This is a genomic window from Labilibaculum manganireducens (assembly GCF_002843385.1).
Taxonomy (GTDB): domain Bacteria; phylum Bacteroidota; class Bacteroidia; order Bacteroidales; family Marinifilaceae; genus Labilibaculum; species Labilibaculum manganireducens.
The window spans coordinates 1-115,343 of the sequence record NZ_MVDE01000015.1; the positions used below are offsets into that span (position 1 = coordinate 1).

The 115,343-nt window shown below is 36.1% G+C and carries 88 protein-coding genes and 3 tRNA genes; 33 read left to right on the forward strand and 58 right to left on the reverse strand.

Translation table 11 applies throughout. From position 1 onward, the window contains the following. Window positions 1-342 precede the first annotated feature (342 nt). From BZG01_RS11005 to sufB, 9 genes are all read right to left on the reverse strand, one after another. Window positions 343-1,332: a GSCFA domain-containing protein gene (locus BZG01_RS11005; protein ID WP_101309893.1), complete on the reverse strand. Its 990-nt coding sequence runs from the start codon at window positions 1,330-1,332 to the stop codon at window positions 343-345. A 3-nt stretch (window positions 1,333-1,335) separates the two neighbouring features. Then, on the reverse strand, window positions 1,336-2,187 hold the full coding sequence (locus BZG01_RS11010; protein WP_101309894.1) for an alpha/beta hydrolase: 852 nt from the start codon (window positions 2,185-2,187) through the stop codon (window positions 1,336-1,338). Between the two features lie 162 nt (window positions 2,188-2,349). Continuing rightward, the gene (gene queG, locus BZG01_RS11015; RefSeq protein ID WP_101309895.1) at window positions 2,350-3,291 is read right to left on the reverse strand and encodes a tRNA epoxyqueuosine(34) reductase QueG; all 942 of its coding nucleotides are present in this window, start codon (window positions 3,289-3,291) and stop codon (window positions 2,350-2,352) included. A gap of 618 nt (window positions 3,292-3,909) precedes the next feature. Next, window positions 3,910-4,221, reverse strand: a complete 312-nt coding sequence (locus BZG01_RS11020; RefSeq protein ID WP_101309896.1) for a metal-sulfur cluster assembly factor — start codon at window positions 4,219-4,221, stop codon at window positions 3,910-3,912. Between the two features lie 10 nt (window positions 4,222-4,231). Further along, entirely contained in the window at window positions 4,232-4,654 is a 423-nt protein-coding gene (locus tag BZG01_RS11025; RefSeq protein WP_101309897.1) for a SufE family protein, read from the reverse strand. Between the two features lie 134 nt (window positions 4,655-4,788). Then, window positions 4,789-6,015, reverse strand: coding sequence for a cysteine desulfurase (locus BZG01_RS11030; protein WP_101309898.1), 1,227 nt, complete (start codon window positions 6,013-6,015; stop codon window positions 4,789-4,791). Between the two features lie 43 nt (window positions 6,016-6,058). Continuing rightward, the gene (gene sufD / locus BZG01_RS11035) at window positions 6,059-7,420 is read right to left on the reverse strand and encodes a Fe-S cluster assembly protein SufD (RefSeq protein WP_101309899.1); all 1,362 of its coding nucleotides are present in this window, start codon (window positions 7,418-7,420) and stop codon (window positions 6,059-6,061) included. Between the two features lie 63 nt (window positions 7,421-7,483). Further along, on the reverse strand, window positions 7,484-8,236 hold the full coding sequence (gene sufC, locus BZG01_RS11040) for a Fe-S cluster assembly ATPase SufC (RefSeq protein ID WP_101309900.1): 753 nt from the start codon (window positions 8,234-8,236) through the stop codon (window positions 7,484-7,486). A gap of 53 nt (window positions 8,237-8,289) precedes the next feature. Next, window positions 8,290-9,741 (reverse strand): Fe-S cluster assembly protein SufB, encoded by a 1,452-nt coding sequence (gene sufB / locus BZG01_RS11045; RefSeq protein WP_101309901.1) that lies wholly within the window; start codon window positions 9,739-9,741, stop codon window positions 8,290-8,292. A 582-nt stretch (window positions 9,742-10,323) separates the two neighbouring features. Here sufB and BZG01_RS11050 point away from each other — a divergent pair. From BZG01_RS11050 to thiL, 4 genes are all read left to right on the forward strand, one after another. Continuing rightward, the gene (locus BZG01_RS11050) at window positions 10,324-10,569 is read left to right on the forward strand and encodes an HTH domain-containing protein (RefSeq protein ID WP_101309902.1); all 246 of its coding nucleotides are present in this window, start codon (window positions 10,324-10,326) and stop codon (window positions 10,567-10,569) included. Window positions 10,570-10,881: 312 nt separating this feature from the next. After that, window positions 10,882-12,693, forward strand: coding sequence for a hypothetical protein (locus tag BZG01_RS11055; RefSeq protein WP_101309903.1), 1,812 nt, complete (start codon window positions 10,882-10,884; stop codon window positions 12,691-12,693). A gap of 76 nt (window positions 12,694-12,769) precedes the next feature. Beyond that, a complete protein-coding gene (locus BZG01_RS11060; RefSeq protein ID WP_101309904.1) occupies window positions 12,770-13,246 on the forward strand; it encodes a hypothetical protein in 477 nt (158 codons plus the stop codon). A 508-nt stretch (window positions 13,247-13,754) separates the two neighbouring features. After that, the gene (thiL, locus tag BZG01_RS11065) at window positions 13,755-14,801 is read left to right on the forward strand and encodes a thiamine-phosphate kinase (RefSeq protein WP_101309905.1); all 1,047 of its coding nucleotides are present in this window, start codon (window positions 13,755-13,757) and stop codon (window positions 14,799-14,801) included. Window positions 14,802-14,976: 175 nt separating this feature from the next. On the opposite strand, the gene BZG01_RS11070 is transcribed toward thiL, so the two are convergent. The 5 genes from BZG01_RS11070 to BZG01_RS11090 form a co-directional block, all read right to left on the reverse strand. After that, entirely contained in the window at window positions 14,977-15,411 is a 435-nt protein-coding gene (locus BZG01_RS11070; RefSeq protein WP_342747039.1) for a transposase, read from the reverse strand. A 285-nt stretch (window positions 15,412-15,696) separates the two neighbouring features. After that, complete coding sequence (gene lpxA / locus BZG01_RS11075; protein ID WP_101309906.1) at window positions 15,697-16,479, reverse strand: acyl-ACP--UDP-N-acetylglucosamine O-acyltransferase; 783 nt, start codon at window positions 16,477-16,479, stop codon at window positions 15,697-15,699. Window positions 16,480-16,550: 71 nt separating this feature from the next. Next, a complete protein-coding gene (locus BZG01_RS11080) occupies window positions 16,551-17,942 on the reverse strand; it encodes a bifunctional UDP-3-O-[3-hydroxymyristoyl] N-acetylglucosamine deacetylase/3-hydroxyacyl-ACP dehydratase (protein ID WP_101309907.1) in 1,392 nt (463 codons plus the stop codon). A 57-nt stretch (window positions 17,943-17,999) separates the two neighbouring features. Next, window positions 18,000-19,037, reverse strand: coding sequence for a UDP-3-O-(3-hydroxymyristoyl)glucosamine N-acyltransferase (lpxD, locus tag BZG01_RS11085; protein ID WP_101309908.1), 1,038 nt, complete (start codon window positions 19,035-19,037; stop codon window positions 18,000-18,002). Between the two features lie 240 nt (window positions 19,038-19,277). Then, window positions 19,278-20,531 (reverse strand): HD domain-containing protein, encoded by a 1,254-nt coding sequence (locus BZG01_RS11090; RefSeq protein ID WP_101309980.1) that lies wholly within the window; start codon window positions 20,529-20,531, stop codon window positions 19,278-19,280. A gap of 355 nt (window positions 20,532-20,886) precedes the next feature. Between BZG01_RS11090 and rimP the strand changes: the two genes are divergently transcribed. The 3 genes from rimP (at window position 20,887) to infB (ending at window position 25,685) form a co-directional block, all read left to right on the forward strand. Then, window positions 20,887-21,351, forward strand: a complete 465-nt coding sequence (gene rimP, locus BZG01_RS11095) for a ribosome assembly cofactor RimP (RefSeq protein ID WP_101309909.1) — start codon at window positions 20,887-20,889, stop codon at window positions 21,349-21,351. 19 nt (window positions 21,352-21,370) lie between these two features. Beyond that, window positions 21,371-22,606, forward strand: coding sequence for a transcription termination factor NusA (gene nusA, locus BZG01_RS11100; RefSeq protein ID WP_101309910.1), 1,236 nt, complete (start codon window positions 21,371-21,373; stop codon window positions 22,604-22,606). Window positions 22,607-22,667: 61 nt separating this feature from the next. Further along, window positions 22,668-25,685, forward strand: a complete 3,018-nt coding sequence (gene infB / locus BZG01_RS11105; RefSeq protein WP_101309911.1) for a translation initiation factor IF-2 — start codon at window positions 22,668-22,670, stop codon at window positions 25,683-25,685. A 283-nt stretch (window positions 25,686-25,968) separates the two neighbouring features. Here infB and gcvH read toward each other — a convergent pair whose 3' ends face one another. The 15 genes from gcvH to BZG01_RS11180 form a co-directional block, all read right to left on the reverse strand. Continuing rightward, complete coding sequence (gene gcvH / locus BZG01_RS11110; RefSeq protein WP_101309912.1) at window positions 25,969-26,343, reverse strand: glycine cleavage system protein GcvH; 375 nt, start codon at window positions 26,341-26,343, stop codon at window positions 25,969-25,971. Between the two features lie 175 nt (window positions 26,344-26,518). Then, complete coding sequence (gene sov / locus BZG01_RS11115) at window positions 26,519-34,087, reverse strand: T9SS outer membrane translocon Sov/SprA (RefSeq protein WP_101309913.1); 7,569 nt, start codon at window positions 34,085-34,087, stop codon at window positions 26,519-26,521. A 42-nt stretch (window positions 34,088-34,129) separates the two neighbouring features. Continuing rightward, on the reverse strand, window positions 34,130-34,711 hold the full coding sequence (ruvA, locus tag BZG01_RS11120) for a Holliday junction branch migration protein RuvA (RefSeq protein WP_101309914.1): 582 nt from the start codon (window positions 34,709-34,711) through the stop codon (window positions 34,130-34,132). Between the two features lie 142 nt (window positions 34,712-34,853). Next, window positions 34,854-35,909, reverse strand: a complete 1,056-nt coding sequence (gene pdxA / locus BZG01_RS11125; RefSeq protein ID WP_101309915.1) for a 4-hydroxythreonine-4-phosphate dehydrogenase PdxA — start codon at window positions 35,907-35,909, stop codon at window positions 34,854-34,856. Between the two features lie 249 nt (window positions 35,910-36,158). Further along, on the reverse strand, window positions 36,159-37,598 hold the full coding sequence (locus BZG01_RS11130; protein ID WP_101309916.1) for a leucyl aminopeptidase family protein: 1,440 nt from the start codon (window positions 37,596-37,598) through the stop codon (window positions 36,159-36,161). A 198-nt stretch (window positions 37,599-37,796) separates the two neighbouring features. Next, on the reverse strand, window positions 37,797-38,177 hold the full coding sequence (locus BZG01_RS11135; protein ID WP_245870344.1) for a hypothetical protein: 381 nt from the start codon (window positions 38,175-38,177) through the stop codon (window positions 37,797-37,799). A 3-nt stretch (window positions 38,178-38,180) separates the two neighbouring features. Continuing rightward, window positions 38,181-39,179 carry a DUF4837 family protein gene (locus BZG01_RS11140; RefSeq protein WP_101309917.1) on the reverse strand — a complete coding sequence of 333 codons (999 nt, stop codon included), beginning with the start codon at window positions 39,177-39,179 and terminating at the stop codon, window positions 38,181-38,183. A gap of 28 nt (window positions 39,180-39,207) precedes the next feature. Continuing rightward, window positions 39,208-40,656: a lytic transglycosylase domain-containing protein gene (locus BZG01_RS11145; RefSeq protein WP_180327291.1), complete on the reverse strand. Its 1,449-nt coding sequence runs from the start codon at window positions 40,654-40,656 to the stop codon at window positions 39,208-39,210. A 219-nt stretch (window positions 40,657-40,875) separates the two neighbouring features. After that, a complete protein-coding gene (tatA, locus tag BZG01_RS11150) occupies window positions 40,876-41,076 on the reverse strand; it encodes a twin-arginine translocase TatA/TatE family subunit (RefSeq protein ID WP_101309919.1) in 201 nt (66 codons plus the stop codon). A gap of 52 nt (window positions 41,077-41,128) precedes the next feature. Next, window positions 41,129-42,484, reverse strand: coding sequence for an RIP metalloprotease RseP (gene rseP, locus BZG01_RS11155; RefSeq protein ID WP_101309920.1), 1,356 nt, complete (start codon window positions 42,482-42,484; stop codon window positions 41,129-41,131). Window positions 42,485-42,562: 78 nt separating this feature from the next. Beyond that, window positions 42,563-43,711 (reverse strand): 1-deoxy-D-xylulose-5-phosphate reductoisomerase, encoded by a 1,149-nt coding sequence (locus BZG01_RS11160; protein ID WP_101309921.1) that lies wholly within the window; start codon window positions 43,709-43,711, stop codon window positions 42,563-42,565. A gap of 24 nt (window positions 43,712-43,735) precedes the next feature. Further along, a complete protein-coding gene (locus BZG01_RS11165) occupies window positions 43,736-44,608 on the reverse strand; it encodes a M23 family metallopeptidase (protein ID WP_101309922.1) in 873 nt (290 codons plus the stop codon). 121 nt (window positions 44,609-44,729) lie between these two features. Then, window positions 44,730-44,801, reverse strand: a tRNA-Met gene (locus BZG01_RS11170). Window positions 44,802-44,864: 63 nt separating this feature from the next. Continuing rightward, window positions 44,865-44,936 (reverse strand) — tRNA-Met (locus BZG01_RS11175). A gap of 163 nt (window positions 44,937-45,099) precedes the next feature. Next, entirely contained in the window at window positions 45,100-45,552 is a 453-nt protein-coding gene (locus tag BZG01_RS11180; RefSeq protein ID WP_101309923.1) for a DUF4268 domain-containing protein, read from the reverse strand. A 134-nt stretch (window positions 45,553-45,686) separates the two neighbouring features. Here BZG01_RS11180 and BZG01_RS11185 point away from each other — a divergent pair, with 134 nt between their 5' ends. The 6 genes from BZG01_RS11185 (at window position 45,687) to rnhA (ending at window position 52,656) form a co-directional block, all read left to right on the forward strand. Continuing rightward, window positions 45,687-46,835 (forward strand): metallophosphoesterase, encoded by a 1,149-nt coding sequence (locus BZG01_RS11185; RefSeq protein ID WP_101309924.1) that lies wholly within the window; start codon window positions 45,687-45,689, stop codon window positions 46,833-46,835. A 12-nt stretch (window positions 46,836-46,847) separates the two neighbouring features. Then, on the forward strand, window positions 46,848-47,525 hold the full coding sequence (locus BZG01_RS11190) for a DUF4956 domain-containing protein (protein ID WP_101309925.1): 678 nt from the start codon (window positions 46,848-46,850) through the stop codon (window positions 47,523-47,525). 19 nt (window positions 47,526-47,544) lie between these two features. Continuing rightward, window positions 47,545-48,624 (forward strand): hypothetical protein, encoded by a 1,080-nt coding sequence (locus BZG01_RS11195; RefSeq protein WP_101309926.1) that lies wholly within the window; start codon window positions 47,545-47,547, stop codon window positions 48,622-48,624. A gap of 65 nt (window positions 48,625-48,689) precedes the next feature. After that, window positions 48,690-49,295 (forward strand): ribonuclease HII, encoded by a 606-nt coding sequence (locus tag BZG01_RS11200; RefSeq protein ID WP_101309927.1) that lies wholly within the window; start codon window positions 48,690-48,692, stop codon window positions 49,293-49,295. 266 nt (window positions 49,296-49,561) lie between these two features. After that, window positions 49,562-51,739, forward strand: coding sequence for a S46 family peptidase (locus BZG01_RS11205; protein WP_101309928.1), 2,178 nt, complete (start codon window positions 49,562-49,564; stop codon window positions 51,737-51,739). A gap of 458 nt (window positions 51,740-52,197) precedes the next feature. After that, window positions 52,198-52,656: a ribonuclease HI gene (gene rnhA, locus BZG01_RS11215; protein ID WP_101309930.1), complete on the forward strand. Its 459-nt coding sequence runs from the start codon at window positions 52,198-52,200 to the stop codon at window positions 52,654-52,656. 7 nt (window positions 52,657-52,663) lie between these two features. Here rnhA and BZG01_RS11220 read toward each other — a convergent pair whose 3' ends face one another. From BZG01_RS11220 to BZG01_RS11255, 8 genes are all read right to left on the reverse strand, one after another. Further along, on the reverse strand, window positions 52,664-53,689 hold the full coding sequence (locus BZG01_RS11220) for a potassium channel family protein (RefSeq protein ID WP_101309931.1): 1,026 nt from the start codon (window positions 53,687-53,689) through the stop codon (window positions 52,664-52,666). A 10-nt stretch (window positions 53,690-53,699) separates the two neighbouring features. Then, entirely contained in the window at window positions 53,700-54,050 is a 351-nt protein-coding gene (locus tag BZG01_RS11225; protein WP_101309932.1) for an S-adenosylmethionine decarboxylase family protein, read from the reverse strand. A gap of 80 nt (window positions 54,051-54,130) precedes the next feature. Next, window positions 54,131-55,672 carry a polyamine aminopropyltransferase gene (locus BZG01_RS11230; RefSeq protein WP_101309933.1) on the reverse strand — a complete coding sequence of 514 codons (1,542 nt, stop codon included), beginning with the start codon at window positions 55,670-55,672 and terminating at the stop codon, window positions 54,131-54,133. A 112-nt stretch (window positions 55,673-55,784) separates the two neighbouring features. After that, the gene (locus BZG01_RS11235) at window positions 55,785-56,657 is read right to left on the reverse strand and encodes a DUF350 domain-containing protein (protein WP_101309934.1); all 873 of its coding nucleotides are present in this window, start codon (window positions 56,655-56,657) and stop codon (window positions 55,785-55,787) included. Between the two features lie 93 nt (window positions 56,658-56,750). Then, window positions 56,751-57,542, reverse strand: coding sequence for a hypothetical protein (locus tag BZG01_RS11240; RefSeq protein ID WP_101309935.1), 792 nt, complete (start codon window positions 57,540-57,542; stop codon window positions 56,751-56,753). Between the two features lie 75 nt (window positions 57,543-57,617). Then, window positions 57,618-58,154 (reverse strand): DUF4178 domain-containing protein, encoded by a 537-nt coding sequence (locus BZG01_RS11245; protein ID WP_101309936.1) that lies wholly within the window; start codon window positions 58,152-58,154, stop codon window positions 57,618-57,620. Window positions 58,155-58,184: 30 nt separating this feature from the next. Next, entirely contained in the window at window positions 58,185-58,889 is a 705-nt protein-coding gene (locus tag BZG01_RS11250; protein WP_101309937.1) for a PspA/IM30 family protein, read from the reverse strand. A 20-nt stretch (window positions 58,890-58,909) separates the two neighbouring features. Continuing rightward, the gene (locus tag BZG01_RS11255; RefSeq protein ID WP_101309938.1) at window positions 58,910-59,305 is read right to left on the reverse strand and encodes a YbjN domain-containing protein; all 396 of its coding nucleotides are present in this window, start codon (window positions 59,303-59,305) and stop codon (window positions 58,910-58,912) included. A 450-nt stretch (window positions 59,306-59,755) separates the two neighbouring features. Between BZG01_RS11255 and sucC the strand changes: the two genes are divergently transcribed. Both sucC and sucD read left to right on the forward strand, forming a co-directional pair. Beyond that, entirely contained in the window at window positions 59,756-60,925 is a 1,170-nt protein-coding gene (gene sucC / locus BZG01_RS11260; RefSeq protein ID WP_101309939.1) for an ADP-forming succinate--CoA ligase subunit beta, read from the forward strand. Then, on the forward strand, window positions 60,925-61,803 hold the full coding sequence (sucD, locus tag BZG01_RS11265; RefSeq protein ID WP_101309940.1) for a succinate--CoA ligase subunit alpha: 879 nt from the start codon (window positions 60,925-60,927) through the stop codon (window positions 61,801-61,803). Before sucC ends, sucD begins: the two co-directional genes overlap by 1 nt. A 70-nt stretch (window positions 61,804-61,873) precedes the next feature. Here the strand turns inward: sucD and BZG01_RS11270 are convergent, their stop codons facing one another. Further along, on the reverse strand, window positions 61,874-63,028 hold the full coding sequence (locus tag BZG01_RS11270) for a Fic family protein (RefSeq protein ID WP_101309941.1): 1,155 nt from the start codon (window positions 63,026-63,028) through the stop codon (window positions 61,874-61,876). A gap of 221 nt (window positions 63,029-63,249) precedes the next feature. Here BZG01_RS11270 and BZG01_RS11275 point away from each other — a divergent pair, with 221 nt between their 5' ends. Beyond that, complete coding sequence (locus tag BZG01_RS11275) at window positions 63,250-64,470, forward strand: OmpP1/FadL family transporter (RefSeq protein ID WP_101309942.1); 1,221 nt, start codon at window positions 63,250-63,252, stop codon at window positions 64,468-64,470. Between the two features lie 227 nt (window positions 64,471-64,697). Continuing rightward, on the forward strand, window positions 64,698-66,620 hold the full coding sequence (locus tag BZG01_RS11280) for a tetratricopeptide repeat-containing sensor histidine kinase (protein WP_101309943.1): 1,923 nt from the start codon (window positions 64,698-64,700) through the stop codon (window positions 66,618-66,620). Window positions 66,621-66,804: 184 nt separating this feature from the next. Here BZG01_RS11280 and BZG01_RS21395 read toward each other — a convergent pair whose 3' ends face one another. From BZG01_RS21395 to BZG01_RS11310, 7 genes are all read right to left on the reverse strand, one after another. After that, window positions 66,805-66,924, reverse strand: coding sequence for a ComC/BlpC family leader-containing pheromone/bacteriocin (locus tag BZG01_RS21395; RefSeq protein ID WP_143470886.1), 120 nt, complete (start codon window positions 66,922-66,924; stop codon window positions 66,805-66,807). A 293-nt stretch (window positions 66,925-67,217) separates the two neighbouring features. Then, window positions 67,218-68,180: a GHMP family kinase ATP-binding protein gene (locus BZG01_RS11285; RefSeq protein ID WP_143470887.1), complete on the reverse strand. Its 963-nt coding sequence runs from the start codon at window positions 68,178-68,180 to the stop codon at window positions 67,218-67,220. Between the two features lie 6 nt (window positions 68,181-68,186). Next, window positions 68,187-69,239 carry a diphosphomevalonate decarboxylase gene (gene mvaD, locus BZG01_RS11290; RefSeq protein ID WP_101309945.1) on the reverse strand — a complete coding sequence of 351 codons (1,053 nt, stop codon included), beginning with the start codon at window positions 69,237-69,239 and terminating at the stop codon, window positions 68,187-68,189. A 14-nt stretch (window positions 69,240-69,253) separates the two neighbouring features. Next, window positions 69,254-70,180 carry a GYDIA family GHMP kinase gene (locus tag BZG01_RS11295; RefSeq protein ID WP_143470888.1) on the reverse strand — a complete coding sequence of 309 codons (927 nt, stop codon included), beginning with the start codon at window positions 70,178-70,180 and terminating at the stop codon, window positions 69,254-69,256. A 3-nt stretch (window positions 70,181-70,183) separates the two neighbouring features. Then, window positions 70,184-71,515 carry a hydroxymethylglutaryl-CoA reductase, degradative gene (locus BZG01_RS11300; protein WP_101309982.1) on the reverse strand — a complete coding sequence of 444 codons (1,332 nt, stop codon included), beginning with the start codon at window positions 71,513-71,515 and terminating at the stop codon, window positions 70,184-70,186. A 125-nt stretch (window positions 71,516-71,640) separates the two neighbouring features. Beyond that, window positions 71,641-72,636, reverse strand: coding sequence for a beta/alpha barrel domain-containing protein (locus tag BZG01_RS11305; protein WP_101309947.1), 996 nt, complete (start codon window positions 72,634-72,636; stop codon window positions 71,641-71,643). 9 nt (window positions 72,637-72,645) lie between these two features. Beyond that, window positions 72,646-73,791: an acyl-CoA dehydrogenase family protein gene (locus BZG01_RS11310; RefSeq protein WP_101309948.1), complete on the reverse strand. Its 1,146-nt coding sequence runs from the start codon at window positions 73,789-73,791 to the stop codon at window positions 72,646-72,648. A 283-nt stretch (window positions 73,792-74,074) separates the two neighbouring features. Between BZG01_RS11310 and BZG01_RS11315 the strand changes: the two genes are divergently transcribed. Both BZG01_RS11315 and BZG01_RS11320 read left to right on the forward strand, forming a co-directional pair. Next, window positions 74,075-74,515 (forward strand): NfeD family protein, encoded by a 441-nt coding sequence (locus BZG01_RS11315; RefSeq protein ID WP_101309949.1) that lies wholly within the window; start codon window positions 74,075-74,077, stop codon window positions 74,513-74,515. A gap of 127 nt (window positions 74,516-74,642) precedes the next feature. Continuing rightward, window positions 74,643-75,764 carry a DNA alkylation repair protein gene (locus tag BZG01_RS11320; RefSeq protein WP_101309950.1) on the forward strand — a complete coding sequence of 374 codons (1,122 nt, stop codon included), beginning with the start codon at window positions 74,643-74,645 and terminating at the stop codon, window positions 75,762-75,764. Between the two features lie 8 nt (window positions 75,765-75,772). Here the strand turns inward: BZG01_RS11320 and BZG01_RS11325 are convergent, their stop codons facing one another. After that, window positions 75,773-76,126, reverse strand: a complete 354-nt coding sequence (locus tag BZG01_RS11325) for a rhodanese-like domain-containing protein (protein WP_101309951.1) — start codon at window positions 76,124-76,126, stop codon at window positions 75,773-75,775. A 132-nt stretch (window positions 76,127-76,258) separates the two neighbouring features. After that, entirely contained in the window at window positions 76,259-76,651 is a 393-nt protein-coding gene (locus tag BZG01_RS11330; RefSeq protein WP_101309952.1) for a carboxymuconolactone decarboxylase family protein, read from the reverse strand. A 521-nt stretch (window positions 76,652-77,172) separates the two neighbouring features. Here BZG01_RS11330 and BZG01_RS11335 point away from each other — a divergent pair. From BZG01_RS11335 to BZG01_RS11365, 7 genes are all read left to right on the forward strand, one after another. Beyond that, window positions 77,173-78,057, forward strand: coding sequence for an ABC transporter ATP-binding protein (locus BZG01_RS11335; protein ID WP_101309953.1), 885 nt, complete (start codon window positions 77,173-77,175; stop codon window positions 78,055-78,057). A gap of 10 nt (window positions 78,058-78,067) precedes the next feature. Further along, window positions 78,068-81,418: a golvesin C-terminal-like domain-containing protein gene (locus BZG01_RS11340; RefSeq protein WP_101309954.1), complete on the forward strand. Its 3,351-nt coding sequence runs from the start codon at window positions 78,068-78,070 to the stop codon at window positions 81,416-81,418. Between the two features lie 21 nt (window positions 81,419-81,439). After that, window positions 81,440-82,942 carry a TolC family protein gene (locus BZG01_RS11345; RefSeq protein ID WP_101309955.1) on the forward strand — a complete coding sequence of 501 codons (1,503 nt, stop codon included), beginning with the start codon at window positions 81,440-81,442 and terminating at the stop codon, window positions 82,940-82,942. A gap of 41 nt (window positions 82,943-82,983) precedes the next feature. Continuing rightward, the gene (locus BZG01_RS11350) at window positions 82,984-84,033 is read left to right on the forward strand and encodes an efflux RND transporter periplasmic adaptor subunit (protein ID WP_180327292.1); all 1,050 of its coding nucleotides are present in this window, start codon (window positions 82,984-82,986) and stop codon (window positions 84,031-84,033) included. 118 nt (window positions 84,034-84,151) lie between these two features. Then, window positions 84,152-87,262: an efflux RND transporter permease subunit gene (locus BZG01_RS11355; RefSeq protein WP_101309957.1), complete on the forward strand. Its 3,111-nt coding sequence runs from the start codon at window positions 84,152-84,154 to the stop codon at window positions 87,260-87,262. Between the two features lie 98 nt (window positions 87,263-87,360). After that, window positions 87,361-92,082 carry an efflux RND transporter permease subunit gene (locus tag BZG01_RS11360; RefSeq protein ID WP_101309958.1) on the forward strand — a complete coding sequence of 1,574 codons (4,722 nt, stop codon included), beginning with the start codon at window positions 87,361-87,363 and terminating at the stop codon, window positions 92,080-92,082. A gap of 377 nt (window positions 92,083-92,459) precedes the next feature. Then, window positions 92,460-93,161 carry an ABC transporter permease gene (locus BZG01_RS11365; protein ID WP_101309959.1) on the forward strand — a complete coding sequence of 234 codons (702 nt, stop codon included), beginning with the start codon at window positions 92,460-92,462 and terminating at the stop codon, window positions 93,159-93,161. Window positions 93,162-93,241: 80 nt separating this feature from the next. Here BZG01_RS11365 and BZG01_RS11370 read toward each other — a convergent pair whose 3' ends face one another. Next, entirely contained in the window at window positions 93,242-93,604 is a 363-nt protein-coding gene (locus BZG01_RS11370; protein WP_101309960.1) for a rhodanese-like domain-containing protein, read from the reverse strand. Window positions 93,605-94,043: 439 nt separating this feature from the next. Between BZG01_RS11370 and BZG01_RS11375 the strand changes: the two genes are divergently transcribed. The 3 genes from BZG01_RS11375 to BZG01_RS11385 all read left to right on the forward strand — a co-directional run bounded on the left by BZG01_RS11375 (window position 94,044) and on the right by BZG01_RS11385 (window position 96,020). Further along, window positions 94,044-95,096: a helix-turn-helix domain-containing protein gene (locus tag BZG01_RS11375; RefSeq protein WP_101309961.1), complete on the forward strand. Its 1,053-nt coding sequence runs from the start codon at window positions 94,044-94,046 to the stop codon at window positions 95,094-95,096. After that, window positions 95,097-95,597 (forward strand): PIN domain-containing protein, encoded by a 501-nt coding sequence (locus BZG01_RS11380; RefSeq protein WP_101309962.1) that lies wholly within the window; start codon window positions 95,097-95,099, stop codon window positions 95,595-95,597. It begins immediately after the preceding gene. 114 nt (window positions 95,598-95,711) lie between these two features. Then, window positions 95,712-96,020, forward strand: coding sequence for a HigA family addiction module antitoxin (locus tag BZG01_RS11385; protein ID WP_101309963.1), 309 nt, complete (start codon window positions 95,712-95,714; stop codon window positions 96,018-96,020). Window positions 96,021-96,296: 276 nt separating this feature from the next. Here BZG01_RS11385 and BZG01_RS11390 read toward each other — a convergent pair whose 3' ends face one another. Next, window positions 96,297-97,595, reverse strand: coding sequence for a Fic family protein (locus BZG01_RS11390; protein ID WP_101309964.1), 1,299 nt, complete (start codon window positions 97,593-97,595; stop codon window positions 96,297-96,299). Window positions 97,596-98,779: 1,184 nt separating this feature from the next. On the opposite strand from BZG01_RS11390, the gene BZG01_RS11395 reads away from it, so the two are divergent. From BZG01_RS11395 to BZG01_RS11405, 3 genes are all read left to right on the forward strand, one after another. After that, window positions 98,780-99,703, forward strand: a complete 924-nt coding sequence (locus tag BZG01_RS11395) for a hypothetical protein (protein WP_101309965.1) — start codon at window positions 98,780-98,782, stop codon at window positions 99,701-99,703. A 197-nt stretch (window positions 99,704-99,900) separates the two neighbouring features. Continuing rightward, a complete protein-coding gene (locus tag BZG01_RS11400; RefSeq protein ID WP_101309966.1) occupies window positions 99,901-100,734 on the forward strand; it encodes a DUF2971 domain-containing protein in 834 nt (277 codons plus the stop codon). An 885-nt stretch (window positions 100,735-101,619) separates the two neighbouring features. Continuing rightward, the gene (locus BZG01_RS11405; protein WP_180327293.1) at window positions 101,620-103,050 is read left to right on the forward strand and encodes a T9SS type A sorting domain-containing protein; all 1,431 of its coding nucleotides are present in this window, start codon (window positions 101,620-101,622) and stop codon (window positions 103,048-103,050) included. 433 nt (window positions 103,051-103,483) lie between these two features. On the opposite strand, the gene BZG01_RS11410 is transcribed toward BZG01_RS11405, so the two are convergent. The 5 genes from BZG01_RS11410 to folB form a co-directional block, all read right to left on the reverse strand. Next, a complete protein-coding gene (locus BZG01_RS11410) occupies window positions 103,484-103,921 on the reverse strand; it encodes a hypothetical protein (protein WP_101309968.1) in 438 nt (145 codons plus the stop codon). Continuing rightward, complete coding sequence (locus tag BZG01_RS11415) at window positions 103,914-104,384, reverse strand: helix-turn-helix transcriptional regulator (RefSeq protein ID WP_101309969.1); 471 nt, start codon at window positions 104,382-104,384, stop codon at window positions 103,914-103,916. Before BZG01_RS11415 ends, BZG01_RS11410 begins: the two co-directional genes overlap by 8 nt. An 87-nt stretch (window positions 104,385-104,471) precedes the next feature. Next, complete coding sequence (locus tag BZG01_RS11420) at window positions 104,472-104,993, reverse strand: hypothetical protein (protein ID WP_101309970.1); 522 nt, start codon at window positions 104,991-104,993, stop codon at window positions 104,472-104,474. Between the two features lie 1,078 nt (window positions 104,994-106,071). Continuing rightward, a tRNA-Cys gene (locus tag BZG01_RS11425) sits at window positions 106,072-106,142 on the reverse strand. Window positions 106,143-106,259: 117 nt separating this feature from the next. Further along, window positions 106,260-106,610: a dihydroneopterin aldolase gene (gene folB, locus BZG01_RS11430; RefSeq protein WP_101309971.1), complete on the reverse strand. Its 351-nt coding sequence runs from the start codon at window positions 106,608-106,610 to the stop codon at window positions 106,260-106,262. Between the two features lie 288 nt (window positions 106,611-106,898). On the opposite strand from folB, the gene BZG01_RS11435 reads away from it, so the two are divergent. Beyond that, window positions 106,899-108,611: a glutamine--tRNA ligase/YqeY domain fusion protein gene (locus BZG01_RS11435; protein ID WP_101309972.1), complete on the forward strand. Its 1,713-nt coding sequence runs from the start codon at window positions 106,899-106,901 to the stop codon at window positions 108,609-108,611. Between the two features lie 260 nt (window positions 108,612-108,871). On the opposite strand, the gene gltX is transcribed toward BZG01_RS11435, so the two are convergent. The 4 genes from gltX to BZG01_RS11455 all read right to left on the reverse strand — a co-directional run bounded on the left by gltX (window position 108,872) and on the right by BZG01_RS11455 (window position 115,207). Further along, the gene (gltX, locus tag BZG01_RS11440; protein ID WP_101309973.1) at window positions 108,872-110,404 is read right to left on the reverse strand and encodes a glutamate--tRNA ligase; all 1,533 of its coding nucleotides are present in this window, start codon (window positions 110,402-110,404) and stop codon (window positions 108,872-108,874) included. A gap of 77 nt (window positions 110,405-110,481) precedes the next feature. Continuing rightward, complete coding sequence (locus BZG01_RS11445; protein WP_245870346.1) at window positions 110,482-110,871, reverse strand: response regulator; 390 nt, start codon at window positions 110,869-110,871, stop codon at window positions 110,482-110,484. A 221-nt stretch (window positions 110,872-111,092) separates the two neighbouring features. Continuing rightward, window positions 111,093-113,609, reverse strand: coding sequence for an adenosylcobalamin-dependent ribonucleoside-diphosphate reductase (locus BZG01_RS11450; protein ID WP_245870348.1), 2,517 nt, complete (start codon window positions 113,607-113,609; stop codon window positions 111,093-111,095). Window positions 113,610-114,028: 419 nt separating this feature from the next. Then, on the reverse strand, window positions 114,029-115,207 hold the full coding sequence (locus BZG01_RS11455) for a 3-deoxy-D-manno-octulosonic acid transferase (protein WP_245870350.1): 1,179 nt from the start codon (window positions 115,205-115,207) through the stop codon (window positions 114,029-114,031). Window positions 115,208-115,343 lie beyond the last annotated feature (136 nt).

The following is a 115,343-nucleotide window of genomic DNA, read 5'->3' on the forward strand; positions in this document are numbered from 1 at the left end:
AATTTCGCTGTAATCCCTAAGTTTCCTAGTGACTCACAAGCTCGTTAGCTCCGAAAGCGGGTGCAAAGATAAATCATTTATTTTAATATATCCTAATCCCTAAGTGAAAAAATTTCAAAAAAATAAAGCCCGTTCCTGTGATAAAAAAATTACTCCCCAAATCACTCTAAACACCGGACACTTTCCTTTGAAAGCGGTGCAAAGATAAATGATTATTTTTCCCAATTCCTAATCATTTTATGAAGTTTTTTCACAAAAAGAAATAGCTGCCTGATAATCAGAAGCTATTTTTTTATCCGAAGGGGAAAAACAAATTACAAAATTCAAATGAGAATGTCCAGACTAATGGTGAAGATTTTTTAATAAAAGTGATTTTTCTTTATCAAAGACAATATTTGGATATTGACTCTCTAACTTCTGCACATCACTTAATGTACTGGTAATAAACTCCTGATGACTGACCGTGTCTGGATTAAAAGGACGATGACTGGCTGCCGAAACAATTTTATCTACCCGTTTCATCACGGCAAGTGTTTCATTCTCCATATATGTATCAACAAAACGAGTCCAAATATAATTGACAGATGTGGTATTCATATGCAGCATGTCCTCTCCGTAAAATCGATAATCTCTTAACTCATCCATAACAATTTCATAAGAAGGAAAGTAAGACACCTGTTCAAACAACTCCGCCAACTGCTCAATTGCCAAAAGTAAAGTAGCTTTACTAAGCTGATTTCCATGTGCTCCATCTTTCCAATGCCGAATTGGACTCACCGTAAAAACAATTTTTAAATCCGGATTGAAAATTGCTAAAGAGACAATCAATTTTTTATAGAATTGTACAATTTCGTCAACATCCAGTCGGTAGCGATGGAATTCCTTTGCTGGTAATTTATGGCAATTGGAAACTATTGCTCCAGTATCGAGCAATTCATAAACCCAGGCAGTTCCGAATGCAATGTAAAGAACATCTGAATTTGCAAGATCTAATGATGACTTTTTAATTTCAGTATTGATTGCATCCAAACACTCATTCACATCGGCATTTGAAAATCGTCCGTGATGAGAAAAACTAAACCACATATCATTGACGAAATTTAAGTCTTCTTCGGAGAATTTTTTGTTCTCGATTAGTATTTTTAAACTATTGCCAACACTGATTGGGTTATAAATTACTCCAAACGGATTGATATTGACATCAAATTTATATTTGCTGAGTTGCTCACCAATATTCTCGGTAAAACAAGAACCCAGCATAATTGCTTTTGAATTGTAACCAAACTTATCCCGCGATGCTGGAATCTTTACCTCAGTTCTAAAAATTGTCATATTCTAAATAATTTGCTTATTATTCGCTAACAGAGCGTCCAGCCAATTTATAATATATGTAAAAACCTCTTGATGACAGAATTCATTATGCAATTCATGATAAGCTTTATCGTACTGAATAAATGTACAACAATCCTTAACTCCCTCTGAGAAAATTTTACTTGCATTGGAGTCTGTAATCTGATCATCATTTCCATGCAGTAACAATAATGGCTTTTTTACTTTATCCGGATTCTGCAAAATACCGTATCCGGCATCATAAGCATCGACAAATAATCTGAATGAAACCATATGATGCACCAATTCATCCTCATCATATTTAATGCATACATCCTTATTATGAGATAACATTTTAGTATCAAAACTCGTTTTTACACTAAAAAAAGGAACTAAATTTGCCAGCACCCTAAGAAAAGACATTACTATTTTAGGAGGTGCTGCCTGTGTAACAATCCAAGGTGAAGTAGAAATGACTCCGAAATAATTCGACTTTCGCGAAATCATATGATTTAAGGCCTCACCTCCTCCCATGCTGTGACCATAAAGAAAACAAGGGACATCTTCAAAAAGGTTTCCTGCCTCCTCCAGAGCGAAATCAATATCATCCATTAATTTTTCGTAAGATTGAATGACTCCTCTTTTTCCATCAGACAAACCATGCCCACGCTGATCGTAGCTCAAAACAGCAATGTTCTTTTCAACGAACAATTCAGCCCAATTGTGATATCTGGAAGAATGTTCACCAATGCCATGAACCAAACAAATTACTGCTTTGGGTGGAATTGCAGGTTGCCAAACTTGAAAAAACAAACGCGTATTGTCATTTGTAGTTAGATTGTAGATATTGTGTATCATCAAATTTGATATAAACGACGAATAAAATTCATGCACAGAGCATCAAATTCTACCGAGAAGAACAAAATAAAAGTGAAAACGACTTATTGAATGTATAAATATATAAAAAAAGCGAAAACAAAAGTTCATTACTAAAACCTATAGGAAGCAATTCAATATAAGCTATTCACACTCTTTATGAAGAAAATCGAGATTGCGTTTTAATCCTTTGAATTTTGTTCGTTTTACTGCAGAGTTTTTGAATATCTCTCCAAATTTATGAGCATCCATGTGCTCCCATTCTGCCTTTGACAAAGAAAGTAGATCAGAATTAGGTTGAAATTCAGGAACTGAATTGGATTTTACCATGCGATTCCAAGGACAAACATCCTGACAAATATCACAACCAAATACCCGGTTTTCGAATTTCCCATTCATTTCTTCGGGAATTTCACCTTTGAGTTCAATGGTGAAATAGGAAATGCACTTGCTGCCATTCACCACATAGGGTTCTGTAATTGCTCCGGTAGGACAAGCACGAATACATTTACTGCATCCTCCGCAAAAATCCTGATATTTTTCTTCCTCATACTCCAACTCCATATCAATCAGCAATTCGCCCAGAAAAAGAAATGATCCTATTTTACGATTGAGTAATAATGAGTTTTTTCCAATCCAGCCAAGACCTGCTTTTTTTGCCCAAGCATGCTCTAATATTGGAGCGGAATCGACAAATGCGCGACCCGAAACTTCACCAAATTCTGTGTTGATATATTCCAAAAGCTGGTTTAATCGATCCTTTAATACGAAGTGATAATCTTTTCCGTACGCATATTTTGCAATAACAGGTGCTTCGGAATCTTGCTGCAGCTCCTTTGGAAAGTAGTTCAGACCAACAACAACAATTGACTTGGTATTTTCAACCAATAAACGAGGATCTAATCGTTTCTCAATATTATTGGCCATATACAACATCTCTCCGTGATATTTTTGATCCAGCCAAGATCGAAGATTCTCTTTCTCATCTTCCAGAAAATCTGCTTTTGCTATTCCACAAAGATCCAAACCAAGCTCGATAGCTTTGGCTTTTATGAGGTTTGATTTGGCAGAGAGGGTAAGATTCATGTTGCTAAATTAAGATTGTTCCCGACAATTCACGATAAACGTGGAATAAACATTTTGCATTTTCTAATAATACCAAATTAATATAGAAGCTCATTTTAATAAATAATTCTTTTGGGTTTAGAATCAAGTCATACCCTGACATAAATTGCTTGGTTATGGTAAGAGCATAACATTCTTAAATTTGTTCAATTCTCTGAAATTTAAACATTGTATCTTTTCAATTGCTTTGTCCTTAAGCCCGACGGCTCTTACTTTTCTCCTTAAATGAGAAAAGTAAGCAAAAGAATCAAGTCAATAGAAAGCTCTTCAGTATTCTAAACCAACTAAAGCAGCACGTGGCACGCTCTATTGACAACTCTCGCTCAAATTCTAATTTTCGAAAACATTTTCCGTTATTTTTTTCATGCAAATCAATTTTAATCTCTGAATAGAATAACCAGTCAGCATTAGTAAAACTTTTGCGTTAGGGATTGAAGTGTTACCCCACAGTGAAGAATGAGCGAGGAGTAAAAACGAAAAGCCCGACCTGAGGAACGAAGGAAACGCCCAAAACAAAAATCGGAAACCAAATTAGCAGGAACTAAAAAAGGACTGTAAAAAAACAGCCCTTTGATATATTTAGAGAAAACCCAATTCGAGTTTTGCTTCTTCGGTCATCATATCCTTGTCCCAAGGCGGATCGAAAGTTAACACAACGGTCACATCTTCGATTTGCGGCAGTGATTTAGTTTTTTCATTTACCTCTTCCAAAATTTGGTCGGCCATCGGGCAATTTGGCGCTGTAAGAGTCATCAGGATTTTCACCTCATCTTCCTCATACATATCAATTTCATATATCAATCCCAGGTCGTAGATATTCACTGGAATTTCGGGATCGTAAATGGTTTTTAAAACCTCGACGATTATTGCTTCTGTTTCTTTTTTTCCCATCTTTTCCTGATTATTTGCTTACGTGACTGAAAGCAATTCCATACATTTTTATTTGTTTCACCATGGAAACCAATCCATTAGAGCGAGTGGGCGATAGATGCTGCTTTAAACCGATTTCATCGATGAATTTTAAATCGGCATTCATAATATCTTCAGGAGTTTGATTGTTGAAAACACGAATCAACAAAGCTGCAATTCCTTTTACGATGATCGCATCGCTGTCGGCCTCCAACTTTACAACACCATTTTCGAGTGATGCATTGAACCAAACTTTAGACTGACAACCCTTTATCAGATTCGATTCTGTTTGATATTTTTCATCCAAACCGGAAAGATCTGTTCCCAACTCAATTAGATAGGCGTATTTGTCCATCCAATCTTCAAATCCTGCAAATTCTTCAATTATATCTTCCTGAATTTCGTTTATTGTCATACTATTGATTTTAGATATGAGATTTTAGATATGAGAAAAAATCCCCTATTCCAAATCTGCGAACGTATCTAATTTATATTTTTTTCAGCCGAAAGTTACAATAATTTTCTATCTGTGAAAATCGAACCAACGGACTATTTTACTGCAAACATTTTGCAGACTTTCAGAATTCCGTTATAAAGTGAATCAATTTCTTCCTTTGTATTGTAGAATGAAAATGACGCACGAACAGTACCGTCGATTCCGAAATGCTGCATTACCGGTTCGGTACAATGCGTACCAGTCCTTACTGCAATCCCCATTTGATCGAGAAGCATTCCCATATCGTAGAAATGAATTCCCTCCACCAGAAAAGAAATTACTGAAGTTTTTTCAGCAGCAGTTCCATAAATTCGTAAACCATCAATTGAAAGCAATTTTTGGGTTGCGTATTTTAACAATTCCTGTTCGTAAGAATCGATATTTTCAATTCCGACATTCTCAACATACTCAATTGCAGCACCTAAACCAATGGCATCGATATAATTGGGCGTTCCCGCTTCGAATTTATAAGGAAGTTCGTTATAAGTAGTTTTCTCGAAAGTTACTTCGGAAATCATTTCACCTCCACCTTTCCATGGTGGCATTTCATTCAGCAAATCTTCTTTGCCATACAGAACACCAATTCCGTTAGGTCCGTAAATTTTATGTCCTGAAAAAACCAAAAAATCTACATCCAAATCCTGAACATCAATTTTTTTGTGTTGAATGGATTGAGCCGCATCGATTAAAACACGAACATTTTTAGCATGCGCAATCTCAATTATTTTACGAATAGGATTTATGGTTCCTAATGAATTGGAGATGTGATTTACTGCAACGATTTTAGTGCGATCTGTAATTAATTCGTCCAATTTCTCAATCATCAATTCTCCATGATCGTTAAAAGGCAATACTTTTAAAACCGCTTTTTTTCTTTCACAGATTAATTGCCAGGGAACGATATTGGAGTGATGCTCCAATTCTGATACGATCACCTCGTCGCCTTCGGAAATGAATCGATTGCCAAACGAGTTGGCAACCAAATTTACAGATTCGGTGGCTCCGCTGGTGAAAATTACCTCGTGCGAATGTTTTGCATTGATAAAATTCTGTACAATTACTCTTGCATTCTCATTTCCGTCGGTGGATTTGTTGCTCAAATAATGAACGCCGCGGTGAATATTCGAATTGTACTTGTAATAGTACTCAACCAACTTATCAACTACCTGACGAGGCTTTTGCGTAGTTGCGGCATTATCGAAGTAAACAAGAGGCTTACCATGAATCAATTCCTCAAGAATGGGAAAATCTTTACGTATTTTATTGATATCTATTGTCATCCTATAAGAGAATCAAGTACGACAGTACCAGAATTAATTAAATCTAATTTTTACAAGCAAGTGCGCAAGTATTGCATTTCGATATTTCACCTCTTAATCTTGTATCAACCAAGGCATCAATTCGATCTTTAAGCGGCTCCACTCTAATTTTTTCAATTATTTCGTGAGCAAAAGCAAACATCAGCATCTGACGCGCTTCTTTCTCATCAATTCCTCTTGCGCGCAGATAAAACAGTGCATCCTCATCCATTTGACCTACTGTAGCACCATGACTGCACTTCACATCGTCGGCATCGATAATCAACTGTGGTTTTGTGTTGATTTGAGCATCATCGCTCAATAATAAATTGTTGTTTGATTGATAGGCCAATGTTTTTTGAGCATCGCGGCGAACATATATTCGACCTGCAAATGCTGCAGTTGCCTCGCCATCCATTACTCCTTTAAAATGCTCGTTGCTTAAACAATTCGGTTTTGAATGATCTATCGACGTGAAATTATCGACATGCTGCTTGTTATCCATCAAATACATTCCGTATGTATTGTTTTCGCAATGCTCGCCATCCAACAAAACATGATGATTATTACGAATGGTTCCTCCGTAAAGAGAAATGGTATTGGTCAATACATTTGAATGCTTATCCTGACGGATAAAAGTAGAATTCAGGATTACTGAATTCAAATGCTGATTTTGCAAGGTATACAAATCGAACACCGCACTGGATGCCACATTTACTTCTGTAACTGAATTGCTTAGGTATTTATGATGTGTTAAGGTATGATCGCAAACAATGATTTTGGCTTGCGCGTTTTCCTCAATCACAAATAAGTTACGTTGAGTTGCCATTAAATCGCGATCGGAACGCAAAAGGTTCACCACCTGAATCGGCTTTTCAATCACAACCCCTTTTGGCACGTAAATGAATAAACCATCTTTTGCCAAAGCTGTATTCAATGCTACAATACCATCCTCTTCGGGCTTGGCATATTTGCCGTAGTGAGCATTAAAAATATCAGGATATTTTTGTGCTGCTTCCTGAACTCCACAAACGATAACTCCTTCGGGTAATTCGGTAAGCACTTTATTATTTCCGTAATACCAACCATTTGTCAGCAATACCATATTGGTATCCAACTCGGGTACATCGCACTGAAAAATATCATTCAGGTCAACATCCACTTCCATATAACGAAGATTTACATTGTATGGATAATCGAAAGCTGGTATTAGATTGGTATATTTATAATTCTCGTTGACACGAGTAGGTACGCCTAATTCCTGAAACTGAACAAAGGCTTTTTCACGAGTCTTATTCATGCAATCAGAAGAACCATTTGAAAGCAATTCCTTACCTTGTTCGAACAGATCAGCGAAATCCTTATTTATTGTATCTATGTTGGCCATGTTATTTTAGATATTAGATAATAGATATGAGAAATAAGATAAATCCAATTTCCAACACCTCTACTATTTTCCGTTTTCTTCTTTAATCCAGTCGTATCCTTTTTCTTCCAGTTCAAGAGCAAGCTCTTTACCGGCAGTTTTTACAATTCGACCGTCAAACAAAACATGAACAACATCAGGAATAATATAATCCAATAAACGTTGATAGTGAGTAATTACAATTGTTGAATTCTCAGCAGTTTTTAATTTATTCACCCCATTTGCAACAATACGAAGAGCATCAATATCCAATCCTGAATCGGTCTCATCTAAAACTGCCAATTTAGGTTCAAGCATCGCCATTTGAAAAATCTCATTCTTTTTCTTCTCTCCGCCTGAAAACCCTTCGTTTACCGAACGATTTGTCAGTTTCGAGTCGATCTCGACCAATGCTTTTTTATCGCGCATTAGCTTTAAGAAATCAGATGCTGTTAATGGATCCAAGCCTTTGTGCTTTCGATGTTCGTTAACCGCAGTTTTCATGAAATTAACCGTTGAAACTCCTGGAATTTCTATCGGATACTGAAACCCCAGGAAAATTCCTTCTTTAGCACGATCTTCAGGTGCCATGTCCAACAAATTTTTCCCTTGAAAGATAATTTCACCTTCGGTTACTTCATACAAATCTCTTCCTGCCAATACTGAAGCTAAAGTACTTTTACCAGCACCATTAGGTCCCATAATAGCATGAACTTCTCCCGGCTTAATCTCAAGATTAATTCCTTTTAAGATTTCTTTTCCATCAATGGAAACGTGTAAATTTTTAATACTTAACATTTCACTTCTATTTTGTCGCAGTTATGCGTTGGGTTCTACTTATTATATATCTATTATCCTACAGATCCTTCCAAACTAATCGCCAAAAGCTTTTGAGCTTCTACAGCAAATTCCATTGGCATTTTGTTGATTACCTCTTTTGCGTATCCATTTACAATTAAACCAATGGCATCCTCGGTAGAAATACCACGCTGATTGCAATAGAAAATTTGATCTTCACCAATTTTAGAAGTAGTAGCTTCGTGTTCTACTTTAGCCGATTTATTGCCTATTTCGAGATATGGGAATGTATGTGCTCCACATTTGTCTCCTAAAAGTAATGAATCGCATTGAGAAAAGTTACGGGCTCCTTCACAATTCTTAGTTACTTTAACCAATCCCCGGTAAGAGTTGCTGCTTTTTCCTGCTGATATTCCTTTTGATATAATCGTACTTTTGGTGTTGTTGCCAATGTGAATCATTTTTGATCCGGTATCAGCCTGCTGATGATTATTGGTTACAGCTACCGAATAAAATTCACTCGACGAGCCATCACCCTTTAATATGGTAGACGGGTATTTCCAGGTAACTGCCGATCCGGTCTCCACCTGAGCCCACATCAATTTCGCATTTTTACCTTCGCAAATACCACGTTTGGTTACAAAATTGTAAATACCGCCCAATCCCTCCTTGTTACCAGGATACCAGTTTTGAACCGTAGAGTATTTCACCTCTGCATTGTCCTTCACAATAATTTCAACAATAGCCGCATGCAGCTGATTTTCATCACGCATTGGTGCCGTACATCCTTCTAAATAACTCACGTAACTATCATCTTCACATACAATTAATGTACGCTCGAACTGCCCTGTATTTTCCGCATTGATACGGAAATAGGTAGAAAGCTCCATTGGGCAACGAACTCCTTTTGGGATGTATACAAAAGAACCATCGGAAAATACTGCGGAGTTAAGAGATGCAAAAAAGTTGTCCTGAATTGGAACAACTGTTCCCATGTATTTCTGAATTAAATCGGGATGTTCCTGAACGGCATCACTAAACGAACAGAAAATAACTCCTTTTTCGGCCAAAGCCTGCTTAAATGTAGTTTTCACTGATGATGAATCCATCACCACATCAACTGCAACATTCGACAACAGTTTTTGTTCATCCAAAGGAATACCCAGCTTATCGAAAGTGGCGCGAATTTCAGGATCAACATCATCCATACTCTCCAACTTCGCTTTTTGTTTTGGTGCTGAATAGTAAATGATATCCTGATAATTAATTTCAGGTATTTTTAAATAGGCCCATTCCGGCATTTTCATAGTCAGCCAATGACGATACGCTTTCAATCTAAATTCGAGCATAAATTCAGGCTCATTCTTTTTAGCCGATATCATGCGGATAACATCCTCGCTAAGACCTCTGCCTATATCATCATTTTCAATATCAGTAACAAAGCCATATTTATAATCGCTCTGCGTTACCTCATCTAATATTTTATCTTGTTCTTCTTTTGCCATGTTGTTTAAGTATCAGGTAGAAAGCTTCAAAATCACATGAGATTTATCGCATTTCCTTAAAAGAATTCAATATTTTAAATTAATGGGGAAGAGTACAGACCTTAAATCGTGTAAGAAATTTTAAATCGTTCAGCTTACTCACAATTGCATGCCCCAATGGAATTTCATGCAAATATAATAAAGTATTTAGATATCTTTTTACTTGAAACGAATAAAATACCTCGAAGTCCTTTTATTTATTAACGTAATTTAGACAGAAAGGATACATTTACGAAAAGAAGATTTTCCAATGCTTTTTGATACTACATTTTCTATTTTGAATTACTCTAAACAGTTTCATGAATCGTTTTGAATGATTTCGCCAAAGTATGATAAATACAACAGCTTAACAGAATTCAATAACATCCAAACAAAAAAATCCATATCACAATTCAACAGCCAACATGCTGAAAACATTATACTTACATAATATATTCTAAATTAATCATTATCAATTTAACATTATTTAACAAATAATAGGGTTACCTTTTTAACATGACGGGAACTAAAGAGTAAATCACAAGCAGCCCAAAAAGTAATCATATGACACATTTGAATATTTTAGAGAAAGCAGAGTTCATTAAAGAACATGCAGAAAAAGAAAGCACTGGAACACCAACGGAGTTAGCCCAACGATTAAACATTTCGGAACGCAGTTTGTACCGAATCATCTCCTCCCTAAAGAATATGGGGCACTCCATTACTTACAGCAGATGCAAACAAAGCTATTGTTATGCAAACGAAAAAGAGGAAGTACAATTGCAAAAATTTCTCTGCAAGGATAAATAGATTTCTTTCGGTGTACTAATATCTGTATTATATGATGTTCAATTTTCCCATTATTTAGAGTGACCCAATCACCTTTCTATTGTGCGAATTGCTAAAATCATAACAACAGCAACAAACACAGCACATTTCCACCTATTCAATTAGACTTAATAAAAATAAGCTCACTGCCAAATAGTGGCAGTGAGCTTTCATAACTTGGTTCTCGAGTTTATCAATATGCGCACAATAAAACTCAAGGCTCAAAATCTCGTTCGAGGAGATAAGGGGCAAAATTAAAGTTATTTTTAGTATTAATCTTTAAATTTTGACAAAATGAAAACAAAACTCTTTTGGCTCTTGGCTTCACTACTCTTTCTTATTAGTTGTCGAGATAATTTAACTGCAGACCTTCAACCCACGGAAAGTAGAGAAAATACCTATGCAAAAACTGAATTACAGACCTTGCCTTCAATTAAATTAAATAATAGTGGCGGTGTAAAAAGCACCTCTCCCATCGGAAACTATCCCATTGATCTTTCCAATCCCCCAAGAAGTGTCAAAATAAACGGAACATATCATTCCGATTTTAAATATTGGTTTGACACCAACGTAGCAAGCAAAATCCCCTACAATATTAAAAATGACATATCTGATAAAGATGGCTGGGAAGTTATATATAACACGATACGAGAATACAATCCATCAACATATCAAGGTACTACAGATTTCCCTTTCATTGGATTATATAATCGATATAGAGGTATTTTCAGATTCTTCTACTATCATGCTTTAAACACAGAAGGTAACGATGTAGTAGGCATATTAGCTCTAGCTTCCGGCAACAACTCTAAAATACTCAATCACCCATCAATTGGAGAGTCTTATCCAGTTAATCAGACTAAAAGATACCTGAGTACAATGGGCACTGCACTTTCCTCTAATTTTAGTAATGTTGAAAATGGATTAGCTCCAAACCACTGGTATTGTTTTGACTTTGATGTTTCTTGCTATGATCCCAATGTAAATTCAGGCGGATTAACTTTTGCAATAACTTCTATTCAACGAGATAATCTTGAATTTAGTGGTAATATATCAGGAGATATTACAGGTAGTATAATAGGAAGTTCATCTTCTTCAGGCAGCCTTCTTAGTATTGGTAACTTATTTTCTAAAAAAGACGAGGCCACATCTACAACCAATGTTAACCTAGAGGTGAATGGTGCAAATGCTGATGCAATGGGAACTAGTTTACAAAACAAAGCCAATAATTCCACTGCAGGCATTGACGTAAAAAACTTATTTAAAGGCATCGTTAAAGATGGTGTTAGCGCATTAAAAAAAGGAGTATCAAGTTTTATGAGTTCCGGTATTTCAGGTCTTTTTTCTTCTCTAAGCTCTTCTTTATTTGGAAGTTCCACACCAACCATACAGCAGGTAAAACTCCAAACCAAACTAGATCTTACCGGGTCGGGGACAATAACATCAAAAACTTCTTATTCATTCAATTTGGAAATGCCAAACAAAAGAATAGGATTATTACATCTTGCTGTTCCACCAACAATAAATTGCTCTGAATACGTAACGCTAAATACAGGTAGTTTTAATCCTAATCCTAACGATGCTACCTCATATATGCTAACCCATAAATTCGGAACAACCAACTGTGATGTAGTAGTTAATCCTGATGTTGCAAATGAAATCGATGTATACACAACCACACGTATATTATATATTAATAAAAGCGCTGATTTTAACCTTGTCCCAAGCACCTCTGATAAATCAGTTGCTTTTATTTGGGGTAAGCTAACATTCCCTTATCACTATACAGATATAGTTGGACTTGATAAAGATACCGAAATTTGGTGGATTAATAATAGTGTTGCATTGCCTTCTCGTAACGTCAGCACCATCGGACACCTAATCTATAAATCCGGAAACAAAGATTTTATAACATCAGAACCATTAAATCAAATTTATTTAAAAATTAATTTTAAAATTGTACCAAAAAATGGAACTGAAACATTCTATCTTCAAAAAACTTACAAGGCAAATATAAAAGAATACAATACAAGCAACCCATATCCTTGGAATTGGGCAAATATCTGGCCAAATGGAACAGGAGACACAGATGGCCCTCCTAGCTAACTTTTCAATTAGCCCATTAAAATTATAGACTTTTCAATAGAATTGAAAATTACAATGAATTTAAAAACAACCCAACATGAAAAACAACGATTTAATCCAGGTCACCTTCACTGCAGAAGAATTGACCGAGAACAATGCCCATTTAGATGCTTTGCTGGTTTCTGCCAACCAAAATGCACCCGGTTTAACTCCCGAGCAACGCTCTACCTTTGGTTCTATTAACGAAACCAATAAATTACTGGTGAACAAAGCCAAAGTAATTATGCAGGAAAACCCTAAATACATACCCAATTTTGTAAGTATGGATGAGTTTGACCGGGATTTTAGAGCCAGAGAGGTGATTGAAGAGATGCTGCGGAAAGTAGCTCAGATTCAACAAAAATTAAGCGACACCAAAATCCTGCTGGATAACGATAACTATCAGGATGCAATGGCCTATTACCGTTCGGTTCGCTACTTTGCCAGCGAACACGATCAGGAAGCAATGCCTTTGTATGATGAGCTGAAGCAATTCTTCCCCAACCATAAGAATGGATCAAAGGAGGAAGAATAAATACCCTTCAATTATTTGAATTTAAAAAAGCGGAATCAAACAAAAGTTCCGCTTTAATTGTCATTCTGAGCTTGTCAAAGAATCTGCTGCATTGGGAGACGACAGATGTTTCAACTTCGCTCAACATGACAAGCCGATTCGAATTCTTCCTTTTTGGACCGCCTCTTTTCTTTTTGCCCCACCCTTGCACATACTGCCTTTTTTAGGTTCAATCGAGTATCGAGGCACGAAAATCGAGTATCGAGATACGGTTACGATTAAAAATTTTAACACGAAGTGTGGTTCCACCCTCGAAAATCGAGTATCGAGACACACTTCCGGTCAAAAAGTTTGACAGGAATCGTGGTTCGCACCACAATTGAGCCTAAAAGTTTTAACTTGGAACCTAAAAAATTATTGTTAACACTCTCAATACCTGACAGAATCTTAAAACCCCTCCCATCTCCACTCAATTCTATTTCCAATTTTTAGCTATCTTTGCAGGCAAATATCAATAATTAAGGAGACTATGCAGGAAAACAATGCTAAAGGAACCGATATTGCCACATTGGGCGAATTCGGATTGATTAAACACCTTACCAAAAATATAAAACTAAAACACGCAAGCACCAATGTGGGTGTGGGCGACGACGCTGCTGTTTTGGATTATCAGAATAAAAAAACCGTAGTTACCACCGATTTATTGCTGGAAGGCATCCATTTCGATTTAATGTACACGCCACTTAAACATTTAGGCTACAAATGTATTGCCGTGAATGTTTCGGATATTTATGCCATGAATGCCCTGCCAAAGCAGGTGACTGTTTCTATTGCCATCTCGAAACGATTCACCCTGGAAGCTATCGAGGAGCTTTACGAAGGAATCAATTTGGCCTGCGAAAATTACAATGTCGATTTGGTGGGTGGCGATACCACATCCTCTTTAACCGGATTGTGCATTTCGGTAACTGCAATTGGCGAAGCTGATGCTGAGCAACTGGCTTACCGCAGCGGAGCAAAAGAGAATGATTTAATCTGCGTAAGCGGAAATTTAGGGGCGGCCTTTGCCGGATTACAGCTGTTGGAGCGCGAAAAACGTGTTTACGAAAGCAATCCAGCCATGCAACCTGACTTAACGGGGCATGATTACATCTTAGAGCGTCAGTTGAAGCCTGAAGCCCGAAAAGACATTTATGAACGTTTGCAGGAAGCAAAGATTGTTCCTAGTTCGATGATTGATATTTCGGACGGATTGTCATCGGATATTATGCACATCTGCGAGGAATCGAAAGTTGGCTGCCAGATTTACGAAGAAAAAATTCCTGTTGACTACGAAACACACAAAATGGCCGAGGAGTTGAACATGAACTACAGTACTTTTTCGTTAAACGGCGGTGAAGATTACGAGCTGCTGTTTACTGTTCCTTTGGATCAATTCGATGCGATTGAAAAAATAGAGGATGTGAAAATAATTGGTCACATCACCGATATCTCGAAAGGAAAATATTTGGTGACGCGCGATGGTGTGGAAATTGAATTGCAGGCTCAGGGCTGGAATCCAATTAAAGAAGAGTAAAAGCTTTAAATATTCGGGCTGAAAGCCCAATTAAATTAAGCCCGGGGATACTTCCCCGGGTATTTTTACAGCAGCAGGAAAACGCCCTGAAAGGGCAATTTATACCTACTTAACACTCAAAACTCCTTTAAACATATATAGATCCCAATTAGGTATATTATATCAGTACTCACTATTAATCTCTCCACAAATATTCTTCATTATATTCAATTCCATACTCTTTTAAAAATAGAAGATATTCATCTCTAAATATCAGTTTCCGGTGATGTTCTTCCTGATTTTCAATATACTGTTTCGTTTTATCGTGCACAGAAGAACTAACAGAAAAGCCAATATAACCTCCTTGCCAGGCAAATTTTGAATAGTTTGATCCCTTTGTCTTGATCCAACGACTACTATGCCTCTTGATCTCTTCAACCAACTTTGCAAGTGCAATATTCTTGGACATTATACACAATATATGTACATGATCTTCGACTCCATTAATTATTATCGGAATTGAATCGTTATCCTTTATAATGGCACCAATATATGCATACAATTCTGCTCGGTTTTCCTTGCTTATTTTAGTAGTATTATTCTTCACATGAAAAATAATGTGAACAAACAGTTTGGATCATGATTGTGCCATAAAATATAAATCTGCCCTTTCAGGGCGTTTAATTAATATATCTTTATCGACCCAAAGCATTGCTTTGGGCTGAAATAAATTGCCACTTTGTGGCGCTAAATTGCACTTAAGTTAACAATATCATTTAATATTAATCACCACTACAACCATTTAAAAACAAAAAAGTGAGACTCTCCACTGAAAGTCTCACTTTTTTATATCTAATATCTATCGGGATTACTCAGAATAAAAATGATATAATTCCGCCAGATAAATCTATCGGGATTACTCAGGAAAATATCCTCTCATAATTCCACGTTTCGAATTCTTTACAAATAAGATAATGTCATCACGCTCAGGAGAAGCAGGCATCTCGGCCTCGATAGCTTCCAGTGCATTAAAGTTATTCATTCCTTTTTGGTACAGGTAACGGTACACATCCTGAATTTCACGGATTTTTTCATTCCCGAATTCACGACGACGCAAACCAATTGAATTCACACCAATGTAGGAAACCGGTTCGCGACCAGCTTTTACGAAGGGAGGAACATCTTTACGAACCAAAGATCCACCTGAAATCATTACGTGTGAACCAATGTGAACGAACTGATGAACAGCAACCAGTCCGCTAAGAATAGCGAAATCATCGATAATTACCTCACCGGCAATTTGAGTTGCATTACCAATGATACAATTATTACCAATAATACAATCGTGCGCTACATGCACATAGGCCATCAACAAACAGTTGCTTCCAATGATGGTTTTCCCTTTGGCTACAGTCCCTCTGTTAATGGTAACACACTCACGAATGGTGGTGTTGTCGCCAATTTCAACAGTTGTTTTTTCGCCACGAAATTTTAAATCCTGCGGAACAGCACCAATAACGGCTCCCGGAAATACCACACAATTTTTACCAATATGGGTTCCCTCCATGATTGTGGCATTCGAGCCAATACGGGTTCCTTCTTCAATTACAACATTTTTGTCAATAGTAACAAAGGGCTCAATCACTACATTATCAGCGATCTTAGCCTCAGGATGTACATATGCTAACGGTTGCTTCATTTTTTTTATATTTCGTTTTATGCAAAACTCCCGTTTCAAGAAGTTGTTGCGTAGCAGTAGTTACTAATTAATTATTTTTTCTTTGCGATTTGAGCCATAAACTCACCTTCGGCAACAATAGTATCACCAACAAAAGCTAAACCGCGCATGTTAGCAATTCCCCTACGAATAGGAGATAAAAATGACAATTTAAAAATTAAAGTATCACCTGGAACCACCTTTTTTCTAAACTTGATATTGTTTTGAGTCAGGAAATAAGTAGAATAGTTTTCAGGATCTTCGACCTGGTTAAGTACTAAAATACCTCCACATTGAGCCATAGCCTCCACCATAAGAACACCTGGCATTACCGGTTCTCCCGGAAAATGGCCAACAAAAAACGGCTCGTTCATAGACACATTCTTCACCCCCACAATACTGTCATCCTGAATATCAATAATTTTGTCAACCAACAAGAATGGAGGACGGTGAGGCAACAAACCCATTACGCCATTAATGTCTAATACAGGCTCTTTGTTTGGATCATAAGCCGGAACTGAATCTTTTCCCATTTCTTTCTTAATTCGTTTGATTAATAATTTCGCCATTTCGGTGTTCGGTCCGTGACCAGGACAGGTTGCAATAACCCTTCCCTTAATAAACTTTCCGCAGAGAGCAAGGTCGCCAATCACATCCAATAGTTTGTGACGTGCACACTCGTTATCGAAATAAAGTTCTAAATTACTTAAAATTCCTTCCTTTACCTCAACATACTGATGGTCGAATAAATCAGCAATACGATCTAACTCTTTCTGTTCCATCATTTGGTCCATTATAACAATGGCATTATCCAAATCTCCGCCCTTAACTAAATTGTGGTTTAACAGAAATTCCAGTTCCCGTACAAATACAAACGTACGGCACATCGAGATTTCCTCTTTATAATCTTTTAATGAACTTAAGCGGGCATACTGATTTCTCAACACTTTAGAGTTGAATGAAATCATTGTGTCCACACTATATTCATCGTCAGGCAGAATCGTAATTTCAGAACCACGTGCTTCATCCCTATAAGTTATCTTCTCTTTTGGCACGTAATACTCACGAATTGCATCCTGCTCTGCAATACCGGCATTTTCAATTCCTTCTACATAAAATTTCGCACTCCCATCTAAAATTGGAGGCTCAGTAGAATTCATCTCAATCAGGCAATTATCAATGCCTAATCCGTACAAAGCTGATAATGCATGCTCAATGGTTTGAACTTTGCATTCTCCTTTTTCCAATACAGTTCCTCTCGAAGTATCACCAACATACTCGGCACTTGCTTCTATAACAGGCTGACCTTCTAAATCTACCCGTTTAAATTGATATCCGTGATTTTCGGATGCAGGCAGAAACTTTATAGAGACTTCCAGTCCTGTATGAAGTCCTTTTCCTGTAAGAGTAAATTCTTTTGCTAATGTTCTTTGTTTATCTGCCATAACTTGACATCAATATTTTTAAATCCCAGGTTAACTAATTGAAAGTAAAACTTTCCTTTACTCTTCCTTTAATCTTTTTATTTCCTTTTCCAGTTCAATAATTTGCTCTCTCATTTTTGGCAAATTCTTAAACAGAACATATGATTTTTGATAAGGCCCAAAATCGAAAGCCGGTGAACCTTGCAATACAGTTCCTTCTTTCTTAACCGTACGGCCAATACCAGATTGAGCAGCAATTTTCACTTCATCTGCAATCGATAAATGACCTACGATTCCCACCTGGCCACCTATCATACAATTTTTACCAATCTTTGCGCTTCCCGCAATACCGGTTTGAGAGGCAATCACTGTATTTTCATCTATTTCTACATTGTGAGCAACCTGAATCAGGTTATCCAGCTTCACTCCTTTACGGATGATTGTTGATCCCATAGTAGCACGATCAACACATGTATTTGCACCAATCTCAACATGATCTTCAATAAGCACATTACCTACCTGAGGAACTTTTTTGTAGTCGTTTGCCGATGAAGGGGCAAAACCAAATCCATCACCGCCAATTACAACGCCGGAGTGAAAAATGCATTCAGCACCAATCTTACATCCTTCGTAAATTTTAACTCCTGAGTTTAATATGGTATTGTCGCCAATAGTCACATTATCGCCCACATAGCAGTGAGGATAAATTTTTACATTATTTCCAATCTGGACATTACTACCTATATATGCAAAGGCACCAATATAAATCTTCTCACCCAATTTCGATGACTTGCTCACGAAAGAAGGCTCTTCAATTCCTGTTTTCTGAGGTTTGCTTTGCTCATACATTTCCAACAACTGAGCCAATGCCTGATAAGCATCATCGACACGAATAAGTGTTGTCTCAATCTCCTTTTCAGTCTCAAAATCCTTGTTTACCAAAACAATTGATGACTGTGTAGAGTATATATAGTGCTCGTATTTAGGATTTGCCAAAAATGAAAGAGTTCCAGGCTTCCCTTCTTCAATTCTGGAAACATTGGTAACTTTAACCTTAGCGTTCCCATCTACCTCTCCGTTAAGAAACTCTGCAATATCTTCTGCTGTAAATTCCATTCGTTCTATTTTTTATCAGATCAAAAAAATGATTCATTATATCCGGTATTCACAATACAAACACCAAGCACAAATCATCCAATATAGCTGATTTATAAGAAAAAAATTTCTGCAAATCTAATAATTATTTCATGCGCATGAAATTTTTTCTCCTATTGCCTGCTTTATCTATAGAAAAAGTATTCTTGAAAATGAAGTTGAAATCATTTCTTAAGAGCTGGTAAATCACACAAATGACTCTTAAATTTTAGGATAACAGAGGTAATATTTTTTTACTGTTTTAGACAAGACAGAAGCATCCAGCATATCCGAAGCCTCTCCTATATCGCACTGCGTGTCATCCTTATATAAAATATTTATTTGATCATCATCCGAGCTATATGCATTATTGCTGATCGAATTTGAAATCACCATAAATTCGAGGGCATGATCTGAACATCCAAAATAACGCCCCACCCGTTTTTTCACTTGATCAATATATTCTTTAGTGAAGGTCGTTTTTTGAATCTCAATTTTAAACAATTGCCGATCGCGTATGCATTTACACAAATAAGAAAGAACTTTATCGCTGTGGTCAGCCCAAACCTTAATGCTAACCATGATATCGTCATCATCAAGGTCGGCAAACATCTCCAAGGCATTTCGACCATTACAAACAACATTCGGATTTTCAAACTCCATCTTACCTACTTTGTTATACAAAAAGTAGGTTAAGGACGGAGTCGCAAACAATTCATCTCCCTTTTCGGCAAGGTATTTAGCTCTCTTCAAAATATGAACCAACATCTCTTCTGCAGCAATAACTGTTTTGTGCAAATACACCTGCCAATACATCAAACGCCGGGCGATCAGAAATTTTTCAATTGAATAAATACCTTTAGCCTCCACTACCAACTGATCATTACGAACATCCAGCATTTTAATGATCCGTGCCGATCCAACCACCCCTTCGGTAACACCGGCAAAAAAACTATCGCGCCGTAAATAATCCAAACGATCCATATCCAACTGACTCGACACCAACTGATTCAAAAAACGCTTTGGATATTCATTCCGGAATATTTTTACGGCCACATCCAACTCACCCCTAAATTGATGATTTAAACGTTTCATAAATAATTCAGAAATCTGTTCGTGAGTTATGCCATCAACAATACTATACTCTAATGCATGAGAAAACGGCCCATGTCCAATATCGTGAAGTAATATTGCCGCATATACTCCTTCCTCCTCTTCCTGGGTAATTACGTGCCCTTTCGATCGAATGGTTTCTATTGCAAGACTCATTAAATGAGTGGCACCCAATGCGTGCTGAAATCTGTTATGAAAAGTTCCCGGAAAAACAAGGTAGGAGAGCCCCAGCTGTTTTATTCTTCTCAAACGCTGAAAAAAAGAATGCTCAACCAAATCGTACGATATCCCGGATGGGATATGAATAAATCCGTGAACCGGATCATTTACTATTTTTTTCTTACTCCCAGTATTTAAACTCATACGCTTTTGTATCATAGGCTGGTAACAAATGTATAAAAAGTAGCGAAAAAAGCCTATCTTAGTACTATTCAAACCCCAATTAAAATTGGCTTGTGAATAAAAATATCTTTCTTGAAATAAAGTAAAATCGTTCAAATGGGTTAAAATCATTCAATTGAACAAAGGAAGAGATCAAATTTCATTAAAAAAACTCATTTTCAAGAGAATAATTTTTCATTAGCGATTAGAATACAATAATTTAGAGGGATGTCATTTGTTTTTTAGAACATTTATCTCTAATTTTGCATCGAAAAGTAAACAAATTGTGAGCTTTAGGGGACAAAAAGTCCCCTATTTTATTGATATTAACCGATATATGATTGATAAGAAAACTATAACTGAAATTATTGAAAATGAAATTGCTGACACCGACCTGTTTCTGGTTGATGTAAGTGTTTCATCTGGAAATGCCATTTCAGTTGTAATTGATAGCTATAACGGAGTACCGATCATTACTTGTATCGAACTAAGCAAAGCTATCGAAGGGCATTTTGATCGTGAAGTTGAAGACTTTGAATTACAAGTTGCTTCAGCTGGAATCGGTCAACCCTTTCAGGTTTTTAAACAATACCGCAAATACATAAATAAAGATGTTGAGGTATTGACAACTGAGGGGATTAAATTCTCAGGAAAACTGATCACCGTTGGTGATAATGAAATAGAAATTGAAGTTGAAGAAATGGAAAAGGTTGAAGGAAAAAAGAAGAAGCAACTTGTTGTGAAAAATTACTCCTTCACTTTAGATCAAATTAAATCAACAAAAGATATTATTACTTTTTAACAGGTAAACAGCTGAATACATGAACCTTATTGAGACTTTTTCAGAATTTAAGGAGTTGAAAAGCATCGACCGCGCTACAATGATGAGCGTGTTAGAAGATGTTTTCAGAAATCTTCTATTGAAAAATTATGGCACCGACGAAAACTATGATATCATTATTAATCCAGACAAAGGTGACTTAGAGATCTGGAGAAATAGAGAAATTGTAGAAGACGGACAAGTAGAAGATGAAAACCTACAGATCTCACTTTCTGAAGCGAAAAAGATAGATGATGATTACGAAGTTGGTGAAGAAGTTACTGACGAAGTGAAATTTATGGATTTTGGCCGACGTTCGATTTTAACTTTACGTCAGAATCTTTCTGCGAGAATTTTAGAATTGGAGAAAGACAATATCTTTAACTTATACAAAGACCGGGTTGGCGAAATTGTTACCGGTGAAGTTTATCAAATCTGGAAAAAAGAAATTCTTATTCTGGATGATGAAGAAAATGAATTAATTCTGCCGAAAACAGAACAAATCCCTTCTGACTATTTCCGCAAAGGAGAAACAGTTAGAGCGGTAGTTGTTCGTGTTGAGGTAAAAAATAACAGTCCTCTTATTGTTGTTTCAAGAACTTCTCCTGTTTTCCTTGAGAGATTATTTGAACTGGAAGTACCGGAAATATTTGATGGTTTAATCACTATTAAAAATATTGTTCGAATTCCAGGTGAAAGAGCTAAGGTTGCAGTTGAATCATACGATGAAAGAATTGATCCTGTTGGAGCATGTGTAGGTATGAAAGGATCGAGAATACATGGTATTGTTCGTGAATTACGTAACGAAAACATCGATGTGATTAACTACACAACCAACACTCAGCTATTTATCACAAGAGCTCTTAACCCAGCGAAAGTTTCCTCAGTAAAACTTAACGAAGAAACCAAGCGTGCTGAAGTTTATCTGGATCCTGAAGAGGTTTCCTTAGCTATTGGTAAAGGTGGTTTAAACATCAAACTGGCAAGTCAGTTATCAGGATATGAAATTGATGTATATCGTGAGAAGTCTGAGGAGGAAGTTGAAGAAGATGTAAACTTATCAGAATTTACGGATGAAATTGATGCCTGGATAATTGATGAGTTAAAGAAAATTGGTTGTGATACAGCGAGAAGCGTTCTTGATTTATCTCCTGAGGAGTTAGAAAAAAGAACTGATCTTGAAATAGAGACCATTAATGAGATTTTGAATATTCTTAAATCCGAGTTCGATAATTAAATTCTTCAGAATCATGATGTAAATTTTTGAAACGGGACATTTTAACAGTTAACTTTTAAATATGGTGAAAGTCGATAAAAATATAAGACTTAGTAAATTAGCAAGAGAACTAAACGTTGGTACTTCAACAATTGTTGAATTTCTGAACAAAAAAGGCATTCCGATTGATTCCAATCCAAATACCAAAGTTTCAGAAGAGGCTTATAATATCCTCGCTAAAGAGTATAGCTCTGACTTAAATCTGAAAAAGGAATCTGAAAAGGTAAATCTGAAAAGTACCCGCGAAAGAAAAGAAACAGTTTCAATTGAAAAAATTTCTGAAGATTCAGAGCCTGAAACTCGTAGTAAAGAAAAATCTGTTGAAAAAACAGAAGAAGTAATTGCTAAAAAGGAACCTGTTAAAATAGTTGGTAAAATTGATTTAGATGCATTAAAACCTAAAGCAAAACGACCACAGGAAACAAAACAGGAAGTCGTTGCAAAAACGAATCCGGATAAGGTAGAAAAAACTATTAAGCCAGTTCAGTCTGAAGCTCCCAAGAAGGAAGCTCCTAAGGCGGATGTGACTACAGAGACACCTGTGGTTAAAATAGTTACACCTCCAAAAGTAGAACTTACTGAACAAACATCTGAACCTGCTAAAAATTCAGTTTCTGATGACCAAACTGTTAAAATGGAAACCCCGAAAAAAGAGGAAAAAGCCCGAGCTCCTAAAGAGGAGAAAAAAGATGAGCTTAAAGTGGTTGGCATGATTGATTTATCTGCATTAAATCAAAAAACCAGACCAACCAAAAAAACCAAGGCTGAAAAAGAAGTTGAAAGAAGGGAAAAACAGAAAGCTCCTGCTTCAAAACCTCAGGCTCAGGAAAATTCAGGCTCAGGAAAAGAAGAAATTTTTAAATCTTCTACCCAAAGACTAGCTGGTCCTACTGTAGTTGGAAAGATTGAACTTCCAGTTGAGAAAAAGCCAAGTGCGGGGAATAAAGATAAAGTATCTGCCAATCAGCGTAAGAAGCGTAAAAGAATTAAAAAAGATACTGAAAAAGTAAATTTAGCTAATCCCGGACAAGGAAAGCCAGGAAAACCAGGAACTACTGAGGTAAGACTTAAAGGGACAGGCGCTGGTGCTGCTAAGTTCAATAAACTGAAGAAGAAAAGAGTCGTTAAAAAAGAGGTTAGCGAAGAAGATGTACAAAAGCAGATTAAAGATACTCTTGCCCGTTTAACCTCAAAAGGAGGTAAATCGAAAGGATCAAGACACCGTAGAGATAAACGTGACAGCGAAAGTGCAAAAAGAGAAAAAATTGCAGAACAAATTGAAGCTGAAAAAAATATTTTAAAGCTTACTGAATTTGTTACAGTTAATGAGTTGGCAACGATGATGGCCGTTCCTGTTACCAATATTATTGCAACTTGTATGGGATTAGGTTTATTTGTGTCTATCAATCAACGATTAGATGCAGAAACTATTGCCATTGTTGCTGATGAATTTAACTTTAAAGCTGAATTTGTAAGTGTTGAACTTCAGGAATCAATTGAAGAAGAAGTTGACGAAGAAGCAGATTTATTATCCCGTGCTCCAATTGTTACTGTTATGGGACACGTTGATCATGGTAAAACCTCCCTACTTGATTACGTTCGTCACGCGAATGTAATTGCAGGTGAAGCTGGGGGAATTACGCAGCACATAGGAGCTTACAATGTGAAGCTTGATGATGGAAGAAGAGTTTCTTTCCTTGATACTCCAGGTCACGAGGCATTTACCGCGATGCGTGCACGTGGTGCTCAGGTAACTGATATTGCAATTATTATAATCGCGGCTGACGACAACGTAATGCCACAAACAATTGAGGCAATTAATCACGCAAGTGCAGCGGGAGTTCCTATTGTATTTGCAATTAACAAGATTGATAAGCCTGGTGCTGACCCTGAAAGAATTAAAGGAGAATTAGCAAATATGAACTATTTAGTTGAGGACTGGGGTGGTAAATACCAGTGTCAGGAAATCTCAGCAAAAAATGGTATTAACATTGAAGAGTTGCTGGAAAAAGTTCTTTTAGAAGCAGAAATGCTGGAACTTAAAGCAAATCCAAATAAACGGGCTATTGGTTCGGTAATTGAATCATCATTAGATAAAGGTAGAGGTTATGTTACAACATTATTAGTACAGGCAGGAACCTTAAAAGTTGGAGATGTTCTATTGGCAGGTAGTTACACTGGTCACGTAAAAGCAATGTACAATGAGCGTGGTAATAGAATAGAGAAGGTTGGTCCTTCAGAACCAGCTTTAATTCTTGGTTTGAACGGAGCCCCGCAGGCTGGTGACAATTTCAACGTAATGGAAAGTGAAAAAGAGGCGCGTTCCATAGCTAACAAACGTGAACAATTGCAACGTGAGCAAGGTCTTCGTACTCAGAAACACATTACACTTGATGAAATTGGCCGTCGTATTGCAATTGGAAACTTCCAGGAGCTTAATGTTATTGTAAAAGGTGATGTGGATGGATCGATTGAAGCTCTTTCTGATTCATTAATCAAGCTTTCTACTGAGGAAATTCAGGTGAATGTTATTCACAAAGCAGTTGGTCAGATTTCCGAATCGGATGTATTGCTTGCAACAGCTTCTAATGCTATTATTGTTGGATTCCAGGTTAGACCTTCTATTGGAGCAAGAAAACTTGCTGAGAAGGAAGAAATTGATATCCGTTTGTACTCGATTATCTACGATGCAATTGATGAATTAAAATCAGCAATGGAAGGTATGCTTTCTCCTGAAATTAAGGAAGAAATTACTGCTACTGTTGAGGTTGTGGAGGTATTTAACATTACCAAAGTGGGTAATATTGCAGGTTGTCTTGTTCGTGATGGAAAAATCAACCGTAACTCTAGAATCCGATTAATTCGCGATGGTATTGTTGTTTACACAGGAGTACTTGGTTCTCTGAAACGTTTCAAAGACGATGTGAAAGAAGTAGCGAAAGGTTACGAATGTGGATTAAATATCGACAAATACAACGACATTAAAGTTGGCGATATGGTAGAAGCATTTGAAGAAATAGAGGTGAAAAAGAAATTGTAAAATACAATTCTATAAATAGTAAAAAGCAGGCTGTTCAGCCTGCTTTTTTTTATGTCTTTACTTTGCAATTAGTTTTAATGTCAGGATATTCCTAAATCAGTATTCCAGATTTTTTAAATTGCAAATTAAGAGTATAAAGGGCTACAATTTAATACTCTATATCGTTCAAAATTACTAATATTCAAAAGGCATAAATCCAAAATTATTTTTTTACACTAAAGATTTTAATCCATAAAAAAACCCTCACACGGTTGGTATGAGGGTTTCATTACATATTGAATAACTACAATAATTCTTTGTATTGCTCTGCAGTTAATAATTCTTCTAATTCTGAACTATCAGCAATTTTAATTTTCACAATCCAACCTTCACCATATGGATCAGAGTTGATCAAATCCGGAGCCTCTTCCAATTTCTCATTGAACTCTAACACTTCACCCCCAATTGGCATAAACATGTCTGAAACAGTCTTAACTGCCTCAATAGTTCCGAATATTTCTTCTTTATCTAATTCATCGCCTTCGGTTTCAACTTCAACAAAAACGATATCTCCAAGCTCTCCTTGAGCAAAGTCAGTAACACCAACAAAGGCTTCTTCTCCTTCAACACGAATCCATTCGTGATCTTTGGTATACTTTAAATTTTCAGGTACATTCATGATAGTATGTTGTTTATTAAGAGTATTAAATTACTGCCCAAATTTACATTTTTTTTTTAATTATAAAATATCACGTCATACGTAATTGAATGTTTTAGAACTTATTCTTATTCATTCTATTTGATGATTAATAATCATTGCAAAATCAGAATATAAGTGCATAACAGTAAAACCTCTAATTCGCAAGAGTAAAACGAATACTCGCACCAAATTCAGTAGTTGTAGTTGGGTATGAAAGTGAAACATAAGGAGTATTTACAATCCGGTCGTAATACAGTCTTAAATTAAATCTGTTACTCAAAACATAGTCAGCACTAAACTTAACTGTTACTACTTTCTGTCCTGATGTTAACTGATCCACTTCATCAACAATTTTTCTAATGATGGTATTGTTCTTACGAATTGATAGATCTCCCCTCAAATTAAGATCACTCTTATATTTTTTTTGCTTAGACCCCGAACCTATTATCATACCAAAATCATCAAATCGATATCCCAAACCAAAAATCATTTCATTAGAAGCCACTTCTGTTAACTGGGTATTTGATAAACTTAGAATCAAATTTCGTGTGCGCTTAATTTCAAAACTCGTCGAGAAATTATTCTTCCAAATCATATCAACGTTTATCAGGGGATTGAATTGCTCATTTATGGAAATTGAATTGGCTTCATAAAGAGGTAGAAAATTATGCGCCATATCCTGAATAATACTGTATCCGTCGTCACCTTCCTCGTAAGTTAAATTGGTATTATACGAACCCACATCATATGTTGCACTATATGAATGACTCAAATTTATAGATTTGAAATACCTCTTAACTAACGGAAGTTTGGATAAGCCTTCGAAAGTCACTCTCCAATTTGGTTTCATCCGGGAAATGGCCGGGAACAAACTATTATACCCTTTTCCTCCATTGCCATATGCTTTAAGAAAAGCTGGAATTAAAACTTCCTGAGATGTTTCTCCGTAACCTTCATAGTAATCCGTCTCTACTTTCGTTGTTTCTGTTCCTACAACAACCTCTGTGAATATTTTTTTGTCCTCATAATTTTCACCATATCTCTCTTTTGCCAATCGTAAACTTTCTTCTTTTCTTAAATCTAAAAATTTATCGAAATAGGCCGAAGAGTAATCTCCTGTATTCCCTATTGTAAAAAAGGCCGATTTCAAACTTAAAAAACTCATGCTGAAATTACCCGATTTAACAAGATTCTCGGCTGTAAAATTATCATTCCCCGAATCGTAAATATAGTATTCGCTTCGGTTTCTTGAATAATTACGATTTGCCGTTAAATCAATTTTCAATCCTTTTACCGGTTCAACAGTACTTCTTATGGTAAAATTTTGAGTATGACTCATTACGTATGGTTCATTCAAAGCTTCATCGGTTGTAATCCAACCTTTTTCGGCCGCACTTCTGGCAAAATTATTATCCTGATTACCAATCAAAAAGTTAAAACCAGGAGCCTTGGTTCCGTTATATGACTCACCACCAAAATAATTTGTTTGCGGCATATATCCAGGTAAAGTTGTTGAGTTAATCTCTGAATAATTAACCGAAATATTACGAACACTCATTACTGTTCTCAGAAAATTCTCCCCTATTAAGGCAAAAACTCCTTCACTCTCCGAAAGCTTGCCATTGACTCTTACCCGAACATTTTTCACATTCTCGCTTGAAGTAATCTTAGCTCTGTTACCTGTTACAGATTTCACCTTAACCTTTACTTCTTTTCCCTGAGTATCGTAAACCTTAATGGAGATATCCTCGGTTGACAATTTATGGTATATAGAGGTAGGAATTCCAGCTTTCAACTCAGCAACAGTACCTTCATAATTAACCTTCTTGTAATTCTCTGTTTTCTTTTTGTATTTCCGGTTCGAACCGTATTTTTGATTAATTCTTTTCAGCAAACCAATTTTATTGTACAAATTAACAAGGTTTAGCTGCCCGTTTACCTGTATATTATTGGAATTTCGAATGGTATTTCCCAACTCGATAGTATCGGCAGTTATTGCTCCGGCATTCCAATCATATGCCCCCGCATACCGTGCTGTAACGGATGTCCAGTTCAACAATGGAATTTTATTTATTGGAACCGTATAAGTAAGATTAAAATTATGATGGTACTGAATATTTCGCCCACCATCCATTAAATTATTCCAAATGGAATCTTTCCAAATATTATAGGTTTCACGATCTCTATCTCTATCAACAATTCCTTCCGGTTCATCAATTCGAGATGTATTTGTCGCTGAAAAATCAAACTTTAGTCCTTTCGTTAAGTTGTATTTTAAATCGTAATAACGATACCATATAAAATCCTTATCGAAAGTAGGTTTAATTTTAATAGTGGCGAGCTCTGTGTTTCCACTTCCTATTTCAGGAATATGCCTTTTCTCAATTTCACGGTAATAGCGCTGCAAATCAGATCGGAAAGAAAGTTGTGTCGGCAGATAGTAAAAATTAAAATCCTTTAATAATCTGAACATCGGATTTTGAAATGCTTTAACCCTCTTAAACGGCTGAACATTTTTCGGCACATTATTATAGTTATAACTCAATACACCTCTGTAATTCTTTTCCAAATCACGAACCGTATTCACATCTCTTGAATAAGTTTCGTTGTAGGAATAGGTAAGAGATAAATTCGAAACATCAAGCAATTTAGGTTTTCCCTCCGCCTTTTCTATACGAACATTCGTTAAATTAAAACTCTTTCTTTTCGTATATTCCTGAGACATTTTTTTGATGGAGTCCCGCTCTGTTTTTGAATTCGCATTCTCAAGTGCTACATCCAGTGGGATATCCGGATCTAAAGGATTGTACTCGGGACTTTTTGTTTCTTCAGAAATAGCGTAATACAATGGAATACGAACTCCCGATTTTTCTGGAAAGAATTTACCTAACTCAAAACTGGCTGATAAATCATATTGAAATATATCATCTTTGTATCGGTCATTAACACCATCTTCTATCCCTCCAAAACCAGATGTAATTTTACTTCCAGCCCAAGTTACTGTACCAAAATCAGCTAATTTTGTTGTTACCCGCAGATTTGCAGCCCAACCTCCATCTTCATCAAAATCCGTCAATCGCATTTCATTCAGCCAGACCTCTACCGATTTTAGTTGATGATCATCCATTCCGGCAGCATCATTGGTGGGATTTTTCACCCCAATCATAACCGTTCTAATGTTTGCCAAATTTGGATTTCCTTTTATTCTTACAATATGATTTTGATGTTGCGGATCGGCATCATTAGACAAATCACCAACTGTTAAATCATATATGTCGGAATATTTCGCATTAGTACCGCGTACGGCATCGTTTCTTAACTGCTTTATTGTCTGAAACAAACGAAGCTTAAAATCAAACCTATTTTCATCAGGCCAAACTGCTAAACGATCCTCTTCAATATCGCCGTTATAAAGACCAGCAGGTGTTAACCGCATGGGAATTTCATATTCGTAGTAATTGTCCTGATAATCTGATCCCAAACGAACAAATACACTCACTTCTTCGTCTCTCACAGAATAACCTTCAATCCCCTCAGCATGAACATCCATCTTGAACTTACCATATTTTCTGATGTCCATATTAAGGGTTTTGTAGGCCCCTTTCCCTTTTCCATCTTCCAAATCAGTAACTTTCAACAATATAGCCTGCTCATTCAATTGAATTAACTGAGGATTACTTGGATCCACAACCCGATCAATTCCCGGAGGCAAAATATAGTTTACCGGTTCTTTACTTGCATTCTCCTCAATATTTACTGCTGTAATATCGAAACCAGCTTCTGATACGATATCATCCGTTTCATTTTCGTTAATAGACTGATCATATCTTCGCCAATCATCACGAACCAAATCAAGGGTGGCAAAACGCAGAACCACATCTTCTTCAAAATCCCTTAAGAACATTCTCATGAAACGAATCGACGTAAAGTCACTAATATTACCATACGTATCCTTGAATTCATCAACCGGAATTTTAAACTGATACCAATCAACCGAGCCATTCGTTCCGTTAGCTAAATCCACATTACTGGTCACTTTATCCACAATAAAGTTTTGACCTATCTGCATATCTGCCGGTGCCATATGTACTTTGCATTGATAATATGCTTCGGTTTCACTCAGAGTATTATCATGGTTAATATCTTCTACATCAGGCAATGTTGTTGCGGATGTAGGATATGCGCTTCCTGATAACTCAGATGTTGGTGAATTCCCCTCCGGACCATTATACTTTTTATAACGTTCTAAAATACTTAGCTCATCACTATCGTAATCTGCTCCTCTAAAATAATGATAATCATCATTTGACGGATCATTCTGAGCCAAAACATATGCCTCGGAACCTGTCCCGAGGTTTGCCGAAATACTTATTGCCTGAATGTATTCCTTATAGAAACTCAACTCATCTTTGGAATTCAATCCATCCAATCCAACATCCTGATATCTTCTTGCATTTGTATTATTATCAAAAGCATTTACGAGTGATTGCACCAAAGGAACCCGTCCCCACTTAGTACTATCTACCAAAGTAATATTTTCATCCGCAGGCAACCCATTCTCAAATGATTTTCTTGAATCTCTTAATATATCTTCGGAAATATTTCCAAGATTAAAATATAAATTTCCCCCTTTATGATTTGGCTCGTAAACAAATGGATCCATCATCCAAAACTCAACGTAAGCAATATTTGCAGCTTCAAAATCGTTGGTTTCAATTTTACGCATAATACCACCCCATCTCGATTCCGGAGCTTTAAGAGTACCATCAGGATTCATACCCTGAGAAATCCCGGCTTGTCCATCAACATCAAAATTATAAGGCCCTTTTTCATCAGGGTAGTAGGCCAAATTCAGAACCGAAATATTAGTAGGAACCCCGGAGGCTCTCTCTTTATTTGGCCAAATTTCTTCTTCAAATATCTCTCGGACAAAGTGATTTGATTGCTGATCCTTATCCGATTTAATGTGCCCCGGTGTTGCAGAACTATTGCGCAAAAATAAAGGATCAATTACATACCAAGCCAGTTTTGCCCGGTTATATCCATATGCTAAATCATTATTCAAATCTCCTTCCTTAAATAAAGCTTCATTATTTTGCGGAGTACTAGCCAAAACCCATGAACTCAAACTTTTCATATCAATCGAAGTCTCTGTTCCCTCAAAATCATCGATATAGGCCGTACCCGAACTACCAATTGCTTTATTATGACCTGGAACCAATTGCGCAAATTCACCTTCAACAGCAATTGATGAAGGTTCTTTTGTTTCGATAAATGGAATTTTATCCACCATGCGGGTCAGGAACTCCGATTCGGTTCTATAGCTGCCATTCAGACCCCAAATAGTATTCGAAATTGGTTCATCACCAATATTAACCTTTTGTGTAAGAGGTTGCTCTGAAAGATGCATCATAGTTGCACCCAGATTGAAATCATCATTAAACTGATAATCCATTTGAACCCCAATCAACGTTTTGGTCTGAATGTTAAACAGCGAATTATTCTCCGAAGAAATGGAAATTGGAGTACTTGATTCCAATAAACTTTGATTGATTATTTTCACCCTTCCCAATGTATAATCAACAGTATAATCAATGTTCTCTATTAGTTCTCTTCCTCCAGCTTTAACACTAACCGAACCTGGTTCCACATTTAAAGCATTCAAAGAGATTTCTGAACTTGTTGACGATTTATAACTACCTTTCAAACTGTATTTATTTTTCTCGGCAATTTGCTGTGCATCATTTTGAGTTAAATTATAAAGCTCCTCAAACACATATTGATCTGCAATTGCATCATTGTTAATCTTTTTTCTAAGGTAGTTGCCAAAAGGTTCAATTTCCGGGAATATGATTCGGCCATTTGTAGAATAGATTGTAATCCCATCAATAAAATCAAACATTCCATCTGCACCCGGATCCAATTGTGAGTTCAGATTATCTACATTCAAGACTTCAAGAAGAATTTTATTTTTAATGTCCCCTTCCGGCAAATAATTTACTGCCGTCCCCGCATTATCGTTTTGATACAGTACATTTAATATGAAATCCTCTTGGTTAACCTGAAAAGCCCCAATGTTATAGATGTTTTTCATCATTAATTTCCATGTTGGCATTTGGGGACTAAGATTGGTTCCTTTCAGCAATTTCATGATGAGTGTTTGAGGAGCACTCACTCCATCGCTGGTAAATTCTCCAACTCTAAACACCTGTCCTCTGTAGGTATATTCATACGAAACAGCCAAAATCTCATCCGCGTTTAATGCCTGATTTAAGGATATATAACCCAATTTTTCGTTCACAGAATATTCCGATTCAGATAATTTGCGGGCATTTTCAACTTTTTCGTAATCTGTTCCGCTAACAAAACCAGGAGCTAATGGGGATAATGTACTTGTAACCTGATTAATATCTCTTATACCAGAATAAGTGGTTGTCATTTTCTGATACAAATCATTCAACTCGTTATTAGGCAAAGTTCCCGTTCCTGTTTGCGAAAATTCTGAAGGATTGGAAATATTTGCACCATCTTCGCCCAAATCAACATAAGCCACAAGGTTACGGGAATCCTGAAAATTAGAGGTTTTATTAGTCACCCAAACTTCAACTTTATTGATTGTAACTCCTGAATTAATTACAGGAAGATTTCGCAGAGATTGATCGTAGTGATCGTAGAAATATTTGGAAAGAAAGAAATGTCGGTTGGCTTCATATTTATCTACTGAAATCTCAAACTCATTTTTTTGCGCTCCATTCTCCATCTCAACAACACTGGTCTCCCCTTTTTGCTGCGAAAAAATAGAAGTTACAGATAGCTTACCAAATTGCATTTGGGCTTTAACTCCAAATAAATTTTGTCCCCCTGTAATAAGGGTATTTGAAATAGGCATGGAAACATTACCTGCTTCAATTTTCTTAATAATCTCATCTTCATCACCGGAATACTCCAGCCTCATTTGATTTTCGAAATCGAAAGTGGCCTCGGTATTGTAATTCACATCCATCTTCAACTTCTCGCCAACTGTACCAGTCACGTTCATTTGAATCTTCTCATCAAAATCGAAACTAGTTGTTTTTCTTAGATTTACAGGAAGAGTTGGGTTTTCGACCTTGGTTGTGTTAATACCAAAAGTTAACTCGGCTGATCCTTGCGGTTTTATGGAAATTGTATTACTGCCAAAAATTTTATCAACAAATTGCCCTCCTAATTTCAAATCCGGCACTAACTCATTACTTCCTGAAGTCCCATCACTCCGGCTGCGTTCCATCCAATAATCCCGAAGAGATTTTTCTGCTTCGTATTGCTTGTACTCTTCTGCAGTCATACTAATCGGACGACGATAATCGACATCTCCAATTCGCGTCACCAAAATATAATTCCCAGTAACAGCATCGTACTGAATAGATGTCAGAATATTTTTTGGATCCTTAAGATACAATGGAGATTGGTTTTGAGAACCAAACTCTTGATTATCGTTTACATCATCAAAGGGGTAAGGAAGTGAATTGTCCTTTGCATCAGGATTGTCTTTATGAAATGGTGATTTCAAATTGATTACACGTCCTGAGTCATTTATAGATCGTTTGACAGTATCCTGTTGTTGCACAGTTTGAATGCCAAATTCAGGATTAGAATTAAGGGCACTTAAGCTGTAATTACTTCCCAAAGCACTACAGAACAACACTATTAATAAGGTCAGAGTATATTTAATAAGTTTCTTCAATGGTTGATTACCTTAGGTTAGTAAAGCAATTACGTTCTTCAATTATAATTGTTTCAAGGCCAGCTTAATCAAATCCTCTACACTTGCATCAAGATTTGCTGTAAATATTTTATCGATAACTTTAGTTACTGAATTCTTCGCAAAACCTAACATCACTAAAGCAGATAACGCTTCTTCTTTAGTAGTATTGTTCTGTGGTAAAGAAAAGTCAGAGACATCAGTATCTTTTCCAAGTTTATCTTTTAATTCGATAATAATTCGTTGTGCCGATTTAGCTCCAATTCCTTTAACTCCCTGTAACGTTTTCACATCACTTGTAACAATAGCAGTTTGAATTTCGGAAGGCGTTAAAGATGAAAGCATCATTCGTGCTGTATTAGCTCCCACTCCTGATACCGAAATTAAATGTCGGAAAACACCGCGTTCATTAGCATCAAAAAAACCGAAAAATATATGAGCATCCTCTCGAACAACCTGATGCAAATACAATTGTGCCTCCTTATGCCCCGACAATTTCGAATATGTATTCAATGAAATATTTAAAAAATAACCTATTCCGCTAGTTTCAATAACTACTGAGGTGGGTGTGAGATCATCAATAACTCCCTTAATATACTCAAACATAAAATATGAATTGAATTTTTCTGTTTAGATCCTTAAAATATGTAAAAATATGCAAATTTTATAATCAATGCTTCGCTTTTAACAAAAAAAGAAAGAGCGATTTAAATTTAACCGCTCTTTTTACTATTTTGTTAATAATTTATTACGAATTTTTTGATGCTTCTGATGTTTGCATAGGGTTCTTACTAATTTCCTCAAAATTTTCCCGGTTTCTAAAAACATCAATAGCCATATACAATGCCTGCTGAAAAGATTTTTCAGATGCAACATTTGTTCCGGCAATAGAATATGCTGTACCATGGGCAGGCGATGTGCGTATTTTAGATAATCCTGCGGTAAAATTTACCCCTGAATCAAATGCCAAAGCTTTAAATGGAGCCAAGCCCTGGTCATGATACATTGCCAGAATGGCATCAAACTTCATGTAATCTGAAGAACCAAAGAAACCATCAGCAGGATAGGGACCTAAAGCCATTATTCCCTTTTCACGAACCTCTTCCAGAGCAGGAATTATTTCATCGATCTCTTCTGTTCCAATCAATCCATCATCACCTGCATGCGGGTTTAGACTTAAGACAGCAATTCTTGGCTTTCTAATTCCAAAATCCTTCTGAAGAGAACTATTCAAAATATTTAGCTTACTAATAATATTTTCTTTTGAAACAACCTCAGGCACCTTGGAAATAGGCACATGACCTGCAACAACACCCACTCTTAGCTTATCGCTGATTAAAAGCATTAACGATTTACCGGAATTCAATTTACTTTCCAAATATTCTGTATGCCCCGGAAAAACAAAATCCTTAGATTGGATATTCTTCTTGTTTATTGGCGCTGTAACCAACACATCAATTAATCCCTTTTCTAAATCTGCAACAGCAGCTTCTAAAGCCTTAAATGCAGATTCACCGGCACTGCTTGTTGATTTACCTAACTCAACTTTTATATTTTCATCAACACAGTTAATAATATTTGTTCTATTAGGATGTGCTTCCTGAGCTTCCTTAATATTATTCAAACTAAAAGTTTCTATGTTGAGTGCCTTTCGATGATAAGCTGCAACTTTTGGAGAGCCATAAATAATTGGAGTACAAATTTCATACATCCTTTCATCCATCAAGGTTTTAATAATAACCTCGTAGCCAATTCCGTTAATATCGCCATGAGTGATTCCAACTCTTATTTTAGTGTTTTTCATCTGCTGTTTATTTTATATCAGTGGACTGATATCACTTTCAAAAGTCCAATTTTAATCCGATGCTATTTAAATAGAGTGAACTGGAAAATGATCAGCTATATCGTTACTTCTTATACTCTCTGACTTTATCAATACGATTAACAGAGTGATTAAGAAATACATTTGCAAAACATTTGTGCCTTAAATTTTAAAAAAATCATTACAAAAATAGAAAGATTCAATAAAAGAGCATCATCTTTTCAATTATTCCTACGATCGATATTGTTTAATAAATTCAAATAACAAGCGAACCCCAACACCTGTGCCTCCTTTACCTCTGTAATTATCTGTTGTACTTACAAACGCCGGTCCGGCAATATCGAGATGAATCCATGGATAATTCGTAAAATGTTCCAGAAATTTTCCTGCTGTAATTGCTCCACCGTCACGACCACCAATATTTTTCAAATCTGCGATATCCGATTTTATCAGTTCTCCAAATTCCTCCCAAAAAGGAAATTCTACCAGTCTTTCGTAAACTTTCTCTCCTGACTCCTTTAATTGAGTCATCTTATCCTTACTATCCTCATTCCCCATTGCCACCATGCCATACTTCCCGATAGCCACAGCCGCAGCACCTGTTAATGTCGCTAAATCGACAACAAATTCCGGTTGATATTGATCTGCATAACTAAGAGCATCGGCCAAAAGCATTCTTCCTTCAGCATCTGTATTTAAAACCTCAACAGTTTTCCCATTGTACATTTTAATAACATCGCCGGGTACATAAGCATTTCCACCAGGACGATTGTCTGTTGCAGGAATTAAGCCAATTACATGAATTGGCAGTTTAGCTTTCGCAATTGCATAAATTGCTCCGGCTACCGATGCTGCACCACCCATATCAGATTTCATCAGATCCATGCTGTCCTTAGTTGGCTTAAGGCTCAATCCGCCGGTATCGTATACAACCCCTTTTCCAACAAAAACAATTGGTTTCGAATTAACCGCCTCTTTCGATTTCCACTCCAATATAGAAAAAGTAGGCTCGTCGAGACTGCCTTTATTCACGGCCAAAAGACCGCCCATCTTTAAACTTTCAATCTTTTTCTTTCCAAAAACATCAACAGTAAATCCAGCTTTAACTCCCATTTCCTGAATTTCTTCACTTAATTTTTCAGCTGTAAGATAACTTAAAGGTTCGTTTACAAGTTCGCGTGCAAACTTCACCCCTTCAACAACTGCAATTAACTCATTAAGCTGTGTTGAGCTGACAGCGTCACTATAGATAATTACTTCTTCCAGAGTATGCTTTTGTTTTTTTGTATCGGTAAAATATTTTAGAAACTGATAATTTGTCAGGGCAACACCTTCAGCAAAAGCAAGTATTGCTTCTGCATCGTTCAGATAATCCTGTAAAACAATTTTGGCGATTTTACTTTCCTGAATCCTGGCATGAAAAGAGAAGCCCAGCTTCCTCATTTTCTCCAAATCGGAATTAGTATACTTTTTATTATCTGCCACATGCAAATAAATTTTGTGCGTATAACGATTCAACTCTATTAACGTATTCTCGGCGGCAATTTGCTCTTCAGCAAACTTCATCTCCTGCTCGGAAAGAGGAAGGTTTTTATAATTCCCGGCAGTTGCCAAAAAAAGAATGTTCTCGTTCTCATCTGGCTTCTGAAAGCTTTTTACTTCTATTTTCATCGGAACTCATGTTAGTGTGAAAAACCATATCGATCAACACAGTAATTCCTCAATACTTCGAACTTGATATTTTCAAGTTCTGATAAACAGATATTTCCTGTGATTTTTACAGCCAAGTAAAAATAGTAAAAAACTAAGCGGAAAACATTACTCCTTGATAAGGAAAAAAGAAAACTGCAGCTTAATGCTGCGGTTTTCTTATAATTTATCCGGATTTTCCTTGAAATAATTCCTTATCAATACTTTTTTGAGTTCCCTTAAAATAATTAGCTCAGTAAGTAATTCTGATTTTGGAACATCAGGAAAATTTAATTCTGTTTTAATAATCTGCTTTTCACTCACATCTATCTGATACAGCAATAGTATTAAACGATGATAGTCCCGATCCAATAAATGAGTTAAATGTTCATTTAACTGACTAAAAAGTTCTTCGTATGCATTATGAATTTTTCCGGAAAATTTCACTTCCAATCCAAACTGATCAAAATCTTTCTCAATCTGGGCCGCAACCTGCCGAATCACCTCTTCGCGATTACGATAAGGTTCAATACTCAAATTTTTTAAATCGGGTAAATTCACGTTCTATTCCTTTTCTATGCTTGTGTAAGAATACATGATCGCTTCCAGTTCTCTCAACAATTCACGCTTATCGTGGTTTGGATAATAAACGTACGAATCCATACACACAACTCTGTTGTTCTTTTGATCAAGAAAAGTAATATTTACAAAAGGACCTCCCATAAAATCTCCGTTCACTTTCCATAAACCTCTTGTTTCCGTTGCATAGTTCCCGAAAAACTCGAATTGACGGTTCGAAATTGGAAAATCCATTTCAGTACTCATATAACTACCCTCCTTAGGTCCCGGAACAAACTTCTGAAGTAATAAATTCCTCTTTTTAATCACCTCATCCTTCGTAAATGAATCCTCGGAAATATAATCGTAGGTATAAATAAACATCCCTTGACTCGTTGAGGGAGTCTCCTTGCTTACCCAAAGAAAATCAGGTTCTTCTTTGTTTATGGTATATCCCGCAGGGAAAGATAGAGTGAAATTATTTTTCTCCTTTAGCTTTTCGAAAATTTCCTGAACAACATTCTTTTTAAAAACCTTAATTTTCCTTTCTCGTTCTCCAATATGAAAATAGGCAATAATCTTATTTTTATTTTCGCTCAAAAGCTGGATCATCTCCTTGTTGCTCTTAGCTTCAATCTTCATAAACGATTGTGTTTTCGCATACAATTCATTCTTTACTGAGATCTTATTTTCCTTAACTTTCGACGAAACCCTAAGATCCAAAATACTTCGGTGAGTTTTAAACATACTGGAAAACTCATTGTGCGAAATCTGCAGTATATCAAAAAGTGTCTCATCTTGCGGCAATCCAATTTGAGTATCATTTAATACCGCCTTTAATGTATCTCCAACACTTCCTTCATATAAAGCATCATTTATTATTACAACTATTTCTCCCGATTTCCCGGTTACTACAGGTCTTAGTCCTTGTGTTGTTTTCTTGCAGGAAGAAATACTTACCGTTACAAGCAAACAAAGTAATGTTGTTTGAATTATTCTCTTCATAATTTTAAATTTACAGAGACAAATGTTTCTATTCGTAATGAACTATTTTTAATACCATTCCCGGTACTAATTTCTTAGAACGGGTTATACTATTTAATTCAACCAAATCGGTAGTCGATTCAAGTTGAAATCTATCTGCAATCGAGCTTAAACTATCTCCAGTCTGAACTTCATAAAGTAAAAAACTACTTTTTTTCAATAAAGGATCCCTTTGTGGCTTTTGAGCCAAGGTATCGGAAGGGTAAACCCAGATTTTCAGTTTTTGTCCAATAAAAATATCAGGACTATCCATCTCATTCCATTCCTTGATATTATTTATTGTACAGCCGTACTTCATTGCAATTTTATGAAAATACTCTCCCGCCTCTACACTATGTATTATACAGTATTTCCCCTCAGTCGTTGAAAGATCCTTTTGAAGATCAAGATATTTTTTAGGCTCATCCTTCATTCCGTAAATAACCTCTTCCAAATCAATAAATTTGCCCACTTTTCCTATTGGAAGAATCAATTTAGCCGGAAGTTCACACAAAGGAATCAAATCACACTTGTAAATTGGATTTAACTCCCGAACTGCCTCTATGGGTAAATCAAGCACTTTGGCAACATGTTGAAACGAAATTGGCTTATTTACAGTAACTGGAGATATTCTAAAGTATGGATATACATTTTTCGCAGGAACAATATTGTGTTCGGAACTATAATTCATGACATAATTAACGGCTATAAATGCCGGCACGTAATTTCTGGTTTGTTCGGGAAGATAAGGTGATATTTCCCAGAAATCAGTCTTTCCTCCTGAACGTTGAATCGCTTCACGCACAATACCAGGCCCTCCGTTGTAAGCTGCCAATGCGAGTTTCCAATCACCAAAAATCCGATACAAATACTGAAGATATTTGCAGGCTGCTTCTGTTGATTTCTCCGGATCCATTCTCTCATCAATATACGAAGTGATTCTTAAGTCGAACATTTTACTGGCATTAAACATGAACTGCCATAAGCCAATGGCTCCTGATCGTGATTTTGCTTTAGGGTCCAAAGCTGATTCTATAACTGATAAATATTTCAATTCCAATGGAAGCTGGTACTTATCCAAATACTCTTCGAACAAAGGGAAATACAATTCGGAACGCTCTATAATTTTTGCGGTTTTTTCACGATGCCTAATTGCATATGCGTCAATATATCTTCTGACAATTGGCTTAAAATCCAACTGAACCGGACTTTTTGCATTGAGCTTATCCATCCTCTCCTGATATACTTCATCAGAAAAAACTGGAATATAATTAGCATCCATTACAGTATTTTCCGGAAGATCTTCTTTCAATATTTCCGAAGTGAAATGAATCAAGCGCTGATTGATTTCATTAATATTCTCAGGCTTTTCTTTGTTCAGAATATTAAAAAGAGACTGTGCATCTGCCTGAATAGCAAAAGCAAAGCAAATCAAAATAAGAAGTAAATATTTCCTCATATATGTCAGCATTTAAATGCTCCTAAATTTCGTAAAATAATACGAAATGAAGATATTTCATCAACAAAATAACATAAAAAAAACATTTATTTCTAAATGTTCCGCTCAAAATGAATCTAAATAACTAAAAAGTTAGTTTTAAGATCATTATTATTTTAATCCTATTCAGGGAAAAAGGACGTGACAAAAAAGGCAGGAAGTAACTCCTGCCTTTCCCATCTATTTATTGTCGGATTCTTTATCCTTACGTTTATCCTTATCGTCATCCATATCAGTAGCCTTTTTAAACTCTTTCATTCCCTGACCCAATCCTTTCATTAGTTCCGGAATTTTTTTTCCACCAAAAAGAAGTACAATTACAAATACTATAATTATAATTTGCCAGGGACCAACCATTCCGGCTAAAACAAAAAGGTTCATATCTATTTATTTAATGATTTAGAATACTAAGTTACTAATTTTACTGAAATTTCTATTTCATATTAGAAATCCATTTTACAACATCATTACCATTTGCAAATAGTAAAAGACCAAACAACAGCACCATTCCGGTTATCTGTGCATACTCCATAAACTTATCTCCTGGTTTTCTTCCTGTAATGATCTCATACATCAAAAACATTACATGTCCGCCATCCAAAGCCGGAATGGGAAGAATATTCATGATCGCCAAAATGATTGAGAGAAATGCAGTCAGATTCCAAAAGGCCTCCCAATTCCAAACACCCGGAAAAATATTACCAATAGTTATAAAACCACCTATTGATTTATATGCTTTAGTTTCAGAAGAGAAAATCAGTTTAAACTGTTTTAAATAGGATCCGAGCTTATCAATCCCTTTATTAAAACCTGCAGGAATTGATTCAACGAAAGTGTACTCCAATGTTTCATACTCGAACAAACCCGATTCTATTTGTGGATAGAATCCAATTTTCCCATCATCTCCAACAGTTAGCTGAACTTGTTCGGACTTTCCGTCTCGATTCAACTGAACCAAAATACTTTTACTCTTCTTCGACTGTAAAAAAGTCTGAAATTGATCGTAGTAGCTGAAACCAACAGAATCAATCGATACAATTTTATCTCCTTTCAAAATTCCGGCCTCACTTGCAGGAGATTCTTTCAACACTTTTCCAATAGAAACAGCACTGTAAGGATAACGAATATCAAACACAGGACTTAAAGAGAATCCCTTACTGCTTTCCTCCAATAATGCCGGCACAAAAGAAGAAGGAATATCAATACTTAGCTGCTCATTATTTCTTATGAATTGAATCGACTTAGGACTATTTAGCAAGATATCCGGAACGATATCATTAAACTTTTTTACTTTTTGATTATCCAAAGCAACAATTTTGTCACCATCCTGCAATCCAATACTCTCGGCCAAAGAATCACAAACAACACCATACTTCACATTTTCCGCCGGCAGATATTGCTCACCCCAAGTGTAAAGCACTGCAACATAAATAACAAATGCAAGAACAAAGTTCACCAAAACACCACCTACCATGATCAATAACCTTTGCCATGCCGGTTTCGATCTGAATTCATAAGGCTCAGGAGGCAATTTCATCTGCTCCTTATCCATCGATTCATCAATCATTCCTGATATTTTCACATAACCACCAAGAGGCAGCCATCCAATACCGTATTCTGTTTCTCCTTTTTTAAATTTAAACAAAGAAAATCCAGGATCGAAAAACATGTAAAACTTTTCAACTCTGGTTTTGAATAATTTTGCAAAGGTAAAATGCCCCAATTCATGCAACACAACCAAGATGGACAGACTCAACAAAAACTGTCCTATTTTAACGATTACTTCCATTCAATTTCAATTAATAATTTAAACTCTTTGCCGACTAATAGGATCAGCAAATTAGCGGATGCCTAAGATAGGTATTTTTTACAACATAGATAATGCCAGTTTCCTTGCTTCCTTATCTGTTAACACATAATCTTCGTAGGTTGGATTTTTAATAAATCCGGTTTTGTGCATACAGTCTTCTATAATATCGCTCATTCGTAGAAACCCAACTTCATCTCTTAAAAAGGCATCAACAACTATTTCGTTGGCAGCATTTACAATACATGGTAAATTCCCGCCTTTTTCCATTGCCTGAAAAGCCAGATTTAAATTTTTAAAATTCTTTGAATCGGCCGCTTCGAAACTCAAATTCGGATAATCTAAAAAATTAAAACGTGGAAAATCTGTTTTTAATCTTTTCGGATAGGTAAGAGCAAACTGAATAGGTAATTTCATATCCGGCAATCCCATTTGTGCTTTCATCGATCCATCTTCAAACTGCACTATTGAGTGCACAATTGATTGCGGATGCACAATCACATCAATTTGAGAAGCTTTTAAATCGAACAGCCATTTGGCTTCAATCGCCTCAAAACCTTTATTCATCATACTGGCAGAGTCAATGGTTATTTTTGCTCCCATGTCCCAGTTTGGATGCTGCAAGGCTTGCTTAGAACTTACGTTTTCTAGAAATTTTTTATCCTTGCCTCGAAACGGTCCTCCCGAAGCGGTCAAATAAATCTTTTCAATCGAATTATCGAACTCGCCGGATAAGCACTGAAAGATTGCTGAGTGTTCAGAATCAACAGGGTAAATATTAACACCATTCTCTAAGGCTAATTTTTGAATAATTTCACCGGCAACCACAAGAGTTTCCTTATTTGCCAGAGCAATATTCTTTTTTGCCTCAATTGCTTTAATAGTGGGAAGAAGTCCTGAATATCCAACCATTGCTGTAACCACAATATCGATTGCTGACATTTGCACGACTTGTGCTATTGCATCAATTCCTGCATAAACCTTTATGGGTTCATTTTTTAAAGCTTCGGAAAGCTCAGTGTATTTTTCTTCGCAGGCAATAACAACAACATCGGGATGAAATTTTTTCGCTTGCTGAATCAACAGCTCAATATTATTATTCGCCGTCAGCACATCCACAATAAATTCATCAGGATTGGCTTCCACCACTTCTAAGGTCTGCGTTCCAATGGAACCTGTAGATCCCAAAATGGCAATATGTTTACTCATCAATAATTAGAGTTTTGTTTGTAGTTAGAATTTGATATAATCCTCAGGATTTAAAGCTTGCCCATTGTGCCACAACTCGAAATGCAAATGAGGTCCGGATGTAAGCTCTCCCGAATTCCCCAGTAAAGCAATTGCCTCGCCGGCTTTTACGTGCTCGCCTGTTTTCTTCAACAGTTCAGAATTGTGCTTGTAAACCGACAATAAATTGTTCGAATGTTGAATTTGAATAACGTAACCAGTATTTAGTGTCCATTCTGAAAACACAACGGTTCCATCCAATACCGATGAGATTCTTTCATTCAGTCCCCCGACAATGTCGGTACCAAAATGCTCAATTTTACTATCGTAATGATTAGAAACCATACCGTTAATTGGTGCAAAAAAATAGGTGTTGGATAAACCTCGTGCTTTGGGAGCACTCCCAAGAGATAAATTATATTTCTCATCCTCCTCATGCTCTTTCCGAAAAGCAGAATCATTCGAAGAGATACTAAAGCTTAAATCTTTGTATTTGGGATCGACAATTGAATCATCGGCATTCTCAACAACATTATCGAAATCATTTCCTGAAATAACATTTCGAATTCCTTGAAAAAAGCGATCTCTTTTATCCAGTTCTGCAATAAGGGAATCTGCTAAAATCGCGTTATCCTCAATGTTTTTTCGCATTTCTCCATCGGGGTAACCGGGAATATATTCACGTAACGGAGTAAATGCAATAAGTAAAGTCACCAACGCGATAAGGATAATTGAAAACAATCCAGTTACCGTAAAAACATTTAAACGTGATAATCGAATCGATAACACCTCATCAAAAGTACCTTCATTGGAAATAGTTAACCTGTATTTGTTTTTTAATTTCTCAAGTAAAGGCTTTTTCTCTTTTAAACGACTCATAATGAACGGATCTAAAATATTTACGCAAAGGTAAGAGAATTAGCGTAAAATGTTTACTTCTGAGAAGGTAAAAATTGCCAATAAAAAAGGGCTTTGGATTTCTCCAAAGCCCTTTTGCTAGTAGCGGGAGCCAGACTCGAACTGACGACCTTTGGGTTATGAGCCCAACGAGCTACCACTGCTCCATCCCGCAATATATTTTCGAAAGATACTATCTTTTATTTCTTGTTTAGGCCTGCTTAATCCTAATTCTTAGTAGCGGGAGCCAGACTCGAACTGACGACCTTTGGGTTATGAGCCCAACGAGCTACCACTGCTCCATCCCGCAATATATTTTAAGAAATATCTTTCGTTTTGCGGTTGCAAAGATAGGAGGCTTTTGTTCGAAAACAAAATTATACTGATAAAATTTAAACAAATCCTTACTGGCACTGCTTTAAACAAAGATATAAGCACTGTTTACCACGCAGATACGTCTCCAAAAAAATATCCTACACAGCTTGCAGTACAACATCTTTAACATCTAAAAATGCTTCTTCTAAAATTGTCATTTTCGAGAACATGAATTCGAAATAGCTTTTCCATTCACCCTTGTTATAAATCGATGCTCCTTCCAAATGATAATAAATCATACCTACATCTTTAAATCCCTCGATAAAATAGTCTTTCTCCCATTTTAAATCCGCTCCGCAAGTACTCATTATTACAGGCTTATACTTTTCGAACTGTTCATAAACAGAATGTCTTTTCGAATCCAACTTACTGTCTATCTGAATAATAACAAACGCTCCATTCTCATTCAGATCAAACTTTAACTGCACTTCCTTAATCTGAGTTCCACGTAAAACCCATGAGGTCATCTTTCTTCCCTTTTCTTTTGAATATCTCTTAAATCCATCCCAAAATTGGATTTTGACTTCTTTAGATTCTTCTTTAGTATACATAGCTCTGCTTTTTTTTTACAAAAATAAGGATATCTTACAAGATATAATGGTTTAGAGGAATATGAATCCGCATTTAATTAAAATGGAAATTAATCTTATCTTTAAACACTCTAAATAACGCAATCAGATAATTAATGCAGATAAAACAGGTCTACATATATTTACTCCTCATATTATTGCTTGGTTCTTTTCAGTCTCACGCATCTTTTGACCTGGACACAATTTGCAAAGACTCCTTGATTGTTGCCAGCTATGTGGAAGGTCCGCATGTTAGATATATTTCTCCAACAAGAGTGGAGGCTTTCTACATTGTTCACGACAGCATAAAAAACAAAACCAGAAAAATAAGCAAGACTTTTCGGTTTAAGAATGACACAGTAACCTTCCTCGGATTTGCAGGAAATGATACTCTGACTTATATTATTCCTGATAAAATAAAACCTGAGACAGGGGAAAACCCTTCAAATAATAAGATAGTCGTTCTGGGAGATATCCATGGGGAATTTGAATCATTATTGGCTATTCTTCGCTACAACAAAATTATTGATGAAAAAAACAAATGGAATTTTGGTGATGGACAAATCGTTTTTACCGGCGATGTATTTGACAGAGGAGATAAAGTAACAGAATGCTTATGGTTCATTTTTCAATTGGAAATTCAAGCGAAAAAACAAGGTGGAATGGTTCATTACCTTCTGGGAAACCATGAAATGATGGCTTTACTTTTTGATGATAGATATGTTGTTGATAAATATCAGCATGCGGCTCATTATATTCACTTTCATTACTCACATTTTTTCGACAAACATTCGGTTTTGGGCAAATGGCTGCGATCTAAAAACACAATTGTTCGTATTGGAGAACAGTTATTTGTGCATGGTGGTATTTCTCCCGATCTTTTAGAGAAAAAAATGAGTATTGATGAAGTAAATACCGTTATGAGATACCACTTAAATAATTATACCGAACTAAAAGACACGACATTAGTTGATTTATTTTTATATTCAAATAGTCCGTTATGGTATCGCGGCTATTTATCAAGAACACCAAAATATGACCGTATATCTTTACAGGAAGTACTAAAGACACTTGATTTTTATCATGCCAACGTTATTATTTTTGGACACACTCCTGTCGCTAAAGTATATCCATTTTATTCGTTTAAACTAATTGGAATGGATGTGCCCATAGGCGATCCCAACTATATTGATCAGGGCTTACTTATAGAGAATCAGAAATATTATCGGATATTTGCACATAAGGAAAAAGAACGGTTACAATAAAACGAAAACAACATGGAATTTATTACTGATATAATAACGAACCCAAATATTCCAACATCATTTATGGACTCGAATAATATACTTGAATTATTATTCCGGTTCATACTTAATTTAGCAGTAACAGTTTTTGTAATCAATTACGTTTATTTCAGAGCTACAGGAAAACGATCCTACGTTTTTACCTACATCATGATTAGTACAACCGTATTCTTTCTTTGTTTCTTACTTGGAAGTATTGAATTACAACTAGGTTTTGCTCTTGGATTATTTGCAATCTTTGGAATTATCCGATACCGTACCGACACCATACCAATCCGGGAAATGACCTACCTTTTTCTTGTCATTACCATATCAGTTATTAATGCATTAACCAGGGGTGAAGTTAGTTTTAGCGAAATTGCTTTTACCAACACAGCTTTCATGGCAACCACCTGGGTGATGGAAAGGGTATGGATGAAACGTCATCTTGCAAGAAGAACCATAGTATACGACCGGCTTGATTTAATTCATCCCAGCAAGCATCAGGAATTAATTGATGACATAGAAACCCGGACAGGAATGGTAGTCGCAAAATTTAGTATCGGACAAATAGATTTGGCAAAAGGATATATAAAACTCATTGTATTCTACAAAGAGTCTGTAACTCCTAATATATTAACCGATGCCGAAATAAGCGAAAGGAGTACCTGACTAATAAAACATCTTTGTTATGATAAAAATATTTCGACACAAGACTTTTCTGATACTCTTCCTATTCTCACTGGGATGCACAAGACTATTTGCAATTGGTCAGGAAAAAATCGATTCTGTTTATCATGCTCCGGATTTATTTGAATCCGATTCACTTATTGAATTATCAATAACTACTGATCTAAAGTCATTGGTTAAAGATGTAGGTGATAATAACAAATATCACAAGGGGAGACTCTCCTACCTACTTGGTGATTCGATTGTTTCCATGATTGTAGAGCTTAAAACCAGAGGTAATTTCAGGAAAGACCGCAGTATTTGTGCATTTCCCCCGTTAACTGTAAAATTCAACAAAGCAGAATCAAGCTATTCACTCTTTCACGATAACAATAAGCTAAAACTGGTTTCTCATTGTCAAAATCGAAACGATTGGTATGAACAAATGATTATCCATGAATATCTGATCTACAAAGCATATAATATTTTCACACCTGAAAGTTTTAGGGTTCGTTTGGTAAAGATAACTTACAAAGACAGCAAAGAAGAAATGAAACCTCTGGAAAAATTTGCATTCTTTATAGAAGACTTTAAAAAAATGGCTGCAAGGAATGGCAAGATAGCCCGTTACGACAAAAAAGTTCATCAGGATCGTACCAACATCAGTAAGGTAACCAAACTTGCCATCTTTCAATACATGGTTGGGAATACAGATTGGGGAGTTCCAACCCTTCATAACATCAAACTTATTTCGAAGACACCATCTTCTCGCTTAATAACAGTACCCTATGATTTTGACTGGGCCAGTTTGGTAGATGCTCCCTATGCCGTCCCTAATGCAAAATTAGATATTCAGTCTATTCACGAACGGCTTTACAGAGGTTATCAACGAACCGCTGAAGAACTGGAATGCATTTTCAGGGAATTTAGAATGAAAAAAGAGTTTTTATACAAACTATACACGAATTGTCCTTATCTGGATGATAAAGAGAAAGAACGTGCCTTGAATTATTTCGATGAATTCTATGAAATAATAGACAATCCTAGAAGTGTAAAGTCAGAATTTATTGACGGCGCCCGAATTATCAAATACAAAAATTAATTTAACAGATGCACATTTGATTCCATAGAAAATTCGATCTATTTTTACAGACAAATATTGCATCTATGAATGAATTAGCCTCCTATTTACACAAAAATATGATTGAAGCCGGTTGCGACGAAGCAGGAAGAGGTTGTCTTGCCGGACCCGTATTCGCATCGGCAGTAATCTTACCTAAAAATTTCTCGAACAAAATATTAAACGATTCAAAAAAACTGTCAGAAAAAAACAGATATTTGCTTCGCGAAGTAATTCAGAAAGAAGCAATTGCCTGGGCAGTTGGAATTGTCAGCCACACCGAAATCGATCAGATTAATATTTTGAATGCTTCTTTTTTAGCTATGCACAGAGCTGTTGAGCAACTCAAAATTACACCTGAACATCTGCTTATTGATGGAAACCGCTTCACTCCTTATCCTAATATCAATCACACCTGTATCATAAAGGGAGATGGGAAATACTTATCGATTGCAGCGGCTTCTGTTTTGGCAAAAACCTATCGCGACGATTACATGTTATCCGAGCATGAGAAATTTCCTTGTTACGATTGGAAAAACAACAAAGGTTATCCAACCAAAAAACATCGCTTGGCCATTCAGGAGCACGGAATCAATCCCATCCACCGAAAAACCTTTTCTCTCCTGCCAAATCAATTAGAGTTGAAATTTTGAGGAAAAACAGCTCATTAACAAGCAATTATCAATTCTATTTAACGAGAAAAATACAGGGTTCATCTAATTTTCATGATCCAACAAAAATACAACACACTGATTAATAGTTGATTGTTTTTTTATGCGCTTTTTAGCACTTTTCGAAGAAAAATGTAATTGTATATTAATATTAACTTTGCTATTCGACTAAATACTTATAACAACTGATAACCATTCTGGTTGACCAAAAACCGGTTCGGTTATATTAAAAATTTAAAGTAAATCAAATGAGAAAATTTGCATCATTAATTTTGGGATTAAGCTTACTACTTAGCTTTTCCAATGCAAAAGCAGATGAAGGCATGTGGCTTTTATCTTTATTAAATAAGAACGTTGCCGAAATGAAGGCAAAAGGTTTAAAATTATCTGCCGATGATATTTACAGCATCAATAAAAGTTGTTTAAAAGATGCGATTGTGGGTTTAGGATTTGAAGGAAGACCATTCCGTCATTTCTGTACTGGTGAAATTATTTCTGATCAAGGTTTATTTCTTACAAATCATCACTGTGGATTCAGTGCTCTTCAATCACACTCTACAACAGAACATGATTATCTTTCAGATGGATTTTGGGCTTACGATAAAAATGAAGAGCTCACCAATCCAGGTGTTACAGCCTCTATATTAGTTCGCATGGAAGATGTATCGAAAGAAGTTCTTTCGGTAGTGAATGACGAAATGACTGAGGAAGAGCGCTACAAAGCGATTGAAAAAGTTGCCGTAGAATTGGAGAAAAAAGCTGAAGAAGGAACAGATTACAAAGCGAATGTTAAAAGCATGTTTGAAGGAAACCAATATTTCCTTTTCGTATATGTAATTTATAAAGATGTTCGCTTAGTTGGAGCTCCTCCACAATCAATGGGTAAATTTGGCGGCGATACAGACAACTGGATGTGGCCGCGACACACTGCTGATTTTTCTATGTTCAGAATCTATACAGGAGCTGATGGAAAACCTGCTGATTACTCGGATAATAACATTCCATTAAAACCAAATCATCACCTTCCTGTTTCTGCCAAAGGTGTAGAAGAACAGGATTTTGCAATGATTATGGGATTCCCTGGAACTACTGACCGCTATCTTACCTCTTTTGGTTTGGAAGAGACAATGAAAATCACCAACCAAAACCGTTACGATATCCGTACTTTAAAATTGGATATTATGAAGGAAGATATGCTTAAAGATGCAAAAGTTCGTATTCAATATGCGGCCAAACATGCTCAGAGTGCAAACTATTGGAAATATTCAAACGAGCAAAACAAAGCTCTTACAAAGTTGAATACAATGGGGCACAAAAAAGAAATTGAAAAGGAATATCTTGAATGGGCAAATAAAAAATCAAAAAGAGAAGCTAAATATGGAAAAGCTCTTGAAATGATTGCTCAGGTTTATGCAGAACGTAAAGAAGTAATGAATGCCAGTTCGTACTTAAGAGAAGCTTTGCTAAGCGGTGCGGAAATGCCGGTTTTTGCGATTCAGCTAGGAGGTCTAAAATCGTTACTTGAGGCTGAAACTCCGGATACAACGGCAATTGAGAAGGCAATTACTGGTTACCGTCAAGCCGCTGAAGGTTTCTATAAAGATTACAATGCTCCAACCGATCAAAAACTAATGGCCGGCATGTACAAAATGTACGCAGAGAATATTCCGGCAGATCAACAGCCTGAGATATTCAAAACTTTTAGCGAAGAATACAACAACGACTTTAACAAATTAGCTTCTGACGTTTATTCAAACTCCATTTTTGCAACATCTGAAAGTTTCAATAAATTTCTTGATGATCCAAAACTGGAAACTCTTGAAAATGATATTGCTTTCAAAATAGGTAACTCAATCATTGCTAAATACAAAGAGATTAGAACTGAATTATCAAAAGGATCTGATCAACTGCAAAAAGGGAAACGCCTGTTTGTTGATGGTTTAATGCAAATCAATAAAAAGAAAAATCTGGCTCCGGATGCAAATTCATCTATCCGTTTAACTTACGGAAATGTTGGTGGATACACTCCAAAAGATGGTGTTTACTATAAACATTTCACAACTCTTAAAGGAGTAATGGAAAAAGAAGATCCTGCAAATGATGAGTTTGTTGTTCCTGCTAAACTAAAAGAGCTGTACAATAAAAAAGACTTTGGTCAGTATGCCGATAAAAACGGCAACTTACCTGTTTGTTTCTTAACCAACAGTGACATTACCGGAGGTAACTCAGGCTCTCCTGTAATTAACGGAAACGGTGAGTTAATAGGAACTGCTTTTGACGGCAACTCTGAGGCCATGTCAGGTGATATCGATTTTGAAGAAAATCTGCAAAGATGTATCAATCTTGACATTCGTTACACACTTTTCATTATTGATAAGTTTGCCGGTGCTCAAAATCTAATTGACGAAATGACTATTGTGAAATAAATAGTACTGAAATTTTAAATGTGAGTAATTAGATTGACTTACATGATAATTTTAAAATCATATCAAAATAGATTAACAAGGATGTTCGAATTTTCGGACATCCTTTTTTTAATGATTTTAAAGGGTACAAAGGAGAAATTAAAATATCCAAATTTATAGTCAGTTCTTGCCTGCTTATCGCAATAAATTGCGAACACTACCGCAAAAAGTTGCGGTAAGCAATGCAAAAAGTTGCAGTAAGCAGAGCGAAAATAGTAAGTAAGCATACACCAATTGATTTGTACCGGTACCTGAAATCTCTTTTCCTTATCCAAAATCATCTTACACCATTTACAAAATAATTTGAGTTGCTTACAACTTGAAAAAATCAGGAACAAATTCCGCAGCCAATTTTCTTATACATCCTTTCTGCATCTCATTTTTTCTTACTTTTGATTTGAAAACCGCAAACCAATAATATGTCGACTAAAATAACCATGTATACTGATGGAGCTGCAAGTGGAAACCCCGGACCGGGTGGATATGGTGTAGTTTTAATTTCGGGAAAGCATCGAAAAGATTTAAATCAGGGATTTAAACTTACCACAAACAACAGAATGGAACTGATGGCTGTTATTGTTGGACTGGAAGCATTAAAAACACCCGGATGTGATGTTACGATTTACTCAGACTCGAAATACGTGGTTGATTCTGTAGAGAAAAAGTGGGTTTTTGGTTGGGTTCAAAAGCGCTTTAAAGGAAAAAAAAATGCAGATTTATGGATGAGATTCCTGGAAGTTTACAAAAAACACAATGTGAAATTTGTTTGGATCAAAGGTCACGCTAACATTCCGGGAAACGAACGTGCCGACCAGTTAGCGGTTATGGCTTCCCAAGTGCCAAATCTTCCTGATGATGTTGGTTATAATCCTGAATAATTCAGCTTTATTCACCCTCCTTCACACCAAAGAAATCTTCCAGATTTTTCTTGCTTTGTCCGCTTGAGATTAGAATCAGGTAATCACCCGCTGCAATCATTGTTCCCTTTGGCGGATTCTTCATTAATCTGCCCTCCTTCACCATCCCAATCAAAATTGCGTTGTAATCCAGCTTCAGTTTCATGAAAGCATCCATATATTCCTCACCGGAAAAATAGCATTCTTCTGTAATTATATACTGCTGAATGTCCGAATCTTCGTCAGCAACACTGGTAGAAATTAAATCTTCGGTATAGGTAGCTACATATGGTTCGAACAAGTAAGATGCAACTAATTTTGAAGCAACTTCGCTCTGTGCAATTACATGAACAATACCTGCATTCACAAAAGTTTCCCTCAAACTAGGGTTTAAACAAGTAACAACAACATTTGCCTCAGGGTATCTTTTCTTTAAATTGATCACAAAAACCAAAGTTTCCGAATCGTCATCGAAATTCACAAATATTCGTTTTGAACACTCAACATTCACTTTGCTTAAAGCTTCAACATTGGAGTAATCAGCAAAAAGACTAAATGTATTTTTAGAAGGATATACATCAGCAATTAAATCCAGATCAGCTTTATTATTGGTTACAAAAGCTACCTTTTGTCCTGCCAGAATAATTTGACTGGCTACTTTTTGTCCAAATTCGTTCCAGCCAATAATGATGTAATGATTATCAAAATCACTTCCCCAGAAACCACTTTTTTTCTTTTCCATATACTGATTAAATCTAACAGTTACTTCACCAATAACAAATCCCAATATTCCCAAACTTCCAATAATCACAAGTAAGCCAATAATTTTACCCGCAAATGTTACCGGATAAAAATCACCGTATCCCACCGTTGTAAGAGTTACAATAGCGTACCAAAAAGCATCTCCAACTGTCTTGATATTGGAATCGGGCGATTGCCCCTCAAAATATTTAATTCCCAATATGGCAATTACGTATATTAAAAATGCAATAAAAATACTTAGCCTTTTCTTCATGTGATTCTACTTATTCAGGTACACAAATCTCTACACCATCACCGTTCCATTTCACGCTCAGCTCACCTTCATTTACCAGACTTTCGAAATCTTCTGATTTTTTTTGATTACAACTACTCAACTCAACATACGCCCATCCTTTATCCGGAAAAGTATGAATAGCTAAGTGTGATTCAGCCAGCAACCAAAAAGCAGTATATCCCTGAACCGGAAAATGATGATCTGTAAAATTCAAAATCACAAAGCCAACCTGCTCCAAATAATCTTGGAACTGAGCTTGCAAAACCTTAGGTTCACATTCCGAAACCCAAAATCGAAGATTGTGAATTTTTGCTGCTAATATTTTTGTTTTCGTCTTCATTCGACACTAATTTTAGACGCTGATTTATGATGATGAATCGGTTCAAATATCTTGCAGCATGCTACAAGACTACACCTATTTTAATAAAGATCCCAATTGCCTTTTAAATAATACTTATACAGCACAGGTTCATGAATTCTATTGATATAAACACTGTCTTTTTCCCAAGGATAAATATCCTTTCCAAAAGATGTAATCAAGGTCATAGCTTCCTTATTGATCCAACGTGTTGGTATATGAAACTCGAGATTTTGCAATTGCTTTTTCACATTGGTATCAGCAGGCTGTTTTACCCCTAAACTCCATCCCCATTCGCCTAAAGTTATCACCTGATTGTGCATTGGAACTGTTTCGAAACCTGCACTTTTCATTGTCTCTAAAATACACGTGAATGCCTGCGTTGCAAAATAAGGACTACCAGCCTGAGTTACAATAACACCTCCCGGACGTAAATGACGGTAACAAAGTTTATAAAATTCATGCGAATACAAACGTCCCAGTTCTACTCCTCTCGGGTCTGGTAAATCAATAATTATTACATCGTAATAATCATCATTCGACAGCAAATATTTGTAACCATCATCATTCAATACCTCAACCTTTGCATTATTCAGCGAGTTTTGGTTCAATTCGGTCAAGATCGGATTCGTCTTTCCCAATTTGGTCATGGCCGGATCCAAATCAACTAAGGTGATCTTCTCAACCTTGGGATATTTTAAAATTTCCCGAACCGCACAACCATCGCCACCACCTAATACCAATACGTTAACCGGATTTGGATGCAATGTCATGGCCGGATGCACTAAAGGCTCATGATACATCAATTCATCACGCGTACATAACTGCTCGTTACCATTTAGGTACAGCCAGTAATCATTCTTCCATTTCGTAATTACAATACGCTGATATTTAGTTTGCTCCGTAAAAATCACCTTGTCGGAATATTTTTGCTGCTCGCCATATTTAATGATAGGATCAGTAACAAAAATTCCGGTTGTCAGCGAAATCATGACAAATGTGCCTAAGACAATCAAGGCTTTCCTTTCTGAGGATTTCAAAAGATCACAAAGAAAAATCAACACCACAATCGAGACAGAGAAATTTACAAACCCAAGAATAAAAGGAGTATAAATCAACCCAAACACCGGCAATCCGATAAAGGCAAAAAAGATACCTCCAAGCAGACTTCCATAATAGTCGTTCTCTAAAATATTCGAAATATTGAACCTTAATTTCTCGTAATCATCGTTAATACGGATCACCAAAGGAATTTCCATTCCAATCAACAATCCAATACAAATTGCCAGACTATAAATAAGAATTCCTATGGATTGAGTATATGCAGAAGCCGTATAAACCAATAAAGCAGCAAACGAAACGATGAACGATAACGCAAATTCCAAGATCAGAAAACGTTTCAATAAACGGGTCTCAAAATTCTTAGTAATTCGACTGCCCAAACCCATTGAGAATAACATGAGTGAGATAATCATCACCCAGTGAAAAACAGAATTACCCAAGAAATACTGAGCCAAAGTGGACAAAATATACTCCGCCACCACACCTGAAAATCCTGTAGCAAAAATTGCCGCTTTTAATAATGTTGATTTATTCTTGAACACTTCATTTTAATTATGAATTAAGAATTATTAATTATGAGTTGGAATGCAAAAAACGGCAATATCCAACTCGCGATCTTTAATTCACAATTCAGCATTTATAATTCGTAATTAACTACAAGCACCATGTGATTAAAACGGATCCACCGATATAAGCAAATGCTTCAATCAGGGCAGCTCCAACATTGGGTTTTTCCTGATTGATAATTTCATCGGTTAACCGTTCGCCCGGCAGCAATATCTTATCTGTGATTAAACGCATAACCGGCAATAGAATAATTCCCACAATAAGCTCAAAACCAGCTTCGGCAAAGCTTGGCAACCAACCTTCAAAATCTCCTGTTAATCCAAAACGAATTAAATTTCCAATAGCAATGATAGCTCCGGCAAAACCAATTCCAACAGCAACATTATCCTTTTCGATGTGCTCGTGCAAATTGTATGGAGTAATCCAATTGTAAATACGTGTGGTTACAATTAAAGCAATTTGACCAAATGCCCAAAAAACAACGGCCGTAAGAACTCCAAACAAAAGTCCATCGCTCTCGCCCGAAACTGCTCCAAAAATAATTAAACCTGATGCTACCGAAACTGCTCCTTCTACAACGCCGGTTCCAGCATTCTGATCCTCAATAATCTCCTTCCGAACTGAAAATTTTCTAAGTATTAAATAATCAGATAAAAATATGGAGATATTCAAAAGCACAATGGCCAATAAACCGTAAACGGCAATGTCAATCACATCATTTACCAAACCATTTGATGGTCCTACAATTGCACTTCCTATTGAAAACAATAAGCCGATATAGTATCCAACATGAGAAATGGCAAAGGCAAAGTTATCTTTCTTCACCAACTCCTCTTTCACTTTAAAGGATGGATGAAGCAATTGATAAATAAATTTTCCGATTAGGAAAATGACAAATGCTGCCATGATATAAACCACAGCATCATAAACAATAAACGAAATTTCTGATAATGATATCATAAATACTTGTTTTAGTACATTAGTAATTAGTAGTTAGTAAATAGAAATATAACCTCTTGGCTAAAGACTATGTACTAATTACCCGACCAAAAATTATTTTCCAAATCCACCGCTGCGGGAACGTGTTGAACTTGTGCGGTATCTTGATGAACTTCTTGTTGTTTTGCTTGATGATCTTGCACTGCTTGAACTTGAAGAACGACTTACTCTACTTCGAACCTTATCCTTAAATGTGGAAGGTTTGCTTCCCCACTTACTGCTGCTTCCCGAACCGGAAGAGGTATAGGATTTTGTTCCATAAACAGGACTGCTTCCGCGAGGGCCGTAATATCCTCTTGAACTTCCATAATATCCGCCACCACGATAATCATCCCAGTAAGAACGTCGGTACGATCCCATATTGAACATGTGCGACATGAAAGCATATTGTCCGTAGAACGCCCAGAAAGAAGATCCTCCCCGATTTTCCCATCGTCCGTATTTCTCATTTCCAACGTAATGATTGTATCCTGCAGGTACAGCCTGCTTGGTCACGACCCCATCTTTTTTAGACGCAATTTCCATTCCCATATTATTCAAATTCTGAGAAAAGAACGGCTCACTCACATTTTTCCAAGTGGTTTTTTGTTCTACTACCGTGTCCGGACGCTGAATAATCACCTGATATTGATGACGGTAATTGTCAGAACCTTCATTAGCATCCATATCGAATAGAATTATCGAGAAGTTCTGTTCATTATTCAACTCCTTAATCAAATTATCAACGGGAGATTTTTGCCATGTTTCAGCAACTGAAGAAGAGGAGGAAGATCCTGATCGTCCACAAGTCTTTGCTATAAAAAACACTACAATAATCCCAATGATTACTTTAGTTACTGTGTTCATAAATTGTAGTTTATAATTACGAGTTAAGAGTTATCGATGAAAGTCAGATGCTTTTCATTAATAACTCTTACTAACTTATTTAGGTAAAATATTAGATATTTCGAATTCCTTAATTGCCTTACCAGCCGAAGCTTCGAATTCTTTTTCGTCCCATTGCTCAATGGTAACAATATATTCTCCGGATTCATCAACAAAATCCCATGAAATAAATTCCACCCAATCCTCTCCACGGGCTTTATCATTAAAGTAACCCGGTGATTCCTGATCAAGGAAATATTTCTTATCCTTGTAGGTTAAGGTCGTTGGAGGTTTCTGATCTGATAATAAATCTGCAAGTACCTTCTCACCCAATTCACGAACTTTAATCTTATCGCAAACCGACAGGCTTATTTCATCATCATCTTCTACAGAAAGGAAAAGTGTTTTACTGCCATTATTAATTTTATATTCTTTAGAGAAATAATTATCGCCCCAATCATACTCATAACTCGCCTGCACTTCCCAGCTCGACAGATCATATTCAAAAACAAAACCAACATCCAGATCGGTAACCCGGATATTGGTAGTGTCATATTTCGGCTGTTTCCTTTTAAAAAAATCGGTAAATCCCATTTTTAATTTCGTTCAAATTTGTAAAAACAGCTATTCTTTATTCTTCATTTTCGCTTTCAACTCTTCCAACGCATTGGATGCTTTCACATTACTTTCGTTTAAAGTTGCATCAATTTCATCATCCAAACTACGGTTCTCAAAAGCTATGTCACCGTATGCTTCGGCCATTGCCTCTTGCTGCGCCACTTTATCTTTCATTTTCTCCAACATTCCGACTGTTCCCGAACTATCAATTCCGGAAAGCTGCTTGTTAATTTTTTGAGTAGCCTGACTGACGCGGGCACGGGCTTTTAAAGTCTTCAACTCATTCTCATAACGCGTAATGGTCGATTTTAACTTCTTCACATTCGTATCCAACTGACTAATGCTGGCATCAAATTTAACAACTTCTTCCTGAGATCTTGCTACCGTAGAAACAGCATCTTCTTTTTTCGCTAAAGCTTCGGTTGCCAAACGTTCTGCTTCCGACATTTCAAGCTCACCTCTTTCGGCCTTTTGCAATAATAATATTGCTTTTTGCTCGTAATTTTTAGCTACTGATTTTTGCTCATTTAATTCTCTCTTGCTGCGAATTGCCATTGCCTTAACCTCTGCTAAAGCCTGTAAACTCTTATCCAAGTCATTTTTCAGATCTCTGATTCCCTGTTCGGTCATCTTAATTGGATCTTCTAATTTATCTATAGCGGCATGGGCTTCTGCTTTACCCACATTGAATAATCTACTAAAAACTCCCATTTGTATATTGATTTATTAGGTTACAATTTTGAATATGAAATAATCTCTTCTGAGTACTCACTTAATAACATTTCCAATGAGTTAAGTGTTGCCTCTAATTCATTCTGATCTAAATTCTCTAACTGAAGAGTATCTCTAAAAAGAACTTTTTTTCCTGACCCGTCGAGAACAAATGCACCATGAATAATTTCTCTGTTCTTTTTCAGTAAAGCCTTATAAATTTCGGGGTTATCATCTGTCAGCTCAAACAATACACCTTCAACAACCAAAATCGGGTCTTCACAATCAACAATCAGATTTGCAATTCCACCTTCCGGATTTTCAACCACAAACAGCTCTTCTGTCTTATCTTCTTTAATAATATTGAATTCTAAATTCAACAGGTAATCTTTTACCTTGTTATAATATGTGCTCATTTTTCTGTGCTTTTAAATTTCTGATTAAAATTAAAACAAATAATTAACCTAATAAAATATTTACCATCATTGGCCACATCTCTGGATTTTTTGCTTTGAGTTTGAAATTACTAAATATGAGAGTCTCTTCCCTCATTTTATCGGGAGAATCTTCATTTTATTCGATAAATGGAAGTTTTTACATGTTTTTCTGTTCTCAACTTAGTTTAGCTAATTTTCAACCATTCCCGGTACTTCAAAAATTCAGAAAACAAAAAGATTCAAAACTCTTTTAAATTTACAGTAAATGTACTTTTTATTTCATGCAGATATTTATATATTTAGGTTCGTCAAAAAATTAACCATTTATAATTAATAGCTACCGACTTGCTTACTTGTTCAAAACCAATTAAAACAATAAACACAGATCAATAGCAGGTCTTTTCCAAGCCTAACAAAAAATTAGTAATAATGAAGATTCACGAATATCAAGCAAAGGAAATTTTACGGTCGTTTGGTGTACCTGTTCCCGAAAGCAAGATTGCTTTTTCGGTTCAGGAAGCTGAAAAAGCAGCTGCCGAAATTGGTCTGCCCGTAGTTGTAAAAGCCCAAATCCACGCAGGTGGAAGAGGAAAAGGCGGAGGTGTTAAATTTGCACCTACCGCTCAGGATGTAACTCGTTACGCAAACGATATTTTGGGGATGACTCTAATAACTCACCAAACTGGTCCGGAAGGAAATTTGGTGAAGAAAGTTTTAATAGAAGCCGCTTCGAATATTGATCGTGAGTTGTATGCCGGAATTGTAATGGATCGTGCGACCTCAAAAGTTACCTTTATGGTATCAACCGAAGGGGGAATGGAAATCGAAAAAGTTGCAGAAGAAACTCCTGAGAAAATTGTAAAAGTTGCCGTTGATACCGCTGTCGGTTTACAAGCATTTCAAGCCAGACAAATGGCATTTTCTCTCGGCTTAACCGGAGATGCTTTTAAAAATGGGGTTAAATTCCTGATGGCTCTTTACAACGCATATGTAGGTACTGATGCTTCAATTTTTGAAATCAACCCATTGGTAGTAACCAAAGAAGGTTATGTAATTGCCTTGGATGCAAAAGCTAATTTTGATGATAATGCATTGTATCGTCATAAAGACATTACTGCTCTTCGCGATTTAGATGAAGAGGAGCCTTTGGAAATAGAAGCAGGCAGATCAGGCTTAAATTACATTAAACTGGATGGAAATATTGGATGTATGGTAAACGGCGCAGGACTGGCAATGGGAACCATGGATATTATCAAACTAACAGGTGGTGAACCGGCTAACTTTCTTGATGTTGGAGGAGGGGCTTCGGCTGAAACTGTTGAGAAAGGTTTTAGAATAATTCTTTCGGATGGCAGCGTTAAAGCGGTTCTGATAAATATTTTTGGTGGAATTGTTCGTTGTGACCGCGTTGCAAAAGGAGTTATTGAAGCCATTAAAAATATCGATACGAAAGTGCCAATTGTGGTTCGCCTGCAGGGAACCAATGCTGAAGAAGGTAAAAAGCTTTTGGAAGAATCAGGAATGAATATTATTGCAGCCACAGAATTGAAAGATGCGGCCGAAAAAGTAGTAGCCACCCTTAAAACAATTGAAGCATAATGAGTGTATTAGTTAATAAAAATACTAAACTGGTGGTTCAGGGAATCACTGGTTCCGAAGGGGCTTTCCATACCCAGCAAATGATAGAATACGGAACAAATGTAGTTGCCGGTGTTACTCCTGGCAAAGGCGGTCAGCTCTTCATGGATAAAATTCCGATTCACAACACCATGAGAGGTGCTGTAGCAAAAACCGGTGCAAATGCATCTGTAATTTTTGTTCCGCCACCATTTGCAGCCGATGCAATTATGGAGGCTGCAGAAGCAGGGGTTTCTTTAGTTGTTTGTATTACCGAAGGCATTCCTACCATGGATATGCTAAAAGTTCATGAGTATCTTAAAAAATACCCAAAAACAACATTGATTGGCCCCAACTGTCCGGGAGTTATCACACCGGGTGAAGCTAAAATCGGAATCATGCCGGGATTTATTCACAAACCAGGTACAATTGGTATTATTTCCCGTTCAGGAACGTTAACCTACGAAGCAGTTCATCAGTTGTGCGAAGCCGGATTGGGTCAATCAACAGCTATTGGTATTGGCGGCGATCCAATTATAGGAACCAAGCACATTGATGCAGTAAAGCTTTTAAATGAAGATCCTAAAACCGAAGCCATTGTTTTAATTGGCGAAATTGGCGGATCGGATGAAGAAGATGCTGCTGCTTACATCGCAAAACATGTAGACAAGCCGGTTGTTGCATTTATCGCAGGTCAAACTGCGCCTCCAGGCAAACGAATGGGTCATGCCGGCGCTATTATTGCCGGTGGCAAAGGAACTGCTGATGAAAAAATGAAAGCCTTGGCTGCCGCCGGAATTCATGTTGTGAAATCTCCTGCGGATATTGGTAAGAAAATGAAAGAAGTTTTAGGTAAATAGGAGCTTCACAAACATAAAAAGAGCTTGATTCACATTTGAATCAAGCTTTTTTTTATATCATCTATATTTACTACAACTCAAACAAATTTAGATATTCCCACAAATAGAAAACCCTGTTTCTGCGGGCACCGGCATACTCTTTAAGAATGTTATGTGTTTCAAACTCTTTTACCAGTAAGTTTGCCGATTGAAAACTCAATTGCAATTTTTCCTTCACATCACTAACAGACATAAATGGGTTCGAATAAAACTCTGAAAGCAACTGTTTAGCAGATTGCTTTCTTTTTTTACTCATTTTTTCTTCAATAATTGACTCGTAATACTTAGTAAGACCTTCAACATTTCCCAGAAGATTCTTACTATGCAAAGCTGTTTCCTTTACTCCGGTAAGTACAAATTTAATCCATTGCTCAATATCATTTTTTGAACGTATTAGATTCAAACGGTGGTAATATTCCAAACGATTCTTTTCAAAGAAAATGGATAGACAGAAAATTGGACGGGCCACAAATTTTAAGCTTATAATCTCAAACAAAATTAAAATACGGGCAGTTCTTCCATTTCCATCCAAAAAAGGCAGAATATTTTCAAATTGATACAAAGAAATAGCCATTTTAATGAGTTGTGGTAATTCCAAATCGTCATTTCTCCAGAATTTTTTACCATCATTAATTAATATTTTCAATTCATGTTTATTGGGTGGCGAATAATTCGACTCCTCTTCAAAAGGATTTTCATGAGCATGAAAAAACGATCTTAACTTTCCCCCAAATTCTTCTTTGGAAGGAAGATCGGAACACAGGATTTTATGCGCCTCTTTCACCAAACGAACTGACAATGGAAACTTTTGCAGTTCATTTACTCCCCAATGTATCGCCTTAATATGATTTGCTATCTCTTTTTGTGCATACTGACTTTTAAACGATTGAGAAACATCAGGAACGAAAGCTTGATACAGGTCACTTTTATTTCCCTCAATTAAATTTGATGCAATAACTTCCTGAGCTATAAATAAAGGAATATGATTATCGATTCCGGGGAAAAATTTAGAATAGGCATTTAGCTCCCCCAATTCAAGCATGGCAGACTCTAAAAGTATATTTATTTGTTTGTCGTTCCATTCAAACGAACGGTTAATTAAAGAGGGCGTAACGCTTTTGTAGCCTTCCTTAAAACTTTGATAAACAAAATCTCCTCCGTTTTTTTTATTCAGCTTAACGCTCATATAATTGAATAAGGAATTATTATTCAGGCTAAAAGTATTAATAATTTAATAAAAACTAATACAAGAAGCAAAACCATGCATCTTACTTATAAATTTAGATACATCTATACATGCCATTTTCAAAGGGATACACAAGATTTATTCTCTCGGTGTTTTGATATTTTACTTGCAATACCTATAATTTGGATTATATTTCCCACGAATTAATTAATCATCTACTTATGATAAGAAAAATATGTTTAGCCATTGCGATAATTGTTATGGCTGTTAATGTAAAGGCTGAAGGTTACGCTGTTAACGTTCAAGGGAATAAGCAAACTGGTATGGGGCATGTGGGTACTGCATTAAATTTTGATGCAAGTAGTATGCAATGGAATCCAGGAGCTTTAGCTGCACTAGATCAAAAATATAGTTTCTCCGTAGGAGGGTTTGCAACCATAATTAAAACTGAGTTCACAGGCGCTTTAGGGAAAGAAAAAACAGATAACCCAACAGGAACTCCATTCTATTTGTATGGATCGATGAAAGTAAATAAAAAACTTGCAATTGGTTTGGGTGTTTATACTCCTTTTGGAAATAAGGTAGATTGGGGTAAAACATGGTCTGGAAAATATTTGATTCAAGACATTGAATTGAAAGCAATTTATATTCAGCCTACCGTATCCTACCAACTTGCTGATTGGATTAGTGTTGGAGCCGGACTAAATATTGTTTATGGTGAATTTAGTTTAAACAAAGCTTTACCAACGGGGGGAGCAACAGACAATGTAAATCTATCAGGGAACACTATTAAATATGGATATAACTTAGGTGTCTTCCTTCAACCAACAGAAAAATTAAATATTGGTCTTTCCTATCGTTCACAAGTTGATATAGAATTAGACTACAGCGAAGGTGATGTTGATTTCACTATTGCAAATCCTGCTGTAGCTCCTGCTTTCCCAGACGGAGGTGTTGCTGCAACTCTTCCACTACCTGCTAGTTTTAATATTGGTTTAGCTTACAAAATTGACGAGAAATGGTTAGTTTCGGCTGATGTAAATTTCGTACAGTGGGATAAATACAAATCTCTGGATTTTGATTTCGAAACAAATACTCCCGCTTTAACCGACTCTGAAAGTAAACGAAACTGGAGTAACACCCAGACCTACAGAATTGGAGCACAGTATTCTGCCAATGAAAAATTAGACATTCGTGCCGGTTTCTATTATGATGAAACTCCTACAAACAAAAAGTTTTACACACCAGAAACTCCAGGAGCTAATAAAATTGGTATCTCAGCAGGTTTCTCTTACATGCTGACCGATAAATTAAGCCTTGATGCTTCTTTATTGTACATCGAAGGTGAGAAAACCACCGGTACCGACCCAAGTGGTAGTTTCACAGGAGCTTACAAAAACACTGGTTTTTTACCAGGAATTGGAATCACCTACAACTTGTAATTACATACGTATCTCATTATATTGAAAAGCTTGATCGAAAGATCAGGCTTTTTTTCTTCTCTACAACTTAAAGTAATTATTTAAGAGTCTACTCCTAACCCTCTATACATTCGACTTTGATTAAGATTAATAAATCTTTAGTACAAATTATTGAAACAATTTCTTTATTTTGTACAAGAATGAAATCAATCTAAACTATTGATTCCCGTCACTACAAATTCATAATTATGAAGCTATTGCATACGACTCTGATTTTTATATTGATCTGTTTTAGTTCTTCAGCCTATTCCGATAAATTTGTTGGTCCTGATCATCAAGCTGAAAATTCAGTCACACTGCAAATACTTCACTATCTGGATTCATCTGCTTATTTGCGTAATGTATCTTCTGAACAAAGTATAGTGGTTTGCCAAAAAGCCATATTATTGTCAGAGGAAAGTCAGGATCCCAATCTACTTTCAAAATCGTATAAAACACAAGGGATTAACCATTACTATGCCGGCACATATGATTCAGCTTTCGTTTATTACGAAAAATCAATTCCTCAGTTCGAAGCGATCAACTCAAAGGTTGATATCGGTAAAGTGCTTGGTAATATAGGCTTACTTTACAGAAAACAAGGTAAATATGACAAGGCTTTAGAGTATTATCTTAATAATCTGAAAATATATAAAGAAGCCAATTATGAAGAAGGTCTGGGTAGTGTTTTCAACAATCTTGGGAATTTATATTTTGAAACAAATGAATTTAATAAGGCTGAAACCTATTATCAATACGCCCTCCGCAATTTTAAGAAATTTAAGAAAACGAAAGAAATCGCAAATGCCTATTGCAATTTAGGCGCTGTCTCTGAGACCAGGAAAGAATTCGCAACAAGTCTCGGTTACTACAACAAATCTTTACACGAGAATTCGAAAATTGGGAATATTTTATTTGAATCAAAATTGCTTTTTAACATCGGCTTCTTACTTCATTCACAAGCCAAGCTGGATTCTGCCATTATTTATGTACAAAGAGCAGAAAATATTAGAATAAAAATAGGAGATAAAGACGGAATGGTTAGTGCTAAACTAGAACTTGCCAGAATTTCAATTGACCAGAAAAAGTACACATTAGCAGAAAAGTACCTACTTGAAGCAGATAAAATTGCAGTAACGAATAGTATGCTCAAATGGAGAGCGGAGATACTCGAATCCTTAACTACAGTCTATCGAAAAACCGGAAATTACAAGAAAGCCTATCTTCATCAGAATGAAATGATTCAGATATCTGACTCTCTGAACGATATTCAAACAACAAATCGTTTTGCTGAACTTTCAACAGCATATGAAATCGAAAAAAATCAAAAAGAGCTGGAATTATTGCAGCAGAAAAGTCAAATTCAGAACCTTGAATTAGGCAAGAAAAATGCATGGATCATTATTCTAATGATTGTGCTGATATTGGGTGCTGTTGCCATTGTGGTCTCCCTGCGAATTAACCGATTACGGGCAGATCATAAAATTATGGATTTGCGCCAAAAAGTTCTGTTAACTCAAATGAATCCTCATTTTTTATTCAATTCATTAACAGCAATTCAGAGTTTTATACTCGATAAAAAGAATGAAGAGGCCAATAATTACCTTTCCCGATTAGCAAGTTTGGTAAGAGGGATACTGGAAAACTCCAGAGAAGAATTTGTATCACTCAGAACAGAACTCGAAACTTTAAAAGATTATATTGGTTTGCAAAAACTACGGTTTGAAAATGAAATAAACTATGAATTTGAAATTGATAAAAATATTGATCAGGATCAGGTACTTGTTCCACCAATGCTGGCTCAGCCATTTGTAGAAAATGCCTTAATTCATGGTATGTTGAGAACCAATCCTAATGCTCAGATACAAGTGAAGATATCACTAAACAAGAATTTGGATTTGCTTCGGTTTCAAATTAAAGACAATGGAATTGGTATTGACGAAGCCAAAAGGAACAGACAGGATAAAAATCATAAATCCATCGCTACGTCAATAGCTCTTGACCGTGTTAAGATTTACAATTTTAAATCATCTAAAAAAATGCATTTCGAAATAATAGATCTTAACCATCTTGATCAAAATTCTCACGGTACTCAAGTTTGTTACACAATCCCTTTAAGTATTCAGAATTAATACGGTTTCTACAAATAAAAAAACAAGCCTTACTAGAATACCTAAAAAGGTCTTAAGTGTTTGTAGCTTTGTGGTTCGGCGGAGCGAAATGGTATTGTTAACCACTAAGATATTTCAAAGTGAAACATTTTGCACAAAAAAAAGCCTGATCAAATGATCAGGCTTTTTTTTCATTTCATTCTAATTACTCAATGATTTCAGTAATTTGTCCTGCACCAACAGTTCTTCCACCTTCTCTCATTTCCCCACCTTTTACTTCACTTAATTCTTCCATTGATAATTCTTCAAAATTCTTCATTCTCATTATTTATTAGTTAAACATCATCAAAAATATGTATTTTAATTTAAAAAAAGTAATTATTTTGGTGTAATGATATTAAAAGTAAAAATCCATAGCGACATCTATAGCTCTTGACCGTGTTAAAATTTATAATTTTAAATCAGCTAAAAAAATGAACTTTGAAATTGCTGATTTAAAGAATAACGACCCAAATCAATCTGGAACTCAGGTAACTTATAGCATCCCGATAAATATTTGCAGCAACTAGTTTTTAAGTTGAATTAGCGTTTTAATGCATTTCAAACTTTAACAGAAATCTATTTTTCATTCTCATACACTGTCACAATATCGTATCCCTTTTCAAGTAAAAGACCTTTTGTTGTGGAATAATTTCTGGTAAAACCCAATAAATAGCCTCCACCGCCGGATCCACATAATTTCAGCCAAAATTTTTGCGAGTTTAATCCTTCAGCCCATAAATCAAGGAAATTCTCTGGAATCATCGACTTAAAATTAGTCAATTGAAATTTTGACAATTGACCCAACTCTGTAAAAAAAGAATCTGCATTTCCATTCACCAATTGCTGAATACACTGATCATTCATTGGAATTAACTCCTGCTCCATTAAAGCAAGAAACTCTTTGTTCTCGCAATTCTTCAAAAATGAACGAACCAATGGTTCTGTATTTCCCGATTTCTGAGAATTAATTAAAAAGATCGCACTGTCTTCACCAAATTTTTTCCCCGGCAAACTTACCTGTTCAATTTCATTCTGATTGTAAATTAACAAAGGAACTTTCAGATAAGAATTCAAAGGATCCAAACCAGAACTTTTACCATGAAAACCTGATTCCAACTGAGCCAAAATATTCTTCAATTGAATAATTTCACCATTTTTTAACTTCTTACTGTTCCCAATCGGATTGATTCCATATTTCTTATAAACAGAAGCACACAGTGCTCCTGAACTTCCCAAGCCGTAGCTCTCCGGAATACTCGATTCGAAATACAAACCTTTATTAATATCATTTTCAAAGGTTCTCAAATCAAGTAAAGAATCATATTTATCCGAATTATCAATCAGATAATTTAAAAATTTGAACAATTCCCTATTGGATCGTTTGGCAAAATTCCGATCGGTATATTTATCATCACCAATAAAATTTAGCTCTCCATTAAAATGGGTATAAGGAATACTTAACCCCATCGAGTTTAGTAAAACACTGTACTCACCAAAGAGTAATATTTTCGCGTAAAATAAGTCAGGATGTATTCTCACAGCTCTCTACATTTTTATTTTTTGTGGTCCTTCCCCCTTTTCATCAACAATATACTTTCCATTTTCAAGAAACTGAGATAATTCAGAATCGATAAAAGGAACTACTCTTTCCTTTTCTGATTTAGGATACAGCAGATGTATATTTGGTCCTGCATCCAAAGTAAACCCAACAGGAACATTACTACTTAAACGATAGGATCTTATTCTCTCAATTAATTCCAGAGTATTTGGTTTCAACAAAGTAAACGAAGGAGTCGAATTCATCATTAATCCGTGTAAACTCAATGCCTCATTTTCCATGATTTCAATAAACTCTTCCAAATCGCCGGATCTCAGTACACCTAACATTCTTTCAAAATGTTTATTTGCCTGAGTAAAACGGGCTGATGCATAGGGGTGATTTTCCATTAACTGATGCCCGGCAGAACTGGAAACTTCTTTCTTTTTGGAACTCACCAAAAGAATAGCATCCTGAAAATCCTGAAAAACCGGATGTGTGTATTTCGAAAAAGGAACAGCATATTCATCGGAAGATTTAGAAAACGAATTGCTTTCCCCCCAAGCTGCGAAACCTCCATAAACCGATCGTGAAGCACTTCCGGATCCTAATCGGGCAATAAAACCAGCTTTTCGGTAAAACTCATCCTCAGCCATTTCTACTCCTGAAATTTCCTCTTGCATACTGCACAAACAAAGAGCAAGAGAACTCATAGCCGAAGCAGAGCTTGCAATTCCTGTTGAATGTGGAAATGTATTTTCTGAGGAAACGGATAATTGATAATCGGTAAGGAATTTAAAATGATCTGATAAGTTTTCGATGAATTTTGTTATTCGCTGCTCAAATGAAACTTGTCTTTTACCCTCAAACAAAAAACTCAATTGATCCCCATTACCTTTTGGTTCATAAGAAAGTACAGTTCGGGTAAGCGAGTTTTTTAAACTCATACTTATAGAAGGATTACAAGGCAATTGATTTCCTTTCTTTCCCCAATATTTAATTAATGCAATATTTGAAGGGCTTTCCCAGCCAATCGATCCTGAATTCTTATAATCTGCCATCGCGTAGCCGTAAATTAATTTGTTCCCAGTATCATTTCTTTCCAGGAAAAGATACTTGTAAATCCCGCTCTGTAAAAATAGGATTGTATTTCTTTCTTAGTCAAATCACTTCTTACCATAACAAAATCTCCTCCCCAGGCTCCAAGTGATTTAACAGAACCCTTGAAATCAGGAAATAATTTTTCTTTCACACATTCCTGCCCTAATAATTCAGACACCAAAAACTCGTGCATTTTAATCACATGATCGAATTCCTTTGAGTTTTTAGAAGAAAGAATATCCTTGCTGAATTGAGTGATTCTATCCAATTCTTCCTCAGTACACTTACGTTCATTAAGAAAACTATTAACAGAATCAGCACTCTTTTGCTTTTTACCCAAAAAAACAAAGTGCAGCTGAGTCACAAATCTTTCCGGAAAATCCACAGGATATATTAACGGATGAGCACCATCCCTTCGAAACAAAATTGGCTTACAATAATTTGCGCATGCAATATCAAAACCAGATCCGTTTGAAACCAAGGAATGCAAATTGTATGGATTCACATCGGCCCATTGAGCAACATTATTTATTAAGGTTGAACTGCTGCCCAAACCCCAGTTTCGATCAAAATCGAATTCTGTTCGTATTTTAAAATTGCAGCTATTCAAAAAAGAAGGATTTAAACTTTTGGCTCTATTCAAAAGAAAGCACACAAAATCTTTTTCTGTTTCTCCTTCAACGGTTTGATTTGTAATGTCCTGATTTGAGATTGAAAATTGGAGCCATAATTTCCCTTTTTCGTAGGCCAGCCATTCCAAATCCGATTCCTCAGATTCAAAAACTTCCAGAACCTGCCCATATTTCAAGGGAATTGCAAGAGCCAAAGCTCCGTGCAGTACAAGATATTCGCCTGTAAGCAAAAATTTAGCGTTCGAATAATATTTATATAGAGGCTTCAAATTCTATTGCAGCTTAGTTCTTAGTGATTTAATAAATGCTTCCACTTCACTATAAGAAACAGTCTTGTGAGCAAAATATTCCAAGGCCTGTTTCTTTTCTTCATAATCTGCTTTTAAAGCATTTAGCAAATTCGATAAATGCATTTTCATATGTCCTTGCTGAATTCCCGTTGTGACTAAAGATCGCAAAGCACCAAAATTATTAGCCAATCCGGCGGCAGCAGTAATCATCATTAATTCCTTCGCCGATGGTTTCCCCAGCAATTCCAAACCAAATTTTGCCAAAGGATGCAAGCTTGTTAAGCCGCCAACAGTTCCTAACGACAAAGGCATGGTTAACTGATACCGGAATCGGTTATGAGATACGCTGGCCTGCGTCAGACTTTTATATTTCCCTGTTTTTGATGCGTAAACGTGTCCGTTTGCCTCGATAGCCCGAAAATCGTTACCTGTAGCTAAAGCAACAGCATCAATTCCATTAAAAATTCCTTTATTATGCGTCGTTGCGCGATATACATCCAATTCTGCTATTCTAGAAGCTTTCTGAAATTTATGCGCAAATTCTTTTCCACTAAGCCCCGGATGAATTTCATCCAACTCATCAAGACTGCATTCCACAGAACACTCAACAAGACAATCCGGTGTATAATTGGAAAGAATAGACATGATTACTTCACATTCCCGTTCTACATCCGAAAGCCCTTCGTAATGTTTAAAGAATCGTTTCATTTGATGAGCCATTTTCTCCAAACAGGAATTAATAAAATTAGCTCCCATCGAATCTGCAGTATCAAAAGTCACATGCAGTTGATAATAATTTTCCATTTCACCAGAAAGATTCACCAGCTGAATACTTTGAATTCCACCACCTCTTTGGCGCATGTTTCCGGTTAATTCTTTGGTTGCCCGATACAAATCAAATTTTAATTCAGGCAATAAGTCATTCAGTTTGTTCGAATCACCCTTCCAAATAAAATGAACCTGTCCCGATTTCACAACAGAAACGACACGAGCAGTAAATCCGCCATGACTTGCCCAAAATTTAGCCGACCTCGATGCTGCAGCAATCACAGAACTTTCCTCAATCACCATCGGAATGTGATACAATTGATTATTGATCAGGAAATTGGGCGCAACGCCAAAAGGAAGATAAAAATTAGAAAGAGTGTTCTCACTAATCTCATCCAGCAAATCCTGTTGTTCCTTATTTTGGAGGCGAAAACTATCCAGCTGCGATTTAATTCGCTCTGCACTGCCAGTTAACTCGCCCATTTTCTCCATCTTCTCTTCACGAGATAGTTTGGAAAATCCTGAAATGATTGCTTTCCGCTTCATATCTTTCATCTTAATTCTTTCGCTGATTTTGAATCAACCAACAAAATAATAAAATACTTTGAAGTCCTAAATTACATTTTTTAAGTAGTTGTCCCAAAAAACAGAAGGTTTTTTAGGTAAAACTATTATTTTCGAACACGTAAGAAACTCTTTGAAAGTTGTAATCCTTTCCTTTGTGATTCTAAATATGCTCTTAACTCTTCGTATGATTCTTTTGCATACTTCAAAAGTGAAGATGCCTGACCATAAATTGCAGGAAGTGTAGATTTCTCTATTAAATAGTAGCCATCCAGAAAATTTTGAATCCCTCCTGAAATAATGATTTCCTTACACTTTACCTGATCATCACTGGCAACAATTTCATTCACCCAATCCGTCATTTGATTAGCCGAATGCCCAATTTGAGCGAGAGGCTCGAACAATTTAATTTGAGAATCAGAATGACGCAACAACTCTATTTTCGCAAAATTGGTTCCTCCGAATGCAGCAAATTCAATTGCCTGAAGTGGGAGATGCAATAAAGCCCGTAAACTTTCAGGTCCCATTCCCTGGCCAACTTCTTTTACAATAATTGGAAAATCAACCTCATCCAGCAAGTATTCAAGACTGTCTATCGGCGATTGATTGATTCGATCGCCTTCTGGCTGCAACCATTCCTGCATTGGGTTGATGTGAATAATCAATCCATCAGCACGCAAACGACCAACCAATCTTATGATCTTACTGATTTTTTTCTTCTGAATTAATTCTTCGAGCTGACAGATTCCTAAATTTGCGTACAAAGGCAAATCATCACCAATGATTGAACGCACATCAAAATCGGAAAAATATTCATCGCTATCCAAAAGAGACCGACATGAACCCAGCCCCATTCCCATACCAAATTCCGCACAGGCGCGCGCCAAATTTCGATTGATCTTTCCTGCCAATTCTGTTCCGCCTGTCATGCTGGAAACCCATATTGGAGTTTGCATATCCTTCCCCAAGAAAGTAAACGTTGTATCATCAGCCTTAGGATGAGAACTAAGCATAGGCTCGTAATAAAAACGTTCATCAATCAAAGCGTCCTTCATTTGAGAACGAAAAGCCAATTCAATGTGATCTTTTTTTCTGTCTGTCATAATTACAAATTAACAACCAATATGTCTTGAAATCACCAATCTAAGAATTTCTGATGTTCCTTCGCCTATTTGCAGTATTCGCTGATCGCGGTAAAAACGCTCCACTTCCGAATTCTTAATTAATCCGTGCGCACCATGAATCTGAACGGCTTCATTTGCAACTTCCTGTGCCACTTCAGAGCAAAACAATTTCGCCATGGCTGCTTCTTTCCCAAACGAATGACCGTTATCCTTCAACCAGCATGCATGATACAATAGATGTCTGGCCGCTTCAATTTTCATAGCCATATCGGCTAATTTAAATCCAATGGCTTGAAATTTCGAAATCGGTTTGCCAAACTGCTCCCTTTTTTTCGAATAAGATAAAGCCAACTCATAAGCTCCCTGAGCCAAGCCCAGTCCCATTGCGGCAATCGTTAGCCGACCGGAATCCAGTGTTTGTAACATTATTTTGGCTCCATCCCCTAAATTTCCCAACAAATTTTCTTTCGGAACTTTGCAATTACCGAAAGTCAACTGAGCTGTATCCGAAGCCCGCCACATCATTTTCCCTTTTACAGGCTCAGCATGAAACCCTTTTGCACTTTGCTCTACTAATATAGCAGATAATTCTTTTTTTCCATTATTATTAGCTGTTACAACCTGCAAAGTTACTCCTAAGGACAAATCGGAAGATGCGTTTGAAATGAATCTCTTGCTTCCATTTATCACCCAATTCTCATCTTTCAAAATTCCTATTGACTCCGTTCCCCGGGAATCAGAACCCGCATTGTCTTCTGTCAATCCAAAAGCCCAAATATTTTCACCACTTGTCAATTTTGGAAGATATTTCTGTTTTTGCTCCTCAGTTCCAAAATAATAAATGGGACCAATTCCCAAAGAATTATGAGCCGCCAAAGTAGATGCCTGAGAAGCATCCACCTTGGCAAGTTCTTCAACAGCTATCAATAATGAAAGATAATCTTTCCCTTGTCCACCATACTCTTTAGGCAAATATATACCGAATAAGCCCAGCTCACCCATTCTTTTAGTAAGTTGGAGACTAAATTTTTCTTTTTCATCCAATTCGAAAGCCACAGGTTTTACCTCTTTTTGGGCAAATGCCTTTACTTTTTCGCGAATTATTTTGTGCTCTGATGTCAGGTATGGGTTCATGCTTATGTGCTTTACAATGTATTTTAAGACCTTCAACTCTTTAATAAGAGCGCAAACCTAATTAAAAAGTTCATTTTATTAAAATTATTTAGAACCATTTTCAATAACAACAAAACCAACTACCTGTATTCCTCTTCTGAAAAAACCTCAAACCTCCTGTTATAAAGCATCTTACCGATTTAACAAAACAATTCAGGTGTGAAATTGACAAACTTGGCACATTTGACACTTGTTATTAACATATTCTCAATGTAAATTTACTTTCATCTTAAAAAGTTATAAAATGGAATTAGAACTTTGGCATATTTGGTTATTACTGGCAGTAGGTCTTTTTGTAATTGAGATCTTTATATCAAACTTTATTTCTGTATGTTATGGAATAGCCTCCTTAATGACAGGAATAGTTGCCTATTTGGGATTTCTTATCCCAGAACAATTGCTTGTACTTATTACATGCTCTGCAATCTGTTTACTCCTTCTTAAACCATACATTACAAAACACTCCATAAGTAAAAGATACCAACCCAATAACGACCACAAAAATTTGATTGGTAAAGAAGCTATTGTTATGGAAGAAATTAACGACCGAAAAAAAACAGGGAGAGTAGTTCTTTCCGGATCGACATGGAAAGCCAAATCCCAATTCGGAGAAATAATTGCCAAAGATTCATTTGTTAAAGTTTTAAATATAGACTACTCTGTTATAATTGTAAAAACGATCTAGCAATCATAAAACACCCTAAAACCAGGAAAGGTTGGATGCTCTCATCCAGCCTTTCTTTTATTTTGCTTAGTTCACAATAATGATTAATTTATTCTGCTCAAAATAACTCATAATCAGCCAATACTTTATGGAAAAAGGATTTCTATTTAAAGATGTATATAACAATCAATTAGTCGGCAATATGGCTTCCAATATTGTCAAATCCTGGGGGGAATTCAACACCTCTTCATTCGTCAATGCCATCATATCTAAGCTTAAACCTCTTAGCTTATCTGAGCGTTCTCAACTAATTTGTACCGAATTATTCAATCATCTTCCTGCATCATACCCAAAAGCTCTGGCAATTTTAATAAACTCAATTGCCGAAGAAAATAATACAACTGACAAAAAAGAAATTGAAGGCTTCTACTATATGCCTATTGCTTCTTATGTGTCTCAATTTGGATTGCAAAAGGAAGATTTTCATCTTTCGATGAAAGCCTTAAAGGAAATAACAAAAATATTCACTTCAGAATTTGCCATACGCCCATTCATTAGGAAATATCCCGAAGAAACATTAGAATACCTTCATCTTTGGACAACAGATGAAAACGCGCATGTCCGCAGATTAGTTTCGGAAGGAAGCCGGCCTAAATTGCCTTGGGCATCACCTCTCAAAGAATTCCAGAAAGATCCATCACCGGTACTGAAATTATTAGAAAAATTAAAAGAAGATGAAGAACTCTATGTGCGTAGATCCGTTGCCAATAATTTGAATGACATTGCAAAAGATCATCCTGATTTAGTTATTAAAACCCTAAACCGCTGGAACAGAACTAACAACAAAGGCACGCAATGGATTATTGGTCACGCCTCCCGAACTTTGCTTAAACAAGGCCATCCAAAAGCATTGGAGCTTTTAGGATTTCCGCAGAATGTGCAAATTGCAGTAAATAATCTAAGTGTCAACACCCCAACATGTCAATTAGGCAATGAAATTGAATTCTCTTTCGAGATACAATCCTCATCTGCCAACAAGCAAAATTTGATGATTGATTTTATAGTTCATTACATGAAAGCAAATGGCAGGACAGCTCCAAAAGTTTTTAAGCTTTCAAAAAAATCAATCCCTGCCAATGGAAGTATTTGTTTCAAGAAAAAAATCTCTTTTAAACCAATTACTACAAGAAAATACTATTTGGGACAACATGAAATTGAGATTCAGATTAATGGAAGAAGGTATGGAAAGGTAAGTTTTGTTGTTGAATGAGGATTATTCTACCGATATCTCTGAATCTTTGGATCCACCTCAACCGACCAACGATCAATACCTCCTTTTAAATTAAATACACGGGAAAACCCATTTTTTCGCAAATAATTTATCACCTGCTTACTGCGCACGCCCATGTGACAAAATACAACCAAATCCTTATTCTTAGGCAAATCTTCCAGCCTATTAGGAATTTGTCCCATAGGAACGTGCATTGCATCTTTCAAATGACAAATTTGTATCTCTGTATGCTCACGCACATCAAGCATCAGAAGATCCTGCCTTTTCTCCATTTCCTGTGCCAATTCCAGAGGTGTATATTCCAGCTTATCCGATGAATCATTAGTAAAAAAAACTCTCATTGTTGTTCTTATTGTTTATTATTAGTCTTAATAAAGATAAGTATAATAAACAAAAAGAAGGAAATCTATTAATAAGATCTCCTTCTTTTATTTTCACAATCAATAATTAATTACTCCAAATTAATTATTGCATTAATGCTGTAAATGCAAATCGCGGACATGATCACAAGCATGATCAATTTCCTTTTTAAAATCATTAAAATCCAACTGCATTCCATTAACATAAGCACTCCAACCTGCTGATGCTTTTGCAAAATGAATGGCTTCCTCAATTTCCTGATCTGTTGCTCCATTTAATCTGGCCATTTCAGTATGGAAATATGCACAATAACGACATTTTGTAACTGCTGCAATTGACAAACCTATTAACTCACGATTCTTAACGCCAATTGCACCTTCTTCCAGTTGAAGTCTTTTAAATAACTCCCATTCCAATTCCAGTGTTGAATCAGGAATTGATTTGAACATTGTTGGCACTAAACCGAACATTTGCTCAATTTCGTCATAAATCCTTCTCCTCTTCATAATTTCCTCCTTATTTTTAATAAGACTAAATTTACGATTTTACTCATCAAAAATCAACCCAATAATCGATTCTAAATTAATAAGATATACTACAATCTCATCACAAAAAAAACAATATAACTCAGAATATATTCTTTTATCCTTCAAATAACAATATTCGTTTATGAACACTTACTTCTCTTATTGTAATGATCATAACATTGATGTCGAAAGAATCATTTACTACCAGTTATTTAGAATAGCTGAATTTAATTCCGCTTAAATTAGATGCTATTCTTATTCTATCTTTTAATTGAAAGAAGATTAAATTGATAAAATCTGTAACCTATTGTTCACATTTCTTGTCTCATACTTTGTGTAGAACAGGTAAACTATCCTGTTTATCGAAAAACGAATGGATGAGAAAGCATTACTAAGCATAAATTGTAAATTTGGTCGATAGACAAAAATTTATTTAAACCTTATCTACTATTTACTGTCTAAGATTATTCTAGCTTATTTACTTTGAAACCAACAAACAGATGCAAATCAATATTCAGGAACTAAGCAAAATTTATCCAAACGGAAAAAAAGCACTGGACAATGTAAATCTGGAAATTGGTACCGGAATGTTTGGCTTACTGGGTCCAAATGGTGCGGGGAAATCAAGCTTAATGCGAATTTTGGTGACTTTAATGAAACCAAGCATAGGTTCTGTTTCCATTGATTCGTTTGATTTGGAAAAAAACCGGAAAGAAATCAGAAACATGTTGGGCTATTTACCACAGGACTTTCGTTTTTTCTCGAAGCTAAAAACATGGGAGTTTTTAGATTATGCAGCCTCACTCTCAGGAATAAAAAACAAAAACATAAGAAGAGATAAAGTTGATGAATGGCTTGACAAGGTCGGTTTATTTGATGTTCGGGAACGGGATGCCAATAAACTGTCTGGTGGAATGAAACGCCGATTGGGAATTGCCCAAACCTTGATTGGTGATCCAAAAATTATCGTAGTTGATGAACCAACAACCGGTCTTGATCCGGAAGAAAGAATTCGGTTTCGAAATATATTATCGGAGCTGAGCCAGCAGGATGTGATCATTATTTTATCAACCCACATTGTTGGAGATATCTCAAGTGTTTGCAACAATCTGGCCTTGCTGAATAACGGACAAGTTGCTTTTAAAGGAACACCTGAAGCTCTTATTGAAAAAGCCCGCGGACACGTTTGGCAGGTAAATACTTCCGGCTATGAATACGATCTGATAAAAGATAAATATCCTGTAGTTTCAACGATTCCAACTCAAGAAGGTTGGGAAGTTCAATTAATTGGAGACGGCAGTCAATTTACCAATGCAATTGAGCTGGAACCAAATCTGGAACATGCATACGTTTATTTCATGGAAATGTCTTCGGCACTAATCTAGCAAATTAAAAATGATCTCTCTCAACACCATACGCACTGTAGCCAAGTACGAAACCCGAACTCTTCTTCGATCCTGGTTTTTTAGAATCTTTGCCGGACTCTCCGTCCTGTTTATTGGAATTTTTAATGTTGCAGCATTTGTAGAAAATAGTGGAGCACCTTGGATCTATCGTGCACTCCCTGCGGCAATTCCTTATGCCAATCTGATCATTCTAAATTTGGGTCAGGCGATTGTTGCCGTATTTTTGGCCTCTGAATTTCTAAAACAGGACAGTAAAAACGATACCGTCGAAGTGATCTATGCGCGATCGATGACCAACAGCGAATACATCCTGGGAAAAACTTTCGGAATTATAAGCGTTTTCATCATCCTCAATTTCATCATTTTATTAATGGGAATCGGTTTCTCTTTTTTAAGTAAGGATTCTTCACAAAGTGCATGGGTGGTATTTTACTATCCACTCTTAATATCAATACCTACACTCGTTTACATTCTCGGTCTGGCTTTCTTTTTAATGATTATTTTGAAAAATCAAGCCATTACTTTCATCATTCTGTTAGGATATATTGCTCTAAGTATCTTCTACTTAAATACCAAATTCTATCATCTGTTCGATTACATTGCCTACCAGGTGCCAATGATGAATTCGACCATTGGTGGATTTGGAAATTTACAAGAAGTAGCTATTCACCGGGGAATTTATTTTTTTCTGGGAATCGGCTTTATCCTCTTCACCATATCCAAATTAAATCGCTTGCCTCAATCGAAAAGATTGGTTTCGCTGCCTATTTATCTGGCTTTATTCAGCTTTCTGATCGGGGGTTTATTAGCGAAAAAATACATCGATATTAACATCAACAATCAGAAGTTTAAAAACGAAATGATTGCACTGAATAACAAATATGCAGCATTCCCGAAACCTAAGGTTACCACCTGCAATATAGATCTCACGCATACCGGTGAAGAAATAGCTGTAAAAGTCAAGCTTGAAATTTGTAATCATTCCGGTTCAGATTTAGACACCCTTCTTTTCAGTTTAAATCCTGATTTAAAAGTAAATGCTGTTCTTCAGAATGGTAAAAATCTGAATTTTACACGACAAACTCATCTGCTGAAAATTGTACCCAGCCAACATTTGCTAAAAAATGAAAGCACAAAATTAGATGTTACTTACAGCGGATCGATAGATGAACGAACTCATTTTTTGGATTTAAATCCTGAATTAACCGAAGACAACTTTACAGCAGAGATGTTCCGAATCCGAAAGCGATTCTCTTACCTGAAAGATGATTTTGTATGCCTCACCAGCGATGCCTTATGGTATCCAATTGCAGGAGTTGGATATGCCTCCAGTAATCCAGCACTGCATTCACCCGATTTCACAAATTTTACTTTAAAAGTTAAAACATCGAATAATCTGATTCCCGTTTCGCAAGGAGAAGTAACAAAAGTTGAAGATGGAATTTTTGAATTTCATCCGGAATCGGCCTTACCCAAAATCAGTCTGCTGATTGGTGATTATCTAAAACACAGCATTCAAGTCGATTCCGTTGAATATTCAATTTACAGCATTCGTGGAAATGAATTTTACCTGAAGCATTTTGATGTAATACAGGATAGTTTGCCTTCCCTTATTCGCGAATTAAAAAATGAATACGAAACCCAAATAGATTTAGAATATCCGTTCAAACGGTTCGCTCTGGCCGAAGTTCCTATTCAATTTGCTTTGGACAAACACATTTGGTCGATAAGCAGTGATGCCGTGCAGCCCGAAATCATTTTTTATCCTGAAAAGGGAGTTGTGATGGAGGAAACTGATTTTAAAAAACGAAAGAACCGGTTCGAAAAAAGAATGAAGCGGGATAATGAAGAAGTCTCGGACGAAGAATTACAGGCTCGTATTTTTAAAAGATTTGTACGTGCAAATTTTATGCCTCCTGCAACAGAATGGTATCAGTTCGATAATGTTGATAGAAATACCTATTCTCCTTTCCCCAACTACTATGGCTACTCAACCCAGTTGTATTCGCAGGAATATCCGGCTCTGAATATTGCTTTGGGTGTTTATCTAAAAGAAAAAAGTGCAGGATCACAATCACAAAACCGTTGGCAATTCGATGGAATCAGTAAAGAAGAGCGCATTAATCTTGAACTAAAGAAAGCATCATTAACAGACATCACAAAATCGGGTATCAAAGCATCCAAAGACGAAGATGAACAGATCTACTTAAATGATATTTTCAGAGTAAAGGGAATTCATCTCTTCTCTATTTTTAAAGCCAAATACGGGGAAGACAAGTTTAATTCCCTGCTAAAAAGTTATATTGAAAAAAACCTTCATCGAAAATTTAGCTTTGCCGGTTTTGATAGTCTTCTTATTGCAAACAACGGCGAATCAATTCGGGCCGATGTGAAAAACTGGTATACAACGAACAAATTACCAGGCTTTTTAATTAAAGATCTGCAAACCTACAAGGTGAAAGAAGATGATCACATTAAATACCAGATTCGATACAAAATCTCAAATCCGGAATCGGTAGATGGAATTGTTTCGGTTAGCATCGAATTAAATGATCAAAACCGAAGACGAAACCGAAGAAACCCGGAGGAAGAAAAACCACCTTTTACAAAAACAATTCTTGTGCCGGCGAATTCAGCTCTCGAAGTGGGATTTGTATTCCCTTCGCAACCAAGCAGAATGAATGTATCAACACATATCTCAGAGAATCTTCCCAATAGTTTAGCTTATGATTTTAGTTCGTTTGACGAGACTAAAAAAGGCAGTTTCTTTAATGATATAAAAGCTTGTGAAGCCTTTGACGGGATTTTAGCCACGAATGAATTTGTAGTTGATAACGAAGATAAGGGCTTTGAATATGTGCAGGTTTCGAACAAAAGTTATTTAAAACAATGGATGGACGACAAACGAATTACTGAACATGAATATTCGAGGCTGCGCACATGGAATCCGCCCAATGAATGGAAAAATGTTTTACGTTCGGGCTTTTTCGGAAAATATGTACGGTCTGCATTCTTCACAAAATCCGGACAAGGTGAACGTTCGGCAATTTGGACTGCTGAACTGAAAAACAGTGCTCAATACGATGTTTACTGTCATATCGAAAAAATTGAACAATGGGGAAGACGAAGAGGACAGCAGAAAAAGACGGATTATAATTTTAAAGTATATCATGAATCAGGAGTTGAAGAAATCAATAAAAGTGATCAGGAACTGGAAAACGGTTGGAATTATCTGGGCACTTTCTTTATCACACCTGAAAATGCAAAAGTAGAACTGAACAACAAATCGGCGGGCTCTTTTCTCTTTGCAGATGCAATTAAATGGGTTGAAAACAAATAAAATATACAAACTATATAAGGCATGATCACAACTATACCACAACAAAAATTGTTACGAATATTTATCTGTGCCGGAGCAATTCTATTCAGTTCTTTCTACTCGCTGGCACAGAAGAATATCACTCTGGAAGAGGCTCTTCTCATAGCCTTTGAAAATAGTCCTGACATTAAAAAATCGAGAATAAACATGCAGCAAAACAAAGAACAGCTGAATGCCCAGCTGGCCTCTTTACGCTCTCGTTTTTCTTTTGATGTTACTCCTTTATCGTACGACAAAACAGAATCGTACAATGAATATTTTTCTACCTGGAATACTTCTGAAAATAAAAAAGCAAGTGGAACATTTACCGTTTCTCAGCCAGTTAAATTAACAGATGGTAGATTGTCGCTGCAAAATGAGTTTGGCTATCAGGACAATTACTCTGAAGCCAGCAGTTCAAATTATGCGGGATACAACAACTCGCTTTACCTGCAATACGATCAGCCGCTGTTCACCTTTAATAAAACCAAAATGGATTTGACCCGAAATGAGTTAAATCTTGAAAATGCGACTTTGGCCTACTCCATACAATTACTAAATATGGAAAGGCGGGTAAATCAGGCATTTTATTCCATTTATCAGAAACAAATGGCCTTAAAAATATCAGAGGAAGAGTTTGAAAACCAAAAAGTAAGCAAAGAAATCATCGAAAGTAAAGTTGAAGGTGGATTGTCTGCGAAAGAAGAACTTTATCAGGCCGAATTAAACTACGCAACCAGTAAATCGAGTCTAGATAATAATCGTGTAGAATTGGAAAATGCCAAAGATGAATTTAAATTTTTGTTGGGAATCTCTCTTTACGATGACGTAACTGTAAGTACGGATATCCAATACGTTCCTGTAATTGTAAATCTTGAGAAAGCCATTGAAAACGGATTGACACAAAGATTGGAATTGACCCAAAAAGAAATAGACTTAAACAATGCCAAATTTGATTTGATTCAAACCTCAGCAACCAACGAATTTAAAGGAAATGTGAGTCTTTCAATTGGAATTATGGGAAACAATGAAAATCTGGCCGATGTTTACGACAAACCAACCAGAAGTCCACGGGTTGGAATCACTTTTTCTGTTCCAATATTTGATTGGGGAGAAAGAAAAGCGCGTATCAGAGCTGCCGAACTGGAAATAGAAAGCCGCGAAATAGATAAAAACAGCCTGCGCGATGACATCACCATCAACATTCGAAAAATATACCGCAATCTTCAAAATTTGATTCAGCAAATCGAAATCTCCAAACAAAACCAAGAAAATGCAGAACTAACTTATGATATCAATTTAGAGAGATACCGAAACGGTGATTTAACCAGTATTGATTTAGAACGCTTTCAAAATCAGTTGTCTGAAAAGAAAATGAATCTGGCTAACTCTTTAATCAACTATAAGTTGGAATTGTTGAATTTAAAAATACAATCACTTTGGGATTTTGAAAACGACAGATCCTTTGTACCACAGGAATTGCAGGAAAATTTGATCATTGAATAAAAACAAACTCAATCATGATATACCATACTAAGTTCACAAACATGAAACGAATCGCATTCTACCTTCTAAGCATTGCAATATTTTCCGCATGTAACGACAGGGAAACTGATCTAAACAAAGACATCGCAGTTCAGGTATCCGTTCAGGAAATTACATCCAAAAGCATCGAAAAATTCATTAGCACAACAGGAACTGTAAATCCTATAAAAACAGTTGCTATAAAAAGCGAAGTAGCCGGCAAATACCACTTGCAGATTAATCCTGCAACCGGTCGCCAATTTGCCTTGGGCGATTTCGTTAGAGAGGGAACCAATGTTATCGTTCTGGAAGATAAGGAATATGAGAACAACATTAAAATCAAGTCTTTGGAACTTCGTTTGGAGATATCTCAGCAAGTATCCGAAAAGCAGCAATCCTTATACGAAAAAGGAGGCGTTACCCTTTCGGAAGTGAAAAATGCTGAAATCGACCTGATCAATGCCAAATATTCTTACGAAGATGCCCTATTTCGATTGGCTAAATTAAAGGTAAAAGCTCCATTTTCAGGAATCATTACCAATCTAAACTACTATACCGACAATACAAGGGTTGAAGCCTCATCGGACATGCTAAGCATCATGGATTACAGCAAACTTCATATGGAGATTAATTTGGCTGAAAAAAACATGACTTCAATCAAAAAAGGACAACAGGTAAACATTATCAACTATACGATTCCCGGTGATACATTAAACGGCATTCTGGCTCAATTATCGCCGGCTATCGATTCTGAAACCAGATCTTTTAAAGCTGTTATTAATATTAACAACTCTAAACTTTTGCTGCGCCCCGGTATGTTTGCAAAAGCTGAAATTGTAGTTGCAAAAGCCGACTCGACCATTGTGATTCCGAAAGATGTGATTCTGAACAAACAAAAAGGAAACACTGTTTTTGTTGTAAACAAAGGCTTGGCAGAAGAGCGTGTAATTGAATTTGGATTGGAAAATCCTAACGAAGTACAGGTAATTTCAGGATTAGAGAAAAAAGACCGATTGGTAGTAAAAGGCTTTGAAACTCTTCGTGATCGATCAAAAATAAAGGTGGTAAAATAATTTCAAGAGATCGTTAGATACCAGACATGAGATATTAGATTGATTTACAGACCTGATTCAAATCATATCCAAGTATAACATGGCAATCTTTGTCATTCAATTATAAATTGCTTTCAAAATGAAGAAAATAACTCAATTTTCGGTCAATTATCCGGTAACAGTTTCCATGATTGTAATGGCAATATTACTTCTGGGATACGTGTCGCTCGGCAAATTAAATGTTGACCTGTTCCCGGAAATGAACGCTCCCCGCATATTTGTGGAAATTAAAGCCGGCGAACGTCCTCCGGAAGAGATCGAAAAGCAATTTATAGAAAGTATTGAAGCACAATCCATTCGACAAAAAGGCGTGAGTCAGGTTTCATCGGTTTGTATGGTTGGTTCGGCTCGGGTAACCGTGGAATATTCCTGGGGGAGTGATATGGATGAAGCTTTTCTGGAATTGCAAAAAGCACTAACAGCCTACAGTCAGAATGCCGAAATTGATGAATTCACCATTACGCAGCACGATCCCAACGCATCTCCAATTCTAATTATCGGAATGCTTCATCCGGAAATTAAAGACATGGATGAGTTGCGAAAGGTGGGTGAAAATTACATTCGTAACGAATTGATTCGTTTGGAAGGAATCGCTGAGGTAGAATTGACCGGAACACAGGAGAAGGAAGTGCGCATCGAAACCAGCCAATACCTTTTGGATGCCCACAAAATAACCATCGATCAGATTGTACAGAAAATACAAAGTCTGAATCAAAATGTTTCGGGGGGAAGCATTGTTGAGATGGGAACCAAGTACATTATTAAAGGCGCCGGTTTAATTCGAAACATTCAGGAAATTGAAAATATAATTGTCGGAACCAAACAATCCTCGGCCTCATCGTCTGCTCCTGTAAATACAGGCAATCAGGTTTTGGTGAAAGACAAAGTACCCATCCTTTTAAAAGATGTTGCCAAGGTAAGTTTTGTGGCAAAAAAGGCACAAAATATTGTCCGCATCAATGGCCAAAGATGCATCGGGTTATCCATTTACAAAGAAACGGGATCGAATACAGTTCAGGCAGTTGAAGATTTCGAAAAAACGATGGTTTCTATCCGTAAAGCCTTGCCGGGATATCAGTTTATCGTGGTTCAAAACCAAGGTCAGTTCATTCAAAAAGCCATTGATGAAGTAGAAGAAACCGCTTTAATTGGTGTTCTCATCGCTATTTTGGTTCTTTTTGTCTTTTTGCGAAGAATAAAGGTGACTGCTATTGTCAGTTTTGCGATTCCTGTCTCCATCATCGCCACCTTTAATCTAATGTATTTTAATGGATTAAGTTTGAATGTAATGACACTGGGCGGTTTGGCATTAGGAGCCGGAATGCTGGTCGACAATGCCATTGTTGTAATCGAAAATATCTTTCGGAAAATGGAGCTTGGGCTCTCGGTGAAAGATGCCGCCATAGAAGGAACTTCGGAAGTTGGAGGTGCAATTGTAGCTTCCACACTTACTACAATTGTTGTGTTTCTTCCTATTGTGTATATGCACGGAGCATCCGGCGCACTTTTTAAAGATCAGGCCTGGACGGTTGCTTTTTCGCTGATAGCCTCTCTTTTTGTTGCAATTTTAATGATTCCCATGTTGTTTCATTATGCCTACAAGGGAAAAGGAAAAAATTTAAAATTCAAATCGGTTAAAATAGGCTGGTACGGAACTTTATTGGCCAATTTACTAAACAAACGAAGCCTGGTAATTGGAGCCGCAAGTTTATTAATTGTACTTACAGGACTTATTTTACCCTATGTTGGAAATGAATACTTACCCAAAAGCGGAGTCGGCGAATTCAGTCTTGATATTGAATTGAAAGAAGGAACACAACTGGAAAGAACCTCTCAAACAGTTGAAGCCATCGAATCCATGCTGAAACAATCCATGGGAGGTTATTTCGAAACTGTATACACTCAAATTGGTCCGGGAAGCAGTTCTGCTACCGACAAAGCTGTATTTCAAAATGAAAATACCGCCAGCATAAAAATTCGTTTAAAAAGCGAATACACTGCTCAATCGGAAGCAATACTCGAGAACGTAAGTCAATTGGTTGGTGATATTCCGGATGCAGAAATATCCATTATCCACGACGAAACAGCATTACAATCGACCATTGGAACAGAAAGTGCTCCCATTGAAGTGGAGGTAAAAGGAAAAGAAATGAAAGTTCTGGAACAGCTTTCTGCAGAAATTAAAGAACTCCTGACTCAGGTTCCCGATTTGACAAATATAAAAACCAACATTGAAGAAGGAGCCCCGGAAGTCAATGTAGTGATTGATCGCTACAAAGCAGGTCTTTTTAACCTAAGTACAGAAGGAATTGCCAGTCAGCTGCAGGACATTTTGATGGGAAAAGATGCCGGCAAATTCGAACAAGGCGGAGAAATGAATGACATTACCATTCAGATGCCTGAAACCAGTCTGTCTGAATTAAATACGCTTTTGCTAAAAAGCGGAGATCAGGAAATTCCACTCTACGAAGTAGCGAACATCGAAAAATCATCTTCTCCGAAACAAATGCTAAGAAGAAATCAGACAAGAATTGGAAAGATAAGTGCAGACATTCGCGGAGAGGTCGCTTTCGATCAGGTAGTCGACAAAATAAACACCAAACTCGCCAATATTGAACTGCCGCAGGGCTATCAGGTAAATCTGATTGGCGAAGAACAGAAACGCCAGGAAGCACTTTCCAATTTAAGCTTTGCTTTGATGCTTTCAATCATATTGGTATATATGGTTTTGGCTTCTCAATTCGAATCACTCATTCATCCTTTCACCATTCTACTCACTATTCCATTAGCTGGAGTTGGGGCTATTTGGGCATTTTTCCTTTTGGGAATGCCTATGAACATCATGGCCTACATCGGTATTATTATGCTGGGAGGAATAGCGGTGAACGATTCCATTATTCTGGTCGATGCCATCAATCAATTTAAGGAACAAGGAAATTCCTTGCGCGATTCAATAATTATGGCTGGAGAAAACAGAATCCGGCCAATTGTAATGACCAGTCTCACAACCATTTTAGCCTTACTTCCACTAACTATTGGATTTGGTGAAAGTGCAGCTTTACGGGCTCCAATGGCAATAGCAGTAATTGCAGGTTTGATCACCTCAACCCTGTTAACACTAGTCGTTATTCCTTGTGTTTACTATATTTTCGATAACATGAAAAGCTATTTTTCGAAATCGGGAAAATAGAACATCGAACAACACAATGGAACAAACAGATTTAAATAATAATCTGACACAACATCAATAAACAGGAACAAGCTAACAGCTAATTAAGCTTAGATTATATGAACTTCATTATAAAAAGAAAGGTTTTAATAGCAATGCTCTTCACCGGACTTAGCATGTTGGGGTTTTTCTCCTACAAGCAATTGCCGGTTGAACTGATTCCAAATGCTCAGCTTCCTATGCTGTTTGTTCAGGTAGGAACTACTATGGAAGTAGATCCCCGCTATATGGAAAGTGAAGCAATCATTCCTCTGGAAGGAATTGCAGGAGGAATGGAAGGCGTTGAAAAGATAGTTTCTACTGCCGGACAGCAACGGGGAAGCATTGAAATTTCATTCGAACAGGGAACCAATCTTAAATATGCATATTTAAAACTTGCTGAAAAGGTAGAAGAAAAGAAAAAAGATCTTCCAAAAGAGTTCAGGGTTCAGGTATTTAAATTCGATATGGAACAACTCAACAACATGTTCATGAATATTCAGGTTCGTGGTAGTGGAGGTGTTGACCGGGTTCGGCAAATTACTGAGAATGAAATCGTCGATAAAATTAAAAATATCGATGGCATAGCCAATGTGGCTCTTTTTGGCGGGCGCGAAAAATCCATTGATATTCTGCTAAGAGATGATGTTTGTAAAAGTTATGGCATCAGTCCGTCAGATGTTCGTTCCGTTCTAAGCAAAAACAGCAACATGCGAAGTTTTGCCGGGAAAGTGATTGAAAATGACAAAATGCACTTTGTGAATGTTGTCTCCGAATTTACCGATATCTCAGAATTAAACGAGCTTGTTGTTAAAGAAGCAGGCAATATCAAACTGAAAGATATCGCAAGCATTCGTTTTGGAGTGAAGGAAGAAACCTCATACAGCCGTGTAAACGGAAAAGAAGCAGTAACCCTTCAGCTAACCCGCGATTCTCAATCGAACATCATCGAACTGGCCGACAATGTAATTGCGAAAATTGAAGAAATCAATCAGGAACTGGCAAGCAAAGATATTGATGTGGTGGTGCAAACCAACACTGCCGAAACCATGAAAACCAATATCGATTTAATTATTGAACTGGCATTAATTGGAGGACTTCTGGCAATTTTCGTTCTCTGGATATTCCTGAAAAACCTTCGTTTGGTCACCGCAATTGCACTGGCAATACCCATTTCGGTTTACACAGCATTCAATTTTTTCTATGCTTACGATATCAGCATCAACACACTCACCCTTTTGGGGATGGCACTGGCCATTGGGATGCTTCTCGATAACAGTATTGTGGTTCTCGAAAATATTTACCGCCTGGCTGCCCAAAAGAAAGATCCGGACACGGCAGTAATCCAGGGAACCAAAGAAGTATGGCGATCCATTTTTGCTGCCACATTAACAACAATCACCGTATTTCTGCCTTTTCTGTTTACATCCAATTTCTTTATCGGATTATTGGGCAAGCACATTGGTGTTTCCATTATCTCCACCTTGCTGGTATCGCTCGTTGTTGCCCTGCTTTTAATTCCCATGATTACCCACACTTTTCTGAAACAAAAAAATGCCGCCCGTGCCGTTAATTTCCAAAACATTTCGCTCCACAACCGATTGGTCCAGATTTATCTGGTAACGCTAAAATCGTGTATGCGGTATCCGGGAAGAACTATTCTTGGAGCCTTAGGACTGTTTTTCGTCACCTTACTGATTAGTTTGGGACTAAGCATGATTTCGACAGAAGAAACCGAAACGAAAGATTTGAATCTTTATGTGACACTTCCCGGTGGAACCACTCTCGAAAACACCGATTTATTCATTCGGGAAGTAGAGCAAAAACTTGATTCTGTTCAGGAGAAAAAAGACATCACCAGTCAGGTTTATGAAGAAGAAGCTGTTTTAACAATCACACTGACTGATGATTATCGCGACAAGCAAAACCTTTCCATTCCCGGCATTAAGAAAAACATTCTGGAACGTTTGGATGATTTGCCCCGGGCATCCTTCAGCTGGGATCCTCCGGCTACAGGTCGTCGATTTGGCGGTGGCGGAGGTTTTGGCGGCGACAATCCATTTATGGAAATGTTGGGAATGGGCAGTCAAAAAGAAAAACTGATTATTAAAGGTCAGGATTTTAATAAAATGCTCGACGTATCGGAAGATTTGGAATACTACCTAAATCAATTGACTTCCATTAAAAATGTATCGGTTCGAATTCCAGCCAAACGTCCCGAAATGGTTATGGAACTGGACAAACAAATCATGGCGGTATACGATATTCCTGTTACATCGGTATTATCGGAATTAAATTCCTTTCAGAAAGAATTTTCGAGTGGTGTAAAATTCAAACAAGGCACCGAAGAGTACGATATTATTATTAAAACACTAGGCGACAATACCGAGCAGCAAACAAGAGATGCAAAAGATCTGCGTAAGCTTACCGTAAGAGGTACTCAAGGCGCTGAATTCGAATTGCAAAACATCAGCAATCTGAACTTCAACGACGGATTGTCGACAATTAAGAGAACCAATCAGGAAAAACAACTCGAAGTTGAATATCAGTTTATCGATGAAGTGAACGATGAGAAAGACCTCTTAACTGCTTCGAGGGTAGAAGTTGATGAACTGGTTGAACGAATGAATATTCCTTCGGGAATAGCACTGGAAATTGTTCATGAAGAAGATAATCTGGCTGAATTTGGCTTTCTGTTTCTGATGGCTATCATTCTGATATTTATGATTCTGGCTTCGGTCTTTGAATCGTTCACCATGCCTATTGTGATGATGTTTTCCATTCCTATGGCTGCCATCGGATCGTTAATTGCCTTGATCCTTACCGGAACCTCTCTGATGAACGCCAATGTATTTACCGGACTAATTATTCTTCTGGGTATTGTTGTAAACAACGGAATCATCATGATCGATTATTCGAACGTATTGCAAAAACGCGGCTACCGGGAATCCAGAGCTCTTATTATGGCCGGACTGGCGCGTATCCGCCCTATCCTGATCACAGCCATCACCACCATTATTGCTCTAATGCCACTTGCTCTTGGTCGCGCCGAGTATGTAACAACAATTGGAGTTCCCTTTGCCATAACCGTAATTGGCGGACTAAGTCTAAGCACAATTCTCACTTTGGTTTTTATTCCAACACTATATGCCGGATTACGAACCAGCTTAAACTGGATACAAAATCAGCCGGTTTGGGTAAAAGCTCTTCAAATTGCCATTTGGATGATAGGAACCTACTTCATTTACGTGGAAGTAGACAGCAAAATTTGGCAGATCATTACATTCCTGATTTTGCTGTTATCCGTACCGGCATGCATCTATTTTATTCAGGCCAGTTTAAGAAAAGCCAACGAAAAGCTAATTGCTCCTGATGACGCTTTGCACATCGAAATTAGAAATTTGGTGAAAATATACGAATGGGATGGTCGGTTTATCAGGGAATGGAAATCAGGACTTAAAATTAGAGAGCGATTGGGTTTAAAGGAATCCTATTCATCTATCCGAGATTTTGTCACCTTAATCTGGCAATTGCCTTTGCTTGCATTCCTGTTCTTTTTCATTTACATCCATCTCGAAAACAAATACTGGTTACTTGGCTTGTCCATACTATTCCAAATTCTGATTTTGAATTTTATGGCTCCCGTTATGGAATACCGTAATCATCTAAAAAAAGAAAGCAGTAAAAAATGGATGCCCCGATTTATTTATGCACTGCATAAAATCATGTACTGGTTGTTCCCGGTACCTGTGTTCGTATATTTTTATCAGCAATACGAACTAATCGGACTCATTGCTCCTTTGGCCTTTTTCTGGTATTTGGCTTTACTGATCAAAGTATCTTCGGATAAAATTTATCATGAAAAAATAAACATCAACCGGGTGAAAGGCCGGTTTAGCGGCATCCGCAAATTCTTCTACCGATTTGTTTTAATCATCCCAATCATCGGGAAAAAGAAAGTTCCGTTTAAAGCCGTTAAAGGCGTTTCCTTTGATATTAAAAACGGGATGTTCGGATTACTGGGACCCAATGGTGCCGGTAAGTCAACCCTGATGAGAATTATTTGCGGTATTCTGGAACAGAGTTACGGGCAAATCACCATTAACGGCATTGATGTTCGCGAAAAGCGTGAAGAACTGCAGGGATTAATTGGATACCTGCCACAGGAATTCGGCATGTACGAAAACATGAGTGCATGGGATTTCCTGAACTACATGGGAATTCTAAAAAAGCTAAATAACAATAAAGAACGAATGGAACGTGTGGAGTATGTGCTTAAAGCCGTTCACATGCTCGATCAGAAAGACAATAAAATCGGTTCCTTTTCGGGAGGAATGAAACAAAGAATCGGGATTGCACAGATTCTGCTTCACTTACCAAGAATTTTGGTGGTTGATGAGCCAACCGCCGGACTTGATCCGCGCGAGCGAATTCGATTCAGAAACTTATTGGTAGAACTAAGTCAGGACAGAATCGTGATTTTCTCCACCCACATTATTGAAGATGTTGCCAGTTCGTGTAACCGGGTTGCTGTGATGAAAAAAGGAGAACTAAAATACCTGGGCGAACCCATTCACATGGCAGGTATCGCCGACAAAAAAGTGTGGATGCTGACTGTACCAACCGAAGAGTTTGAAGATTTAAAAACCAAACATGTAATTATTCATCACATGCGCGACAAAGATCAAATTCGGGTTCGCTGTTTGGCAGATGAAAATCCAGGTTACGGAGCTGTAAATACAAAAGCAAATTTAGAAGATGCTTATTTGTGTTTGCTGAACGAGAAGGAAGAAAGGTTTTAAAACAAAAAAATAACCACGAAGGTAAACGAAGGATATCACGAAGAACACAAAGAAAAATAAGAGATAGGTGAAACAGTTAAAAAAGAATCAATGAGACTGACTTAATCACTAAGAATATTTACAATACAAAAAAACTTTGTGCGACTTTGTGCCGTACTTTGTGCCCTTTGTGGTAAAAAAAAGATTTAACCACGAAGGCAAACGAAGGATATCACGAAGAACACAAAGAAAAATGGAAAGTGCACTAAACAATTAAAATAAAACCCGTTAAGATGATTAAATCATCAAAGATATTATGATATACAAAAAAACATTGTGTGACTTTGTGCCGTACTTTGTGCCCTTTGTGGTAAAAAATAAAAAATGATTTAATAATAATGAAAGAAAAACTGATACTCACAGCCGATTTTATACGCTACAACATCAAGATTATATTTGCGAATAAATTCATCTATTTTCTGATTGCAGCCTTCGCCTTTTTCCTGATGGTAACCGGTATCATGTTGTTCTCGGATTCGAGTCCCGATGAAGCAGATATTTACAAAAGCTTAATATTTCCAGGAATCCTGATCTTATTCTACCCTGTTATCTACAACATACAAAGCGATAAAGATACCCGAATGCTCGAAATTCTGTTTGGAATCCCCAATTACAGATATAAAGTGTATTTGGTTCGCTTTGCTCTAAGCGTATTACTTTTGCTCTTAACAATGTGCCTGATGTCGTGGATAACGGTGTTTGCAATTATCCGCATATCCGTTTTTCATATGGTTTACCAACTGATGTATTGTCTGCTGTTTTTAGCTAGCCTTGCATTCCTTTTAGCCACTCTAATCAAGAATGCGAGTGGAGCCGCGGTAGTAATGGTAATTATTGGTCTGGCATTTCTGATTCTTGCAGAACCACTTCAATCCAGCAAATGGAACATATTCCTAAACCCCTTCAATGTTCCGGGTGATATGAGTTACAGTATCTGGCAAAACGTACTTTCTCAAAACCGAATGATGCTTGTTGTGGGTTCAGTCATATCAATTTTATGGAGTTTAATTAACATGCAAAAGCGGGAACGATTTGTATAGGATACCAATCCACTATGAGCACAAAGAAAAAAGGCTCAATAAACTAAATTATTGAGCCTTTTCTATTTCTTATCAGAAAACTATTCAACCTCGCTAAGCTGACTGGCTTTCTGCTTCAGCTCTTTATTCCAACTGTTCAATCCGCCTTTTAAATGCGCGGCTCTGTGATAACCCAATTTATGCAGGTAGTTTCTTACTTGCTTGCTTCTAAATCCTACATGACAAAAAATCACCATGTCTTTGTCCTTTGGCAAAAGAGGAAGCTTGTCCGGTATCTGATTTACAGGAATATGCATGGCATTTTTGATACCCTCTTTCGCCAATTCATGAGGCTCTCGAACATCAATCAGCAAAATATCATTTCGCTTTTCCATCTCGTTCATTAACTCAAGAGCAGTGTAACTTGTTTTAGGGCCGTTATCATTATTTTTAAAAAAGAACATATGCTTAAATTTTAAATTAAATGTTTATCGTGTCGATGAAATATCAATGCAGATACAATCAACATTAGGTCTAACAAATATAAAAAAATAAGCCACTATCAATCATCTTAAAATAAAAATATGATTGGGCAGACACTTAAAGTTTGTTAAAAATAAGATTTATGCCGGCGTTCCAGTTATCAATATAATGGCAATTAGGATACACACCTCCAAAAGTTCTTTTCTGAAATACATCAAAGTAACGAAAGAAGAACAAGCTGATAGAATGGCTCAACATCCACTTTTTACGGATAAAGCGATTTAAATTTAGCATTAATTTCAACTAATAAATTGTTTACCATGATTCTAAATAAATGTTAAAGTTTTGTTATTGTGTTGACAAATCGCTAAATTAAGCATAGTTTTGTACACCAAACAAAAACAATAAGACCGCCAAGTCATGAAAGAAACTTTTGCAAAACGCTTATACTCAGCCCGTAAAATGCTGGGTATATCAATGGATGAACTAGTTAAACGTATTAATGGTGCAGTATCTAAAAATGCCATTAGCAAATACGAAAAAGGTCTAATGATGCCTAACAGTACTGTATTAATTGCACTTTGTAATGCTTTGAACGTAAAACCCGATTATTTATTTAGAACTTTCAATTTAGAATTAAGCGAGTTTGATTTCAGAAAGAAATCTAAGCTAACTAAAGGAAAGCTGGAGAGCATTAAGGAAATTGTAAAGGATAAGATAGAGCGATATATAGAACTTGAAAACATACTTGGAATAGATGCAGAATTTAAGAACGTGCTTAGCAATATTGTTATAGAAAGTAACAAAGACGTAGATAAAGCAATAGCTGAAATTCGGAATTATTGGGGGATTGGGGTAAATTCCATACACAATGTAATTCAGTTACTAGAAGATAAAGAAGTGAAAGTAATTGAGATTGATGCCCCTATGGAGTTTGATGGTTTGTGTGCGTGGGCTAATGATAAATACCCAATAATTGTTCTAAATAAAAATTTCCCACCCGAGCGAAAGCGATTTACTGCACTGCACGAATTGGCGCATTTGTTGCTTAATATTGAAAAATCAACCGATGATAAAGTTCGTGAAAAATTATGCAATTACTTTTCATCATCATTACTAATTGATAACGAGGTGGTTGCTAAGTTATTTAGCCTTAAGCGCAAAAATATATCATTTAATGAATTAAAATATGTGCAACAGAATTACGGTGTATCAATACCTGCTTTAATGTATCGCTTACAAGAGATGAAAATTGTTAGCGAATCGCAATATAAATCGTTCTACTTTAAGCAAAACAATAGCGACTATAAAGCGATGATTAACGAAAGCCGTTATAGTAGCGTGGAAAAATCTAATAGGTTTAAAAGGCTAATTCATTTTGCACTATCAAAGGAATTAATATCTGTATCAAAAGCGGCGGCTCTTTCGGGCAAGGAACTAAGCGAATTATTAGAACTTCAAAGAGTTGCATAGATGAAAATTGTTTTAAGCGATGCGAATATATTTATAGACCTGTGTAATATTGGTTTGCTCGATGAGTTTTTCAGTCTCAATTTTGAATTTCATACAACTGAACAGGTTATGAATGAGATAAAGAGACCAGAGCAAAAGCAACAAATTGAAAAGTACATAAATAAAAGCCTAAATATTAAGATACTTACTGGAATTGATGTTTTAGAGGTTGCCCAACTGCTTAATAGTAATGTATCAAACCTATCCTATGTTGATTGCGAGGTTTGGTATTTATCAAAACAACAGAATCTAACACTTCTTACAGGGGATAAGAATCTAAGACTCCAAGCCACAAAAGACAATATCGAGGTTCGAGGTATTTTATTTTTGTTTGACGAAATGATAGAACAAAACTGCATTACACAAAAGTACGCTTACGATAAACTTTTTTTGCTCAGTAAAACAAATATCAGACTACCTAAAAAGGAAATCGAAAAACGCCTAATCAATTGGAATTCTTGAAGACATATCATTTTGTTGGCTTCAACAAAATGATAAAAACAACGAATGATAATTATCGTCATTCATGAATAATAGCAATATGTAATCACATTTCATGCTAAATAAATATTATTCATGAGACAATCTATAACAAAAGCGATGAAAACAATTGATAATTTAACACCTTATATTGCTACTCATTTAGGTGAAGTATTGAGCGATGAACTAGAAGCAAACGGAATCACACAGACAGAGTTTTCAAAAACAACAGGCATTAACAAAAATCTACTAACCGAAATTATAGAGGGCAAACAAAACATTAATGGAGAATTGTCGATAATGCTTGAACAAGCTTTAGGCATTCATGCGGAATATTGGCTAGAACTGCAGAAAAACTACGAATCAGACAGGACAAAAATAGAAGTAACTAATAAAGCTTGTTAGTTTACCATTTTGTTGACGTCAATAATATGATAGCAAATACACAATACGAACCATTTTCCCAACCTCGGGAAAATGGTTTCCTTATTTGAGCAAATACACAAATAAAGCCCGTGGCTTTACAAGAGGAATTTTGCCACAAAGTAAAATTTCAGCACCCCAGATTATCTCGTTATCCAGTTAATCGCTTTTAGTAACCCTATTAAAGCAAAAATTGCGAGATTTCACACAAATCTCGCAATTTCAACAAAAGATAACTTACACGCTGGCTTTTATTTTTTATAAATTATGAGTTTTCATTATTTTGTCAAAGCTTGTTGACTTTATAAAGTTTTGCTTCTTTTTATTGACTTGAATAATTTCAAGAAACCCTAATTCAACAAGATTTCTTAGGTCAGCCCTAGCCGTGTAATTGGAAATACTAAATCTCGATTCTATTTCCTTAGTATTAAGAACTCTATCTGAATCATCATAAATGATTTTCAATATCTGAGCCATTCTATCATTAACAGAAGGTATTTTTAAAAACTTCGAAGCTTGGGAGACCTCTTTTTGCTTTCGATTAATGTATATTTTTAAAGCATCTATGGCTTTTTCCATAGTCCTTATGTGGTATGTTATAAAATAACTCAAATCATTTCCGTCTGACTCCGTATAAAGAAAAGCTCTTTCATACTGGTTTTTCGACCCCTTAATAATCCTTGAAATTGACAAATATTCCGTCATCCAGTAGCCTTTTTTTAGCATATACCAGTAAAATAAAGCCCTCGATATTCTACCATTACCATCAGCAAAGGGATGTATCCATGCTAACATAAAATGAATAATACAACCTTTAATAATTGGGTGAATAAAATCATCCGTATCATGATTAAAGAATGAACATAGATCATTCATCAAATCAGGAATTTCAGTAAAATCAGGTGGAGTGTGTACCGTTTCACTACTTGCAGTATTAACCACATAAATATCGTTATTTTCCCTAAACTTACCCTCGTCCATCTTATTATCTAAAGTGTTATTAGATATTAAACGATGTATAAAAAGTATCCTTTCAGGTGTAATTTCTTCTGTCTTGCTCTCTGCTATTTCTTGCATCGTAACAAAATTATTCAGAATCATTAGCTCATCTTTACTTTTAGGTTTTTGATCCTTTTGGATCATTTCTTTCGCCTTTTTCCGAGTTGTATTAGCACCCTCTATTTGACTACTTGAAATTGCTTCCTCTATTAATGAGCTAATAATAAATTTTTCGTTGTCTGTTTCTGCAATTCCAATATTACTACTTAAAGTACCACCAAAATGCATATCAAAACGATGCAAGCTTCTTTGTATAAAATCAGTCAGCATGAAAGAAAATTTATATTTCCCAAACTCAACAACATTGCTATTTATTAACCGATGAAGTTTTATCGCATCCCATAATTTTGCAGGATCGTATTCCCGAGCTTTATATTTCAATTTATCCCAATACAAATAATCATCCTGAATAACCTTTAATAACCCATTATTTTGCAATTCAATCATTAAATTAATCGCACTAGTACTCTGTTTAAATTTAGGTGGTTGCTCAATCATTTTCCTTTTAGTATAAATTTTAAAATTGCGAGGTTTTACACAAATCTCGCTTTTCCATCAATAAACGAATATAGTTTTTAATAATGTGATTATAAAAAAAACCATCTTGAAATTGCGAGATCTTACACAAATCTCGCAATTTTAACAATAAACGACTGATTAATTTATTTGGGCGTTTCTGCTCTTATTTAAAGAAAAACGGATTTTCTTTAAATGAAAACATCCTTATTTAAAATTTCAGTGTTTCTCTTAATTAGGCAAAAGACTTATTATGCACTTAATCGCTGAACATCCCTATTTATAGGCAAAAGCGAAGTTTTTTTCCAAATAAACAAGCTTATTTTTTACTTAGAATACCGGAAACCGGTTTAGACCCGTTTAAAACGGCTTTCTGTAGTATGCACTTATTCTCTGAACATCCCTATTTATAGGTAAAAGAGAAATTATTTCCCATATATATAAGCTTATTTCTGACTTAAGAATACCCGAAACCCGTTTAGACCTGTCTTAAACCGGTTTTCTGCATGTAGCACTTATTCTCTGAACATCCCTATTTATAGGCAAAAGCGAAGTTGTTATTCAAAATAAACATGCTTATTTTTTACTTAGAATAGCGGAAACCCGTTTAGACACGTTTAAAAGAGCTTTCTGTAGTATGCACTTATTCGCTGAACACCCCTATTTATAGGCAAAAGAGAAGTGTTATTTCAAACAAACCCCTATTTTAAGGACGAACTGGCGTTTAAATTAGTGTTAGTGTCAAAGTTTAATTTTACTAAATAGTAGAAATTTTTCAGTCAAGTTTATTAATTTCGTGTTTTATGGTAACCAAATACTGTCTTTTATAGGAAATCCAATAGGTTTATTTCCATAACGACATCGTAATTTATTCCGTTTGAAAATTCACTTCTCTTAGCTCATGATTTTCCTTATCCCATTTTCGAGAAAATGACCTCTAAAAAATGAAAATATTCGTAATGAATAAAGTTGACAGATTTGACAGTATGAATACTAATCGAAATTTGATAATTTAGTGAGAATTTTAGTGACAGTTTATAGATGATATTAAAGATCATCATCACAATAGGTCTGTATTCTGCACCACTAAGTACAATATATTATAAATATAGCCAGTATACATTCTAATAAGTTACCACTAAAGCGTATGAAAACAAATAGACAACATGAATATTGACATTTTCAAAGAGTGCTTCAGAAATATTTCAATTAAAGATTTAGTTGAAAATATTGATGATTATCATAACTTGTCTTATTCGAAAAATATCTCAGAAGAGAATCTTAGAAAGGTATTGAGAAGAATATTCAAAGTTAAAATTAATGGTAGAGACAGTACATTTTTCTTGAGAAGTGATACAGAAACATATAAGGGTGAATTACATTTTTTCTATCGTGTTAGAAAATTTGAATCACAGGATTATGAATCTTTAAACTCCTCTCTATCTTTCCCTTCAATGAGTAATGAGCAAGATGCATGGTGTAAACCAGATAAACTTTCTCTAGAGTATGGTAGATTAAACAGACCTAATCAATCTGTTTTATATGCATCTTATCGTCCGTCAGATGCTATTTATGAAACAAATTGCAAAACTGGAGAATATTTTTACCTCATGGTTTATAAGAATAGTAAAACAATGAGGATGTCTCAAATTCATAAAGTTAACTACATGGATGAATTTACAGAGATGGAAAATGCTAAAAGGTTAATAATGCACAATTTTTTATTATCAGAATTCACTAGACTTGTTCCTAGTGGACGTGAATACCTTTACAAAAGTCCATTGTTGATTTATGAGGAGTACTTTAAAGATCCTTTTATTGATGGATTTACGTACCCTACAATAGCATCGAATGCAAATAGAGGGTTTAATGTATGTTTTGAAAAATACAAAGCAAAACAAAACCTAGAATTACAAGGTGTGATAGTTTGTAAATTAAGTCCACCAAATGACACTTGCGAGTTTGTCGTCGAGCAATTTTACGACGGGTTTTTAAATGAAAAAAACGGGTTTGACTTTTATCCTTCAACTTCTGAACTTGCAAAAAGTAAATTTGGGCAATTTAGTTATATCAGAAATATGGGATTATAAATAATATGAACGCTTAGTTGGTAACAACGACTATTAAAACATGGCAGTCTTACTCAGCAGAAACGTCAGACTGTCTAAAAAATAAAACTTAATAGTAATTAATTTAGGTAACTGTCAGTGAAAATGAATAAATAGGAGAATCTAAGCGAGTTACTTTAGATTATTAGACAGACCGCTGTAATGCAAAATTAAAGAATATGATCTACCAATATACATCAATAGAAAAATTAAGGCTAATACTTAATTCAAAAAAAATTAGATTTACAAGATTAGATAAGGTAGATGACAAGGATGAAAGTGAACCTTTCAAGAATAGAAAGATTGCGGATAAAATTTTTGTTTCTTGTTGGACAGAAGATGCTGATGAAAACCTTGCTTTATGGTCAATGTATGGAGCTATATTCAAAGGCGTTCGTATCGGACTAAAGAGACCAATTTTCAAGCTGAAAAAGGTTAATTACAGAACTTATCGTGGACTTGATATTAAAAATAACCTTAATAAATCTGTTTTGATTCCTCCACATGAAATGATTACTTCAAAATATTTTATAGTTCCATCCTTTTATAAGGATATTACATTTTTTAAAAGGATGGAGTATGTAAATTCTGATGAGTTAGAAGAAAAGTTTAATCAGTATTCAGATTTTAAGATTAATGAAAATGAAGCTACAATCTCTTTAGACTTTCAAGAGGTTGCAAAATATAAAAAGAAAGAATGGAAACAGCAGTTAGAATCTAGGTACATATTGGGTATTATTCCTTTTCAAAAGGAATTAGATTTTGAACCAAACTTCAATAATATGAATCACATAAATCATATATCAAGTATGTTAGTGAGCTCATTAATAAATGGTGTGGAATTGAACTTTACATATTATGATATAGATTTAGATGACGATTGCTTAAATAACATGGAAGTTATGGTCGGAAGTAAATGTACATTAGAACAATATGAATCGATTGAACAACTCTTAAAAGAGAAATGTGCGAATTATCAGATTCTCAAGAGTAAATTAAACTTTGCCGAATAAGCATCAAATCCTATAATCAACTAATATTAATAAGAGGACATTTAAACTTTCCCAGAGTCATAAGTCACTAGTATTAATCATCTCTAATACTTTCTGATTTGGATCCTGCTTAGACCATATAAACCGTTCATTTTCAGGATATTTAGAATGATTCCTATTTTATGCGAAACTCATTCATGAAACACCCCTTAAAACTCCGTTATAATTGCTCTATCCATGGGTTTATTCTTTGTATCAGCCTATTTCACTAGGAAAAATAAAATTTCCACTAAATTGATTTGTTTTGCTATCTGGATAATAGTGTAAGTAAGCTAAGTGATCGGGATAAAATTGAGCTAGAAATGATAACACATTAGACATAACAGATCAAGAATCTGAAAAAGACATCACACTATTTCGTGATTCTAAGTTGCTCAGCCATGAGAACAACAAGTACACAAATATGACTTACTAATCATACTTGACACTCTCACTTTTTGTGGGAGTACCAATATCCTAATATCCAACCCGCTGAAGCAAGGCCTATCAACCTTCAATCAAATACAACCTATGAATTTGAAATTAAACAAAACAGTCAGTTAACACAAAACCACGAAGAGAATAATAGATCAGACTTTTAGGGTTCCTATTCTAAGTGTTTTGTTTTATGTAAAAAAAATATAACTTCGTGTATCTTAAATAATCATTAATTAGTTATTGTATGAAAGTCTTTTTTTACGTGGCACTGGTAGTCGTAATTATTTGATTATATGACTATTAGCAGACTGCTTTTTTTTTTGTATTCACTTTAATATTTTTAGGCTTAGCATTAAAAGAAGCATTGTAGAAAATCTAATACATAAAAACGAGATGAAAAAAACATTACTATTTAGAAAATTGTCTTTAATGAAAAGAGTGATATTTATTTTTCTGTTGCTTTTCACTTCTCCTTATGTTTATGCACAGAGAACAATGATAGACAGCACATATTCAGAAAATGTCGATAGGTATGGAAAATATATAATTAGATCAAAAACAAAGTACTCCCGAAGTGATGACAATTTAACAGATACTTTAATTCGATACGTAAATTATTCAGATTACTTTTATCAAAATGGTGTTAGTATAATTGAATATTACCCTGATGGTTTAAAAAAGAATGTAACATATTGGGCGAGCGGTTCATCTTTCGATTTTGAAAAAGCAAATGAAGATTATCAATATTTTTATACCTCAGATGGAAAATTAGAAAAAAGAAATACTCTGTTTGTTCACAATGAGGTGAGACAACCCCTCTTTGTTTCTGATTATTATTACACAGATAACGTATTGGATTCTATTACAAGAAAACGTTTTAACACTACAACTGGAATTTATTATAAGGACATGATTCAATCCTATATATATCTTGAAAATGGCAACTATGAGATTATTGAAAGTAATAATATTCCAGAGCTTAATGAGTTTAGAAAAGGTTTCAAAACATTATACATGTTAGATTCTGAAGGAAGGACAAGTGAAACAAAATATTATAAGTACAAATATGAGTCTGAGGAATGGGTAGATCGAAATTTCTATTACTTATATGAATACTCCGATGTTGAAAATACAAGAACACAAATAGAAAATGAAACACCACGAGACAAGTCAGTGGAATCTTTTGACGAACACGGAAATATGACAAGAAGTCGTTTGTATTTTTGGGACAAAAATCAGAGTTATTGGTATTTAGATCATGATAATACTACCAGTTATTTTTACCATTACATCACCCCTGATGCAATAGCACCCACCCTAACCTTGACATCTACGCAGGGAAATACGACAGATTCAGCATTTACTATAAACGTAACCTTTAGCGAAGCGGTAACAGGCTTCGAGCTTGCAGATTTAACTATTACAAACGGAACGATAAGCAACTTTGAGTCAGTGAGCGAAACAGAATACTCCGCCTTAATTACTCCCACAAGCAGGGGAATTGTAACGGTCGATGTAAGTGCAGGTGTGGCAACCGATTTATCAGGGAATGACAACGAAACAGCACTGCAGTTTGTTATTACCTACGAGATACCAACAGGAATTGAGAATTTAAAAGAAAAAGGAATTACAATTTATCCTATACCCACAAAAGACAATTTATATCTTATCTCAAATAGATTTTACGGAAACGTACAAGTAGAAATTTACAACAAACATGGGAAATGTGTTTATACACAACAATTTACTTCTCCTTGTACCAAAAATATAGATTTTTCAAACTTCAATTCGGGAACTTACATATTAAGAATGAAAACAGGCAAAGAGGTCATCAATTCTAAAATATTGGTTATCCGATAGAATATTGGTTTTTGTACAACTAACAAAGAGTGCAGCCTCATCAGTTGCATTTTTTAGTTGTTAATGAAAATCCAAAATGAAATTTGTCAACACCTGATCAAAGGAAAATAGAAAAAAGGGTTGTTGTAGGGGTGCACCTGCAAGGCAAAAAGAAGAAGTGGTGCAAGGGTGGGACGAAAATCACAGAATAGCACATTTCAAACCGCCCTCTTTAAGTTTTTTAAGAGCAAAAAAAACAAAACGGCAACAAAAACGGCAACAACTAAAAATAACAAAATCCCAACTCATTGATAATTGGGGCTTTATAAATTTACTTAGAGGTCTCTTCTCAGTCATATCCTTTTCTAATTATTTTATACCCCTTCCAGTTTTATTCAAAAAAAAAACATATCACCAAAGGCAATATGTTCCTGAAAATTAAATCTCTCTAAGTTTAAAATTTAAATATACTGTCCTGTTGAATAATTTCAGATACATTAATAGTAGGCAATACGAATTGATTGAAAGGAGTATTTTCAGTTTTTGCATGTAATACACCTCGTGTGGTTCCAATGGTCAAAACAGTCATGTGTTGCATAAATCCTTGAGGTGCAGTTAGAGAATTGTTCTCAGTATCTAGCATTTTCTCCCATGCATCTTCTCTTACATTAAAATGACAACCTGCTTCAATTATCAAAAATGCTTTTTCATTGCATTGAAATGTAAATAATGCAAAAACAGCAATCATTTTATTATCAGCATCGGAACCAAAACGTATGTTAGTGCCTAAACTAATATTTCCGTCGTTGGTATATGCATCCTCAATTATGGCAAATTGTTCCGTACTTACTTTCGCCAAAGCAAAACCAATTTCCTTAGGTGTATTATCCATGAGTTCCGTCAGGTATATAATTTGTATAATTTGGAGTTTTACCAACCAACTGGAAATCTAATTGTTTTGTGGCAATTGGTTGCGCATTGTTTCGCTCCACCTTCTTATAAATAACAACTGGTGAAGGGTATTCTTGAAATACGTAAAAAGAGGGAACCTCCATTAATGAAATTCCTAGTACTCTTTCAATTTTACAAATAGTTTCAATGGTCAGGTTTTCTTTCCCTTTAACCACTTTATTGATATATTGAGGCGTAACTCCCATTTCCTCAGCCAATCGTTTCTGACTCATTCCATTAACAGGCTTCTGCTTACGTATTTCGGATAATATCCGAATAGCAATACTGGCTGATTTAATTAACCAAGCCTTGTTTTCACGACGCCATTTCGCTTTTTCCAACCAGTTAGATTTTTCTTTACTAACAAGCTTTTTAAAGTTTTGTATGTTTTCTTTTGGTTCCATGCTTTGAAATTTGATTATTATAATCACTTAGCATTAGTCTGTATTCGCATCTATGCTTACGAATGATCTATATTTGGATATAGTTGGTTATTCGTTAAGCATTTCTTTAAAGGAATCATCATCAAATACATTGTTTTGTTCCAAAAATGTTTTGCATTTTTCAAGTTTTGATAATTCTTGTTTTGTATGTGGTCTTTCTCCCATTTTTTGCGTCAGCTTTATAGCTCCACCAGTAATAAGATACATATTCTCGTGGATTCTAATTGCATACAAGCGCAACCATCTGCGCCTTGTTTTTTGTTCTGATAATAAAAATGTATGTACTACTCGATTGTCTAGATTTCTAAATAGAGTTTCGATCTGTATCGGATTTTCATAAAGTGCTTCAAACAATGCATCTCTAAGTTTTCCTGCTTCTTTTCGGGTTTCACCAACAGCTTGTTCAATTGATAATTTATAAAAGACTAAATCGGCTTGATTTGCTTCAAAAAATTCAAATAAATACTCATTATCCTCCCATAAGTCAAAAAGCCTTTCCAGCTCATCCTTACACTCTCCACTATATCTTATTGAGTATAAATTCTCCTCAAATATATGAATGATTTTCATAAAATCAACTTACAGGTTTATTTTTAACATTTATTTTTGACGAACGTCAAAAAATATAAACAACCAATTCCTTAATAACTTCATTCATTTTTTCACTAAAGAGTTGCTACATTCTGCCATGTCCCCCTTAGCATCAAAAGGGATAAAGTCGAGATCCACTAACTCTATATGAAAGCCGTTAAGCACTTGATCTTTCAACATACGCAACCAATTCATCTACTCTTCGATAAAACGATCGCTAAAGAAAAAAAGTCCCCAACGGTTATCCCCAATAATTACAAAACCCTATAAATCCTTTAATGGAATTGATGGTTTGCCCTCCAAAGGACGACTATTAATCTTATTTGATTACATCAACCAACCTGTTTCTGCAAGCTGATTATCAATTTTATCTCGTGCAATTTGTTCAGGGTTCTGATTTTAGGTCTGAGTTATCTTTTTATTAAGCTTATTGCATAGTTGTACGAAAGTAGTAAAAAAAATATACTTTACAATAAGTGCATAATTGAACATGAAAAAATATAAAACTACAGCAATGGTTTCTCTTCTAAAAATCACTTGCGTGCTTCAGGATTTTTCTTTCTCAAATACTCAATTATCGACTATGTTTGCTAATTAGAAATTTCTACTCCCTCTTGTTAGGAGTGTATTCAAACAAGTAAGATATCAATCTCCTTAATTTTATGAAGTTTTATTTCATCAGGAATCTTAGTATCTTTTAGGCTATTTAAGACATTTCCTAAGTAAAGAGAGATATAAAATTACTACAACTAGAGATTTGAATGAATTAATAGACAAATATGAGTTGTTAGTAAGGTCAGAAAATGTTGGAGCAGGAAAAACTTATAAATTGACTGACTCATTATTGAATCAGGACAAACACATTACAGAAACAATTTTAACTCTTCTCATACAAGCACATTGTAGGTCATAAAGACTTGCACAGCCAAAACCACCAAAAGAGCTTTTTCCAATCCAATCAAAAGTAGATGGAAAAGAATTAAAAAACAAAACGGCAACACCTAAAAACAACAAAGCCCCAACTCGTTAAGAATTGGGGCTTTATAAATTTACTTAGAGGTCTCTGGCGGATTCGAACCGCCGTAGACGGTTTTGCAGACCGGTGCCTAGCCACTCGGCCAAGAGACCCTATCTACCGTAAAGGCGTTGCAAAGATATAAATTTCTGATTTACTCGTGCAAACTTTTTTCAGCTTTTGTAACAAAAATCTCAAGGTATTTCTGCAAAACAAGCTTAATCAAAGAATTAGCGACTTAAAGTTAAGCTTACTTTTTCTATTTGTCCACCCATCGGAGGGTTCATTTTCGACACTTTTACTGTTGCATACTCCAATTCCGGGAAATTTTGATACAAAACATCCAAAATTCTCTCGCCTACATGTTCAAGCAAATGAGATTTTATTTGCAATTGCTCCTTTATCATTTCGTAAGCGCGCTGATAATTCAGAGCATCGCCTATAGAATCCGATTTCACCGCTTTTTCGGCATTATATTCCATGCGGACATAAATGGTAAATTTATTCCCGACAATTTGCTCTTCCTTAAAACAACCGTGATAGGCATAAAATTCCATGCCTTCTAATTCAATAATTCCCATCTTTTTTTGGTATGATATTCATTGGCGAAAATAAGAGATAAATTTAGAAATTACGAATTCCAAATGATGATTTGCAATTTATGAACCAGTATTAACCAATTTAGTAATTCGTAATTCCAAATTCGTAATTGATTTTGCTGGAATTTCTATACTTTTGTTTTTCGTTTCATAATGTGACTGATCAATAAATTATTGTAAATTTATCGAATTGCATTTCGATTCGAAAAGCAAGGCAGGATTCGGTTCCGAATCTCAGGCAAATACATGTATCATTTTAAATTGAGTAGTATGGATAACAAAAATGTAAAAGAAGAGAATGTTAACGAAAGTAAATCTCTTAATTTTATCCAGCAGATTATCGAAGAAGATCTGAAAAACAATGTGAATGATGGTAGAGTACACACACGATTCCCTCCGGAACCAAACGGGTACTTACACATCGGACACGCTAAGTCGATATGCCTAAACTTTAGCCTTGCCCAACAATATCAGGGAAAATGTAATTTACGTTTCGACGATACCAATCCTGTAAAGGAAGACACAGAGTATGTAAATTCTATTATGGATGACATCAAATGGTTAGGTTTTCAGTGGGATGGTGATCCTTTATACACTTCTGATTATTTCCAGCAATTGTATGATTGGGCAGTGAAGTTGATTACTGATGGCAAAGCCTATGTGGATGATCAGACAGCAGCGCAAATTGCTGAGCAGAAAAAATCACCAACCGAGCCAGGTATCGAAAGTCCGTATCGCAACCGAAGCGCAGAGGAAAATCTTGATTTATTCGAAAGAATGAAGAATGGTGAATTTAAGGATGGAGAAAAAGTTCTTCGTGCAAAAATTGACATGACTTCATCAAATATGCACATGCGCGATCCATTGATGTACCGTATCATGCATGCACATCATCACCGTACCGGCGACCAGTGGTGTATTTACCCAATGTATGATTATGCTCACGGTGAGTCGGATTATATTGAAGGCATTACACACTCTATTTGTACGTTGGAATTTGAAGTTCACCGTCCGCTATACGAGTGGTTTGTTAATAATTTAACAGATACAGATTACAGACCAAAACAACGCGAATTTGCTCGTTTAAACTTAAGCTACACAGTAATGAGTAAGCGTAAGTTACTGGAATTGGTAAAAGATAATCATGTAAACGGATGGGATGATCCACGTATGCCTACTGTTTCGGGATTGCGAAGAAGAGGATTTACTCCTGCGTCAATTCGTAATTTTGCGGATATAATTGGTGTTGCAAAACGAAACAATGTAATTGATGTTTCACTTTTAGAGCATTGTGTTCGTGAAGATTTGAACAAAACTGCGCCACGTGTAATGGCTGTTTTGAATCCTGTAAAGTTGATCATTACCAATTATCCTGAAAATCAGGAAGAATTTTTAAGCATTGAAAACAATCCGGAAGATCCGGAAAGCGGAAATCGTGATATTCCTTTTTCCCGCGAATTGTATATCGAGAGAGAAGATTTTATGGAAGATGCTCCTAAAAAATTCTTTAGAATGACTCCGGGACAGGAAGTACGATTAAAAGCTGCTTACATTGTAATGTGCGAAAAAGCAGTTAAAGATACTGATGGAAATATCACTGAAATTCACTGTACTTACGATGCAAAATCTAAGAGTGGCAGCGGATCCGAGGAAAGCAAGCGCAAGGTAAAAGGAACACTTCACTGGGTTTCAGCTAAGCATGCTGCTAAAGCCGAAGTTCGTATCTACGATCGTCTTTTTAATCACGAAGCTCCTGATGCTCAGAAAGAAACAGACTTTAAGGAATTTATTAATCCTGATTCTCTGCAAATTTTGAGCGAGTGTTACGTTGAACCAAGCTTAAAAGAAGCTAAGGCTGAAGATCATTTTCAGTTTACCCGATTGGGCTATTTCTCAGTGGATAAAGATTCTACTGCAGAAAAATTAGTTTTCAACCGTACGGTTTCTTTAAAAGATTCCTGGACTAAAACCCAAAAGAAGTAAAAATAGCTGTCAGCTCTCAGTTGCAAGCTACAAGACTAAATAAAAAAAGAGTGCATTTACGCACAACACCTTTTGATTATATATAAACCTGTTGGGATTTTCCTGACAGGTTTTTTTGTTTTAAAACTGTACAAATAATTACCAACTCACTTTAAGTGAGACTCTCAGCTTTCGACTATTCAAGACTCTTCTAAACTTTCTTAAAATCAAAAAACCACTCCCCGAAGGAAGTGGTTTGTCTTGTTGAGAAAAAATCTCAATTATATTTTAATGTTCTCCATTGCATAATCCAGACGAGCCATGGTTTCCTTTTTTCCAAGTATTTCGATGATATCGAACATGTGAGGGCCTTTACCAGCACCTACCACAGCCAACCGGAAAGGATTCATCACTTTTCCAAAACCAATTTCCTTGGCAGTGATCCATTCTTTCACAATCTCTTCAGAATTAGCTGACGAAAAATCTTCAACACCTTCCAAAATGCCTTTTAATTCTTCAACCAAGGCAGGCGTATCCTCTTTCCAACCCTTTTTAATGGTTTTGGCATCGAATTCAACAGGTGCTTCAAAAAAGTAATTTACATGATCCCAAAGCTCCGAAACAAAATCTACACGATCTTTCACCATGCCACACACCCTATTCACAGTTTCCTGATCAGCATCAATTCCTTTTGCTTTTAAAATCTGTTCAGCAAACAAATTTCCAATCTCTTCATCCGATTTAGTCATCAGATACTGACGATTGAACCATTTGGTTTTCTCAGGATCGAACTTAGAACCCGATTTGCCCACACGTTCCAAAGAAAATGCCTGAGAAAGCTCCTCCATTGAGAAAATTTCTTGTTCCGTTCCCGGATTCCAACCTAAAAAAGCCAGCATATTTATGAAAGCTTCAGGAAAATATCCGCCTTCACGGTATCCCGATGAAATTTCATTTGTTTTAGAATCAGTCCATTCCAATGGAAATACCGGAAATCCTAACTTATCCCCATCCCGCTTGCTTAATTTCCCTTTTCCAACCGGTTTCAAAATTAATGGAAGGTGAGCAAATTTAGGCATATCATCTTTCCACCCAAACGATCTGTACAACAACACATGCAATGGCATCGACGGCAACCATTCCTCCCCGCGAATTACATGGGTTATCTTCATTAAATAATCATCTACCACATTCGCCAAGTGATAAGTCGGCATTCCGTCTGATTTAAACAACACCTTATCGTCTAAAGCGGAAGTATTAAATACTACACGACCTCTTATTTCATCATCCAATTGCAATTCTTCGCCAACCGGCATTTTAAACCGCACAACATAAGCTTCGCCGGCCGCAATTTTATTTTGAACTGCTTCCGCAGATAAAGCCAAAGAGTTATTTAAATTTTCGCGGGTTGCATAATTGTAGGTAAAAGTCTTTTTCTCTTCTTCATGCTGATTTCGGATTGCATCCAACTCTTCAGGAGTATCGAAAGCATAATATGCATTCCCCGAAGCGATCAGCTGATCAGCATACTCACGATACATTGGCTTGCGCTCCGACTGGCGGTAAGGCCCGTATTCACCACCTACAGTTGCTCCTTCATCAATTTGAATTCCACACCATTTTAACGATTCTGCAATATACTCTTCCGCGCCGGGAACATATCTTGTTTGGTCAGTATCTTCAATACGCAATAGAAAATCACCATTGTGTTTTCTCGCAAATAAATAGTTGAAAAGGGCTGTTCTTACACCTCCCATATGAAGAGGCCCCGTAGGACTAGGAGCAAATCGAACCCGTACTTTCTTATCGTTCATTGTTATATCCGTTAATTTGGCAACAAAGATAAGAAATAAGAGGAAAAGTAAAGGGGAGATAAAACCAGAAAATTAACTTAAAATAGAAATCGGTCAATCATATCTTTTAAACCACCAATATCAATTGGTTTGGATACAAAATCATCGCAGCCAGCAGCCATTATTTCCTCATAAGCTTCACCGTAATGATATGCCGTTTGAGCAATTATTGGCATATCCTTATTTATTTTTTTGATATTTCTGGTTGCGTCATAACCATTCATAACAGGCATTTGCATGTCCATTAGTACCAAATCTATCTCTGGAACCGACTTAATGAAATCAAGTGCTTCCTGCCCATCTTTGGCACGAATAATCCTGGCTTTGGTATCCATGAGTATTTCCTCCAAAAATATGAAATTAAAATCCTCATCTTCCGCAACCAGCAGTACTTTGCCTTCCCAATTATAGTTTGTGGAAAAATTCATAACTGACTACTGTATTCGTCTAACTGTTCTCTATCTCTAAGTTAATTCAATTATCAGTAACACAAAAATGAAATTCCAAAGATCTGACCGTTTTGTTCAAAAGATGAGTGACCACGTAGCTTTAACCAGTAACTATGTAATTTACAATACTATGTTACAATTAAAAAAAGGGAAACTTCAGTTGAAGTTTCCCCGGTTTAGTAGTTGTTATAATAGATTGGTTATCCGCATTTTGAAGTACCGCACGATTGACAAATCAGACATCCTTCCTGATAGATGATGTGCTCTGACCCACAACTGGCGCATATTCCTCCTTTAACTTTTGTTCCATTTGGAATGTATTTTTTAAGAGCACGCTCAACACCGTTTTTCCATGTGTTGATGTTCTCACTATCCAATTGCAAACCTGCAACTAAATTTACTACACCTTCAATTGGCATTCCATGGCGAAGTACGCCTGATATTAATTTGGCATAGTTCCAAAACTCCTTATCAAATTTGTAAGATAATCCTTCGAATGTTGTTTTAAAACCACGTTTATTGCAAAATTGAAAGTCATAACGAGAACTTCCGTCCTCTTCTTTTCTTTTGATAATTACTCCCTTACTTACTGATTTAGGCAATAAAATACCTTCCTCATCGTCAACAATACCAGTAAATACTTCATATGGTTGTCCGTTGTACAATCCAATAAAAGCAATCCACTTTTCCTTGTTATTTTGGAAACGAACAACTTCAGCTTCCAATACTTCAGGACGTTTTTCCGGCATTCCTGTGTCTTCCTCTTTTTTGGCATCATTGGAAAGCAGAACACCCGAACGGGAACCATCACGGTAAACCGTACAACCTTTACATCCACTTTTCCAAGCTTCGATATACAATTCTCCTACAAGAGATTCAGGCACATCATTTGGAAGATTAACGGTTACACTAATCGAATGATCAACCCACTTTTGAACTTTCCCCTGCATGCGGACTTTCTGCAGCCAGTCCACATCATTAGAAGTTGCTTTGTAGTAAGGAGACTGTTTCACCAAATCTTCAATCTCTTCATTTGTAAAATGCTGCGCGGCATTGATCCCATTGGCTTCCATCCAGCTTACAAATTTGTGATGAAACACCACAAATTCTTCCCAGCTATCGCCAATCTCATCAACAAAATCGACACGAACATTTTTATCATTAGGGTTTACTTTTCTTCTTCGTTTGTAAACAGGCATAAACACAGGCTCGATACCTGAAGTGGTCTGAGTCATTAAACTGGTTGTTCCTGTTGGTGCAATCGTTAAACAGGCAATGTTACGCCGGCCGTATTTAGCCATTTCTTTATAAAGGCTTTCATCTGCTTCCTTTAAGCGCAAAATAAATGGGTTTTTGCTTTCACGCTCTTTGTCGTAGATTTTGAATGCTCCCCGGTCTTTAGCCATATGTACCGAAGAACGATAAGCTTCTACAGCAATTGTTTTGTGAACTTCAACAGAAAAATCAATTGCTTCATCTGTTCCGTAACGCAGATTTAAACCGGCAAGCATATCTCCTTCAGCAGTAATTCCCACTCCGGTTCTTCTTCCTTCTTCTGCTTTCTCGCGTATATTTTTCCAAAGATTACGCTCTACTCTCTTAATCTCACTGCCTTCAGGATCCTCTTCGATCTTCTCAATAATTGTATCAATTTTCTCCAACTCCAAATCAATGATGTCATCCATCATTCTTTGAGCCATGGCCACATGCTTACGGAACAGTCCGAAATTAAATTCAGCCTTCTCTGTAAATGGATTTTCAACGTAACTGTACAAATTGATAGCCAGCAAACGACAGCTATCATACGGACACAATGGAATTTCGCCACAAGGATTCGTAGAAACCGTTTTGTATCCTAAATCTGCATAACAGTCAGGAACCGATTCTCTTTCGATAGTATCCCAGAATAAAATTCCCGGTTCTGCTGATTTCCAGGCGTTGTGAACAATTTTGTTCCAAAGCTTACCAGCATCAATACTTTTGCTGTAGGTAGGATTCTTTGAGTTAATTGGGTATTGCTGTGTGAATTCGGTTCCATCAACAACGGCCTGCATAAACTCATCGTGCATTTTTACAGAAACATTGGCTCCGGTAACTTTACCCTGCTCCATTTTCGCATCAATAAAATCTTCCGAATCGGGATGACGAACAGAAACACTCAACATTAACGCTCCGCGTCGACCATCTTGAGCAACCTCACGGGTTGAATTGGAATAACGCTCCATAAAAGGAACAATTCCTGTCGAAGTCAAAGCAGAATTCTTAACAGGTGAACCTTTAGGACGAATATGAGAAAGATCGTGTCCTACACCACCTCTTCGTTTCATCAGCTGCACTTGCTCCTGATCAATCTTCATAATTCCTCCATAAGAATCAGAATCTCCATCATTTCCAATTACAAAGCAGTTCGACAAGGATGCAATCTGGTATCGGTTTCCAATTCCCGACATAGGACTTCCCTGAGGTACGATGTATTTAAAATCTTTTAGTACCGCGAAAATTTCTTCTTCGCTTAGTGGGTTTGGGTAGTTTTTCTCAACTCTTGCAATTTCTGATGCAATTCGTCGATGCATATCATCCGGCGTCTTTTCATAAATATTTCCATAAGAGTCCTTCAACGCGTACTTGTTTAACCAAACACGTGCTGCCAGTTCATCTCCGTTGAAATATTGAAATGTTGCCTGAAACGCTTCTTCGGGATTGAAAGTTTCGTTCATTTCCGTTGCTTGTTGCTTCTTCTCTTGTACTTCCATTAAGATCGTAAAAAAGTGGGGTTAATTATATAAGTTTCTTTGTTTATTATCAATAATTTGCCCCTTTTCAACAGAGCAAATTTTGTAGTATGCAAGGTACACAACTTGATAACACCGAGCAATATTATTATACAACTTTAAAATAAAGTTATCCACAAAAGCATGTTAATAGATTCATCTACAGACATGTAACTTTAATAAAAAAGTGAAAAGTTTTCAAAAAAGAAAATATCTGATAAAATTTACTTAAAAAAGCAATTGGTATTCACAAGCATTTTCGTCACCAAAAAAGCACTTTTAATAAAAACAAGTTTACAAAACGCGGCACCCTCAACAAACATTGAGTTTTTAAAAATCAAACTAATAATTTGGTTCAGTTAGGATTAAATTACGGAAAGAATTTGAGCACTTGCTCCTCTTTTTGAGTCGACGTATTTTTTTGATTTATCACCGGAAATTCGTCGCTCCTTTTCATTTTCAAAATAGTTATCTAAAAGAATCTGCAACTCTTCATATTTTTCATAAGAATATGAAGCTCCCAATTCTATCAGATCTTTTGCCTCTTGAAATTTATGGTAATTGGGACCAAAAATAATAGGCAAACCAAAGGTAGCGGCCTCTAAAGTATTGTGAATTCCACGACCAAAACCACCTCCGATATATGAAACATCACCATATCGGTACAAAGAAGAAAGAACGCCAATGCAGTCAATCACCAAAACTTCGGCCGTTTCAATTTCCTCTTTTGAGGCATTCGTGTATCGAACCCAAGGTTTATTAATCTGATCAACAATATTCTTTATATGGCTCTCGTCAACCTCGTGAGCAGCAATAATGTATTTGTAGTTGTTTTTAGAGGTATTGATATAATTAATCAGGAATTCTTCATCTTTTGGCCAGGTGCTGCCTGCAATTAAAACCAATCTCCCTTGACTAAAACCCTCCACTTTGGGTAATGTCTTCGATCCGGTGGCAATTGAATACACTCTATCGAATCGCGTATCGCCTGCTATCGAAACATTCTTAAAACCAATACCTTTCAATAAATCTTCCGACTCCTGATTCTGCACAAAAAAATGAGTGAAAGCGGATAGCATTCTTCGGTAAAATCCGCCCCAAGGCTTAAAAAACAGTTGCTTGGGTCTGAAAATAGTTGAGAATATATAGGTTGGAATATTTCTTTTTTTCAGCTCCTTCAGGTAATGATACCAGAATTCATATTTAATGAAGAATGCCATTTTGGGATTTACCAAATCGACAAACTTTCGTGCGTAGGAAGGAAAATCAGGCGGCAGGTAGAAAATAAAATCCGCGCCAGCGTAATTCTTACGAACTTCGTAACCCGAAGGAGAAAAAAAGGTGAGTACTATTTTATATTCCGGATGCTCCTCTTTGAACTTTTCGATGACCGGTCGGCCCTGCTCAAATTCGCCCAATGATGCAGAATGAAACCAAACCAAATTTTCTTGCCCCTTAACTGCGTCTTCAATTTTTGAAAACAAATTCTTTCTGCCATCCACCCATTGCTTTGCTTTTGGATTAAAAAAAGCTGCAATTCGCACTGCCAAAACATAGAATTGTATCGAAAGGTTGTAAAAGAGAACCATAATTGAAATTTGTTACTGTTAACCGGAATAGCTTCCTTATATTTATTCTCTGCAAAACTAATAATTTTAGGTGTAGGATTTCGTTTTAACA

Coding starts and splice junctions, on each gene's coding strand:
- BZG01_RS11005 (WP_101309893.1), bottom strand. CDS start 1,332: ATGACAATTTTTAGAACTGAGGTAAAGATTCCAGCATCGCGGGATAAG.
- BZG01_RS11010 (WP_101309894.1), bottom strand. CDS start 2,187: ATGATACACAATATCTACAATCTAACTACAAATGACAATACGCGTTTG.
- queG (WP_101309895.1), bottom strand. CDS start 3,291: ATGAATCTTACCCTCTCTGCCAAATCAAACCTCATAAAAGCCAAAGCT.
- BZG01_RS11020 (WP_101309896.1), bottom strand. CDS start 4,221: ATGGGAAAAAAAGAAACAGAAGCAATAATCGTCGAGGTTTTAAAAACC.
- BZG01_RS11025 (WP_101309897.1), bottom strand. CDS start 4,654: ATGACAATAAACGAAATTCAGGAAGATATAATTGAAGAATTTGCAGGA.
- BZG01_RS11030 (WP_101309898.1), bottom strand. CDS start 6,015: ATGACAATAGATATCAATAAAATACGTAAAGATTTTCCCATTCTTGAG.
- sufD (WP_101309899.1), bottom strand. CDS start 7,420: ATGGCCAACATAGATACAATAAATAAGGATTTCGCTGATCTGTTCGAA.
- sufC (WP_101309900.1), bottom strand. CDS start 8,236: ATGTTAAGTATTAAAAATTTACACGTTTCCATTGATGGAAAAGAAATC.
- sufB (WP_101309901.1), bottom strand. CDS start 9,741: ATGGCAAAAGAAGAACAAGATAAAATATTAGATGAGGTAACGCAGAGC.
- BZG01_RS11050 (WP_101309902.1), top strand. CDS start 10,324: ATGACACATTTGAATATTTTAGAGAAAGCAGAGTTCATTAAAGAACAT.
- BZG01_RS11055 (WP_101309903.1), top strand. CDS start 10,882: ATGAAAACAAAACTCTTTTGGCTCTTGGCTTCACTACTCTTTCTTATT.
- BZG01_RS11060 (WP_101309904.1), top strand. CDS start 12,770: ATGAAAAACAACGATTTAATCCAGGTCACCTTCACTGCAGAAGAATTG.
- thiL (WP_101309905.1), top strand. CDS start 13,755: ATGCAGGAAAACAATGCTAAAGGAACCGATATTGCCACATTGGGCGAA.
- lpxA (WP_101309906.1), bottom strand. CDS start 16,479: ATGAAGCAACCGTTAGCATATGTACATCCTGAGGCTAAGATCGCTGAT.
- BZG01_RS11080 (WP_101309907.1), bottom strand. CDS start 17,942: ATGGCAGATAAACAAAGAACATTAGCAAAAGAATTTACTCTTACAGGA.
- lpxD (WP_101309908.1), bottom strand. CDS start 19,037: ATGGAATTTACAGCAGAAGATATTGCAGAGTTTCTTAACGGAGAGGTA.
- BZG01_RS11090 (WP_101309980.1), bottom strand. CDS start 20,531: ATGAGTTTAAATACTGGGAGTAAGAAAAAAATAGTAAATGATCCGGTT.
- rimP (WP_101309909.1), top strand. CDS start 20,887: ATGATTGATAAGAAAACTATAACTGAAATTATTGAAAATGAAATTGCT.
- nusA (WP_101309910.1), top strand. CDS start 21,371: ATGAACCTTATTGAGACTTTTTCAGAATTTAAGGAGTTGAAAAGCATC.
- infB (WP_101309911.1), top strand. CDS start 22,668: ATGGTGAAAGTCGATAAAAATATAAGACTTAGTAAATTAGCAAGAGAA.
- gcvH (WP_101309912.1), bottom strand. CDS start 26,343: ATGAATGTACCTGAAAATTTAAAGTATACCAAAGATCACGAATGGATT.
- ruvA (WP_101309914.1), bottom strand. CDS start 34,711: ATGTTTGAGTATATTAAGGGAGTTATTGATGATCTCACACCCACCTCA.
- pdxA (WP_101309915.1), bottom strand. CDS start 35,909: ATGAAAAACACTAAAATAAGAGTTGGAATCACTCATGGCGATATTAAC.
- BZG01_RS11130 (WP_101309916.1), bottom strand. CDS start 37,598: ATGAAAATAGAAGTAAAAAGCTTTCAGAAGCCAGATGAGAACGAGAAC.
- BZG01_RS11140 (WP_101309917.1), bottom strand. CDS start 39,179: ATGAAGAGAATAATTCAAACAACATTACTTTGTTTGCTTGTAACGGTA.
- BZG01_RS11145 (WP_180327291.1), bottom strand. CDS start 40,656: ATGAGGAAATATTTACTTCTTATTTTGATTTGCTTTGCTTTTGCTATT.
- tatA (WP_101309919.1), bottom strand. CDS start 41,076: ATGAACCTTTTTGTTTTAGCCGGAATGGTTGGTCCCTGGCAAATTATA.
- rseP (WP_101309920.1), bottom strand. CDS start 42,484: ATGGAAGTAATCGTTAAAATAGGACAGTTTTTGTTGAGTCTGTCCATC.
- BZG01_RS11160 (WP_101309921.1), bottom strand. CDS start 43,711: ATGAGTAAACATATTGCCATTTTGGGATCTACAGGTTCCATTGGAACG.
- BZG01_RS11165 (WP_101309922.1), bottom strand. CDS start 44,608: ATGAGTCGTTTAAAAGAGAAAAAGCCTTTACTTGAGAAATTAAAAAAC.
- BZG01_RS11180 (WP_101309923.1), bottom strand. CDS start 45,552: ATGTATACTAAAGAAGAATCTAAAGAAGTCAAAATCCAATTTTGGGAT.
- BZG01_RS11185 (WP_101309924.1), top strand. CDS start 45,687: ATGCAGATAAAACAGGTCTACATATATTTACTCCTCATATTATTGCTT.
- BZG01_RS11190 (WP_101309925.1), top strand. CDS start 46,848: ATGGAATTTATTACTGATATAATAACGAACCCAAATATTCCAACATCA.
- BZG01_RS11195 (WP_101309926.1), top strand. CDS start 47,545: ATGATAAAAATATTTCGACACAAGACTTTTCTGATACTCTTCCTATTC.
- BZG01_RS11200 (WP_101309927.1), top strand. CDS start 48,690: ATGAATGAATTAGCCTCCTATTTACACAAAAATATGATTGAAGCCGGT.
- BZG01_RS11205 (WP_101309928.1), top strand. CDS start 49,562: ATGAGAAAATTTGCATCATTAATTTTGGGATTAAGCTTACTACTTAGC.
- rnhA (WP_101309930.1), top strand. CDS start 52,198: ATGTCGACTAAAATAACCATGTATACTGATGGAGCTGCAAGTGGAAAC.
- BZG01_RS11220 (WP_101309931.1), bottom strand. CDS start 53,689: ATGAAGAAAAGGCTAAGTATTTTTATTGCATTTTTAATATACGTAATT.
- BZG01_RS11225 (WP_101309932.1), bottom strand. CDS start 54,050: ATGAAGACGAAAACAAAAATATTAGCAGCAAAAATTCACAATCTTCGA.
- BZG01_RS11235 (WP_101309934.1), bottom strand. CDS start 56,657: ATGATATCATTATCAGAAATTTCGTTTATTGTTTATGATGCTGTGGTT.
- BZG01_RS11240 (WP_101309935.1), bottom strand. CDS start 57,542: ATGAACACAGTAACTAAAGTAATCATTGGGATTATTGTAGTGTTTTTT.
- BZG01_RS11245 (WP_101309936.1), bottom strand. CDS start 58,154: ATGGGATTTACCGATTTTTTTAAAAGGAAACAGCCGAAATATGACACT.
- BZG01_RS11250 (WP_101309937.1), bottom strand. CDS start 58,889: ATGGGAGTTTTTAGTAGATTATTCAATGTGGGTAAAGCAGAAGCCCAT.
- BZG01_RS11255 (WP_101309938.1), bottom strand. CDS start 59,305: ATGAGCACATATTATAACAAGGTAAAAGATTACCTGTTGAATTTAGAA.
- sucC (WP_101309939.1), top strand. CDS start 59,756: ATGAAGATTCACGAATATCAAGCAAAGGAAATTTTACGGTCGTTTGGT.
- sucD (WP_101309940.1), top strand. CDS start 60,925: ATGAGTGTATTAGTTAATAAAAATACTAAACTGGTGGTTCAGGGAATC.
- BZG01_RS11270 (WP_101309941.1), bottom strand. CDS start 63,028: ATGAGCGTTAAGCTGAATAAAAAAAACGGAGGAGATTTTGTTTATCAA.
- BZG01_RS11275 (WP_101309942.1), top strand. CDS start 63,250: ATGATAAGAAAAATATGTTTAGCCATTGCGATAATTGTTATGGCTGTT.
- BZG01_RS11280 (WP_101309943.1), top strand. CDS start 64,698: ATGAAGCTATTGCATACGACTCTGATTTTTATATTGATCTGTTTTAGT.
- BZG01_RS21395 (WP_143470886.1), bottom strand. CDS start 66,924: ATGAGAATGAAGAATTTTGAAGAATTATCAATGGAAGAATTAAGTGAA.
- mvaD (WP_101309945.1), bottom strand. CDS start 69,239: ATGGCAGATTATAAGAATTCAGGATCGATTGGCTGGGAAAGCCCTTCA.
- BZG01_RS11300 (WP_101309982.1), bottom strand. CDS start 71,515: ATGAAGCGGAAAGCAATCATTTCAGGATTTTCCAAACTATCTCGTGAA.
- BZG01_RS11305 (WP_101309947.1), bottom strand. CDS start 72,636: ATGACAGACAGAAAAAAAGATCACATTGAATTGGCTTTTCGTTCTCAA.
- BZG01_RS11310 (WP_101309948.1), bottom strand. CDS start 73,791: ATGAACCCATACCTGACATCAGAGCACAAAATAATTCGCGAAAAAGTA.
- BZG01_RS11315 (WP_101309949.1), top strand. CDS start 74,075: ATGGAATTAGAACTTTGGCATATTTGGTTATTACTGGCAGTAGGTCTT.
- BZG01_RS11320 (WP_101309950.1), top strand. CDS start 74,643: ATGGAAAAAGGATTTCTATTTAAAGATGTATATAACAATCAATTAGTC.
- BZG01_RS11325 (WP_101309951.1), bottom strand. CDS start 76,126: ATGAGAGTTTTTTTTACTAATGATTCATCGGATAAGCTGGAATATACA.
- BZG01_RS11330 (WP_101309952.1), bottom strand. CDS start 76,651: ATGAAGAGGAGAAGGATTTATGACGAAATTGAGCAAATGTTCGGTTTA.
- BZG01_RS11335 (WP_101309953.1), top strand. CDS start 77,173: ATGCAAATCAATATTCAGGAACTAAGCAAAATTTATCCAAACGGAAAA.
- BZG01_RS11340 (WP_101309954.1), top strand. CDS start 78,068: ATGATCTCTCTCAACACCATACGCACTGTAGCCAAGTACGAAACCCGA.
- BZG01_RS11345 (WP_101309955.1), top strand. CDS start 81,440: ATGATCACAACTATACCACAACAAAAATTGTTACGAATATTTATCTGT.
- BZG01_RS11350 (WP_180327292.1), top strand. CDS start 82,984: ATGAAACGAATCGCATTCTACCTTCTAAGCATTGCAATATTTTCCGCA.
- BZG01_RS11355 (WP_101309957.1), top strand. CDS start 84,152: ATGAAGAAAATAACTCAATTTTCGGTCAATTATCCGGTAACAGTTTCC.
- BZG01_RS11360 (WP_101309958.1), top strand. CDS start 87,361: ATGAACTTCATTATAAAAAGAAAGGTTTTAATAGCAATGCTCTTCACC.
- BZG01_RS11365 (WP_101309959.1), top strand. CDS start 92,460: ATGAAAGAAAAACTGATACTCACAGCCGATTTTATACGCTACAACATC.
- BZG01_RS11370 (WP_101309960.1), bottom strand. CDS start 93,604: ATGTTCTTTTTTAAAAATAATGATAACGGCCCTAAAACAAGTTACACT.
- BZG01_RS11375 (WP_101309961.1), top strand. CDS start 94,044: ATGAAAGAAACTTTTGCAAAACGCTTATACTCAGCCCGTAAAATGCTG.
- BZG01_RS11380 (WP_101309962.1), top strand. CDS start 95,097: ATGAAAATTGTTTTAAGCGATGCGAATATATTTATAGACCTGTGTAAT.
- BZG01_RS11385 (WP_101309963.1), top strand. CDS start 95,712: ATGAGACAATCTATAACAAAAGCGATGAAAACAATTGATAATTTAACA.
- BZG01_RS11390 (WP_101309964.1), bottom strand. CDS start 97,595: ATGATTGAGCAACCACCTAAATTTAAACAGAGTACTAGTGCGATTAAT.
- BZG01_RS11395 (WP_101309965.1), top strand. CDS start 98,780: ATGAATATTGACATTTTCAAAGAGTGCTTCAGAAATATTTCAATTAAA.
- BZG01_RS11400 (WP_101309966.1), top strand. CDS start 99,901: ATGATCTACCAATATACATCAATAGAAAAATTAAGGCTAATACTTAAT.
- BZG01_RS11405 (WP_180327293.1), top strand. CDS start 101,620: ATGAAAAGAGTGATATTTATTTTTCTGTTGCTTTTCACTTCTCCTTAT.
- BZG01_RS11410 (WP_101309968.1), bottom strand. CDS start 103,921: ATGGATAATACACCTAAGGAAATTGGTTTTGCTTTGGCGAAAGTAAGT.
- BZG01_RS11415 (WP_101309969.1), bottom strand. CDS start 104,384: ATGGAACCAAAAGAAAACATACAAAACTTTAAAAAGCTTGTTAGTAAA.
- BZG01_RS11420 (WP_101309970.1), bottom strand. CDS start 104,993: ATGAAAATCATTCATATATTTGAGGAGAATTTATACTCAATAAGATAT.
- folB (WP_101309971.1), bottom strand. CDS start 106,610: ATGGGAATTATTGAATTAGAAGGCATGGAATTTTATGCCTATCACGGT.
- BZG01_RS11435 (WP_101309972.1), top strand. CDS start 106,899: ATGGATAACAAAAATGTAAAAGAAGAGAATGTTAACGAAAGTAAATCT.
- gltX (WP_101309973.1), bottom strand. CDS start 110,404: ATGAACGATAAGAAAGTACGGGTTCGATTTGCTCCTAGTCCTACGGGG.
- BZG01_RS11445 (WP_245870346.1), bottom strand. CDS start 110,871: ATGAATTTTTCCACAAACTATAATTGGGAAGGCAAAGTACTGCTGGTT.
- BZG01_RS11450 (WP_245870348.1), bottom strand. CDS start 113,609: ATGAACGAAACTTTCAATCCCGAAGAAGCGTTTCAGGCAACATTTCAA.